This window comes from Agrococcus sp. AC640b, from assembly GCF_979255995.1.
Genome location: NZ_CEEDMM010000005.1, coordinates 1 through 102,276 on the forward strand (window position 1 = coordinate 1; position 102,276 = coordinate 102,276).

At 72.9% G+C, this 102,276-nt stretch carries 104 protein-coding genes, 2 tRNA genes, 2 pseudogenes and 1 riboswitch; of the genes and pseudogenes, 70 read left to right on the forward strand and 38 right to left on the reverse strand.

The genetic code is table 11. The annotated features are described in order from the left end of the window. Positions 1 to 32: 32 nt before the first annotated feature. Positions 33 to 1,499, reverse strand: a complete 1,467-nt coding sequence (locus tag ACZ6H8_RS02985) for an MFS transporter (RefSeq protein WP_464144291.1) — start codon at positions 1,497 to 1,499, stop codon at positions 33 to 35. A 66-nt stretch (positions 1,500 to 1,565) separates the two neighbouring features. Here ACZ6H8_RS02985 and ACZ6H8_RS02990 point away from each other — a divergent pair, with 66 nt between their 5' ends. Genes ACZ6H8_RS02990 through mutM form a run of 4 tightly spaced genes read left to right on the forward strand, consistent with a single transcriptional unit; the run spans position 1,566 to position 3,916 of the window. Beyond that, complete coding sequence (locus tag ACZ6H8_RS02990; RefSeq protein ID WP_464144292.1) at positions 1,566 to 2,117, forward strand: YceD family protein; 552 nt, start codon at positions 1,566 to 1,568, stop codon at positions 2,115 to 2,117. 2 nt (positions 2,118 to 2,119) lie between these two features. Next, the gene (rpmF, locus tag ACZ6H8_RS02995; RefSeq protein ID WP_464144293.1) at positions 2,120 to 2,323 is read left to right on the forward strand and encodes a 50S ribosomal protein L32; all 204 of its coding nucleotides are present in this window, start codon (positions 2,120 to 2,122) and stop codon (positions 2,321 to 2,323) included. Further along, on the forward strand, positions 2,323 to 3,027 hold the full coding sequence (gene rnc / locus ACZ6H8_RS03000; protein WP_464144295.1) for a ribonuclease III: 705 nt from the start codon (positions 2,323 to 2,325) through the stop codon (positions 3,025 to 3,027). The genes rpmF and rnc overlap by 1 nt, the downstream gene beginning before the upstream one ends. A 13-nt stretch (positions 3,028 to 3,040) precedes the next feature. Further along, complete coding sequence (gene mutM, locus ACZ6H8_RS03005; RefSeq protein ID WP_464144296.1) at positions 3,041 to 3,916, forward strand: bifunctional DNA-formamidopyrimidine glycosylase/DNA-(apurinic or apyrimidinic site) lyase; 876 nt, start codon at positions 3,041 to 3,043, stop codon at positions 3,914 to 3,916. Positions 3,917 to 3,924: 8 nt separating this feature from the next. On the opposite strand, the gene ACZ6H8_RS03010 is transcribed toward mutM, so the two are convergent. From ACZ6H8_RS03010 to ACZ6H8_RS03020, 3 genes are read right to left on the reverse strand one after another with little or no spacing between them, the layout of a single operon-like run. Further along, positions 3,925 to 5,322 (reverse strand): aldehyde dehydrogenase family protein, encoded by a 1,398-nt coding sequence (locus tag ACZ6H8_RS03010; RefSeq protein ID WP_464144299.1) that lies wholly within the window; start codon positions 5,320 to 5,322, stop codon positions 3,925 to 3,927. A 10-nt stretch (positions 5,323 to 5,332) separates the two neighbouring features. Further along, on the reverse strand, positions 5,333 to 6,415 hold the full coding sequence (locus ACZ6H8_RS03015; RefSeq protein ID WP_464144301.1) for a GNAT family N-acetyltransferase: 1,083 nt from the start codon (positions 6,413 to 6,415) through the stop codon (positions 5,333 to 5,335). Next, positions 6,412 to 7,506, reverse strand: coding sequence for a GNAT family N-acetyltransferase (locus ACZ6H8_RS03020; protein ID WP_464144303.1), 1,095 nt, complete (start codon positions 7,504 to 7,506; stop codon positions 6,412 to 6,414). Before ACZ6H8_RS03020 ends, ACZ6H8_RS03015 begins: the two co-directional genes overlap by 4 nt. A gap of 122 nt (positions 7,507 to 7,628) precedes the next feature. On the opposite strand from ACZ6H8_RS03020, the gene smc reads away from it, so the two are divergent. Next, positions 7,629 to 11,117, forward strand: a complete 3,489-nt coding sequence (gene smc / locus ACZ6H8_RS03025) for a chromosome segregation protein SMC (protein ID WP_464144307.1) — start codon at positions 7,629 to 7,631, stop codon at positions 11,115 to 11,117. 65 nt (positions 11,118 to 11,182) lie between these two features. Then, complete coding sequence (locus ACZ6H8_RS03030) at positions 11,183 to 11,449, forward strand: DUF3072 domain-containing protein (protein ID WP_464144309.1); 267 nt, start codon at positions 11,183 to 11,185, stop codon at positions 11,447 to 11,449. A gap of 25 nt (positions 11,450 to 11,474) precedes the next feature. On the opposite strand, the gene ACZ6H8_RS03035 is transcribed toward ACZ6H8_RS03030, so the two are convergent. After that, positions 11,475 to 12,137, reverse strand: coding sequence for a hypothetical protein (locus ACZ6H8_RS03035; protein WP_464144313.1), 663 nt, complete (start codon positions 12,135 to 12,137; stop codon positions 11,475 to 11,477). A gap of 95 nt (positions 12,138 to 12,232) precedes the next feature. Continuing rightward, complete coding sequence (locus ACZ6H8_RS03040) at positions 12,233 to 13,561, reverse strand: FAD-binding oxidoreductase (RefSeq protein WP_464144314.1); 1,329 nt, start codon at positions 13,559 to 13,561, stop codon at positions 12,233 to 12,235. A gap of 43 nt (positions 13,562 to 13,604) precedes the next feature. On the opposite strand from ACZ6H8_RS03040, the gene ACZ6H8_RS03045 reads away from it, so the two are divergent. Beyond that, on the forward strand, positions 13,605 to 14,708 hold the full coding sequence (locus ACZ6H8_RS03045) for a class I SAM-dependent methyltransferase (RefSeq protein WP_464144316.1): 1,104 nt from the start codon (positions 13,605 to 13,607) through the stop codon (positions 14,706 to 14,708). Continuing rightward, positions 14,701 to 15,615, forward strand: coding sequence for a DUF817 domain-containing protein (locus ACZ6H8_RS03050; protein WP_464144319.1), 915 nt, complete (start codon positions 14,701 to 14,703; stop codon positions 15,613 to 15,615). The genes ACZ6H8_RS03045 and ACZ6H8_RS03050 overlap by 8 nt, the downstream gene beginning before the upstream one ends. 30 nt (positions 15,616 to 15,645) lie before the next feature. Here ACZ6H8_RS03050 and ACZ6H8_RS03055 read toward each other — a convergent pair whose 3' ends face one another. From ACZ6H8_RS03055 to ACZ6H8_RS03065, 3 genes and pseudogenes are all read right to left on the reverse strand, one after another. Next, positions 15,646 to 16,473: an SDR family NAD(P)-dependent oxidoreductase gene (locus tag ACZ6H8_RS03055; RefSeq protein WP_464144321.1), complete on the reverse strand. Its 828-nt coding sequence runs from the start codon at positions 16,471 to 16,473 to the stop codon at positions 15,646 to 15,648. 31 nt (positions 16,474 to 16,504) lie between these two features. Next, positions 16,505 to 17,326: a DNA-3-methyladenine glycosylase 2 gene (locus ACZ6H8_RS03060; RefSeq protein WP_464144323.1), complete on the reverse strand. Its 822-nt coding sequence runs from the start codon at positions 17,324 to 17,326 to the stop codon at positions 16,505 to 16,507. Positions 17,327 to 17,687: 361 nt separating this feature from the next. Next, positions 17,688 to 18,650: pseudogene (locus tag ACZ6H8_RS03065) on the reverse strand (TerC/Alx family metal homeostasis membrane protein); the annotation flags it as partial. Between the two features lie 209 nt (positions 18,651 to 18,859). On the opposite strand from ACZ6H8_RS03065, the gene ftsY reads away from it, so the two are divergent. Next, positions 18,860 to 19,729 carry a signal recognition particle-docking protein FtsY gene (ftsY, locus tag ACZ6H8_RS03070; RefSeq protein WP_464144326.1) on the forward strand — a complete coding sequence of 290 codons (870 nt, stop codon included), beginning with the start codon at positions 18,860 to 18,862 and terminating at the stop codon, positions 19,727 to 19,729. Positions 19,730 to 19,906: 177 nt separating this feature from the next. Continuing rightward, positions 19,907 to 21,046 carry an MFS transporter gene (locus tag ACZ6H8_RS03075; protein ID WP_464144329.1) on the forward strand — a complete coding sequence of 380 codons (1,140 nt, stop codon included), beginning with the start codon at positions 19,907 to 19,909 and terminating at the stop codon, positions 21,044 to 21,046. On the opposite strand, the gene ACZ6H8_RS03080 is transcribed toward ACZ6H8_RS03075, so the two are convergent. Genes ACZ6H8_RS03080 through ACZ6H8_RS03090 form a run of 3 tightly spaced genes read right to left on the reverse strand, consistent with a single transcriptional unit; the run spans position 21,043 to position 23,039 of the window. After that, positions 21,043 to 21,396 carry an ASCH domain-containing protein gene (locus tag ACZ6H8_RS03080; RefSeq protein ID WP_464144330.1) on the reverse strand — a complete coding sequence of 118 codons (354 nt, stop codon included), beginning with the start codon at positions 21,394 to 21,396 and terminating at the stop codon, positions 21,043 to 21,045. The genes ACZ6H8_RS03075 and ACZ6H8_RS03080 overlap by 4 nt on opposite strands. A 10-nt stretch (positions 21,397 to 21,406) precedes the next feature. Continuing rightward, positions 21,407 to 21,871, reverse strand: a complete 465-nt coding sequence (locus tag ACZ6H8_RS03085) for an NUDIX hydrolase (RefSeq protein ID WP_464144332.1) — start codon at positions 21,869 to 21,871, stop codon at positions 21,407 to 21,409. A 1-nt stretch (position 21,872) separates the two neighbouring features. Further along, the gene (locus tag ACZ6H8_RS03090) at positions 21,873 to 23,039 is read right to left on the reverse strand and encodes a class I adenylate-forming enzyme family protein (protein WP_464144334.1); all 1,167 of its coding nucleotides are present in this window, start codon (positions 23,037 to 23,039) and stop codon (positions 21,873 to 21,875) included. 52 nt (positions 23,040 to 23,091) lie between these two features. On the opposite strand from ACZ6H8_RS03090, the gene ffh reads away from it, so the two are divergent. From ffh to ACZ6H8_RS03105, 3 genes are all read left to right on the forward strand, one after another. After that, complete coding sequence (ffh, locus tag ACZ6H8_RS03095; RefSeq protein WP_464144336.1) at positions 23,092 to 24,642, forward strand: signal recognition particle protein; 1,551 nt, start codon at positions 23,092 to 23,094, stop codon at positions 24,640 to 24,642. A gap of 40 nt (positions 24,643 to 24,682) precedes the next feature. Next, positions 24,683 to 25,498 carry an LLM class F420-dependent oxidoreductase gene (locus tag ACZ6H8_RS03100; protein ID WP_464144338.1) on the forward strand — a complete coding sequence of 272 codons (816 nt, stop codon included), beginning with the start codon at positions 24,683 to 24,685 and terminating at the stop codon, positions 25,496 to 25,498. 109 nt (positions 25,499 to 25,607) lie between these two features. Further along, positions 25,608 to 26,042, forward strand: a complete 435-nt coding sequence (locus tag ACZ6H8_RS03105) for a VOC family protein (RefSeq protein ID WP_464144526.1) — start codon at positions 25,608 to 25,610, stop codon at positions 26,040 to 26,042. A gap of 37 nt (positions 26,043 to 26,079) precedes the next feature. On the opposite strand, the gene ACZ6H8_RS03110 is transcribed toward ACZ6H8_RS03105, so the two are convergent. Beyond that, a complete protein-coding gene (locus ACZ6H8_RS03110) occupies positions 26,080 to 27,177 on the reverse strand; it encodes a carboxylate-amine ligase (protein WP_464144340.1) in 1,098 nt (365 codons plus the stop codon). A gap of 187 nt (positions 27,178 to 27,364) precedes the next feature. On the opposite strand from ACZ6H8_RS03110, the gene rpsP reads away from it, so the two are divergent. The 12 genes from rpsP to ACZ6H8_RS03170 all read left to right on the forward strand — a co-directional run bounded on the left by rpsP (position 27,365) and on the right by ACZ6H8_RS03170 (position 35,675). Further along, a complete protein-coding gene (gene rpsP, locus ACZ6H8_RS03115; RefSeq protein ID WP_464144341.1) occupies positions 27,365 to 27,811 on the forward strand; it encodes a 30S ribosomal protein S16 in 447 nt (148 codons plus the stop codon). Between the two features lie 2 nt (positions 27,812 to 27,813). Further along, the gene (locus ACZ6H8_RS03120) at positions 27,814 to 28,050 is read left to right on the forward strand and encodes an RNA-binding protein (protein WP_464144342.1); all 237 of its coding nucleotides are present in this window, start codon (positions 27,814 to 27,816) and stop codon (positions 28,048 to 28,050) included. Continuing rightward, entirely contained in the window at positions 27,995 to 28,711 is a 717-nt protein-coding gene (gene rimM / locus ACZ6H8_RS03125) for a ribosome maturation factor RimM (protein ID WP_464144344.1), read from the forward strand. Before ACZ6H8_RS03120 ends, rimM begins: the two co-directional genes overlap by 56 nt. Before the next feature lies 1 nt (position 28,712). Then, on the forward strand, positions 28,713 to 29,420 hold the full coding sequence (trmD, locus tag ACZ6H8_RS03130) for a tRNA (guanosine(37)-N1)-methyltransferase TrmD (protein ID WP_464144346.1): 708 nt from the start codon (positions 28,713 to 28,715) through the stop codon (positions 29,418 to 29,420). Between the two features lie 83 nt (positions 29,421 to 29,503). Further along, the gene (locus ACZ6H8_RS03135) at positions 29,504 to 30,067 is read left to right on the forward strand and encodes a hypothetical protein (protein WP_464144348.1); all 564 of its coding nucleotides are present in this window, start codon (positions 29,504 to 29,506) and stop codon (positions 30,065 to 30,067) included. A 154-nt stretch (positions 30,068 to 30,221) separates the two neighbouring features. Then, the gene (gene rplS, locus ACZ6H8_RS03140) at positions 30,222 to 30,569 is read left to right on the forward strand and encodes a 50S ribosomal protein L19 (RefSeq protein ID WP_464144349.1); all 348 of its coding nucleotides are present in this window, start codon (positions 30,222 to 30,224) and stop codon (positions 30,567 to 30,569) included. Positions 30,570 to 30,766: 197 nt separating this feature from the next. Next, on the forward strand, positions 30,767 to 31,483 hold the full coding sequence (gene lepB / locus ACZ6H8_RS03145; RefSeq protein WP_464144351.1) for a signal peptidase I: 717 nt from the start codon (positions 30,767 to 30,769) through the stop codon (positions 31,481 to 31,483). Beyond that, entirely contained in the window at positions 31,480 to 32,133 is a 654-nt protein-coding gene (locus ACZ6H8_RS03150; protein ID WP_464144353.1) for a ribonuclease HII, read from the forward strand. The genes lepB and ACZ6H8_RS03150 overlap by 4 nt, the downstream gene beginning before the upstream one ends. A gap of 9 nt (positions 32,134 to 32,142) precedes the next feature. After that, positions 32,143 to 32,466 carry a DUF2469 domain-containing protein gene (locus ACZ6H8_RS03155; protein WP_464144355.1) on the forward strand — a complete coding sequence of 108 codons (324 nt, stop codon included), beginning with the start codon at positions 32,143 to 32,145 and terminating at the stop codon, positions 32,464 to 32,466. A gap of 112 nt (positions 32,467 to 32,578) precedes the next feature. Further along, positions 32,579 to 32,932 (forward strand): YraN family protein, encoded by a 354-nt coding sequence (locus tag ACZ6H8_RS03160; RefSeq protein ID WP_464144358.1) that lies wholly within the window; start codon positions 32,579 to 32,581, stop codon positions 32,930 to 32,932. Beyond that, positions 32,929 to 34,458, forward strand: a complete 1,530-nt coding sequence (locus ACZ6H8_RS03165; RefSeq protein WP_464144361.1) for a YifB family Mg chelatase-like AAA ATPase — start codon at positions 32,929 to 32,931, stop codon at positions 34,456 to 34,458. The genes ACZ6H8_RS03160 and ACZ6H8_RS03165 overlap by 4 nt, the downstream gene beginning before the upstream one ends. Continuing rightward, complete coding sequence (locus ACZ6H8_RS03170) at positions 34,455 to 35,675, forward strand: DNA-processing protein DprA (RefSeq protein ID WP_464144363.1); 1,221 nt, start codon at positions 34,455 to 34,457, stop codon at positions 35,673 to 35,675. The genes ACZ6H8_RS03165 and ACZ6H8_RS03170 overlap by 4 nt, the downstream gene beginning before the upstream one ends. Positions 35,676 to 35,684: 9 nt before the next feature. On the opposite strand, the gene ACZ6H8_RS03175 is transcribed toward ACZ6H8_RS03170, so the two are convergent. Continuing rightward, a complete protein-coding gene (locus tag ACZ6H8_RS03175) occupies positions 35,685 to 36,566 on the reverse strand; it encodes a bile acid:sodium symporter family protein (protein ID WP_464144365.1) in 882 nt (293 codons plus the stop codon). 109 nt (positions 36,567 to 36,675) lie between these two features. On the opposite strand from ACZ6H8_RS03175, the gene ACZ6H8_RS03180 reads away from it, so the two are divergent. Both ACZ6H8_RS03180 and ACZ6H8_RS03185 read left to right on the forward strand, forming a co-directional pair. Next, the gene (locus ACZ6H8_RS03180; RefSeq protein WP_464144367.1) at positions 36,676 to 37,569 is read left to right on the forward strand and encodes a metallophosphoesterase; all 894 of its coding nucleotides are present in this window, start codon (positions 36,676 to 36,678) and stop codon (positions 37,567 to 37,569) included. A 4-nt stretch (positions 37,570 to 37,573) separates the two neighbouring features. Continuing rightward, positions 37,574 to 38,473 (forward strand): tyrosine recombinase XerC, encoded by a 900-nt coding sequence (locus ACZ6H8_RS03185; RefSeq protein WP_464144370.1) that lies wholly within the window; start codon positions 37,574 to 37,576, stop codon positions 38,471 to 38,473. A 102-nt stretch (positions 38,474 to 38,575) separates the two neighbouring features. Here ACZ6H8_RS03185 and ACZ6H8_RS03190 read toward each other — a convergent pair. Next, positions 38,576 to 39,148 (reverse strand): annotated as a pseudogene (locus tag ACZ6H8_RS03190) (peptidoglycan DD-metalloendopeptidase family protein); the annotation flags it as partial. 140 nt (positions 39,149 to 39,288) lie between these two features. Between ACZ6H8_RS03190 and rpsB the strand changes: the two are divergent. The 9 genes from rpsB (at position 39,289) to ACZ6H8_RS03235 (ending at position 46,300) form a co-directional block, all read left to right on the forward strand. Further along, positions 39,289 to 40,341 (forward strand): 30S ribosomal protein S2, encoded by a 1,053-nt coding sequence (rpsB, locus tag ACZ6H8_RS03195; RefSeq protein ID WP_464144372.1) that lies wholly within the window; start codon positions 39,289 to 39,291, stop codon positions 40,339 to 40,341. 14 nt (positions 40,342 to 40,355) lie between these two features. Next, complete coding sequence (tsf, locus tag ACZ6H8_RS03200) at positions 40,356 to 41,180, forward strand: translation elongation factor Ts (protein ID WP_464144375.1); 825 nt, start codon at positions 40,356 to 40,358, stop codon at positions 41,178 to 41,180. A gap of 106 nt (positions 41,181 to 41,286) precedes the next feature. Beyond that, positions 41,287 to 42,366: a hypothetical protein gene (locus ACZ6H8_RS03205; RefSeq protein ID WP_464144377.1), complete on the forward strand. Its 1,080-nt coding sequence runs from the start codon at positions 41,287 to 41,289 to the stop codon at positions 42,364 to 42,366. A gap of 72 nt (positions 42,367 to 42,438) precedes the next feature. After that, positions 42,439 to 43,158 carry a UMP kinase gene (gene pyrH / locus ACZ6H8_RS03210; protein WP_464144381.1) on the forward strand — a complete coding sequence of 240 codons (720 nt, stop codon included), beginning with the start codon at positions 42,439 to 42,441 and terminating at the stop codon, positions 43,156 to 43,158. Between the two features lie 38 nt (positions 43,159 to 43,196). Further along, complete coding sequence (gene frr, locus ACZ6H8_RS03215; RefSeq protein ID WP_464144383.1) at positions 43,197 to 43,751, forward strand: ribosome recycling factor; 555 nt, start codon at positions 43,197 to 43,199, stop codon at positions 43,749 to 43,751. 24 nt (positions 43,752 to 43,775) lie between these two features. Further along, positions 43,776 to 44,711 (forward strand): phosphatidate cytidylyltransferase, encoded by a 936-nt coding sequence (locus ACZ6H8_RS03220; protein WP_464144386.1) that lies wholly within the window; start codon positions 43,776 to 43,778, stop codon positions 44,709 to 44,711. Between the two features lie 49 nt (positions 44,712 to 44,760). Further along, positions 44,761 to 45,306, forward strand: a complete 546-nt coding sequence (locus ACZ6H8_RS03225; RefSeq protein ID WP_464144389.1) for a DivIVA domain-containing protein — start codon at positions 44,761 to 44,763, stop codon at positions 45,304 to 45,306. A 63-nt stretch (positions 45,307 to 45,369) separates the two neighbouring features. Continuing rightward, on the forward strand, positions 45,370 to 46,011 hold the full coding sequence (locus ACZ6H8_RS03230; protein WP_464144392.1) for an aggregation-promoting factor C-terminal-like domain-containing protein: 642 nt from the start codon (positions 45,370 to 45,372) through the stop codon (positions 46,009 to 46,011). Positions 46,012 to 46,015: 4 nt separating this feature from the next. After that, on the forward strand, positions 46,016 to 46,300 hold the full coding sequence (locus tag ACZ6H8_RS03235; RefSeq protein ID WP_464144395.1) for a hypothetical protein: 285 nt from the start codon (positions 46,016 to 46,018) through the stop codon (positions 46,298 to 46,300). 43 nt (positions 46,301 to 46,343) lie between these two features. Here ACZ6H8_RS03235 and ACZ6H8_RS03240 read toward each other — a convergent pair whose 3' ends face one another. After that, positions 46,344 to 47,411, reverse strand: coding sequence for an AI-2E family transporter (locus ACZ6H8_RS03240; RefSeq protein WP_464144397.1), 1,068 nt, complete (start codon positions 47,409 to 47,411; stop codon positions 46,344 to 46,346). Positions 47,412 to 47,541: 130 nt separating this feature from the next. Here ACZ6H8_RS03240 and ACZ6H8_RS03245 point away from each other — a divergent pair, with 130 nt between their 5' ends. Continuing rightward, a complete protein-coding gene (locus tag ACZ6H8_RS03245) occupies positions 47,542 to 49,479 on the forward strand; it encodes a DUF8094 domain-containing protein (protein WP_464144399.1) in 1,938 nt (645 codons plus the stop codon). Then, complete coding sequence (locus tag ACZ6H8_RS03250) at positions 49,476 to 50,426, forward strand: tetratricopeptide repeat protein (RefSeq protein ID WP_464144402.1); 951 nt, start codon at positions 49,476 to 49,478, stop codon at positions 50,424 to 50,426. The genes ACZ6H8_RS03245 and ACZ6H8_RS03250 overlap by 4 nt, the downstream gene beginning before the upstream one ends. A 63-nt stretch (positions 50,427 to 50,489) precedes the next feature. Here ACZ6H8_RS03250 and glgB read toward each other — a convergent pair whose 3' ends face one another. Next, positions 50,490 to 52,640, reverse strand: a complete 2,151-nt coding sequence (gene glgB / locus ACZ6H8_RS03255) for a 1,4-alpha-glucan branching protein GlgB (RefSeq protein ID WP_464144404.1) — start codon at positions 52,638 to 52,640, stop codon at positions 50,490 to 50,492. Further along, positions 52,637 to 54,937, reverse strand: a complete 2,301-nt coding sequence (locus ACZ6H8_RS03260) for an alpha-1,4-glucan--maltose-1-phosphate maltosyltransferase (protein ID WP_464144405.1) — start codon at positions 54,935 to 54,937, stop codon at positions 52,637 to 52,639. The genes glgB and ACZ6H8_RS03260 overlap by 4 nt, the downstream gene beginning before the upstream one ends. Before the next feature lie 129 nt (positions 54,938 to 55,066). On the opposite strand from ACZ6H8_RS03260, the gene glgP reads away from it, so the two are divergent. Next, a complete protein-coding gene (glgP, locus tag ACZ6H8_RS03265) occupies positions 55,067 to 57,604 on the forward strand; it encodes an alpha-glucan family phosphorylase (protein WP_464144407.1) in 2,538 nt (845 codons plus the stop codon). A gap of 25 nt (positions 57,605 to 57,629) precedes the next feature. Here glgP and glgX read toward each other — a convergent pair whose 3' ends face one another. Beyond that, positions 57,630 to 59,759 carry a glycogen debranching protein GlgX gene (glgX, locus tag ACZ6H8_RS03270; RefSeq protein ID WP_464144409.1) on the reverse strand — a complete coding sequence of 710 codons (2,130 nt, stop codon included), beginning with the start codon at positions 59,757 to 59,759 and terminating at the stop codon, positions 57,630 to 57,632. A 15-nt stretch (positions 59,760 to 59,774) separates the two neighbouring features. Between glgX and ACZ6H8_RS03275 the strand changes: the two genes are divergently transcribed. The 7 genes from ACZ6H8_RS03275 (at position 59,775) to ACZ6H8_RS03305 (ending at position 68,479) form a co-directional block, all read left to right on the forward strand. Beyond that, positions 59,775 to 60,902: a cysteine desulfurase family protein gene (locus ACZ6H8_RS03275; protein WP_464144411.1), complete on the forward strand. Its 1,128-nt coding sequence runs from the start codon at positions 59,775 to 59,777 to the stop codon at positions 60,900 to 60,902. Positions 60,903 to 61,024: 122 nt separating this feature from the next. Continuing rightward, a complete protein-coding gene (mnmA, locus tag ACZ6H8_RS03280) occupies positions 61,025 to 62,128 on the forward strand; it encodes a tRNA 2-thiouridine(34) synthase MnmA (RefSeq protein WP_464144413.1) in 1,104 nt (367 codons plus the stop codon). A 64-nt stretch (positions 62,129 to 62,192) separates the two neighbouring features. After that, a complete protein-coding gene (gene ligA, locus ACZ6H8_RS03285) occupies positions 62,193 to 64,601 on the forward strand; it encodes an NAD-dependent DNA ligase LigA (protein ID WP_464144415.1) in 2,409 nt (802 codons plus the stop codon). Continuing rightward, positions 64,601 to 65,107: a mycothiol transferase gene (locus ACZ6H8_RS03290; protein ID WP_464144416.1), complete on the forward strand. Its 507-nt coding sequence runs from the start codon at positions 64,601 to 64,603 to the stop codon at positions 65,105 to 65,107. The genes ligA and ACZ6H8_RS03290 overlap by 1 nt, the downstream gene beginning before the upstream one ends. Next, entirely contained in the window at positions 65,104 to 66,243 is a 1,140-nt protein-coding gene (locus ACZ6H8_RS03295; RefSeq protein WP_464144418.1) for an AAA family ATPase, read from the forward strand. The genes ACZ6H8_RS03290 and ACZ6H8_RS03295 overlap by 4 nt, the downstream gene beginning before the upstream one ends. 43 nt (positions 66,244 to 66,286) lie before the next feature. After that, positions 66,287 to 67,237, forward strand: coding sequence for a phosphotransferase enzyme family protein (locus ACZ6H8_RS03300; protein WP_464144420.1), 951 nt, complete (start codon positions 66,287 to 66,289; stop codon positions 67,235 to 67,237). A 54-nt stretch (positions 67,238 to 67,291) separates the two neighbouring features. Then, positions 67,292 to 68,479, forward strand: a complete 1,188-nt coding sequence (locus tag ACZ6H8_RS03305) for an NAD(P)/FAD-dependent oxidoreductase (RefSeq protein ID WP_464144423.1) — start codon at positions 67,292 to 67,294, stop codon at positions 68,477 to 68,479. Here ACZ6H8_RS03305 and ACZ6H8_RS03310 read toward each other — a convergent pair. Beyond that, positions 68,476 to 69,876: an MFS transporter gene (locus ACZ6H8_RS03310; RefSeq protein WP_464144425.1), complete on the reverse strand. Its 1,401-nt coding sequence runs from the start codon at positions 69,874 to 69,876 to the stop codon at positions 68,476 to 68,478. The two genes, ACZ6H8_RS03305 and ACZ6H8_RS03310, sit on opposite strands and share 4 nt — an antisense overlap. 85 nt (positions 69,877 to 69,961) lie before the next feature. Here ACZ6H8_RS03310 and ACZ6H8_RS03315 point away from each other — a divergent pair, with 85 nt between their 5' ends. Further along, a complete protein-coding gene (locus tag ACZ6H8_RS03315; RefSeq protein ID WP_464144428.1) occupies positions 69,962 to 70,345 on the forward strand; it encodes a winged helix-turn-helix transcriptional regulator in 384 nt (127 codons plus the stop codon). A 15-nt stretch (positions 70,346 to 70,360) separates the two neighbouring features. Here ACZ6H8_RS03315 and ACZ6H8_RS03320 read toward each other — a convergent pair whose 3' ends face one another. Then, positions 70,361 to 71,017: an FMN-dependent NADH-azoreductase gene (locus ACZ6H8_RS03320; protein WP_464144431.1), complete on the reverse strand. Its 657-nt coding sequence runs from the start codon at positions 71,015 to 71,017 to the stop codon at positions 70,361 to 70,363. Positions 71,018 to 71,113: 96 nt separating this feature from the next. Here ACZ6H8_RS03320 and ACZ6H8_RS03325 point away from each other — a divergent pair, with 96 nt between their 5' ends. Both ACZ6H8_RS03325 and ACZ6H8_RS03330 read left to right on the forward strand, forming a co-directional pair. Then, on the forward strand, positions 71,114 to 71,464 hold the full coding sequence (locus ACZ6H8_RS03325; protein WP_464144433.1) for a winged helix-turn-helix transcriptional regulator: 351 nt from the start codon (positions 71,114 to 71,116) through the stop codon (positions 71,462 to 71,464). Between the two features lie 68 nt (positions 71,465 to 71,532). Then, on the forward strand, positions 71,533 to 71,982 hold the full coding sequence (locus ACZ6H8_RS03330; protein WP_464144435.1) for a GyrI-like domain-containing protein: 450 nt from the start codon (positions 71,533 to 71,535) through the stop codon (positions 71,980 to 71,982). 23 nt (positions 71,983 to 72,005) lie between these two features. Here ACZ6H8_RS03330 and ACZ6H8_RS03335 read toward each other — a convergent pair whose 3' ends face one another. Further along, positions 72,006 to 73,070 carry an Rv2578c family radical SAM protein gene (locus tag ACZ6H8_RS03335; RefSeq protein ID WP_464144437.1) on the reverse strand — a complete coding sequence of 355 codons (1,065 nt, stop codon included), beginning with the start codon at positions 73,068 to 73,070 and terminating at the stop codon, positions 72,006 to 72,008. 147 nt (positions 73,071 to 73,217) lie between these two features. On the opposite strand from ACZ6H8_RS03335, the gene ACZ6H8_RS03340 reads away from it, so the two are divergent. The 8 genes from ACZ6H8_RS03340 (at position 73,218) to ACZ6H8_RS03375 (ending at position 81,826) form a co-directional block, all read left to right on the forward strand. Further along, positions 73,218 to 74,684, forward strand: a complete 1,467-nt coding sequence (locus ACZ6H8_RS03340) for an SLC13 family permease (RefSeq protein ID WP_464144440.1) — start codon at positions 73,218 to 73,220, stop codon at positions 74,682 to 74,684. Positions 74,685 to 74,695: 11 nt separating this feature from the next. Continuing rightward, positions 74,696 to 75,919, forward strand: a complete 1,224-nt coding sequence (locus ACZ6H8_RS03345; RefSeq protein ID WP_464144442.1) for a glycerate kinase family protein — start codon at positions 74,696 to 74,698, stop codon at positions 75,917 to 75,919. 9 nt (positions 75,920 to 75,928) lie between these two features. Further along, positions 75,929 to 76,861, forward strand: coding sequence for a YdcF family protein (locus ACZ6H8_RS03350; protein ID WP_464144445.1), 933 nt, complete (start codon positions 75,929 to 75,931; stop codon positions 76,859 to 76,861). 49 nt (positions 76,862 to 76,910) lie between these two features. Continuing rightward, positions 76,911 to 77,954, forward strand: a complete 1,044-nt coding sequence (locus ACZ6H8_RS03355) for a YdcF family protein (RefSeq protein WP_464144447.1) — start codon at positions 76,911 to 76,913, stop codon at positions 77,952 to 77,954. An 85-nt stretch (positions 77,955 to 78,039) separates the two neighbouring features. Continuing rightward, a complete protein-coding gene (gene gatC / locus ACZ6H8_RS03360) occupies positions 78,040 to 78,339 on the forward strand; it encodes an Asp-tRNA(Asn)/Glu-tRNA(Gln) amidotransferase subunit GatC (RefSeq protein ID WP_464144448.1) in 300 nt (99 codons plus the stop codon). Next, on the forward strand, positions 78,336 to 79,847 hold the full coding sequence (gene gatA / locus ACZ6H8_RS03365; RefSeq protein WP_464144450.1) for an Asp-tRNA(Asn)/Glu-tRNA(Gln) amidotransferase subunit GatA: 1,512 nt from the start codon (positions 78,336 to 78,338) through the stop codon (positions 79,845 to 79,847). Before gatC ends, gatA begins: the two co-directional genes overlap by 4 nt. Beyond that, positions 79,844 to 81,355, forward strand: coding sequence for an Asp-tRNA(Asn)/Glu-tRNA(Gln) amidotransferase subunit GatB (gene gatB / locus ACZ6H8_RS03370; protein ID WP_464144452.1), 1,512 nt, complete (start codon positions 79,844 to 79,846; stop codon positions 81,353 to 81,355). Before gatA ends, gatB begins: the two co-directional genes overlap by 4 nt. A gap of 195 nt (positions 81,356 to 81,550) precedes the next feature. Continuing rightward, on the forward strand, positions 81,551 to 81,826 hold the full coding sequence (locus ACZ6H8_RS03375; RefSeq protein ID WP_144718482.1) for a GlsB/YeaQ/YmgE family stress response membrane protein: 276 nt from the start codon (positions 81,551 to 81,553) through the stop codon (positions 81,824 to 81,826). A gap of 60 nt (positions 81,827 to 81,886) precedes the next feature. Here the strand turns inward: ACZ6H8_RS03375 and ACZ6H8_RS03380 are convergent, their stop codons facing one another. Continuing rightward, positions 81,887 to 82,792, reverse strand: coding sequence for an LLM class F420-dependent oxidoreductase (locus ACZ6H8_RS03380; protein ID WP_464144453.1), 906 nt, complete (start codon positions 82,790 to 82,792; stop codon positions 81,887 to 81,889). Positions 82,793 to 82,850: 58 nt separating this feature from the next. On the opposite strand from ACZ6H8_RS03380, the gene ACZ6H8_RS03385 reads away from it, so the two are divergent. Continuing rightward, positions 82,851 to 83,882 (forward strand): LLM class F420-dependent oxidoreductase, encoded by a 1,032-nt coding sequence (locus tag ACZ6H8_RS03385; protein ID WP_464144456.1) that lies wholly within the window; start codon positions 82,851 to 82,853, stop codon positions 83,880 to 83,882. A gap of 9 nt (positions 83,883 to 83,891) precedes the next feature. Here the strand turns inward: ACZ6H8_RS03385 and ACZ6H8_RS03390 are convergent, their stop codons facing one another. Further along, the gene (locus tag ACZ6H8_RS03390) at positions 83,892 to 84,269 is read right to left on the reverse strand and encodes a hypothetical protein (RefSeq protein WP_464144457.1); all 378 of its coding nucleotides are present in this window, start codon (positions 84,267 to 84,269) and stop codon (positions 83,892 to 83,894) included. Between the two features lie 107 nt (positions 84,270 to 84,376). Between ACZ6H8_RS03390 and ACZ6H8_RS03395 the strand changes: the two genes are divergently transcribed. Then, positions 84,377 to 85,213, forward strand: a complete 837-nt coding sequence (locus ACZ6H8_RS03395) for a DUF3097 family protein (protein ID WP_464144527.1) — start codon at positions 84,377 to 84,379, stop codon at positions 85,211 to 85,213. A 34-nt stretch (positions 85,214 to 85,247) separates the two neighbouring features. Then, the gene (locus ACZ6H8_RS03400) at positions 85,248 to 86,507 is read left to right on the forward strand and encodes an MFS transporter (RefSeq protein WP_464144461.1); all 1,260 of its coding nucleotides are present in this window, start codon (positions 85,248 to 85,250) and stop codon (positions 86,505 to 86,507) included. 8 nt (positions 86,508 to 86,515) lie between these two features. Here the strand turns inward: ACZ6H8_RS03400 and ACZ6H8_RS03405 are convergent, their stop codons facing one another. Both ACZ6H8_RS03405 and ACZ6H8_RS03410 read right to left on the reverse strand, forming a co-directional pair. Then, the gene (locus tag ACZ6H8_RS03405) at positions 86,516 to 87,427 is read right to left on the reverse strand and encodes a cation diffusion facilitator family transporter (protein ID WP_464144464.1); all 912 of its coding nucleotides are present in this window, start codon (positions 87,425 to 87,427) and stop codon (positions 86,516 to 86,518) included. After that, positions 87,427 to 87,744, reverse strand: coding sequence for an ArsR/SmtB family transcription factor (locus tag ACZ6H8_RS03410; protein WP_464144467.1), 318 nt, complete (start codon positions 87,742 to 87,744; stop codon positions 87,427 to 87,429). The genes ACZ6H8_RS03405 and ACZ6H8_RS03410 overlap by 1 nt, the downstream gene beginning before the upstream one ends. A gap of 125 nt (positions 87,745 to 87,869) precedes the next feature. Between ACZ6H8_RS03410 and ACZ6H8_RS03415 the strand changes: the two genes are divergently transcribed. Together ACZ6H8_RS03415 and ACZ6H8_RS03420 are read left to right on the forward strand one after the other, a co-directional pair. Beyond that, positions 87,870 to 88,352, forward strand: a complete 483-nt coding sequence (locus ACZ6H8_RS03415; protein ID WP_464144468.1) for a hypothetical protein — start codon at positions 87,870 to 87,872, stop codon at positions 88,350 to 88,352. A gap of 4 nt (positions 88,353 to 88,356) precedes the next feature. Continuing rightward, the gene (locus tag ACZ6H8_RS03420) at positions 88,357 to 88,560 is read left to right on the forward strand and encodes a helix-turn-helix transcriptional regulator (protein ID WP_464144471.1); all 204 of its coding nucleotides are present in this window, start codon (positions 88,357 to 88,359) and stop codon (positions 88,558 to 88,560) included. Between the two features lie 34 nt (positions 88,561 to 88,594). Here ACZ6H8_RS03420 and ACZ6H8_RS03425 read toward each other — a convergent pair whose 3' ends face one another. Beyond that, positions 88,595 to 89,353, reverse strand: coding sequence for an SGNH/GDSL hydrolase family protein (locus ACZ6H8_RS03425; protein WP_464144473.1), 759 nt, complete (start codon positions 89,351 to 89,353; stop codon positions 88,595 to 88,597). 28 nt (positions 89,354 to 89,381) lie between these two features. Next, positions 89,382 to 89,490, forward strand: a riboswitch (TPP riboswitch). A 20-nt stretch (positions 89,491 to 89,510) separates the two neighbouring features. On the opposite strand from ACZ6H8_RS03425, the gene ACZ6H8_RS03430 reads away from it, so the two are divergent. From ACZ6H8_RS03430 to ACZ6H8_RS03450, 5 genes are read left to right on the forward strand one after another with little or no spacing between them, the layout of a single operon-like run. Next, on the forward strand, positions 89,511 to 90,149 hold the full coding sequence (locus ACZ6H8_RS03430) for an ECF transporter S component (RefSeq protein ID WP_464144475.1): 639 nt from the start codon (positions 89,511 to 89,513) through the stop codon (positions 90,147 to 90,149). Then, on the forward strand, positions 90,146 to 91,579 hold the full coding sequence (locus ACZ6H8_RS03435; RefSeq protein WP_464144477.1) for an ABC transporter ATP-binding protein: 1,434 nt from the start codon (positions 90,146 to 90,148) through the stop codon (positions 91,577 to 91,579). Before ACZ6H8_RS03430 ends, ACZ6H8_RS03435 begins: the two co-directional genes overlap by 4 nt. Positions 91,580 to 91,584: 5 nt before the next feature. Next, the gene (locus ACZ6H8_RS03440) at positions 91,585 to 92,373 is read left to right on the forward strand and encodes an energy-coupling factor transporter transmembrane component T family protein (protein WP_464144480.1); all 789 of its coding nucleotides are present in this window, start codon (positions 91,585 to 91,587) and stop codon (positions 92,371 to 92,373) included. Continuing rightward, positions 92,370 to 92,846 (forward strand): AAA family ATPase, encoded by a 477-nt coding sequence (locus ACZ6H8_RS03445; protein ID WP_464144483.1) that lies wholly within the window; start codon positions 92,370 to 92,372, stop codon positions 92,844 to 92,846. Before ACZ6H8_RS03440 ends, ACZ6H8_RS03445 begins: the two co-directional genes overlap by 4 nt. Positions 92,847 to 92,872: 26 nt before the next feature. Then, entirely contained in the window at positions 92,873 to 93,898 is a 1,026-nt protein-coding gene (locus tag ACZ6H8_RS03450; RefSeq protein WP_464144484.1) for a Gfo/Idh/MocA family protein, read from the forward strand. Between the two features lie 12 nt (positions 93,899 to 93,910). Here ACZ6H8_RS03450 and ACZ6H8_RS03455 read toward each other — a convergent pair whose 3' ends face one another. The 10 genes from ACZ6H8_RS03455 to ACZ6H8_RS03500 all read right to left on the reverse strand — a co-directional run bounded on the left by ACZ6H8_RS03455 (position 93,911) and on the right by ACZ6H8_RS03500 (position 100,014). Continuing rightward, positions 93,911 to 94,258, reverse strand: a complete 348-nt coding sequence (locus tag ACZ6H8_RS03455; RefSeq protein WP_464144528.1) for a metallopeptidase family protein — start codon at positions 94,256 to 94,258, stop codon at positions 93,911 to 93,913. Between the two features lie 23 nt (positions 94,259 to 94,281). Continuing rightward, positions 94,282 to 95,376 carry a fatty acid desaturase family protein gene (locus ACZ6H8_RS03460; RefSeq protein WP_464144486.1) on the reverse strand — a complete coding sequence of 365 codons (1,095 nt, stop codon included), beginning with the start codon at positions 95,374 to 95,376 and terminating at the stop codon, positions 94,282 to 94,284. A 149-nt stretch (positions 95,377 to 95,525) separates the two neighbouring features. Then, the gene (locus ACZ6H8_RS03465; protein ID WP_464144488.1) at positions 95,526 to 95,879 is read right to left on the reverse strand and encodes a hypothetical protein; all 354 of its coding nucleotides are present in this window, start codon (positions 95,877 to 95,879) and stop codon (positions 95,526 to 95,528) included. Beyond that, on the reverse strand, positions 95,876 to 96,607 hold the full coding sequence (locus ACZ6H8_RS03470; protein WP_464144490.1) for a hypothetical protein: 732 nt from the start codon (positions 96,605 to 96,607) through the stop codon (positions 95,876 to 95,878). Before ACZ6H8_RS03470 ends, ACZ6H8_RS03465 begins: the two co-directional genes overlap by 4 nt. A 188-nt stretch (positions 96,608 to 96,795) precedes the next feature. After that, on the reverse strand, positions 96,796 to 97,863 hold the full coding sequence (locus tag ACZ6H8_RS03475) for a cell wall-binding repeat-containing protein (protein WP_464144492.1): 1,068 nt from the start codon (positions 97,861 to 97,863) through the stop codon (positions 96,796 to 96,798). 85 nt (positions 97,864 to 97,948) lie between these two features. Beyond that, positions 97,949 to 98,024: transfer RNA gene (locus ACZ6H8_RS03480), tRNA-His, on the reverse strand. 46 nt (positions 98,025 to 98,070) lie between these two features. Further along, positions 98,071 to 98,709 carry an oligoribonuclease gene (orn, locus tag ACZ6H8_RS03485; protein WP_464144494.1) on the reverse strand — a complete coding sequence of 213 codons (639 nt, stop codon included), beginning with the start codon at positions 98,707 to 98,709 and terminating at the stop codon, positions 98,071 to 98,073. A 35-nt stretch (positions 98,710 to 98,744) separates the two neighbouring features. Further along, a complete protein-coding gene (locus ACZ6H8_RS03490) occupies positions 98,745 to 99,257 on the reverse strand; it encodes a pyridoxamine 5'-phosphate oxidase family protein (RefSeq protein ID WP_464144497.1) in 513 nt (170 codons plus the stop codon). Between the two features lie 32 nt (positions 99,258 to 99,289). Beyond that, on the reverse strand, positions 99,290 to 99,940 hold the full coding sequence (locus ACZ6H8_RS03495; RefSeq protein ID WP_464144499.1) for an HAD family hydrolase: 651 nt from the start codon (positions 99,938 to 99,940) through the stop codon (positions 99,290 to 99,292). A gap of 1 nt (position 99,941) precedes the next feature. Next, positions 99,942 to 100,014: transfer RNA gene (locus ACZ6H8_RS03500), tRNA-Arg, on the reverse strand. Between the two features lie 148 nt (positions 100,015 to 100,162). On the opposite strand from ACZ6H8_RS03500, the gene ACZ6H8_RS03505 reads away from it, so the two are divergent. After that, positions 100,163 to 100,720 (forward strand): YceI family protein, encoded by a 558-nt coding sequence (locus ACZ6H8_RS03505; RefSeq protein WP_464144501.1) that lies wholly within the window; start codon positions 100,163 to 100,165, stop codon positions 100,718 to 100,720. Between the two features lie 19 nt (positions 100,721 to 100,739). Here the strand turns inward: ACZ6H8_RS03505 and ACZ6H8_RS03510 are convergent, their stop codons facing one another. Continuing rightward, positions 100,740 to 100,976: a hypothetical protein gene (locus tag ACZ6H8_RS03510; RefSeq protein ID WP_464144502.1), complete on the reverse strand. Its 237-nt coding sequence runs from the start codon at positions 100,974 to 100,976 to the stop codon at positions 100,740 to 100,742. Between the two features lie 87 nt (positions 100,977 to 101,063). Between ACZ6H8_RS03510 and msrA the strand changes: the two genes are divergently transcribed. Both msrA and ACZ6H8_RS03520 read left to right on the forward strand, forming a co-directional pair. Then, positions 101,064 to 101,588: a peptide-methionine (S)-S-oxide reductase MsrA gene (gene msrA, locus ACZ6H8_RS03515; protein WP_464144503.1), complete on the forward strand. Its 525-nt coding sequence runs from the start codon at positions 101,064 to 101,066 to the stop codon at positions 101,586 to 101,588. 116 nt (positions 101,589 to 101,704) lie between these two features. Next, positions 101,705 to 102,253, forward strand: coding sequence for a single-stranded DNA-binding protein (locus ACZ6H8_RS03520; RefSeq protein ID WP_464144504.1), 549 nt, complete (start codon positions 101,705 to 101,707; stop codon positions 102,251 to 102,253). Positions 102,254 to 102,276: the final 23 nt, after the last annotated feature.

Here is a 102,276-nt window from a genome sequence, read left to right on the forward strand (position 1 = left end):
GGTCGGCGGGCAGGGCGGGGCCGCGACCCCGGTCAGCGGGCTGGGCTCGCCGCCGGCGGCTCCTGCGCGGCGTCGGCGACCGGCTCCGGGTCGGCGAACGCGAGCCTCGGCACGGCCACGAGCGCGGCGGCGGCGACGAGGGCCGTCACGCCGCACACGACCCAGACGGTGACGTAGCCGCCGATGCTCGCCGCCGTGCCGACGGCGCCCGCGGCGAGCACGATCGCGAAGATCGACGACGCGAACGATCCGCCGATCGTCTTCGTCGTGTTCGTGAGCGCCGTCGCGACCCCCGTCTGCCCGCGCGGCGCGGCAGCCGCTGCCGCTGCGGGCATCGCGCCGACGAGGGCACCGCATCCGACTCCTGCGACCACGAGGCACGCGAGCACCTCGAGCAGGGTGTCGTGGAAGACGACGAGCGCGAGGTAGCCGACGCCCACGAGCAGCGCCGCCGCGATGAGCAGCAGCCGCGGACGAATGCGACGCGACAGCGCCGCGAGCAGCACGGCACCGACGATGAGGGCGAGCAGGTACACGCCGATGACGATCGAGCGTCCGCTCGCGTCGAGGCCGAGGCCGTAGCCGACCGCGTCCGGATCGGTGCCCGCGTAGGTCGCGAGCGGCGTCTGCGCGCCCAGCAGGCTCACGCCCACGAGCCCCGCGGTGAGCTGCACGGGCCACATCTCCGGTCGACGCAGCACACGGAGGTCGATCGCGGGATCCGGCCGCCGCAGCACCCAGCGGCCGAAGGGCAGCACGAGCAGGATGCCGCCGGCGACCAGCAGCCACGGCAGCAGGTTGCCGGGCTCGGCGAGGCGCAGGAACGTGAGCCCGGAGGTGACGGTGAGCAGCGCGAGCGCCAGCAGCGAGAACCCGACGGCATCGAGCGATCTGCCCGGCAACGGCTCGGACTCGGGCACGCCGAACCAGATGGCAGGCAGCAGCAGCGTCACGAACACGGCGGGCACGAGCAGCGTCGGCACCATCGCCTCGCCGAACGCCGCATGCGCGCGAGCCGCGCCGAGCGCGCCGAGGATCGCACCCGTCTCGAGCCCCACGACCAGCAGGCCCGCCGCGCGTCGCGTCTCGGACGCGGCGCGGCCGGTGCGGCGGCCGCGGTCGAAGATGAGCGCGATCTCGAGCGGCAGCCACACCGCGTAGACGCCCTGCAGCGAGAACGCGATGAGGTAGCTCCAGAAGTCGCCAGCGAACGCCATCCACCAGCTGGCGCCAGCGACGACGATCGTCGAGCCCAGCAGCACCTTCCGATGCCCGTGCATGTCGCCGAGCTTCGCGAGCACCGGCACGGCGAGCGCCGACAGCAGCAGCTGGCCCGCCTCGAACCAGTTCAGGTCGGCGTCGACGATGTCGAGATGCCTGGCGATCTCGGTGGAGATCGTCACGTAGTAGCCCTGCAGCATGCCGCTGACGAGCTCGACGCACACGAGCCATCCGACGAGCGCGACCGGCACGGCGGCGCGCAGGCTCGACGCTCTCATGCGCGCATCCTCGCATGCCGCGTGGCGTGATTCGGGTGAGAGCGCACGAGTTCGTACACTGGAGGGGTGTCTGGACATGCAACGCCCTTCCAGGTCGGCATCCGGGATCTCAGGGGCAAGCCGGGGCAGATGCGCGAGCACGAGCTCGAGATGGTCTTCGGCGACCGCGTCGGGGAAGGACTCGTCGTCATCGGCCCGTCCGAGCCCGTCGAGGTCGACGTGCGTCTCGAGAGCGTGCACGAGGGCATCCTCGCCACCGGCTCCGCGACCCTCACGGCCGACGCCGAGTGCTCGCGATGCCTCCGCAGCTTCCGACTGCCTGTCGAAGTCGACTTCGTCGAGCTGTTCGCGTATGATCGCTCGGAGGATTCCGAGTTCCAGGTGGTCGATGACGCCATCGACCTGGAGCCGGTCGTCCGGGATGCGGTGGTGCTGGCACTGCCGTTCAATCCCGTCGACCAGCCAGACTGCGCAGGTCTCGACCCCACCACGGGGGAGCGACGTGCGCCTGGGACGGAATGGAGTCCGCCCGAGCAGCTCGACCCGAGATGGGCTGCCTTGGCCGGACTCCTCGATGACGACGAGGCCGCGCAGACGCGCGCGCCTGAGAAGGAGTAGCCATGGCAGTTCCCAAGCGGAAGAAGTCGCGTTCGAGGACGCACTCGCGCCGTTCGCAGTGGAAGGCCCAGGTCCCCACGCTGGTCAAGACGGTCGAGAACGGCCGCACGGTCTACAGCCTCCCGCACCGCGCACGCGTGGTCGAGGACTCGGCAGGCACGGCGCTCTTCATGGAGTACAAGGGCCGCAAGGTCGCCGACGTCTGATGACGCATGATCGCGTGGTCGCCCACGCCGATCTGCACGCCCAGCTCGGGGTCGACATCGACCCCGAGCTGTTGGCGTTGGCCCTGACGCATCGGTCGTACGCGTTCGAGCACGGCGGTCTGCCGACGAACGAGCGACTCGAGTTCCTCGGCGACACGATCCTCGGTCAGGCGATCACGATCGAGCTCTTCACCCGTCACCCCGACGAGTCGGAGGGTGAGCTCGCGAAGCGTCGCGCAGGCGTCGTCTCCACCGTTGCGCTCGCCGACGTCGCCCGCCGGATCGGGCTCGGCCAGCATCTGCTGCTCGGTCGCGGCGAGGAGACCACGGGCGGTCGCGACAAGTCGTCGATCCTCGCCGACGCGCTCGAGGCGATCTTCGGTGCCGCGTTCCTCGCGCTCGGCCATGAGGCGTCCGCGGCGCTCGTGCTGCGCCTCGTCGGACCGCTGCTCGACGACCCCGAGCGCTCCGGCGCGGCGCTCGACCCGAAGACGCATCTGCAGGAGCTCGCCGCACGGCTCGAGCGCGGCAGCCCGGAGTACACCGTCGACGCCGCCGGCCCCGACCACGCACGCATCTTCACCGCGACCGTGCACATGGATGGCGAGCCGATCGCGACGGGCGAGGGCACGAGCAAGAAGGTCGCCGAGATGGCGGCCGCGTTGACGGCGTGGACGCAGCTGCACGCCGTCGAGCAGCGCTGACGGGACGCCGAGCGTGCCCGAGCTGCCTGAGGTCGAGGTCGTGCGCCTCGGGCTCGCGCCCGCCGTCGACGGTGCCGTCGTCGCAGGCGTCGAGGTGCTCGACGTGCGCTCGGTCGCCCGCCACGACGCGGGCCCGCGCGACTTCGAGGCGACGCTGCTCGGCCGCACAATGCGGGTGCCGCAGCGGCGGGGCAAGTTCCTCTGGGTGCCGCTCGACGACGATCGCGCCCTGTCGATCCACCTGGGCATGTCCGGCCAGGTGCTGCTGCGCGAGCCCGGCAGCCCCCTCGAGCGCCACACGCGCGTGCGGCTGCTGCTCGAGCATCCGCTGCACGGGACGCTCGCGGTGCACTTCGCCGACCAGCGCATCTTCGGCTCCATGTCGGTGCGGCCGCTCGTCGACGGCGTGCCCGACCACGCCGCGCACATCGCGCTCGATCCGCTGCATCCCGACTTCGACGTCGATGCGGTCGTCGCGAGGCTCCGTCGGCGCCGCCAGGGCGTGAAGGCGGCGCTGCTCGACCAGACGCTCGTGTCCGGCATCGGCAACATCTACGCCGACGAGGCGCTGTGGCGGGCGAGGCTGCACTTCCTCACGCCCGCCGAGCGGCTCACGCGTGCTCGCGCCCGCGAGCTGCTCGCCGAGGTGCAGGGCGTGCTGTTGCGTGCCCTCACCGAGGGCGGCACGTCGTTCGACGCGCAGTACGTCAACGTCAACGGCGAGTCGGGCTACTTCTCGCGCAGCCTGCAGGCGTACGGGCAGGCCGGCAGGCCGTGCGCGCGCTGCGGCACCCTCATCGTGCGCGAGTCGTGGGCGAACCGCTCGTCGTACCGGTGCCCGCGCTGCCAGCGCCGGCCGCGCGGCCTCGCGGAGGCCGCGTCGGCGTAGCGGCCGGCTCAGCGCAGCAGCAGACGGCGGATGATCTCCCGCTTGCCCTCGGTGATCGGCGGGAAGACGAGCGAGAGCGTCTCGGGCCTCGTCGGCTTCGACAGCACGGCCTTCTCGTGGCTGAACAGGTCGAACGTGCGCCGCCCGTGATACGCACCGTGGCCGCTCGCGCCCACGCCGCCGAACGGCAGCCCGCGCACCATGACGTGCGCGACGGCGACGTTGCGGCCGAACGCGCCCGACGTCGTCTCGCGCTCCAGCCGGTCGAGCACGCGACGGTCGCCTGCGAACGCGTACAGCGCGAGCGGCTTCGGCCGTTCCCGCTGCAGCGCGACGAACGCGCCGACGCCCTCGAGCGGCACGATGGGCAGGATGGGCCCGAACGTCTCCTCGGTGACGGCGGCGGCGTCGGGTGCGACGTCGGCGAGCAGCGTCGGCGCCATGTATCGCGCGTCGCGGTCGACGTCGCCGCCGACGATCGCCGTGCCGTCGCCGAGACGCTCGGCGACGCGATCGAGGTGCGCCGTCGACACCATGCGTCCGTAGTCGGGCGAGGTGCGCGGGTCCGGGTGCTGCTCGGCGAGCGCCGCGCGCAGCTCGACGACGAGGGCGTCGCGCACCGAGGCGTCGACGAACACATGGTTGGGTGCGATGCACGTCTGGCCGGCGTTCAGCAGCTTCGCCCACACGATGCGCCGCGCCGCGACGGCGAGGTCGGCGGTGCGGTCGACCCACACCGGGCATGCCCCACCGAGCTCGAGCACCGTCGGCGTCAGGTGCCTCGCGGCCGCCTCCGCGACGATGCGCGCCACGCGCTCGCCTCCCGTGTAGAAGATGTGGTCCCATCGCTGATCGAGCAGCGCGGATGCGACGTCGGCGCCGCCCGTGACGACGCGGACGGCGCGGTCGTCGAGGTAGGCGGGCGCGAGGTCGGCCAGCAGCGCCGCCGTGGCGGGCGCGAGCTCGCTCGGCTTCATGACGACGGCGTCGCCGGCGGCGAGCGCGCCGACGACGGGCGCGAGCTGCAGCTGCAGCGGATAGTTCCACGGCGCGATGACGAGCGCGACGCCCAGCGGCTCCGCACGCGCGTGTGCGAGCGCGGGCTGCAGCGCGAGCGGCGCGAGCACGTGCCGCCTGCGCATCCACTTGCCGACGTTCGCACGTGCATGCCGCGCCTCGTCGAGCACGAGCGCCACCTCGCTCACATGCGTCTCGTCGGCGCTCTTGCCCAGGTCGGCGGCGAGCGCGCGCTCCCACAGCGTGAGGTTCTGCGTCAGCATGCGCACGACGCCGTCGAGCTGCGCACGACGCCACGCGACCGATCGGGTGCGGCCGCTCGTCACCGCCTCGCGCAGGTCGGCCGCGATGGTCGGCGAGACGGGCGGGGCGTGCTCGGTCGAGGTCATGGCCTCGACGCTATCCCTCGCGCACGAGCTGCCACGCGCCCTCGTAGGCGATCGCCGTGAAGCCGAGCGCCTCGTTCACGCCGAGCATCGGCCGATTCTCCTCGGCGTTCCACGTCAGCACGCGTGCCCCGCGCGGGATGCGGTCCGCGAGCGCGAGCAGGTTCGCGACCTTCACGAGCATGCCGAGGCGGTGGCCGCGATGGTCGGCGTGCACGAGCGTGTCGTGCTGGTAGACGGGCCGATCGCCGCTGGCGACCACGAGGGTCGTGAACGCCACGAGCTCGCCGGTCGCCTCGTGGATCGCGACGGCGCGCAGCATGTCGCGGCCGCGACGCTCCTCGACGTCCTCGACCCGCTCGACGCGTCCCGCATCCCAGTCCTCCTCCTCGTGGTCGAGGCCGGCAGCGGGCGCATCGGTCGACATGCGCTGATGCAGCACCGCGAGCTGCGCGAGCAGCTCGGGCGGCGTCCGACCCGTCCACGTGCGGATCGCGTAGTCGCGAGCGTGGGGGAGCGCGGCATCGCGCAGGCGCTCGAGCTCGCCGATCGCGTCGTCGAGCCGCAGCTCGCTCATGCGCTCGACCTGCTCGAGCACGAAGCCGTGCCGAAGGAGGAAGGCCACCTCCGGCGAGTCGGCGGGCACGCTGCCGAAGCCCGTGGGGGCCGAGATCGTGGGGCCGTCGCCGGATCGGTGGTCGACCCACGCCTGCACGGTCGTCCGGCCGTCGCCCTCGAGGATCCGCTCGATCTCGCGCCACACGGCCGTGCCGACGCCCAGGCGCCGCGCCTCGGGCAGCACGAGCACGTCGACGTCGGCGATGTGCAGCGCCTCGCGCCGCGACAGCTGCACGTAGCCGCGTGCGACGAGGCGCCCGTCGAGCCATCCGCCGAGGTAGACGAGCCGCTCGTCCTCCTGGCTCGACGCCGTGCCGAACGCCTCCTGCGTCGTGATCCCATGCGTCGTGTCGCCATCCCACGCATGCGCGATGACGGCGTTGCGCACCGCGACCATCTCGGCGAACGTCGCCCACGCGTCCGTGCCGTCGTCGTGCGCCGCGGGCACGGCGATCTCGCGGACCTCGATCGTCGTCATCGGGCGTCCTCCCGCGTGGCCTGCTGCTGCGGGGCGCGCTGCCAGACCGCCTCGTAGGCGATCGGTGCGAAGCCCACGGCCTCGTTCGTGGCGAGCATGGGCCGGTTCTCCTCGGCGTTCCAGGTGCTGACGCGGCGATGCTGCCGATGGTGCCGGTCGAGCTCGACGAGGTTCGCGAGCTTCAGCAGCATGCCGAGGCCGTGGCCGCGGTGCTCGCGCAGCACGAGCGTGTCGTGCTGGCGTGCGACGTCGCCCGTGCCTGCGAACAGCGTCGAGAAGCCCACGAGCGTGCCCTCGCCGTCGCGTGCGGCGACGGTGCGGATCGTCCTGCCCGCTGCGGCCTTCTGCTGCTCGAACTGCGCGAGGCGCTCGTCGCTCCAGGTCTCGGGCTCGAGCGCGAGGCCTCCCACGGGAGCGTCGGTCGACATGCGCTCGTGCAGGCGCCGCATCGCCTCGCGGTGCGCGGCGGGCGTCTCGCCCTCCCACGCGATGACGTCGTAGCCGGCCGAGCGTCGGCGCGCCGCATCCAGGCGGGCGTGGAGGTCGTCGACCGCGTCGAGGTCGAGCACGCTGACGCGGTAGACCTGCTCCAAGGCGAAGCCCGCCGCGATGAGCGGTGCCGCCTCCGGGTCGTTCGGATCGGCGGCGCCGAAGCCGGTCGTCGCGACGCGCTCGCCCGTCGCCGAGCCAGGGGAGCCGCCCATGATCGTGCGACGCCCCTCGGCTGCAGCCACCGCGAGCACGCGCTCCACGAGCGCGGCGTGCACGGCACGTGCCGTGGCCTCGTCGAGCGATGGCTCCGCAGCGGTGCCGAAGTCGAGCACGTCGGTCGACTCCGACATGGGGAGCCAGAGGTTCGACGCGCCAACGAGTCGCCCGTCGATGCTCGCGGCGAGACGGACGTGCCGTTCGGTCGGCGACGACGCCCATCCGGCCAGCAGCTCGTCGGGCGAGGGGTCGAAGAAGCCTGGCGCGTAGCGATGCGCCGAGACTCGCTCGGCGAAGGCGTGGTGGAGGCGGAAGGTGTCGCCACGCTCGCCGGGCTCCGCGGCGGTCGCGGGCAGCGCGAGCTCGCCGATCTCGATGTGCATGGGTGGGATGTCCTCTCGCCACCTGTCGCAGGGCAGCCTTGCAGCGTAGCCGCGGCCCGCCTCCGCGGCAACACGCCCGAGTGTCGCTACCGTGGGATCCGATCCAGCCGACCGGGAGCCGCGTGTACCTCAAGAGCCTCGACGTCAAGGGCTTCAAGTCCTTCGCGCGCGCGACGACGTTCCGGTTCGAGCCCGGCGTCACCGCCGTCGTCGGCCCCAACGGCTCCGGCAAGTCGAACGTCGTCGACGCGCTCGCGTGGGTCATGGGCGAGCAGGGGGCGAAGACGCTGCGCGGCGGGAAGATGGAGGACGTCATCTTCGCGGGCACCGCGACGACGGGCCCGCTGTCGCGCGCGCACGTCGAGCTGACGATCGACAACGCCGACGGCGCCCTGCCCATCGAGTACGCCGAGGTGCAGATCTCGCGCACGCTGTTCCGCAACGGCGGCAGCGAGTACGCCATCAACGGCGAGTCGTGCCGCCTGCTCGACGTGCAGGAGCTGCTGTCGGACTCCGGCCTCGGTCGCGAGATGCACGTCATCGTCGGGCAGGGCCAGCTCGACGCGCTGCTCGCGTCGAGCCCCACCGACCGACGCGGCTACCTCGAGGAGGCGGCCGGCATCCTCAAGCATCGCCGGCGCAAGGAGAAGACCCTCCGCAAGCTCGACGCGATGCAGCAGAACCTCACGCGCCTGTCGGATCTCGCAGGCGAGCTGCGCAGGCAGCTGAGGCCGCTGGGGCAGCAGGCGGAGATCGCCAAGGAGGCGCAGGCGATCCAGGCCGCCGTGCGCGAGGCGAAGGCACGCCTCATCGCCGACGAGGTCGTGCGGCTGCGTGCTGCGCTCTCGGACGCGGCGCGCAGCGAGTCGGAGCGCAAGAGCGAGCGGATCGTGCTGCAGGAGCAGCTCGACCAGGCACGCATGCGGGCGGCGCGCATCGAGGAGACGATGGTCGGCGACGACGTCGACCGCGCGCGGCAGACGGTGCACGGCATCGAGCGCGAGCGCGCGCGGCTCCAGTCGCTGTCGACGCTCGCGAACCAGCGGCTCGCCCTGCTGGGCGAGCCCGTGGAGCAGGCGGACGCGTCGCGGCTCGTGACGGCCGACCAGGTCGCGGCGGTGCGTGCGGAGGCGGAGGCGCTCGTCGAGCGCGTCGCCGACGGCGAGCGCGGCCTCGGCAGCCAGGCGGCGAAGGTCGCCCTCGCTCGCGCGTCGCTCGACGCGCTCGACGAGGAGATCGCGCGGCAGTCGGCACTCGTGTCGAAGCACGACCTCGAGCTCGCCGCGCACCGCTCGCGCGTCGAGGTCGCCGCCTCGACGCGCGCGGCGCGCAGCGCCGACGTCGAGCGACGCGGCGAGGCGCTCGCGAACGCGCAGGCGCGGCTGACCCAGGCGCAGCATGCCGTCGACGCGCTGCGGCCCGACGAGGTCGAGGCGGGCGACGCCGAGACGCTCAGCACCGCCTGGCGCGCCGCCGACGAGGCCGTCTCGGGCCTGCAGGCGGCGCTCGAGGGTGCGCGCGAGGCGCTGCACGCGCGCGAGCGCGAGCGCGAGTCGCTCGCCGCGAGGTCGACCGCGCTGTCGCTCGCGCTCGACGCGCAGAGCGCATCCGCGGCCCTCTCGCGAGCGGGGCTCGACGGCATCGACGGCCTCGCCGCCGAGCACGTGCGGGTGCGCGCAGGGTTCGAGGCGGCGATCGCAGCAGCGCTGGGCACCCTGGGGGAGGCGCTGCTCGCGTCGACGCGAGACGCCGCCATCGCAGCCGTGGAGCATGCGCGCGACGGCGGCCACGGTCGCGTCGACGTCATCGTCGCCCACGCCAGGCCCATGCGACCCGACGTGCAGGACATCGAGGGCGTGACGCACGCACCCGCCGTCGTCGACGCTCCCGGAGGCGTGCTGGGCATCCTGGCCTTCACGTTCATCGTCGACGACCTCGCCGCGGCGACCGCGGCGGGACCACGGATCGCAGACCTCGAGCTTGGCGCGCCCATCACCCTCGTCACGCGCGACGGCGACGTCATGACCGAGCACCTCGTGCAGGGCGGCTCGAAGGACGCCGCGTCGCGGCTCGAGCTCATCGCAGAGCGCGACGGTGCGCTCGAGCGGCTCGAGGCGCTCAGCGCGGAGATGGAGCGCGAGGCCGGCGTCGTCGACGACCGGCGCCATGCGCTGCAGGTCGGCAGACGCGAGGCGCAGGAGGCGCTCGAGGCACTGCGCGCGCACGACGCGGAGTCGGCTGCACGCGGCGAGGAGCGCTCGCGCGTGCGGGCGAGGCTCGAGGCGGCCGGTGCCGAGCACGAGCGAGCGCAGGCTGCGGTGGCGGAGGCGCAGGTCGGTCTCGCGGAGGCAGGTGCCGCGCTCGACGCGGCCGAGCGACGCCTGTCGGACTTCCAGCAGACGCCGCGCCCCATCCTCGACGCCTCGGCGCGCGATGGGCTCGTCGAGGAGCTCGAGGCCGAGCGCGGCATGGAGACCGAGCTGCGCATCGAGCTCGAGACCGCGAGGGAGCGCGTGCGCGTCGAGCGCGACCGCGCCGCGAGCCTCGAACGCGAGATGGTGGCGCAGCGTCAGGCAGCCGAGGAGGCTGCCAGGCGCGCGGTCGTCCGCGAGCGGCAACGCGCTGCGGCCCAGCGCGTCTCGGCGGCGCTGCCGCCCGTGCTCGAGGCCGTCGATCGGTCGCTGTCGGAGGCGAGGCTGCGGCTCGCGGAGCGCGAGAGCGCCCGTCGCGAGAACTCCGAGGCCCTCGGAGGGCTGCGCAGGCAGGAGACCGAGCTGCGCGACCGCCTCCACGCCCTCACCGAGCGCGTGCACGGCCTCGAGATGGAGACGTACGAGCAGCGCCTCCACCTGTCGACCCTCATCGAGCGCGCCGCGGCCGAGCTCGGCGTCGACGAGGAGGTGCTCGTCGCCGAGCACGGACCGGGCGACGACTTCGACCGGCCGACGTGGCAGCGCGCGCTCGCCGACGCGGAGCGCAAGCTCGCCCGTCTCGGACGCGTCAACCCGCTCGCGCTCGAGGAGTACGCGGCGCTCGAGCAGCGGCACGGGTTCCTCACCGAGCAGCTCGCCGACCTCGCGACCACCCGCAAGGATCTCGAGCAGATCATCGCCGACCTCGACGAGCGCATGGAGGGCATCTTCTCGAGCGCCTTCGAGGACACGAAGGCGGCCTTCGCCGAGATCTTCCCCGTGCTGTTCCCCGGCGGCTCCGGCAGCCTCGCCCTCACCGACCCCGACGACATGCTCGAGACGGGCATCGAGGTGACGGTGCGGCCGGCAGGCAAGAAGATCGACCGGCTGTCGCTGCTGTCCGGCGGCGAGCGCTCGCTCGCTGCCGTCGCGCTCATGGTCGCGATCTTCAAGGCGAGGCCGAGCCCGTTCTACATCATGGACGAGGTGGAGGCGGCCCTCGACGACGCGAACCTCGGCAGGCTGCTGCAGATCTTCGAGCAGCTGCGTCAGACGAGCCAGCTCATCGTCATCACGCACCAGAAGCGCACGATGGAGATCGCCGATGCGCTCTACGGCGTCTCGATGCGGCAGGACGGCGTCTCGGCCGTCGTCGGCCAGCGCACGCGGCGCGAGGCCGACGACGAGCAGGCGTCGTAGCGAACGGCGCGAGCGCGCAGCGCAAGGGCGCGCGCGACGTCGGTGGTGCGTCGTAGCGTCGTCGCATGACCGATCAGCAGATGCCCGCATCGAACGAGCAGCCCGAGCAGCCCACCGAGATGCTCGGGGCCACCGACCCGCAGGACTCCGCGGTCAAGGACCCGAGCGACTGGGCCACCGGCGAGGAGCCCATGACCGCTCCGCAGCGCAGCTACCTCGACACGCTCGCGCGCGAGGCGGGCGAGCAGATCCCCGCCGACCTCACGAAGGCCGAGGCGTCGGAGCACATCGACCGCCTGCAGGACGAGACGGGCCGCGGCGAGGGCAGCTGACGCCCTTCGTCGCGAGTCGGCGTCGTCACGGCGCGACGTCGCGGAGGGCGCTCACGACGTGCACGTCGGCATCGCCGTACGCGTCGTCGAGGTGCTCCTGCAGCGTGCCGTCGTCGTAGACGACCGTCACGTCGAGCCTGCCCTCCTCGGCTCGGCTCGTGAGCATCGCATCGCCGAGCGCCTGGGCGAGCTCGTCGTGGATGCGCTCCAGGTCGGCCTGCGAGGTCGTGCCCGGCGCGCGCGGCTCCTCGTCGATGGGCATCGGGTCGTACAGCGCGAGCAGCACAGGCTCGCCGACGATCGCGAAGCGCTCGCCGTCGAACGTTCCCTGCACGGCGTACGAGCCCCAGCGCACGCCCGAGGCCTCCTCCCAGCCGTCGACGACACCCCAGTCCCAGCCGTCCAGCGGCAGGCCGGAGCATTGCGGCGGGTACGACTCGGCGATCGCGCCGAGGCACAGCGCCGGTCCGCCGCCGTCGTCCAGCACCGTGCCCTGACCGAGCACCTCGCCGATCGGGATGGGCGTCGGCAGGGTGCCGAGGTCGTCGGTGGGCGCTGGTGATCCTGCGCCGGGCTGGGTCGAGTCCGGGCTCGTCCCTGGGACGCCGTCGACGTCGGCCTGCGCGCAGCCGACGAGGACGAGCGTCGCGGCGATGGCGACGACGATGCTGGTGGACGGCTTCGACATTGGTGACCTCCTGCCGCCATCGTCGTCGCCAGAGCCCGACCGCACCACACAACCGTCGTCGCGACTCGTTCGTCGGCGCTGCTCGCGATCGCTCGTCAGGAAGGCAGGCGACTGGGGTGCAGCACGTCGGCGCCGTGCTCGCTGCGCCACGCACGCACCGCGGCGACCGCGTCGGGCTGCAGTGCTCGCGCGAGGTCGCCGCCACCGAGGAAGGTCGGCAGCGTGCGGTCGTTCGTGACCGAGGCGAGACGGTCCGCCAGGCTCGCGACGGCCGCGCGCTGCGCCTCGCCATCGCCGCCTGGCGGGAAGGGGGCCACGGCGTACAGCAGCCACGGCTCGTCGGGCGTCGGCACGATCGTGGGTCGCGTGGCCTGCGCGCCGCCGAGCAGCCGCACCTCGATCGCTACGACCGGCGCGAGCGCGGGATCCGCGCGCGCGGCGACGAGCGCGTCGATCGCCGCATCGTCGAGACGAGGCACGAACGCCGACCAGCCCGCGGCCGCCCCGGGGGCCTCCGGATCGTTCGCGATCGTGTGCAGCGCGCCGGGCTCGATGGGGGCGACGTCGTCGCGCAGCGGCTCGGCCACGGCGCGCAGGGGTGCGAGCACGGCCGCGTCGACGTCGGCGAGCACCACGTGCGCGCTGCACCAGCTGCGACCGCGGATCGCCTCGGGCAGCGCGGGGGAGTCGGGCATCGCGAGCAGCGCGATCGACAGGGCGACGCCCGCGTCCGCGTCGACGAGGTCGCCAGCGGCGCGCAGCACCGCTGCCGACGCCTCGATGGGCACGTCGATGGAGCCGCCGCGCAGGTCGGCGACGGGCACCAGCTCGAGCTCGAGCCCGGTGACGATCGCCACGAGGCCGCCCGCGCCGCGCAGCAGGCGCAGCGCCTCGTGCGCGTCGTCGATCCAGGTCGCCGTGCCGTCGGGCAGCACGACGTGCGCGCGACGCAGCCACTGATCGCCGAGCCCGCCGAGGCGCGCGAACCATCCGTGCCCGCCGCCGAGCACGAGCCCAGCGACCGACACGATGCGGCTCGAGCCCGACGGGCCGACGAGCCCCGTGCCGTCGAGCGCTGCGAGGAAGTCGCCGACGAGCACCCCGGCTCCGACACGGGCGACACGGCGCTGGACGTCGACGTCGACGTCGACGAACGCACCCATGCGCAGCACGATCGCACCCTCGAGCGCGTCGACCGCGCCGTGGCCCGTCGGCTGCACCGCGACCGTCGTCCCCGTCGCGCGCGCGACGGCGAGCACGGCCACGACGTCGTCGACATCGACGGGCTCGACGACCGCGACGGGCCGCTGCTCGACCGCGAGCGCCCACGCGCGATGCGCGAGCCCCCACGCGGCATCGTCTGCCGTCGTGACCGTGCCGCGCACCCGCTCGCGCAGCACGCGAGCCACCTCGATCTCATCCATGCGCACGACGCTACGCGCAGCGTCCGACGCCTACGCTGGAGGGATGCTCGACCTCGACGCCCTGCGCCGCTGGCCCGACGTCGAGTCGCCCGACCTCGTGGCGCACGACAGCGCCGACGCGCTCGTGCTCGCCGAGGCCGGCGACCGGATCGCGGGCCGCGACGTCGTCGTGATCGGCGACCGCCACGGTGCGCTGACGCTGAGCGCGCTCGACGCAGGTGCCGCGCACGTGCGCGTGCATCAGGATGCGATCACCGGCGAGCGCGCGCTCGACGCGAACGCCGAGCGCCTCGGCATCGCGGGCTTCGCGCACCATGCCCTGGGCGCATCCCTCGTCGAGGGCGCGACGCTCGTGCTGCTGCAGCTGCCGAGGTCGCTCGACGCCCTCGACGAGATCGCGGGCCTCGTCGCCGCGCACGCCGCGGCCGACGTGCACGTCGTCGCAGGCGGCCGCGTCAAGCACATGACGCGCACGCAGAACGCCGTGCTCGAACGCCACCTCGCCGACGTGACCGCGACGCTCGCCAGCCGCAAGGCGCGCGTGCTCCACGCGACCGGTCGCCGCGTCGCAGGCCTCGGCGAGGCTCCCGGCTGGCCACGCACCGCACGGCACGACGACGTCGGGCTCACGGTCGTCGCGCACGGCGGCGTCTTCGCGGGTGCGACCGTCGACCGCGGCACGCGTCTGCTGCTCGAGCGCATCGACGTCATGCCCGTGGCGGATGCCGTGCTCGACCTCGGCTGCGGCTCCGGCATGCTCGCGACGGCGATCGCGCTCGCGCAGCCGGACGCGCGCGTGCTCGCGACCGATCGCTCCGCAGCGGCGGTGCGATCCACGGCGCTCACCGCCGCGGCGAACGGGGCGACCGTGACGACGCTGCGCGACGACGCGGCGGCCTCGGTGCCCGATGCATCCATCGACCTCGTGCTGCTGAACCCGCCGTTCCACGCCGACGCCGCCGTGCACACGGGACTCGCGCATCGCATGTTCGACGCTGCTGCACGCGTGCTGCGGCCCGGCGGCGAGCTGTGGTGCGTGTGGAACGGTCACCTGCGCTACCGGCAGGCGCTCGAGCGCGCCGTCGGTGCGACGAGGCAGGTGCACCGTGACGCCACCTTCACGGTCACGGCCTCGACGCGTGGCTGACGACACCGGCGTCGTCGCCGCCGCCGGGCGGCGCGAGTTCACGGCCGTCGAGCGATGGATCGACGACCGTGCCAACGCCGTGCTCTCGCGAGGCTCGGGGCGGTGGCGCCCGTGGGCGGTCGACGCGGTCGTCTTCGTGCTCAAGCAGGCCTGGGCGTGCGTGTTCGGCTTCCTCATCCTCGTCGCGATCGTCGCCGTGCGCCTGTGGTGGCCAGCCGACGCGGCCGTCGCGCCGAACGACGCGCTCGTGCTCATCGCCGTCGGCATCCAGGTCGCGATGCTCGTCGCGCGGCTCGAGACGGTGCGCGAGCTGTGGGTCGTCGTGCTGTTCCATGTCGTCGGCACGATCATGGAGCTGTTCAAGACCGACGTGGGGTCGTGGACGTATGCGGAGGACGGCGTGCTGCGGATCGCCGCCGTGCCGCTGTTCTCGGGCTTCATGTACGCGGCCGTCGGCTCGTACATGGTGCGCTCGATGCGCATGTTCGACCTGCGCTTCACGCGGTACCCGCCGCTGTGGGCGACGGTCGTGGTCGCAGCGGCGATCTACGCGAACTTCTACACGCACCACTTCGTGTGGGATGCGCGCTGGGTGCTGCTCGCCGCGGTCGTGCTGCTGTGGGCACGCACCGTCATGCACTTCCGCGTGCACGTGCGCGTGTGGCGGTGGCCGCTGCTCGTGCCCTTCCTCGGCGTCGCCGCGTGCATCTGGATCGCCGAGAACGTCGGCACCGCCGTCGGCGCATGGACGTACCCGAACCAGGTCGACGGGTGGGAGCCGGTGTCGCCGCAGAAGGTCGTGTCGTGGTTCCTGCTCATGATCATCTCGGTCGTGCTCGTGACGCTCGTGCACCGGCCGCGGACGCCCGATGCGATCGAGACGAACGGCGCGGCGCGCAGCGTCTGACGCTCGTGCATCGGGGCCCCGGTGCGCCGGCTACCGCGTGCCGAGCCGCTCCGCGACGCGCTCCGCCGCGACGGGCGCGAGCCCGACGGCGGTGCCCGCGACGCGCGACCACCACGGTGCGACGAGCCGTGGACGCTCGACGACCGCGCACAGCACGCGACTCGCCGCCTCCTGCGCGCTCATGCTCGGTGCTGGAGACCCTGCGATCGTCGGCGCGCTCATCGCGGTGCGCACGAGCGGCAGCCGGACGCTCGTCACCGCGACGCCCGCCCTGCGCAGCTCGGGCGCGGCCGACGCGAGCCACGCCTCCATGCCCGCCTTCGACGCCGTGTACGCCGCCCAGCCCGGCGTGGGCAGCACGCTCGACGCCGACCCGACGTGCACGAGATGCCCGTCGCGCTCGCATGCCATCGCGTCGACGATCGGCAGCGCGAGCGCGACGGGTCCCAGCAGGTTGACGCCTGCGAGCCTGCGCATGTCGTGCGCGCGATCGCGCGAGTCGGCGATGCTGCGGCGGATGCTGTGGCCCGCGTTCGACACGAGCAGCGCGGGGGAGCGCGCGGCGAGCGCACGTGCTGCAGCGTCGGTCGCGTCGGGGTCGCGCAGGTCGAGCGACAGGGTCTCGGCGGTGCCGCCCGCCGCGCGCACGGCCGATGCCGAGCGCTCGAGCGCCGCCGCATCGCGAGCGACGAGCACGACGTGGGCACCCGCTGCGCCGAGCACGCACGCGACGGCCGCGCCGACGCCGCGCGAGGCACCCGTGACGATCACGAGGCGACCGCCGACGCGGGCACGCAAGCGCGGCATCGGCACGGCGCGGCCGGTCGTGCCTGCCAGCCTCGCCGCGATCGTCGTCACGCGCCCACCCTAGGCGTCGCGCGCTCGATGCTCAGGCTGCCCGCCAGCAGTGCAGCATGAGGTGCGTGCGCCACGGCGCGGCGTCGGCGGCGACGGCTGGCAGGTCGGCGATGCCGAGGCGGCGAGCGCCTGCGCGCACCGCGGAGTCGCCCAGCAGCAGCACGTCGGGATCGCCGAGCCGCAGCGAGACGTAGCCGGCCGTCCACGGCCCGATGCCCGTGTGCGCGAGGAGCTGCGCGCGCATCCGCTCCAGGTCGACGTCGCGTGCGACCTCGAGCGCGTCGTCGTCGAACGCGCGCGCGACGCGCTCGACGGTGTCGGACTTCGCGCGCGGTCCGCGCAGCACGTCGACCGCGCCCGCGGCCACCTGCGCGTCGGTGGGGAAGACGCGCGTCAGCCCCTTGGCAGGCTCGAGCAGCGCATCGCCGAGCGTCGCGAGCAGCCGCAGCTGGCCCGTCGCGGCCGCGACGGAGATCTGCTGCCCGACGATGGCGCGGTAGACCATCTCGTGCGCGTCCGTGCAGCCTGGCGCCCGCAGCAGGGGCGCGTCGGCGATCGATGCGGCGAGCGCGGGCAGCGCGTGCCTGGCAGCGACCCACGCGAGCCGCGCATCCGCCTCGGCCGCATCGACGTCGACGGCGAACGCGGCCGCCATCGCCGCCTCCGCGACTGGGCCGCCTGCTGCACGCACGCCAGACGCCGAGCGGGCGTCGACCGTGGCGGAGGCCACGACGACGCCGCTCGGCGTCCTGAGGGTGCGTCGGTAGCCCGATGCGCTCACGAGCTCGATCCCGTCGATCGCACGCGGCGCGAGCCACGCGAGGATCGGCGCGGGATCGAGCCCGTGCGTCATCGGACGATCGGCGTCATCGGCGGGCGTCGGGCCCGTCGTCGACCGCCGCGTCGGCGGCGTCGCCCGCCTGCGCGCGCTCGTGCGCCTCGAACTCGGCCCGTGCGTCGTCGCGGATCGCATCGCGGGCGGGCTCGGGCATGTCCTCCACCGCCGCCTCCCGCAGCACCTCGCGGTCGAAGTCGGTGATGGGAGCCTGCTTGCCCTCCGCATCCACGACCATGAGGCCCTGCGTGCGCGGCTCGATCGTGAGCGGACGCGCGAACGACGAGCCCTGCGCGTCGACGATGTGGAAGTGGCCATCGGTGCCGAGCTCGGCCTCCGACGGGCCGAGGTGCAGGCTCCTGTCGCCCGTCTTGCGAGCGTCGATGCGCAGCTTGATGAGCGACGCGACGACCGAGACGACCATCGACACGAGGATGACGAGCAGCGAGTGCCACGTCTCGATGTGGGGCACCCATTCGATCGGCTGGCCGCCGTTGATGAACGGCAGCTCGTTCGCCTCCATGGCGTGGAAGACGAGCTTCACGCCGATGAAGCCGAGGATCGCCGCGATGCCGTAGTGCAGGTACACGAGGCGGTCGAGCAGGCCGCCGAGCAGGAAGTACAGCTGGCGCAGACCCATGAGGGCGAAGATGTTGCACGCGAAGACGAGGAACGGGTCGGTCGTCACCGAGAAGATCGCGGGGATCGAGTCGATCGCGAACAGCAGGTCGGTCGTGCCGAGCGCGACGATCACGAGCAGGAACGGCGTCACGTACTTCACGCCGTCCTGCGTGATCGTGGCCTTGCCGCCGTTCCACGTGTCGGTGACGTTGACGCGCTTCTTGAGCAGACGCGTGACGAGGTTGTCCTTCTCGCCGGCGTCGTCCTCGCCGCCGAAGGCCTGCTTCCACGCGACGTACACGAGGTAGGCGCCGAAGATGTAGAAGACCCACGACAGCTGCTCGACGAGCTGCACGCCGACGAGGATGAAGATGCCTCGCAGCACGATGGCGATGAGGATGCCGATCATGAGCACCCGCTGCTGCATCTCCCTCGGCACCGAGAAGCGGCTGAGGATGATGATGAAGACGAACAGGTTGTCGATCGACAGCGAGTACTCGAGCAGCCAGCCCGTGACGAACTCGCCTGCGTGCTGCGCGTCGCCCATGAGGAGGAGCACGCCTGCGAAGACGAGCGCGAGCGACACGTACAGGACGACCCAGGCGGTCGCCTCCTTCATGGAGGGCACGTGGGGTCGCTTGACGACGATCAGCAGATCGGCGATGAGGATGACGACGAGGAGCGTCAGCGAGACGATCTCGAAGATCTGATACGGGGTCACTTCCGAGCCTTTCGAGAGGCGAGAGGGTGCAGCAGAGCCACGAACGTCTCTCCCACGTGCTGATGCACGCCGCCGCGACCGGAGCCCCAGGGCCCGTACTGACGAATCGCGGCGATGACGGGATACTCCCCTTCGCGTCGTTCATCGTAGCGCCTCGCGCGCGCCCCCGGCGCGCGTCGTCCCCAGCGCCGACGACCTAGCATGGAGGCATGGCGCAGCGGTGGTCGATCTCGAATGCACTCCGAGGGATGTTCCAGCGCGAGACCATCACCGACGAGACATGGGATGACCTCGAGACGGCGCTCATCACCGCCGACTTCGGCCCCGACATCGCCGAGCAGGTCGTCGAGGCGTTGCGCGCCGACGTCGAGCGGCTGCTCGTCGACGACCCTCGTGAGCTCAAGCGCATGCTGCGCGAGCGGCTCGAGGAGCGCTTCGCCGCCTACGACCCCACGCTGGCGCTGCAGGAGCGACCCGCCGTCATCCTCGTCGTCGGCGTGAACGGCGTCGGCAAGACGACGACGATCGGCAAGCTCGCCAGGCTGCTCGCGAGCCACGGCCAGTCGGTCGTCGTCGGCGCGGCCGACACGTTCCGCGCCGCCGCGGTCGAGCAGCTCGCGACGTGGGCGCAGCGCGCCGGCGTCGAGGTCGTGCGGCCCGAGCGCGAGGGGCAGGATCCCGCGTCGGTCGCGTTCCAGACCGTCGAGCGGGCGAAGACCGGCGGCATCGCGATGTGCATCGTCGACACCGCGGGCAGGCTGCAGACGAAGGGCGGGCTCATGGACGAGCTCGGCAAGATCCGCCGCGTCGTCGAGAAGCAGGCGCCCATCTCGGAGGTGCTGCTCGTGCTCGACGCGACGACGGGGCAGAACGGCGTCGTGCAGGCGCAGGCGTTCATCGAGCACGCAGGCGTCACGGGCCTCGTGATCACGAAGCTCGATGGCAGCGCGAAGGGCGGGTTCGTGCTCGCGGTGCAGGAGCGCACCGGCATCCCCATCAAGCTCATCGGGCAGGGCGAGGGCATCGACGACCTCACGGGCTTCACGCCCCACGTCTTCGTCGAGCAGCTCGTCGGCTGAGCCGAGCCCCGGCCCGGTGGGGACGGGCGCGGGTAGGGTCGTCGACGTGAGTCCAGAGGCATCCAGACGCTGACGCTCCCGGTGGCCGTGCGCCGCCGGTCCTCAGCGACCCTCCTCACCTCCGTCGCCCGTGGGCCGATCGCGGCTCTCGGCGGCCCTGCACGTCTGGATGCACCCATGCCCGTCCTCATCCCCGTCCTCGCCGTCGCCGCGTTCGCGCAGGGCACGAGCGAGTTCATGCTCGCCGGCCTGCTCGCGCCGATCGCCGCCGACCTCCACGTCACCGCTGCCGCCGCGGGCACCCTGACCTCCGCGTTCGCGGCCGGCATGGTGGTGGGCGCGCCGCTCGCCGCGGTGCTCGGCGCGCGAGTGCCGGCTCGTCGAGCGCTCGTGCTGCTGCTGCTCGCGTTCGTCGCCGTGCACGTGGTCGGCGCGCTCGCCGACTCGTTCGCCCTCCTGGTGGGCACCCGCGTCGTCGCGGCGCTCGCGAACGCGGGGTTCCTCGCGATCGCGCTCTCGACCGTCCGTCGCATCGTGCCTGCAGCGGTCGTCACCCGCGCCGTCTCGATCCTGCTCGGCGGCATCACGCTCGCGACGATCGTCGGCGTGCCGATGGGCGCCGCGCTCGCGCAGCTCCTCGGCTGGCGCGCGACGTTCTGGGCGGTGGCGGCGCTGTGCGTGCCCGCCCTCGTCGGGCTGCTGCTCGACCGGTCCCTGCGTGCGGGCGGCGCGCCAGCGGCGCTCGCCCTGGGGGCCGAGATCGCCGACCTCGCACGTCGGCCCGTGCTCGGCGCGATCGTGCTCGCGGTGCTCGTGAACGCGGGCACGTTCGGCGCGTTCACCTACCTCGGCATCGTCGGCGAGGGCAGCGGGCTCGACGGCGCGACGATCCCGCTGCTGCTCGCGGCGTTCGGGGCCGGATCGTTCCTCGGCGTCGCCGCGGCGGGACGCTGGGCCGCTGCCAGGGAGCGCGCGTGGATCCGCGCAGGCACGTGCGCGACCGCCATCGTGTGGGCGACGTTCGCCGCGTCCGTCGACATCCCATGGGCGGTCGTCGTGCTCGCGGTGCTCGGCGGCCTGACGTCGTTCGCCGTCGGATCCGCGCTCATCGCCCGCATCGTGCGGGAGGCGACGGGCGCGCCCGTGCTGGGCGGCGCATCCGCGACCGTCGCGCTCAACGGCGGAGCGCTCGTCGGCCCCGTCGTGGCGGGTGCGGCGCTGTCGAGCGTCGGACCGGCAGGCGTGCTCATGGTCGCCTCGGCGCTCGCGGCGGCCGCCGCGGTCGTCGCGGTGCCTGCGCTGCGCGCCGCTCGCTAGACGGGGCGCGATCCTGCGCCGTCGCGCCGATCGAGCGTGAGCCGGACGACGTCGAGCACGGCGTCGTCCGGCATGGGCGGGTAGTAGCGGGTGCGCAGCAGCCGCACGTACTCGACCATGTCGGTGCCGTCCGTCTCGTGCACGGCGGCCGGGGTGAGGTCGGCGATCGCCACGCGCTCGACGTCGTGCACGTGCGCCTCGACGATCTCGCTCCCCGCGTCGTCGAACGTCACGAGCGCTGGCCCCGGCACGATCGTCTCGCCCCACCGCACCGTGACGGTCTTCGTGCCTGCGAGCACCGCATCCCGGTGCCGCGGGTGGAAGACGATGCTCTGCTGCTCGGCCGGCATCCGGCGCCGCCTACGCCAGCCGCACGGTGCCGTCGGCCGACACCGCGGCGTCGATGCGCGCGAGCATGTCGTCGTCCATGGCCGGGAGCGCGTCGAGCGCGAACCAGCCGACGTCGGTCGACTCGTCGTCGGCGACATGCGCCTCGCCAGAGACGTGCCGGCAGCGGAACACGTGGTCGAGGTACTGCGTGCGATCGCCGTTGCCGTACGTCGTGGGCGGCAGCACGTGCACCCGCACGAGCGCCTCGACCTCGCAGACGACGCCCGCCTCCTCTGCCGCCTCCCGCACGGCGGTCGTCGCAGGATGCTCGCCGGGATCGACGATGCCCGTCACCGGCGTCCAGGCGCCCGTGTCGGCTCGGCGCACGAGCAGCACGCGCTCGCCGTCGAGGATGACGGCAGTCGTGCCCGTGAGCCACAGCATCTCGTGGCCCACGTGCTCACGCAGTCGCAGGATGAAGTCGGGCGTCGCCATCTCAGCATCCGTCCGGGGCATCGGGGCCGTCGGGCATGCGTCCGAGCACCGTGAGCCTGCCGCCCACGATGCGACCGCGATCGTCGGTGATGATCGTGCGGCCCGCGCCACGCACCCAGATGCGGCCCTCCGCGTCCCGGCCCACGCGGTGCCCGACGATGCCGACCTCCGTGCCAGGCAGCGGGCGCCCCACCGAGCCCGGATGCGCGACGACGTCGGTCGGGGAGGCGACGGTGACGGTGCCCGACTCCGTCATGCCGTACGCGTTCATCACGATCGGACCCCACGCGCCGTGCAGGCGCTCGACGAGGTCGATCGGCAGCGGCTCCGAGCCCGACACGATGCGTCGCAGCGACGGCGCCGACTCGCCGGACTCCTCCAGGTGCGTCACGAGCCGCTCCAGCTGGGTCGGGACGCCGCTCAGCATCGTCGCGCCCCGCTCGCGCATGAGTCGCAGCCGTGTCGCAGGACGCGTGTACGGCGACGAGACGAGCGTCGCACCCGTGAGGAGCGTCGCGGCCAGCAGCTGCAGGCCGTGCCCGTGATGCATGGGGGAGCAGCCGAGGACGGTGTCGCTGCTCGCGATCCCGACCCGCGAGTGCAGGCCCTCGAGCTGCTGCAGCCCACGGACGCCGAACGGCCGCGAGACGTGAGGAGAGGGCGGGCCCGTCGTGCCCGTCGTCATCAGCACGAGCCTGCCCACGCGGCGCGTGCCCGCGATGGGCGCCGCAGGCTCCGCGGCACGCTCGACGACGTCCCTCGCCAGCATGGAGGGCCCCTCGTGCCACTCGAGCGGGTCGCCCTGGTGCACGACCAGCGCATCCGCAGGGATCACGCGCTCCAGGTGCGCGTCGCGCCGCGGGTTCGCGAGCCACACGTCGACGCCGAGCCGGCCGGCGGCGAGCACCGAGAGCACGAGCGCAGGCCCCTCGCACGCGGCGACGATCGGACGTCGACGCTCGAGCACATCCCGGTACCAGTGCGCCGCGAGCGACTCCGACTGCGCCCACAGGTCGGCGAACGACCACGATGCGTCGCCGGCGACGAATGCCGTGCGGCTGCGGAACCGTGCGGCCGCGGCCTCCGCGAGCGCCGCGAGCGTCGGACCCCTGCGATGCAGCGATCCGGCGAGGCTCCTGGCCTCGCGCGGCGACAGTCTCAGGCGCATGCGGCCAGCGTAACGATCGCACCTGTGCCGCGCCGGTACCATCGGAGGCACCATGGCAGCGTTCGGCTCTCTCTCCACCAGGCTCACCGACTCCCTCGCGAAGCTGCGCACGAAGGGTCGGCTGACGCCGTCGGACATCGACGGCACCGTCCGCGAGATCCGTCGCGCGCTGCTCGACGCCGACGTCGCGCTCGAGGTCGTCAAGGACTTCTGCGGCCGCATCCGCGAGCGCGCGCTCGGCGCGGAGGTGTCGAGCTCGCTCAACCCCGCGCAGCAGGTCGTGCAGATCGTCAACGAGGAGCTCGTCGCCATCCTCGGCGGCGAGCAGCGACGCCTCGAGCTCGCGAAGACCCCGCCGACGATCATCATGCTCGCTGGCCTGCAGGGTGCGGGCAAGACCACGCTCGCAGGCAAGCTCGCGAAGCACCTCGCAGGCGAGGGGCACACGCCGATCCTCGTCGCCGCCGACCTGCAGCGCCCGAACGCCGTGACGCAGCTCGAGGTCGTCGCCGGCCAGGCGGGCGTCGCCGTGTACGCGCCCGAGCCTGGCAACGGCGTCGGCGACCCCGTGAAGGTGGCCCGCGACGGCGTGGCGCTCGCGAGGAGCCGCCAGCACGACATCGTCATCGTCGACACCGCCGGCCGACTCGGGATCGACGCAGACCTCATGCAGCAGGCGGCGAAGATCCGGAAGGCCATCCAGCCCGACGAGGTGCTGTTCGTCGTCGACTCGCTCACCGGTCAGGATGCGGCGACGACGGCGAAGGCGTTCCAGGAGGGCGTCGACTTCACAGGCGTCGTGCTCACGAAGCTCGACGGCGACTCGCGCGGTGGCGCGGCGCTGTCGATCCGTGGCATCACGGGCCGGCCCATCATGTTCGCCTCGACCGGCGAGCGCCTCGAGGACTTCGAGCCCTTCCACCCCGACCGCATGGCGAGCCGCATCCTCGACCTCGGCGACATCCTCACCCTCATCGAGCAGGCGCAGAAGTCGTTCGACGAGGAGGAGGCGCGTCGCGTCGCCGAGGCGATGCTCACCGACACCTTCACGCTCGAGGACTTCCTGAAGCAGCTGCAGCAGGTGCGCAAGGCGGGCAACTTCAAGCAGATGCTCGGCATGCTGCCGGGTGCGAAGGGGCTGCGCGAGGCGATCGACGGATTCGACGAGCAGGAGTTCGCCCGCACGGAGGGCATCATCCTGTCGATGACGCCGCGGGAGCGGAAGCAGTCGAAGATCCTCAACGGCTCGCGCCGCCTGCGCATCGCGCGCGGCGCAGGCGTCACCGTCACCGAGGTGAACCAGCTCATGCAGCGCTTCGAGCAGGCGGCGAAGATGATGAAGACCGTCGCGAAGGGCGGCATGCCCAACATCCCAGGCATGGGCCCCATGCCCGGCTCGCACGGCGTCGGCAAGCGGCAGCCGCAGCAGAAGGTCTCGAAGGGCAAGCGCTCCGGCAACCCGGCGAAGCGTGCGCAGACGCCCGTCGAGGCGCCCGCGCAGGCCGGCAGCGTCTTCGGCGGCGGCCAGGCGAGCCCGAACGTCGCAGACATGAGCCCGGAGGACCAGGCAGCGCTGCAGCGCATGCTCGGCGGCGGGCGCTAGCCCCCTGCCGGATCGGGCACGCGCGCCTAGGCTGGATGGCATGGTCGCCACCGACATCCCCACCCGCATCGGCGTGCAGGTCTCGCCGCAGCACGCCACGTTCCAGCAGTCGCTCGACGCCGTGCGGCGCCTCGAGGACATGGGCGTCGACATGGTCTTCAACTGGGACCACTTCTTCCCGCTGTCTGGCGAGCCCGACGGCGCGCACTTCGAGTGCACGACGCAGCTCGCGGCGTGGGCGCAGGCGACGGAGCGCGTCGAGCTCGGCCCGCTCGTGTTCTGCAACTCGTACCGCAACCCCGACCTGCTGGCCGACGTGTCGCGCACGCTCGACCACATCTCGAACGGCCGCTTCGTGCTCGGCATCGGCGCCGGCTGGTTCGAGCGCGACTACGACGAGTACGGCTACGAGTTCGGCACGCCCGGCTCGCGCATCGGCGCCCTCGCCGAGGCGATGCCGCGCATCGAGCAGCGTCTCGGCCAGCTGAACCCCGCGCCCGTGCGCGACATCCCCGTGCTCATCGGCGGCGGCGGCGAGCGCAAGACGCTGCGCATCGTGGCGCAGCACGCCGACATCTGGCACTCGTTCGCGAGCCCGGACGAGCTGCAGCACAAGCTCGACGTGCTCGCGCAGCACGGGGAGGACGTGGGTCGCGACATCTCGGGCATGGTCGTGTCGAACGGCGCGAGCGTGCGGCAGGGGATCGGCGGGCTCGGCACCGAGCGCCTCGACGCGTTGCACGACCTCGGCACGAGGCTCATCACCGTGTCGATCTCGGGTGACGACGGCCCCGACGGCTACGACACGGCGCAGGTGCAGCAGTTCCTCGACTGGCGCGACGCGAAGAACGCCTGACGCGCAGAACGCCTGACGCGGCGTGACATGTGCGCCTGCTTCTTGCGAGCATGGGAGCATCCGGTTCGACGACGAGCCGGCAGACACCATGGGAGCCGCCGTGTCCACGATGATCTTCGTCAACCTGCCCGTCACCGACCTCGATCGCGCGAAGGCGTTCTACGAGGCCCTCGGCTGGAGCATCAACCCGCTGTTCACCGACGAGAACGCCGCCTGCGTCGTGGTCTCCGACGAGATCATGCTCATGATCCTGCGTCGCGAGTACTTCCAGACGTTCACGACCAAGCAGGTCGCAGACCCGACGACCACGGCGCAGACGCTCATCGCCATCAGCCGCGACTCGCGTGAGGCCGTCGCCGAGATCGCGGCCAAGGCGCTGGCGTCCGGCGGCTCCGAGGCTCGCGAGGCGCAGGACTACGGGTTCATGGTGCAGCACGCCGTCGAGGACCCCGACGGCAACGTGCTCGAGTTCATGTGGATGGACCCGAAGGCCGCCGAGCAGGGGCCGGAGGCGTTCCTGGCGGGCGGCGGCGACGAGGGCTGATGGTCGCCCGGTCCTGCGAGCCCCACGCCCGAGCGGCCTAAGAGCGCATGGCGGCGACGAGGTGCTCGAGCACCGCATCCATGCCGCCCGCGATCATCGCCTCGCGCTGCTGCGTCGCCGAGCCTCCGTCTGCGAGCACCTGCACCGCCGCCTCGATGCCGGCCGTGGCGCCGAGGTCCTCGGCGACGGGCGCGAGGCGCTCGAGCGTCGAGTGCAGCACCTCGGCGACGCGCATCGTCGCGCCATCCGCGTTCGTGATCATCACGGCATCGAGGCCGAAGCGTGCCGTGCGCCACCGGTTCTCGCGCACGAGCCACTCCGGGATGCGCTCGGGCGCGGAGCCGTCGTCGAGCGCGCGCATGCGCTCCTCGACCAGGCAGTGCGTCAGCGCCGTGATCGCGTGCACGTGCCGCAGCGACGGCGCGCCGTCGGCGATGCGCGACTCGACGGTGCCGAGCCTCGGCGACGGCCGCACGTCCCACCGCAGCTCCGTGAGCCCATCCGCGGCGCCGACGTGCACGAGGTCGTGCGCGACGCGCTCCCACGTCGCCCAGTCGGGCATCTCCGGCGGCAGCCCGGCGTTCGGGATCTGCTGGAACAGCATCGCGCGCTGCGACGCGTAGCCGGAGTCGTGCCCTGCCCAGAACGGGCTCGACGCCGACAGCGCCAGGATGAGCGGCAGGTGGTCGAGGAGCGCGTGCAGCACGGGGATCGCCTGGCGCTCCGGCCGGTCGAGTCCTACGTGCGTGTGCACGCCGAAGATCAGCAGCCGCTCCGCCCACGAGCCGCCATGCTCGATGAGCCTGCGGTACCTGGGGGAGTCGGACACGGGCTGCCCTCGCCACTGCGCCGTGGGGTGCGTGCCGGAGCCGATGACGTCGGCGCCCTCCGCGTCCGCAGCCTCGAGCACGAGGTCGAGCAGCTCGCGCACCTCGGCCAGGGCGGCGTCGGTCGTGCGGTGCACGCCCGTGACGAGCTCGACGGTGTTCTGCAGGAACTCGCCCTTCACGCGCTCGTCGCCGATGCGCTCGAGCACGGCGGGAGCGACGGGGGCGAGGTCGCGACCCGAGCGGTCGACGAGCTGCAGCTCCCATTCGACGCCGAGGGTGCCGCGCTCGGAGAGGGCGAAGTCCATGGCGCCAGCGTAGGGCGCGCGGGCCCGCGCGGTCGTGCGCACGCGCACGCGGCGTCATGTGCCAGAATGGTGGGTCGAGTGCGTACATCCACCCTCTATCGGATGTGCGAGCTCCCACCGCCTTCCCTCACCGCGTCCCCGCCGCGGGCCGAGGGGTGCACCACGCATAGGAACCACCAGGAGAACTGTGGCTGTCAAGATCCGACTCAAGCGCTTCGGCAAGATGCGCGCGCCGTACTACCGCATCGTCGTCGCCGACTCGCGCACCAAGCGCGACGGCCGCGTCATCGAGGAGATCGGCCTGTACCACCCGACCGAGAACCCCTCGCGCATCGAGGTCGACGGCGAGCGCGCGCAGTACTGGCTCGGCGTCGGCGCGCAGCCGACCGAGCAGGTCGCCGCGATCCTCAAGCTGACCGGCGACTGGGGCAAGTTCCAGGGCGACGAGAACGCGGTCTCGACCGTGCAGCAGCCTGAGGAGAAGGTGAAGTTCGTCGTCGACGAGAAGAAGGCGGCCGTGCTGAAGCCCAAGGCCGAGAAGAAGGCAGAGGAGCCCGCAGCGGCTCCCGCCGAGGCCGAGGCCCCCGCGGACGAGACGCCGGCAGAGGCCGACGCCGAGACCAAGGGCGCGTAGTCATGCTCGCCGCGGCACTGCTGCACCTCGTCAAGGGCATCGTCGATCGCCCCGACGAGGTCGCTGTCGCGGCGCGCGAGACCCCGCGCGGCGAGGTCCTCGAGGTGCGCGTGCACCCCGAGGACCTCGGCCGCGTCATCGGCCGTGGAGGCCGAACCGCGACCGCGCTGCGCACCGTCGTGGGTGCGCTGGCGCAGGGGCGCCGCGTCCGCGTCGACGTGGTGGACACCGATTCCTGAGCACGGGCGCACCCAGCTGCGGGTCGGACGCCTCGTCAAGGCGCACGGCCTCAAGGGCGCGCTGAAGATCGAGCTCTACACCGACGAGCCCGCCCGCCGCTTCGTGCCGGGCGCCGAGTTCTCGCTGCAGGTGCCCACGTCGTCGAAGTGGCATCGCAAGACCCTGCGGCTCAACGACTTCAAGGTCTTCAACGGCAACCCCGTCGGCTTCTTCGACGGCATCGACGACCGCGAAGAGGCAGAGACGCTCGTGAAGGCGGTGCTCTGGGTCGAGCAGGACGCCACCGAGCTGCCGGCCGAGCCCGACGCGTGGTACCAGCACCAGCTGGCGAACCTCGAGGTGTGGCGCGACGGCGTCATGGTCGGCCGCATCGCCCGCATCGACCCGATGCCGGCGCAGGATCTCCTCGTGATCGCCAACGGCGACGCCGAGGTGCTGCTGCCGTTCATCCGCGCCTTCGTGCCGACGGTCGACCTGCAGCGCGGGCGCGTCGAGATCACGCCGCCGCACGGACTCTTCGAGGACCCGGACCCCGCCGACGCGGAGCCCGAGCCGAAGGGGGCCGCACGTCGCGCCGATGCGGCCGAGGCCGAGGCCGACGCAGGCACGCAGGCACCCGCGGAGGGCGCCGCCGCGCCCACCGCGTCCGACGAGGACTGACGTGCGCATCGACGTCGTCACGATCTTCCCCGACTTCTTCTCGGTGCTCGACGTGTCGCTGCTGGGGCGTGCACGCCAGAACGGCATCGTCGACGCGCGCGTGCACGACCTGCGCGACTTCACCCACGATCGGCACCGCACCGTCGACGACACCCCGTACGGCGGTGGCGCGGGCATGGTCATGAAGCCCGAGCCGTGGGGAGAGGCGTTCGATGCCGTGCTCGGCGCGCCATCGGACGACGCGGCCGCGCCGTCGGATGCGATCGTCGTGTTCCCGTCGCCCGCCGGCGAGCGCTTCACGCAGGCCGTCGCCCACGAGCTCGCCGAGGCGCCGCACCTCGTGTTCGCGTGCGGACGCTACGAGGGCATCGACTCCCGCGTCGCGCAGCATGTCGCATCGCGCGCGACGGTGCGCGAGCTGAGCCTCGGCGACTACGTGCTCAACGGCGGCGAGGTCGCGGTCGTCGCGATGCTCGAGGCCATCACGCGCCTCGTGCCCGGCATGGTCGGCAACCCCGCCTCGATCGTCGAGGAGAGCCACGCCGACGGCCTCCTCGAGTACCCGATCTACACGAAGCCCGCGTCATGGCGAGGCCTCGACGTGCCGGACGTGCTGCGCTCCGGCGACCACGGCCGCGTCGCCGCATGGCGGCGCGAGCAGGCGATCGAGCGCACGCGTCGCGTCCGACCCGACCTGCTGCCCGACTGAGCGCCGCGCCGTCGCGCCGGCTCATCGCCCGCTCTCGGCGAACGCATGGGCGAGCCCCACGGTGCGCTCGGTACGCTCGCTGCATGCGTCGCGCGTTCCTCGGCATCATGGTCGCCTCGATCGTCGTGCTGCCCGTCTGGGTGCTGGTGGGCCGTGCGCTCTTCGGTGCGCCGCTCGCGCAGGCGCTGCTGCCGCTCGCGCTGCTCGCACCGTTCCTCGCCCTGCAGATCGGCGTCGTGACGGGCCTCACGCTCGCGCGCAAGGAGGTGCACGGGCCGAGGGCCGTCGCGTGGCACGACGTGCGCGTCGTCGGACCGTGGCTGCTGGCGATCCTCGTGCTCGGCATGCTCGTCGTCGACGGCTCCGGCGCGGCGGCGGCGAGCGGCCTCACGGCGCTCGTCGGCGACGGTGCCCTCACGGCGTCGAACGCGATCGCCGCGGTGCTCGGCCTGCTCATCGTGCTCGCGGGCTTCGCGATCGCCTACGTGCAGCTGCGGCTGCTGCTGCTCGAGACCAGGGCACGCCTCGACGCGTACGTCGGCGAGGCCACGCACCGCCCGATCGTCGCGCAGGACGCGGTGTTCGAGCGGGCCGACGCGCCCCAGGCGGGGACGACGATCCGCATCGAGCGCGCCAGCACCGACTGACCAGCCGTCCTGCGGTCGCGGCGCCCGTGCCGCGTGTGGCAAGATGGCTTCTTGTGCCACGCCCACCTCTGCCACAGGGGAGCATGCAGGCACTACCGAGCATCCACTCCCTGAAGAAGCGGTCGACCTGTGGCGGCCGCGGATTGCGAACGTCATGAACATCCTCGACCACGTCGACGCCGCCTCGCTGCGCTCCGACGTCCCCGACTTCCGCCCCGGCGACAACGTCAAGGTGCACGTCAACATCATCGAGGGCTCGCGCTCGCGCGTCCAGGTGTTCCAGGGCCACGTCATCGGCCGCCAGGGCCGCGGCATCGGCGAGACCTTCACGGTCCGCAAGGTGTCGTTCCAGGTCGGCGTCGAGCGCACGTTCCCCGTGCACTCGCCGGTCATCGACAAGATCGAGGTCGTCACGAAGGGCGACGTGCGCCGCGCGAAGCTGTACTACCTCCGCAACCTCCGCGGCAAGGCTGCGAAGATCAAGGAGAAGCGCGACCGCTGAGCGGACGCGCGATGCGAAGGGGGCCCGGCGACGGGCCCCCTTCGTCGTCTCCCGGCGCGCCGCGACGGCCACGACGAACGTGAGCGATGCTCGAAGGGCACGGTTCGGCAACGAAGTCGCCCGACGCCCGGTCGCATCGTGGGCTCGGCATGGGTTGCGGCCCTAGGCTTGGACGCTGGCGAAGGGCAGGACGGGACATGGCGACGAAGGCCGATGGGCGCGGTTCCAGGACGTTCCTGCTGTTCCTGCGAGACCTCGCGGTCATCTTCCTCGCAGCGCTCGTCATCTCGTTCCTCGTGAAGACGTTCCTCGTGCGGCCGTTCTACATCCCGTCGCCGTCGATGTCCGACACGCTCGAGGTCGACGACCGCGTCATCGTGAGCCTGCTGACGCCGCAGCTCGTGCAGCTCGAGCGCGGCGACGTCGTGGTCTTCGAGGATCCGGACGCCTGGCTGCCCGACCCCGAGGTCGACCAGCCGGAGGGCGTCGCGGGCGCCGTCGACTGGTTCCTCACGTTCGTCGGGCTCGCACCCGACGACAGCCACGGCTACCTGATCAAGCGGGTCATCGGCCTGCCGGGCGATCACGTCGTCTGCTGCAACGACTTCGGCCAGATCACGATCAACGGCGTGCCGATCGACGAGACCGACTACGTCACGCTCGACCAGGAGGGGCTGCCGGCATCCGGCACCGACTTCGACGTGACCGTGCCGGAGGGGCACCTGTGGGTGCTGGGCGACAACCGCTACCACTCGGCCGACTCCCGCGCGCACATGGGGCAGCCCTCCGGCGGCTTCGTGCCGGTGTCGGACGTCGTGGGCCGCGCGATCGTCGTGTCGTGGCCCGTCGCCAGGTGGCAGTGGATCGACGACCACGACGACGTCTTCACGGGCGTCGGGTCGGGCGGCGAGTGATCGAGCCGACCCTCGAGATCGAGACGCGGCTGTGGGATGCGCATCCCACGGTCATCGGCATGGACGAGGTCGGCCGAGGCGCGCTCGCCGGCCCCGTGTCGGTCGGGGCGTTCGCGCTCGCTCGCTGCGACGAGGTGCCCGCGGGGCTGCGCGACTCGAAGGCCATGACGATCAAGGCCCGTGAGCGCACGGTGCCGCTCGTGCGCGAGTGGGGCGTCGTCGCCGTCGGCCACGCGAGCGCCGCCGAGATCGATGCCGTCGGCATCATGGCCTCGCTCGCGCTCGCAGGTCGGCGGGCGCTCGAGGGCCTCCACGCCGCAGGCGTCGACGTCGTCGCGAGCGCGGTGCTGCTCGACGGCTCGCACGACTGGCTCAGCTCGCGGCTGCGGCGTCCGCTCGCGATCACCATGCGGCCGAAGGCCGACCGCGACTGCGGCTCCGTGGCAGGCGCCGCATGCGTGGCGAAGGTCGAGCGCGACGCGCTCATGGTCGCGCACGACGCCGAGCATCCCGGCTACGGCTGGGCGTCGAACAAGGGCTACGCGGCTGCCGTGCACATGGAGGGCATCCGCACGCTCGGGCCCACGCGCCTGCACCGCCGCACGTGGCTGAAGTCCGATGGTGCCGTGCGCACCTCCGCTGCCGCGTAGGATCGTCCTGTGGAGCCCGAGGACATCGACGACTACGACCGCGAGGTCGAGCTGCAGCTCTTCCGCGAGTACCGCGACGTGGTGGGCACGTTCAAGTTCGTCGTCGAGACGGAGCGGCGCTTCTACCTCGCGAACGAGGTGCGCCTCACGCGGCAGGACGCCGGCAACGACTTCTACTTCGAGCTCGAGCTCACCGACGTGTGGGTGTGGGACATCTACCGCGCCGACCGCTTCGTGAAGAACGTGCGCGTGCTGACGTTCAAGGACGTCAACGTCGAGGAGCTCTCCGACCGCGACCTCGAGCTGCCGAAGGATCTCGCGATCGAGGGCTGACGCCCTGACCACCTGGCGCTGAGGTCCTCCACAGGCGCCGCGCACGGGAGTTGCTCGTCCATCGGGGCTGCCCGTCGCCCCCGCGTCGGCGCGACGCGATGGGATGCTCCCCATGCATCCCAAGGACTCCCTCGGCCGCGACGGCGAATGCGCCGCCGCCGACCTGCTCGCGACGGCCGGCCTGCGCGTCGTCGACCGCAACTGGCGCTGCAGGCACGGCGAGCTCGACCTCGTCGCGCGCGACGGTGCCACGTGGGTCTTCGTCGAGGTGAAGACGCGGCGCGGCCGCAGGTTCGGGCATCCGCTCGAGGCCATCACGCGCGCGAAGGTGCGCAGGCTGCGCACGCTCGCGACGCTGTGGATGCAGGAGCACGACGTACGCGGGCCCATGCGGCTCGACGCCGTCGCGGTCGACGCGCCGCGCGACGCACCCATGCGGCTCGAGCACGTGCGGGGCATCCGATGACCACGGCCGTGCGCGTCGTCGGCGTCGCCCGCACCATCGCGCTGCAGGGGCTCGCGGGTCGCCGCGTCGACGTGGAGGTCGACGTCGCGAACGGGCTGCCGCACGTGCGGGTCGTCGGCATGCCAGACGCCGCGATCCGCGAGGCGCAGCATCGCACGCAGTCGGCGATCGAGACGTCGGGGTTCGAGTTCCCCGCGACGCGCGTGCTCATCAACCTCACGCCCGCCTCCTTGCCGAAGGCGGGCACGCACCTCGACCTGCCCATGGCGATCGCCGTGCTGCGCGCGACGGGCCTCGTGCCGGCCGAGCGCGACGCGGCGCTGTTCGGCGAGCTGGGCCTCGACGGCCGGCTGCAGCCGCTGCGCGGGGTGCTGCCGCTCGTGCGTGCCGCGGCGCTCGACGGTGCCGAGGAGGTGCTCGTGCCGCACGCGAACGCCGACGAGGCCTCGCTCGTCGAGGGCGTGCGCGTGCGGGCCGTCGCGAGCCTGCGCGAGGCGGCGATCGTGCTGGGCGCCGACGTGGAGCCGGTGCCCGTCGAGCCCGCGACGCTGCGCGTGCCGCCGGAGGCGCCGAGGTCGGTGCCCGACCTCGGCGACGTCATCGGCAACGCGCACGCCGTCGACGCGCTGCAGGTCGCCGCCGCAGGCGCACACCACATGCTCATGCTCGGTCCGCCTGGCGCAGGCAAGACGATGCTCGCCTCGAGGCTGCCGGGGCTGCTGCCGCAGCTCGACGTCGGCCAGGCGCTCGACGTGGCCTCCATGCGCTCCCTCTCGGGCATCGCGTTCGTCGAGCTCGACCGCACGGCGCCGTTCGAGGCGCCGCACCACTCGGCCACGGCCGGTGCGCTCGTCGGCGGCGGTGGCGCGCTCATCCGCCCGGGAGCCGTGTCGCGGGCGTCGCACGGCGTGCTGTTCCTCGACGAGAGCCCCGAGTTCTCGCGCGTCGTGCTCGACGGGCTGCGCGAGCCGCTCGAGTCGGGCGTCATCGAGATCCATCGCTCGGCGGCGACCGCCGTCTTCCCCGCGGCGTTCCAGCTCGTGCTCGCCGCCAACCCGTGCCCGTGCGGTCAGCACGGCACCGGGCGGTGCCGCTGCGCACCGACCCAGCGGCGCCGGTACCTGGGCAGGCTCTCGGGTCCGCTGCTGGATCGCGTCGACCTGCAGGTCACCGTCGATCGCGTGCGACCGGTCGAGGCTGTGCTGCGTGCCGACGAGCCGCGCACCTCGACGGCCGTCGCACGCGAGCGCGTGCTCGCAGCGCGCGAGCGCGCGGCGCACCGGCTGCGCGGCACGCCGTGGCGCGCGATGGGGCAGGTCGACGGCCCGTGGCTGCGCCGCGTGCATCCGCTCGACCCCGAGGTCGCCGCCCCCATCGACGAGGCGCTCGCTCGTGGCGCGATCTCGATGCGCGGCTACGACCGCACCCTGCGCGTCGCGCACACCATCGCCGACCTCGACGATGCGCCCGTGGGCCGCGAGCACGTGGGGCGTGCGCTGTTCTACCGCCAGGGGGTGCCGTCGTGACGCGGTTCCGCCTGCCGCTGCCCACGATCCGCGAGCTGGCGGCCGGCGTCGCCCCGCCGAGCCTCGCCGACCTCGACGACGATGCCGCCGTGCGGCTCTTCGCCGCCGCGGCGTGGTCGTGCATCCCCGAGCCCGGCGATGCCGTCGCCGGCACGACGCGCGCGGCGCTCGGCGACGTGCGGGCGCTCGAGCTGCTCGTCGACGGCGCAGCGCCCGCCAGGTGGCTCGCCGAGGCTGGAGAGGCCGCCGCCGATCTCGTGCAGCACGTCGACGCCGCCGTGTCGAGGTGGCGGCCGCGGCTCGACGACGCCCGCGTGCGCCGCGCGCTCGAGCAGGGCGCGGCATGGGGCCACACGATGCTGACGCCGCTGACGCAGGAATGGCCGGGCGGGCTCGACGACCTCGGCCCCCATGCGCCGGCCGCGCTGTGGGTGCGGGGAACGCTCGACGCGCTCGCGGGCGTGCGGCGATCGCTCGCGCTCGTCGGGTCGCGGGCGGCGAGCGGCTACGGCGAGCACGTGGCGATGGAGGCCGTCGAGGGGCTCGTGCGGCACGGCTTCGCGACGGTCTCGGGCGCCGCCTACGGCATCGACGCGTGCGTGCACCGCGCGACGATGGCCGTCGGCGGCACGACGATCGCCGTCATGGCAGGCGGTCTCGACCGTCTCTATCCGTCTGGCAACGACGAGCTGCTGCGGCGCGTGGAGCGGGCGGGCGTGCTCGTGGCGGAGGTGCCGTGCGGCTCGACGCCCTCGCGGTGGCGATTCCTGGCGCGCAACAGGCTCATCGCGGCGCTCGGGCAGGCGACGGTGGTGATCGAGGCGAGCGTGCGGTCGGGCTCGATCAACACCGCAGGCCACGCTGCCACGCTCGGGAGGCCGCTGGGTGCGGTGCCCGGGCCCGTGACGAGCGGTGCGAGCGCGGGCTGCCACCGGCTCATCCGCGACTACGGCGCGCAGCTCGTGCAGGGTGCCGACGAGATGCGCGCGCTCGTCGACGGCGACGAGCCGACGGCGACGCTCGACATCCGCACCGGGCCCGAGGAGACGCGCCTGCTCGATGCCTTGAGCGTGCGGCAGCCGCGCGACGCCGACGACCTCGCCGCTCGTGCGGGCATGTCGCTCGCCGAGGTGCGCGCGACGATCGGGCTGCTCGACCTGTCGGGCGTCGTCGAGCAGCGGGGGAGCGGCTGGGTGCGGCGTGCGACGCCGGCGTGAGCCGAGCGGCTAGCCGACCGCGGCTGCGTCGTCGCGCGCAGGCCCGCGGTCGCGGATGAGCATGCCGAACCCGGCCGCGACGAAGAGCATGAGCACGCCGTAGACGCCGGCTGGCAGGCTCAGCTCGACCGAGCCGAGCACCGTCTGCGCGATGACGATCGCGAGCACGGCGTTGTGGATGCCGATCTCGAACGACGAGGCGACCGCCTGCCGCCTGCCGACGCGCAGCAGGCGCGGCACCCAGAAGCCGATCGCAAGGCTCGCGATGCAGAACACCGCGGTGATGAGCGCGAGGCTGGCGACGTTCTCGACGAGGATCGCCCAGTTCGACGCCACGGCGCCGACGATGACGACGACGAGCACGACGGCGGATCCGATGCGCACGGGCACGTCCATGCGGTCGGCGAACGACGGGCGGATGCGACGCACGACCATGCCGGCGACGACGGGCAGCAGCACGACGGCGAACACCTCGAGCACCTTCGAGAACTGCAGGCCCAGCTGGTCGTCGAACGGGTCGAAGATCGCGATGGCGAGGTTCGTGATGAGCGGCAGCGTCACGACGGCGATGACGGAGTTGATGGCCGTGAGCGACACGTTGAGCGCGACGTCGCCGCGGAACAGGTGGCTGTAGAGGTTCGCGACGGTGCCGCCGGGCGACGCGGCCAGCATCATCATGCCGACGGCGAGCACGGGCGGCAGCTGGAACAGCAGCACGAGGCCGAGGCAGATCGCAGGCAGCAGCACGAGCTGGCAGGCGAGCGCGACGAGCACGGCACGGGGCTGCCTGGTGATGCGGGCGAAGTCGGCGACCGTGAGGCTGAGGCCGAGGCCGAGCATCACGATGCCGAGCGCCACGGGCAGCCCCACCGTGGTCATCGCCGATCCCATGACCACAGTGTGCGGCACGACGTGAGGGATGCTCGGCGTCGACACGAAGCGGGCTCGCGTCGTGGCGAGGCGCCCGATCGTGTCGCAGGGTGCGGCCTACCCTGGGGGCATGCACGACGGACTGGGCCAGCACCCCGCGCCGACCCACGTCGTCGCCCATCTGAGCGACACGCATCTGCTCGCAGGTGGCGTGCTGCTGGGTGGCGCGATCGACACCGCAGCGCACCTGCGCGACGCCCTCGCAAGGCTCGAGCTCGCGGCGCCCACGGCCGATGCGCTCGTCGTCTCCGGCGACTGCACCGACCTCGGCGAGGAGGCCGCGTACGCACTGCTGCGCGAGATCGTCGAGCCCGTCGCCGATCGCATGGGCGCGGAGGTCGTGTACGCCGCCGGCAACCACGACGAGCGCGAGCCCATGTGGCGAGCGCTGCACGGCGACACGTCCACGGCGCCGTACGACCACGTGCACGAGGTCGCAGGGCTGCGCATCGTGTCGCTCGACACGAGCCTTCCCGGCTTCCATCACGGCGGCTTCGACGACGGGCAGGCGCAGTGGCTCGCCGACGCGCTCGCGACGCCGGCCGAGCACGGCACGCTGCTCGTCATGCATCACCCGCCGCTGCCGTACCGCGCCAGGATCATGCAGGTGCTCGAGTTCCACGACGAGCCGCGTCTTGCCGAGGTGCTCGCAGGCTCCGACGTGCGCGCGATCCTCTCCGGCCACCTCCACGTCAACGGCTCGGGGACGTTCGCGGGCATCCCCGTCGTGCTCGCGAACGCCACGTCGTACGCCGACGACCTCGCCGCCGGCCCCACGGGCTTCGCAGGCGTCGACGGGGCGCAGTCGGCCAACGTGCTCGAGGTCTACCCCACGACGATCGCCCACTCGGTCGTGCCTGCGTTCGCGCTGCCGTCGCTGTCGCCGCTGCCGTCTGGGCTGCACGGCGAGCTCGCGGCCATGGACGCCGCTGCGCGCGTCGAGCGGTTCAGCAGGAAGCGCTGAGGCCGTGCGCGTCGACGAGGCCATCGACGGCTACCTGACGCATCTCGAGCGCGAGCGCGCCGCGAGCCCGCGGACCGTGCGGTCGTACGGCTCCGACCTGCGCAGCCTCGCCGCGCATTGCCAGGAGCGCGGCGTGGTCGACGTGCACGCCCTCGACGTCGAGGTGCTCCGCGACTGGCTCTTCGCAGCGAGCGAGCGCGGCCTCGCACGGGCGACGCTCGCCAGGCGCAGCGCCTCAGCCAGAGGTCTCGGCGCATGGCTCGAGCGCGAAGGCATCGCGATCGGGGCGTCGCGGCTGCGCACGCCGAGGCGGGAGGCGCACCTGCCGCGCGTGCTGTCGCGCGGGGCGATCGACGGCATCGTCGCCAGGCTCGAGGACGGCGCCGCGACGGGCGACCCCGTCGCCAGACGCGACCTCGCGATCGTCGAGCTGCTGTACGCGAGCGCGCTGCGCGTGTCGGAGCTCGTGGGGCTCGACGTCGACGACGTCGACCTCGAACGGCTCACGGTGCGCGTGCTCGGCAAGGGGGCGAAGGAGCGCGTCGTGCCGTTCGGCGTGCCGGCGCTCGACGCCGTGCACGACTGGATCCGTCTCGGCAGGCCGGCGCTCGCGACCGGCGCGGAGTCGCGGGCGCTGCTGCTGGGCGTGCGCGGCGGGCGCATGGGCCAGCGCGCCGTGCACGCCGTCGTCGCGAGGCTGCTCGAGGACGTGCCCGGCTCCGGCCCCGCAGGCCCGCATGCGCTGCGCCACACCGCGGCGACGCACCTGCTCGACGGCGGCGCCGACCTGCGTGCCGTGCAGGAGCTGCTGGGCCACGCGAGCCTCGGCACGACGCAGATCTACACGCATGTCTCGCTCGAGCGCCTCACGGCGTCGTACCGCACCGCGCATCCGCGGGCATAGCCGCCGATCGCGGCGCTCGGAGGCGGCCAGCGCGGTCGAGGGGGCGCCGAGCGGCAGCAGCACGGCGCGCTCGGCGCCCAGCAGCGCCATCGGGTTGACGTACGCGTCGTCGATGCGGACGCCGAGGTGGATGCACGCGCCGCACGGGCGGTGCCCGCCGAGGAGCACCCCGATGGGCTGCCCGCGCTCCACGACGTCGCCGGCGACGACGGCAGGATCGACCGGCTCGACCGTCGCGAGCACCTCCCACGCGACGCCGTCCATGCGGATCGTCACGACGGGTCGGTCGACGACGACGCCTGCGAACGTCACGGTGCCAGCGGCCGGCGCGGTCACGACCGTGCCGGGCACCGCGGCGACGTCGATGCCGCGGTGCCCGGCGCCCCAGGCCGACGCCGGTGCGGCGAACGCTCGCAGCACCTCCGACTGCGGCACGGGCCACGCGAACGACCGCTCGAGCGCGCGGGGCACGACGGCGGCCGGCGCGGGGGCCGAGGAGATCGCGAGCACGGACGCGATGACGACGGCGAGGCGGCTGCGGAGCATGCGAGCACCCTGCTGCATCGGCCTCCGGCACGCGCACGGCGCCGGGCGGCCTGGGGAGGCGCGCACGGTGTGGGGGAGCGGCGAACCGCGTCGCGGCGAGGCCGGCACCGTGTAGCATTGCCGGAGCATCCCCGTGTCGGGGGTGACTTCGCGCGTCCGCGAACGCGACAGCCCCCACGGTCCGGCTCTGCCGGCGGGTGCTGCGCGGGACGCCAGGGGAGCGGTCGCCGACCGCTCCGACGAACCGCAACAGAACCAGGAGATGGCTCATGGCCGTCGTCACCACTCGCCAGCTGCTCGACAGCGGCGTCCACTTCGGGCACCAGACCCGTCGCTGGAACCCCAAGATGAAGCGCTTCATCTTCACGGAGCGCTCCGGCATCTACATCATCGACCTCCAGCAGTCGCTCGCCTACATCGACAAGGCGTACGACTTCGTCAAGGAGACCGTGTCGCGCGGCGGCTCGATCCTCTTCGTCGGCACGAAGAAGCAGGCGCAGGAGCAGATCGCCGAGCAGGCGACCCGCGTCAACCAGCCCTACGTGAACCAGCGGTGGCTCGGTGGCCTCCTCACGAACTTCCAGACGGTCTCCAAGCGCCTCACGCGCATGAAGGAGCTCGAGGAGATCGACTACGAGAACGTCGCCGGCTCGGGCTTCACGAAGAAGGAGCTCCTCCTCAAGCAGCGCGAGCTCACGAAGCTGCAGAAGTCGCTCGGCGGCATCCGCAACCTCCAGCGCACGCCGTCGGCGATCTGGATCGTCGACACCAACAAGGAGCACCTCGCGGTCGACGAGGCGAAGAAGCTGGGCATCCCGGTCATCGCCATCCTCGACACGAACTGCGACCCCGACGATGTGCAGTTCCCGATCCCCGGCAACGACGACGCGATCCGCTCCGTCGGCCTGCTGACGAAGATCATCGCCGACGCCGCAGCCGAGGGCCTCATGGAGCGCCACCAGGGCTCGTCCGACGAGGCCGCAGAGCCGATGGCCGAGTGGGAGCGCGAGCTGCTCGTGACCGAGGGCGCCGCGGCACCCGAGGCCACGGACGTCGTCGCCGAGCAGGCCGAGGCCGCAGCGACCGAGCCGGCAGCCGAGGAGGCGTCGACGGAGGCCGAGGCCGCCGCCGAGACCACCGAGGCAGCAGCCGAGACGACCGAGGCAGCAGAGCCCGAGGCCGCAGCAGCGACCGAGGAGCCCGCCGCCGAGGAGGCAGCAGCCGAGGAGCCCGCAGCCGAGGAGGCAGCCGTCGAGGCGACGCCCGCCGACGCCGCAGCCGCCACCGAGACCGAGGACGCCACCGCGTCCGCCAAGCAGTAAGGACGAGTCACCACATGGCAGTCAACATCGCTGACCTCAAGGCGCTGCGCGAGCAGCTGGGCACCGGCATGTCCGACACCAAGGCCGCCCTCGAGGAGGCCGGTGGCGACGTCGAGAAGGCGACCGAGATCCTGCGCCTCAAGGGTGCGAAGGGCAACGCGAAGCGTGCCGACCGCACCACGAGCGAGGGCCTCGTGGCCGTCTCGGAGGGCGAGGGCTCGATCACGCTCATCCAGCTCGGCTGCGAGACGGACTTCGTCGCGAAGAACGACAAGTTCATCGCGCTCGCCGACAAGGTCGTGGCGGCGGTCGCCGCCGCTGGCGCCTCGTCGGTGGAGGAGGGGCTCGCCGCTCCCGCGGACGGCCTCACGGTGCGCGAGCTCATCGAGCAGCAGGCAGCGACGATCGGCGAGAAGATCGAGCTGCTGAAGGTCACGACCCTCACGGGCGACGCCTTCGCGACGTACCTGCACCGCACGAGCAAGGACCTGCCCCCGCAGGTCGGCGTCGTCGTCGCCTTCACGGGTGACGACGCCGACACCGCTCGCGCAGTCGCGCAGCACATCGCCATGTTCGACCCGACCGTCGTCACCCGCGACGACGTGCCGGCCGAGCAGGTCGAGAAGGAGCGCGCCCTCGTCACCGAGATCGCGCTCGGCGAGGGCAAGCCCGAGGCTGCCCTGCCGAAGATCATCGAGGGACGCCTCACGGGCTTCTTCAAGCAGATCGTCCTCGTCGACCAGGACTACGCACGCGACAACAAGCAGACCGTCGGCAAGGTCCTCGCGGCCGCCGGCGTCGACGTGCAGTCGTTCGCACGCTTCAAGGTCGGCGCGTAGCCAGCCAGCGGAGCATGCTCGCGAAGGGGGTCGGACATCGTCCGGCCCCCTTCCTCGTGTCACCGCGAGGTGCGTGCCGGACATGACGGGACGACCAGGAGGCCCCGTGTTCCCATCTCGACCCCGAAGCGCCGTCGCAGCGCTCTGCGCGCTCCTGGCGTGCACGCTCGTCGCCTGCACGGCTGCCACGCAGGAGCCGACCCCGTCGCCGCCGCCATCGGCGTCGCCGTCCGCGTCGCAGACGCCGAGCCCGACGCCAGCGCCGCTCAGCAGGTTCGACGTCGCCGTCGACTGCCTGTCGGTGCTGGCCCCCGAGATCCGCGACCGGATGGCGGCGTCGGCGCCGTACGAGGTCGCCGCCTTCAGCCCGCGCGTCGGCGACTGGCCGAGCGAGGCATCCCTGGATGCGGAGCTCGCGCCCGTCGACCCCATCCGGTCGGTCTCCTGCGTGCTCGAGGCGGCCGATGGCACGCGGTTCGAGATCGGCTACCTCGAGTTCGACCCGGCCGGCACCCAGGCGCGGCTCGCGTCGCTCGCAGCGTTCGGCGACCGCGGGGAGGCCTCCCAGCCGCCGGGGACCGACCTCGCGCTCACGTCCGTGCCCGGCATCCCGGAGGCGCAGCAGCTGCAGATCCCGTTCGAGGCCCCGGGCGGCATCCACGCGAAGACCTGGGTCGTGGGGCCCGGCTGGGAGCTGTACGTCGACGCTCCCTGGATCCCCACGGACGTCGCCGCGCCCGTGCCGGCTGCGATCGGAGCCGGACTCGCGGCGGTGGCGCCGGTCGATCAGCGCTGCGAGTCGATGCTGCCCGTGCCCGCGGAGGGTCTCGACCTCGCGTCCCGGCACGACCTCGCGTCGTCGGAGACCGTCGCCTCCGGCGGCGCGGTCGTGTGCCACGCGAACGAGGCCAGCGGCTACGAGCGCGCCCTGTGGTGGGAGGAGGTCGCGCCCGACGCTCGTGAGCAGCTGCTCGCCGACGCAGCCGCCGGGGTCGACGGCACGCGCCTGCAGGGATCGACGAACGACGGCGCCGGCGGCATCGTCGCGCTCGCCGACGACACGCGCATCGTCGTGTTCGACGACCACCTCGTGCACGTCGACGTCCCCATCGACGGCGAGCTCGCGCTGCAGCTCGCACGTCACGTGCATCCACCCGCGTGGCTCGCCGTGCCACCGGTCGCGTGAGGCGGGCCTCGCCCATGCGAGGACGGTAGGGTCGAAGGCGGCCTGGACGACGCACGACACGACGGAGCACGCATGACCGACGCCGCACCCACCCGCCGCAGGCGAGTCCTCCTCAAGCTCTCGGGAGAGGCGTTCGGCGGCGGCTCGCTCGGCGTCAACCCCGACGTCGTGCAGGAGGTGGCCGCGCAGATCGCGGATGCCGCGCAGGACGTCGAGGTCGCGATCGTCGTCGGCGGTGGCAACTTCTTCCGCGGCGCGGAGCTGTCGCAGCGCGGCATGGACCGTGGACGCGCCGACTACATGGGCATGCTCGGCACCGTGATGAACGCGCTCGCGCTGCAGGACTTCCTCGAGCAGGCCGGCACGTCGACGCGCGTGCAGTCGGCGATCCAGATGACGCAGGTCGCCGAGCCCTACATCCCGCTGCGCGCCGAGCGCCACATGGAGAAGGGCCGGGTCGTGATCTTCGGCGCAGGCGCCGGCCTGCCGTACTTCTCGACCGACACCGTCGCGGCGCAGCGAGCGCTCGAGATCGGCGCCGACGAGGTGCTCGTGGCGAAGAACGGCGTCGACGGCGTGTACACCGCGGATCCGAAGAAGGATCCGACGGCGACCCGCATCGACGACATCACCTACCAGGAGGCCCTCGTGCGCGGCCTCAAGATCGTCGATGCGACGGCGTTCAGCCTCTGCATGGACAACGCGATGCCGATGCTCGTGTTCGGCATGGAGGGCGACGCCATCGCGCGCGCCATCCGCGGCGAGCGCCTCGGCACCGTCGTCCACGGCTGACCCACGCACCTAGACTGAAGCGAATGGATGGAGGCGCCATGATCAGCGACGTGCTGGCAGAGGCCAAGGACAAGATGACCCAGTCGATCGAGGTCGCGAAGGACGACTTCGCGACGGTCTCGGCGGGGCGTGCGAACCCCTCGCTGTTCCAGAAGCTGCTCGTGGAGTACTACGGCACCCCGACGCCGCTCGTGCAGCTCGCGGGGTTCCAGCAGCCCGAGGCGCGCGTGCTCGTCATCACGCCGTTCGACAAGTCGGCGCTCAAGGACATCGAGAAGGCCATCGTCGCCGCGCCGCACCTGGGCGCGTCGCCGAACAACGACGGCCAGATCATCCGCATCACGATGCCGGAGCTCACGGCCGACCGCCGCAAGGACTACGTGAAGATCGTGCGCGACAAGGCCGAGACCGCCCGCGTGGCGATCCGCAACGTGCGTCGCTCGGCGAAGAGCGACCTCGACGCCCTCACGGGCGAGGTGGGCGACGACGAGATCGCCCGCGCCGAGAAGGAGCTCGAGACCGCCACGAAGGGCGCCGTCGACCAGATCGACGAGGCCCTCAAGAAGAAGGAAGCCGAGCTGCTCGAGGTCTGAGCGACCAGGCAGACGGAGGCACGCGTGGCTGAGCGCGACGCGCATCGGATCGAGGCGCAGATCCAGGCACAGATCCTCGCGGCTCGCGAGCAGATCGAGGCGGCGAACGAGCGCGCCAACGCGCGCGCCGGTCGCAACCTGCCCGTCGCCATCGGGCTGGGCGTCGTGCTCGGCGTGCTGCTGCTGGCGAGCCTGCTGCTGCTCAAGGGGCTCTTCGTCGTCTTCGCGAGCGTCCTCGTGGCGTTCACGCTGTACGAGCTCGCGAGCGCGCTGCGCTTCGCGGGCCGTGACGTGCCGCGCATCCCGCTCGTCCTGCTCGGCATCGGCCTGCTCGTCGTCACCTGGTTCTTCGGCGGCACGGGGCTCTGGTACGGCACGCTCGCCGCGATGGCGATCATCGCCCTGTACCGGCTCGCGGAGGCGGCGATCATGCCGTCGACGCGCACGGGAGCCCGCGCCGTCGCGACCGACATCGCAGCCAGCGCCTTCTGCATCGCCTACTGCGGCCTGCTCGGCGCGTTCGCCGTGCTGCTCACGTCGCAGCCTGGCGGAGAGTGGTGGACGCTCGGATTCCTCGCCCTCGCGATCGTGAACGACACGGGGGCGCTCGCATCCGGCGTGCTCTTCGGTCGCACGAAGCTCGCGCCGCGCATCAGCCCCGGCAAGACATGGGAGGGGTTCGCGGGCGCAGGCGTGCTCGTGATCGGCGTCGGCATCGGCTACGGGATCCTCGCCCTCGACGTGCCCTGGTGGTACGGCGCGATCATCGGCGTCGCGATCCTCGCGACCTCGACGGTCGGCGACCTCGCGGAGTCGCTCATCAAGCGCGACCTCGGCATCAAGGACATCGGCACGTTCCTGCCCGGCCACGGCGGCTTCCTCGACCGCCTCGACTCGAGCCTGCCGAGCGCGGTCGTGATGTACGCGCTGTACGAGATCGCGAGGCTCGCGTCGCTGTGACGTTCGTCGACGCCTGGCGAGGCACGTGCATCGTGAGAGGATGCGAGGCATGAGCGCCACCTTCCCCAAGGTCCGCCGTGGGCAGCTCGGCTACGACATCGAGCAGGTCGAGGACTTCCTCGAGGATGCACGCCGCGCCTACGCGAGCGACTCGCCGACCGCGCTCGACTCCTCGCAGATCCGGCAGGCGTCGTTCGCGCTGGCGAAGTCGGGCTACTCGCCTGCGCACGTCGACGCGGCCCTCGAGCGGCTCGAGGAGGCGTTCGCGAACCGCGAGCGCGATCGCGGCATCGCCTCCAACGGCGAGGCGGCCTTCTTCGAGGGCATCCGCGCGCAGGCCGAGGAGACGCTCGCGCGGCTCAAGCGCGCCGACGGGGAGCGGTTCCGACGCGTCGGAGCGCTCGCGAAGGGCTACCGGGTCGCCGAGGTCGACGCCTTCGCCGCGCGTCTGGCCGACTATCTCGAGGACGGCCCCGAGATCACCCCTCGCGAGGTGCGCACGGTGCAGTTCGCCGCGCAGCGCGGCGGCTACGACGAGGACCAGGTCGATCTCGTCCTCGACTCGGTCGTCTCGCTCATGCTCGCCGTGCGCTGACCGCGCGCAGCCGCTCACCCGCGCCCGCTGGGCCGTTACCGTTCCGTGATAGGCTCGTTCCCCATGTTCTCTCGTACCGACGCCCCCGCGCGACGCACCCGCACACGCGGCATCGTGTCGATCGCAGCGCTCGTCGTCGCCAGCGCCTTCGTGGCCGTCTCGCTCGTCGATCCGAGCGTCGCGACGTACGCGGAGGACGGCGGGCTCGCGAGCGAGCGCCGCCTCGACCAGGGCATCGACGAGGTGACCGGCGCGGGCGAGTCCGTCACGCGCGACGACCTCGTCGTCGAGAGCCCGACTCCGACGCCCACGCCGACTCCGACGCCCACCGCGACGCAGGCGGCGGCTGGGTCGTCGCAGGCGGCGCCGTCGATCGCGCTGCCAGCGGCTGCGGCGCCCAACCCGGGCTCCGCCCAGGCGATCGCCCGCGACATGGTGCTCGCGCGGGGCTGGGGCGACGACCAGTACCAGTGCCTGTACAACCTGTGGCAGCGCGAGTCCAACTGGAACGTGTACGCCCACAACGTCTCGAGCGGCGCCTACGGCATCCCGCAGTCGCTGCCCGGCTCGAAGATGGCCACGGCGGGCGCCGACTGGCAGACGAACCCTGCCACCCAGATCACCTGGGGCCTCGGCTACATCTCCGGGCGCTACGGCACGCCGTGCGGCGCCTGGGCGCACTCCCAGTCCGTCGGCTGGTACTGAGGTCGTGGCCGGGCGCAGGCAGCGGCGGCGACCGGTCGAGCACGTGCCGCTCGACGTCGACCGCATCATGCTGGGCGCCCTGCGCACGGAGACGCGCATGGGGTTCGCGTGGAACGTGCAGCCCATGAGCGCGACGCACGCGCAGAAGCCCTACCGCTGCCCGGGCTGCGAGCTGCTCGTCGAGCCCGGAACGGCGCACGTGGTCGTGTGGCGTGCCGACAGCCTCTTCGGCGACCGCGCCGTCGAGGATCGCAGGCACTGGCACGGTGCGTGCTGGAGGGTCGCCTGAGCCGGTTCGCCGTCTCGACCGGGCAGCAGAGCCCTAGGCGACGCTAGAGCGCATCCTGCCTGGGGATGACGACCTCCTTGAGGATGAGCTGGATCGCTGCCGCGACCGGGATGGCGACGAGCGCGCCGAGGATGCCGAGGAGCGTGCCACCGGTGAGCGCGGCGAGCACGACGACGACGCCCGGCACCTTCACGGCGCGGTTCATGATCTGCGGGCTCAGCACGTACGCCTCGAACTGCATGTAGCAGGCGTAGTAGATCGCGACGGGCAGCGCCGTCTGCGGGCCGTCGAGCAGCAGCACCAGCAGCGAGATCGTCACGGATGCCGTGATGGTGCCCACGAGCGGGATCGTCGACGCGAGGAACGCGAGGAAGGCGTAGACGACCGCGAGCTCCGACCCGACGATCGACAGCATGATGAACGACAGGATGCCGTTCGTGAGGCCCAGCAGGAACTGCCCGGTGACGAACTTGCCGATCGCCGACATGATCTCCTCCGCGATGCGGATGAAGGTCGGGCGCTGCGAGGCGGGCACGAGCCGGTACATCGCGGACTTCAGCGATGGCAGCGAGCCCATGAAGTAGAGCATGAGCACGAAGATGATGAAGCCGCCGAAGAGCGCGGCGGCGGTCGCGCCGACGGCGCCGATCACGCTCGTCACGATGCCGCCGAGCTGCGGGGGCAGCGACGCGTACGTGTCGGGGTCCTGCAGCGCACGCAGGGTGTCGTCGATCATGCCCTGCCAGTCGATGCCGGGGAAGGTCGTCTGCGCCCACTCGAGCACGTCCTCGAGCAGGCCCGCCTGGAAGGCGGCGACGAGACCGGTGATGAGGGCCGAGAACTGGTCGACGATCGCCGGCACGACGATGAGGACGATGCCGGCGAACGCGCCGAGGATCACGACGATGACCGTGAGGACGGCGAGCCACCTGGGAAAGCGTCGCCGTACCAGGAACTGCACGATCGGATCGATGCCGAGCGCGAGGAAGATGGCTGCGAACGCGTAGACGAGCACCGACGAGATCTGGCCGACCGCGCCGGCGATGGCGATGGCCAGCAGCACGCCGAGCCCGCCGAGCAGACCGATCTGGAACGCACCCTTGACCCTCATCCGGCCAGCATAGGGCGCACATGCTGCACTGCTGCGCAGCGCTGGGTGGCCAGGCCGGTGGCGGCTCGGGTACCCTGGATGGTCGGACGCCGCGGCTCGACGGACTCGTCGCCGCGCGGAGGGAACCTGCATGCGATACCTGCTCTCGGGCGTGAGCCTCGTGCTCGCCCTGGCCTGCTTCGCGCTCGCCATCGGCCAGCGCACGATCTGGGCACCGCCCGAGACGATCGCCTGGCAGCTCCAGGAGCCCGTCGAGACGCCCGTGGTCGTGCTCGGCGGCGACGTGCTCGCCACGAACGACGGCAGGCAGACCATCACGGTCGCAGGCGACGGACCGATCACGGCCGTCGTGGGGCGTACGAGCGACGTGCTCGGATGGGTCGGCAACGGCGACCACTCCATCGTCGTCGTGGAGGACGAGGAGCTCGCGCTCGACGTCGTGACCGGCGGCGAGGCCACCGTGCCGGCGATCGCAGGCAGCGATCTGTGGGTGCAGGAGGTGACGGGCGAGGGCGAGATCTCGCTCGAGCTCGCCGCGCCGCTGGACTACTCCGTCGCCATCGTCTCCGACGGCACGGCCGCCGCTCCGAGCGACGTGCGCGTCGACTGGCCGAACGAGCGCTCGATGCCGCTGTTCGGCCCGCTCATGACCGCAGGCTTCGTGCTCGCGGCGCTCGCGCTCGTGCTGCTGCTGCTCGCGGTGCGCAGGCACCGCAGGCATCGAGGGCCGCAGCGACGCCTGTCGCCTGCGCCGTCGCGACGCGAGCAGCGCGAGATCCAGCGCGGCGCGAGACGTGGCCTGCCGGTCGCGCAGCCGCAGGAGGCGATCGAGGCACGCACGCCGGAGCCTGGCGACGCCGACGGCCCCGCACCCGATCGCCCGGCAGCGGACGCCGCGCCGGCCGACGGCGAGACGGCCACGGACGACGCGCCGGCAGGCGACGCCGCAGACCGCGATGCACGACGCACCGAGCACCGTGCCGCACCGCAGCGACGGGCGGTGCTGCGTCGCATGCGACTCGTCGTGCCCATCGCCATGGGCGCCGCGCTGCTCACCGGCTGCGGCCCGCAGTACTGGCCCGACGTCGCGCAGCCCTCGGCGAGCCCGTCCGGCACGCCGGAGCCCACGAGCCTCGAGGACACGCTGCCGCCCGCGGCCGTCACCGTGCGCCAGTTCGACCGCATCCTCGCCGACACGCGCGAGGTCGTCGCCGAGGCCGACGCCGCACTCGACGCGACGATCGCCGCGGAGCGTCTCGGCGGCCCGCAGCTCGAGGCGCGCACCATCAACTACGAGGTGCGTGCGCAGGACGCCACCGTCGCCGCCGCCACCGGCATCCCGGACGGCGACATCCAGCTGCTGCTGCCGCAGCAGAGCGAGACGTGGCCGCGCTCCGTGCTCGCGGTCGTCGCCTGGCAGGACACGACCCAGGCGCAGTCGGCGCTCGTGTTCGTGCAGGAGAGCCCACGCGACGACTACCGCCTCGTCTACCAGTACCGGCTGCAGTCGGGCACGCAGCTCACGGGTGCGTCGGCCGACGTCGGCGCGCCGGGGCTGCCGGCGAACACGCCGCTGCTGGAGGTCGCCCCCGACTCGATCGCCGCCGCCTACGGCGACGTGCTCGTCAACGGCCCGAGCTCGTCGAGCGCCGCGACGTTCCCCGCCGACAACGACGACCTGCAGTCGTCGATCGGCTACGAGTACAAGCAGGGCCTCATCACGGCCGACACCGGCGCGAACGCGAACATCACGTTCGCGACCGCCGAGGACGACCAGGCGCCCGTGACGCTCGTCGCCGATGCCGATGGCGGCGCGTACGTCGCGACGTCGTTCACCGAGACGACCACGTACACGCCGAAGGAGGAGGGCGTCACGGTGAGCCCGCCGGGCGGCGCCGTGTCGGTGCTCTCGCCCGTCGACCAGTCCGAGACCGGCCTGTCGGTGACGTACCAGATCCAGGCGCTCTTCTACGTGCCGCCGGCCAGCAGGGAGGGTGAGGAGCAGCAGCCCCTCATGCTCGTCGGCTTCGCCCAGTCGCTGCTCGACGTCCAGGAGGTCCAGGGATGACCGATCGTCTGCCCCCGTCGATGGCCGGAGCCGTCGACCTGTCCGGGCTCGCGGCGCGCCACGCGCGCCCCGCCGCGCCGCAGCAGCAGGCGCAGGCAGGTGGCGATGCAGCGCCGCAGGGCGGCGTCGGCGTGATCGTCGACGTCAGCGACGCCGACTTCCCGCAGATCCTCGAGCTGTCGAAGACGGTCCCGGTCGTCATCGACATCTGGGCCGAGTGGTGCGGGCCGTGCAAGCAGCTCACCCCCATCCTCGAGCGCCTCGTCACGGCCTACGCGGGCCGCATCGTGCTCGCGAAGGTCGACGCCGACCAGAACCCGCAGCTCGTGCAGGCGTTCCAGGCGCAGTCGATCCCGACGGTCGCCGCCGTCATCGGCGGGCGCCCGGCCGCGCTGTTCACGGGTGCGATCCCCGAGGCGCAGGTGCAGGACGTGCTCGAGCAGGTGCTCGCCTTCGCCGCGCAGGAGGGCATCACGGGACGCATGCCGGTCGGCGACGCCGGCGATGCGCCTGGGGAGCCCGAGGAGGCGCCGCTGCCGCCGCTGCATCAGGAGGCGCATGACGCCCTCGACCGCGGCGACCTCGCAGCGGCCATCGACGCCTACGAGCGCGCCATCGTCGCGAACCCGCGCGACGGCGACGCCGTCGCGGGCCTCGCCAACGTGCGACTGCTCGAGCGCCTGCAGGGCACGACCGCCGACGGCATCCGTCAGGCCGCGGCCGATGCGCCGGACGACGTCGCTGCGCAGATGCTCGTCGCCGACCTCGACGTCTCCGGCGGCCACGTCGACGACGCGTTCGCGCGCCTGCTCGACCTCGTCGCGGCGACGACGGGCGCCGAGCGCACCGACGTGCGTCTGCGCCTGGTCGACCTCTTCGAGATCGTCGGCGCCGACGACCCGCGCGTCGCGCAGGCGCGTCGCAGGCTCACGACGCTGCTCTACTAGCCGCAGCGCGAACGAAGGCCCCCGACCGCGACGCGGTCGGGGGCCTTGGCCTTCGCACGTCGCTCAGCGCTGCGGCGTGAGCAGCAGCCCTGCCAGCGGCGGGATCGTGAGCGTCGCCGACGCGGGTCGCCCGCCGAACGCCTCGTCGGAGGCGTGCACCGTGCCGAGGTTGCCGACGCCCGAGCCGCCGTACTCCGACGCATCCGAGTTCACGAGCTCCGTCCACGGACCCGACTCGGGCAGGCCGATGCGGTAGTCGTGCACCGGGCGGCCCGAGAAGTTGTGGATCGCCGCGACCGGCCTGCCGTCGTGCCCCCAGCGCAGGAACGCGACCACGTTGTCCGACGAGTTGCCGCCGTCGATCCACTCGAAGCCCGCAGGCTCGGAGTCGCGACCCCACAGCGCCTCCTGCTCGCGGTACACGCGGTTGAGGCGACCGACGAGACGCAGCAGACCCTGGTGGGCAGGCTGGTCGAGGATCCACCAGTCGAGGCCCCGAGCCTCGCTCCACTCGCTGGGCTGGCCGAACTCCTGCCCCATGAAGAGCAGCTGCTTGCCCGGATGCGCCCACATGAACGTGAGGTACGCGCGCACCGACGCGAGCTGCTGCCAGTGGTCGCCTGGCATCTTGCCAAGCAGCGAGCCCTTGCCGTGCACGACCTCGTCGTGGCTGATGGGCAGCGTGAACGCCTCCGAGAACGCGTAGAGGAACGCGAACGTGATGTCGTGGTGGTGGTGCGACCGGTGCATCGGATCGACCTGCATGTACCGGAGCGTGTCGTGCATCCAGCCCATGTTCCACTTCATGCCGAAGCCGAGCCCGCCCTGGTCCGTCGGTCGCGTGACGCCGGGCCACGACGTGGACTCCTCGGCGATCATGACGATGCCGGGGCAGCGGCGATACGCGGTCGCGTTGACCTCCTGCAGCAGCGAGATCGCCTCGAGGTTCTCGCGTCCGCCGTGCACGTTCGGGAGCCACTGCCCGTCGGCGCGCGAGTAGTCGAGGTACAGCATCGATGCGACGGCGTCGACGCGCAGCCCGTCGATGTGGAACTGCTCGAGCCAGTACACGGCATTCGCGACGAGGAAGCCCCGCACCTCGCTGCGACCGAAGTCGAACACGTTCGTGCCCCAGTCGAGCTGCTCGCCGCGGCGGGGGTCGCCGTGCTCGAACAGCGGCGTGCCGTCGAAGCGCGCGAGCGCCCACTCGTCCTTCGGGAAGTGGGCGGGCACCCAGTCCATGATGACGCCGTAGCCGGCGCCGTGGAGGCGGTCGATGAGGTAGCGCAGGTCGTCGGGATGCCCGAACCTGCTCGTCGCCGCGTAGTAGCCGGTGACCTGGTAGCCCCACGAGCCGCCGAAGGGGTGCTCGGCGAGCGGCATGAACTCGACGTGCGTGAAGCCCGTCTCGTCGAGGTAGGCGATGAGCGGATCGGCCATCTCACGGTACGAGAGCCCGGGCCGCCACGAGCCGAAGTGCATCTCGTACACCGACATGGGTCCCTGGTGCGGGTCGGACTGCGCGCGGGCGCGCATCCACTCGTCGTCGCTCCACTCGAACTGCGACACGCCCGTCTTCGACGCCGTCGCAGGCGGCACCTCGGTGAACTGCGCGAACGGGTCGGCGCGACGCACCCAGCCGTCGGCCGTCAGCAGCTCGTACTTGTACGCGTCGCCTGCGCCGACGCCGGGCACGAAGAGCTCCCAGATGCCGCTGACGCCCATCGAGCGCATCGCGTGATCGGTGCCGTCCCAGCCGTTCCAGTCGCCGAGCACGCGCGCGGCACGCGCGTTCGGCGCCCACACGGCGAACGAGGTGCCCTCGACGCCCTGATGCTCGCGGACATGGCTGCCCAGCACCTCCCAGGCCTGCTCGTGCCTGCCCTCGTGCCAGAGGTGCGCGTCGAGCTCGCCGACCGTCGGCCAGAACCGGTACGGGTCCTCGGCCTCGTGCGGCACGCCGTCGTCGTACGTCGCCCGCACCCGGTAGGGGGCGACGGGTCCTGGCACGCTGCCCTCCCACACGCCGTGGCCGACATGGGCGAGCGCGGTGGGCTCGCCAGCATCGTGCAGGGCCTCGACGCTGCGTGCGAGCCTGCGCACGACGCGGACGACGTGGTCGTCGCCGTCGGGATGCGCGCCCAGCAGATCGTGGGGGGTCGGGTGCGTGCCGGTCGCGAGCCGCTCGAGCGTCGCGTCGTCGATCGTCGTCATGGGTGCCTCACGTGCAGGATGTGGACGGGCTCGACGAAGGCGTCGAGGCGCACGAACGCGTCGTCGCCCCACTGCCAGACCTGGTCGGTCACGAGGTCGTGGACCTCGATCGTCGAGCCGGGCTCGAGGCCCAGGGCGGCGAGGTCGAGGTGCACCATCGTCTGCCGCACCGAATGCGGGTCGACGTTGGCGACCACGAGGATCGTGTCGGGGCGACCGGAGGGGGTGAAGCGGCCGTCGAGGTGCTTCGAGTAGACGAGCATGGCGTCGTCGTCGCTCCAGTGCACCGTGAGGTTGCGCAGCTGCTGCAGCGCAGGGTGCTCGCGGCGGATGCGGTTGAGCCGCGTGAGGTACGGCGCGATCGACGCGCCCATGCGCTCGGCGCGGGCCCAGTCGCGGTCCTTGTACTCGTACTTCTCGTTGTCGACGTTCTCCTCGGAGCCCGGCCTCGCGACGTCCTCGATGAGCTCGTAGCCCGCGTACACCGCCCACGACGGCACGGCCGTCGCAGCGATGGCGGCGCGGATCTTGTACGCAGGCACCCCGCCGAACTGCAGGAACTCGGTCAGGATGTCGGGCGTGTTCGTCCAGAAGTTCGGTCGGAACCACGCCGCCTGCTCGCCGGAGACCTCCGCGAGGTACTCGCTGAGCTCCTCCTTCGAGTTGCGCCACGCGTAGTACGTCACCGACTGCTGGAAGCCGACCTGCGCGAGCGTCTGCATCATCGCGGGTCGCGTGAACGCCTCTGCGTGGAACATGACGTCGGGATGCCGGTCGGTCACCGTGGCGATGACCCACTCCCAGAACCACACGGGCTTCGTGTGCGGGTTGTCGACGCGGAAGATCTGCACGCCGCAGTCGATCCACTGCTCGAGCAGCCGCACCGTCTCGGCGCAGATGCCGGCGGGATCGTTGTCGAAGTTGACCGGGTAGATGTCCTGGTACTTCTTCGGCGGATTCTCGGCGAACGCGATCGTGCCGTCCGGCAGGTGCGTGAACCACTCGGGGTGCTCGGTGACCCACGGGTGGTCGGGGGCGCACTGCAACGCGAAGTCGAGCGCGACCTCGAGACCGTGACGGCCCGCCTCCGCGACGAACTCGCGAAGGTCGTCGATCGTGCCGAGGTCGGGGTGGACGGCGTCGTGGCCGCCGTGGCGCGAGCCGATCGCCCAGGGGCTGCCGGGATCGCCGGGGCCGGGCGTGAGCGTGTTGTTCGGGCCCTTCCTGTTCACCTCGCCGATGGGGTGGATCGGCGGCAGGTAGAGCACGTCGAAGCCCATGGCGGCGACGCCGGGCAGACGCTCCTGCGCGGTGCGGAACGTGCCCGAGATCCAACCGTCCTCGGTGCGCACCGCACCCTCGGAGCGGGGGAAGAACTCGTACCACGAGCCCACGAGCGCGCGCGTGCGCTCGACCTTGAGCGGCACGTCGTCGGAGGTGGACACGAGCGCGCGCGGCGGGTGCGCCTCGAGGAGGTCGCGCACCTCCTGCGTCGTCGCGGCGCGCCAGCGCTCGTCGGCGGGGAGCTCGCTCTGCCGCAGCACGGCCGCGATCGCGGCGAGGCTCGACGGCGCCGACGCGTCGGCGATCGCGCGCTCGAGCAGGCGTGCGCCGATCTCGAGCATGAGCTCGACGTCGATGCCCGCGCCGATCTTGATCTCGGCGTCGTGCAGCCACGTGCCCCAGTCGTCGCTCCAGCCTTCGACGTGCCACGACCACGCGCCCTGCTCGTCGATCGCGGCGAGCGCGGAGTAGCGGTCGGTGCCGGGCGCGACGAGCCGCATGCGCTCGCGGTGCACGGCGCCGGAGGGGGCCGTGAGCACGAGGGTCGCGCCGACCTGGTCGTGGCCCTCTCGGAACACCGTCGCCGAGAACGGCACGACCTCGCCCACGACGGCCTTCGCAGGATGCGGGGAGCCGGGGATGACGGGGAACAGGTCGCGCACGGGGATGCGGCCGGTCGTGGTCTGCGCGCGCGGATCCGCGGGCGCAGCCGGGGCCGCCGTCGTCGCGGACGCCGCAGGGCGAGGGGCAGCGGGGGCGGAGGGCGGCGCGTCGCTCGTGGCACCCGCTGCGGGGCGCGGCGACGGACGGCGCAGGCCCAGCGTCGGAGCCGTCGGCGGCTCGACGAGCGCGGGCGGCTCGTGCGAGCCCGCCACCTCGCCCTCGGCCGACGGCGCGCTCGGAGGAGCGGCAGGCTCCTGCGGCTCCGCCGCAGGCGTCACCGCCTCCGACGGCGCGGCCGTCTGCTCCTGCTGCTTCCTGGTGAACGCGCCTCGGCGCTTCTCCTTCGCCACGGGCCCCACGCTACCGAAGGGACGGGCGCGCGCCGACGGCGGACAGGGGGATTGCGGGTACGGCGGCTCCCTGTGCTATCCGCGACGTCGAGGGCTGCCTGCGCGCGTCGTGCTCGCTACGCTGCCCTCGTGAAGGCCATCCGCACGTTCACCGTCCGATCGTCGCTGCCGGAGTCGCTGCGCCCCCTCGAGGCGCTCGCGACGAACCTGCGATGGTCGTGGCACGAGCCCACCCGCGAGCTGTTCCGCGAGGTCTCGCTCGACGCGTGGCGGGGCGCCGGCCACGATCCGATCCAGCTGCTCGGCCGCATCGGGCAGGATCGCATCGCCGAGCTCGCGGCAGACGAGGGCTTCGTCGCCCGCGTCCACGCGCTCGCGGAGGATCTCGACGACTACCTCGCGCAGGCGCGCTGGTACCAGTCGCTCGAGGGTGCGCCGCGCTCCATCGGGTACTTCTCGCCCGAGTTCGGCATCACGAGCGCCCTGCCGCAGTACTCGGGAGGGCTCGGCATCCTCGCAGGCGACCACCTCAAGGCCGCGAGCGACCTCGGCATCCCCATCGTCGGCGTGGGCCTGTTCTACCAGGCGGGCTACTTCCGGCAGGCGATCTCCAGCGAGGGCTGGCAGCAGGAGTCGTATCCCGTGCTCGACCCCGACGGCCTGCCGCTCACGGTGCTGCGCGACGACGACGGCGCCCCCGTGCTCGTGACCCTCGCGCTGCCAGGCGGACGCACGCTGCACGCCCGCATCTGGGAGGCGCGCGTCGGCCGCGTGCCGCTGCTGCTGCTCGACACGAACGTGCGCGAGAACGGCGAGGAGCTGCGCGGCGTCGCAGACCGGCTCTACGGCGGCGGCGGCGAGCACCGGCTCGTGCAGGAGCTGCTGCTGGGCATCGGCGGCGTGCGCGCGCTCGCCGCGTACGCGCAGCGCACCGGCGGTGCGATGCCGGAGGTGTACCACTCGAACGAGGGGCACGCGGGATTCCTCGGGCTCGAGCGCATCGGCACGCTCGTCGCCGAGGGGCTCTCGTTCGACGAGGCGCTGCGCGTCGTGCGCGCAGGCACCGTGTTCACGACCCACACGCCCGTGCCGGCCGGCATCGACCGCTTCGACGCCTCGCTCGTGCGCGACCACTTCGCAGCCGGCGACCTCGTGCCGGGCATCGATGCCGACGACGTGCTGCGTCTGGGAGCCGAGGACGACGCGAGCGTGTTCAACATGGCGAGGCTCGGCTTCGCCCTCGCGCAGCGCGCGAACGGCGTCTCGCGTCTCCACGGCAGCGTGTCGAGGCAGATGTTCGGCGCGCTGTGGCCGGGATTCGACGCCGACGACGTGCCCATCGGATCCGTCACGAACGGCGTGCACGCCGCGACGTGGACCTCGCCGCACCTCAAGCGCCTCGCGTCGGAGGTGCTCGGCGCCGCCGACACCACCAGGGCCGACTGGGGCTCGGAGGTGCTCGGCGACGACATGCTCTGGGCCGCGCGCCGCGACATGCGCGCGCACCTCGTCGACGAGGCGCGCAGGCGCACGCGCGCGCAGCACGAGCGCAACCAGGGTGCTGCGCCGGCATGGATCGACCGGCTCCTCGACCCCGACGTGCTGACGATCGGCTTCGCGCGCCGCGTGCCCACGTACAAGCGGCTCACCCTCATGCTGCACGACCGCGAGCGGCTGCGCGCGCTGCTGACGCATCCCGAGCGGCCGGTGCAGCTCGTCATCGCAGGCAAGTCGCACCCGGCGGACGAGCAGGGCAAGCAGCTCATCCAGGAGCTCGTGCGGTTCGCGCAGGACCCCGCGGTGCGCGAGCGCATCGTGTTCCTCGAGGACTACGACATCTCGATGGCGAAGTCCCTCTACCCCGGCTGCGACGTGTGGCTCAACAACCCCCTGCGGCCGCTCGAGGCGTGCGGCACGAGCGGCATGAAGGCCGCGCTCAACGGATCCCTCAACCTGTCGATCCTCGACGGCTGGTGGGAGGAGCACCACGACGAGCAGAACGGCTGGGCGATCCCGTCCGCCAACGAGCACGTCGACGCTGCCACGCGCGACGCGCTCGAGGCGACCGCGCTCTACGACCTCGTCGAGCATCAGGTGGCGCCGCGCTTCTACGACCGCGACGAAAGCGGCCTGCCGCACGCGTGGATCGCCTCCATCCGGCACACGCTCGAGACCCTCAGCCCCGCGCTGAGCGCCGAGCGCATGCTGCAGCAGTACGTGCGCGACCTCTACGCGCCCGCGGCGGTCGCCGAGCGCGCCATCGTCGCAGACGGCCACGCGCCTGCGAAGGAGCTCGCCGCGTGGGTGACGCGCGTGCGCGCCGGCTTCGACGCCGTGCGCGTGCTGCACGTCGAGATCGACGGCGTCGACCGCACGCCCGTCGTGGGCGACGCGATCGACGTGCGCGTCTTCGTCGAGCTCGGGTCCCTCTCGCCAGAGGATGTGTGCGTCGAGGTCGTGGCCGGGCGGATGAGCGAGGCGGGCGATCTGCACGACACGCACGTCTCCGCGCTCGAGCACGAGGGTGCGTCGGCGTCCGCGCATCGGTTCGCGGCGACGCTGCCTGCCACGCGCGCCGGCACGTTCGGGTACGGCGTGCGCGTCGTGCCGACGCATCCGCACCTCGCGTCGGCGGCGGAGCTCGGGCTCGTGGCCGTCGCCGGCTGAGGCGCACCGAGCGCGACGGCCCGCGTCAGCCCACGGTCGGCGGCGGGGGAGGAGGCGGCGTCGAGCGCGAGCGCATCACGACGATCTCAGCCTCCGGCACCCCCGCCTCCGGCACGCCGTCGACGCGGTACACGCGCAGGCTCATCGGCTGCACCGTCACGGTGTCGCCAGGCAGGCGCACCTCGCCGTCGTGCCGGTCGTCCGCGCTCGACCACAGCAGCGCGAAGCCCTCGACGCCGTCGGCGTTCGGCAGCGTGACGTCGGCGTCGCGCGGCGAGCCGTGCAGCACGACGAGCACGCGAGAGTACGGCTCGTCGATCGGCGTCGACTCGCACATGTACTGCAGCGTGCGGTCGTGCGCGTGCTCCCAGTCCTCGATCGTCATGGGTGCGCCGAACGCGTTGAACCACTCCATGCGGCTCGAGCCGGCGACCCGCAGGTCGTCGCGGCCGAACTCGAGGGGGCGCAGCGCAGGATGCTCGCGGCGGAGGCGGATGAGCCTGCGCGTCTGCTCGAGGAACTCGTCCTGCCACGGCTTGCGCACCCACGGCATCCACGTGAGCGCCGAGTCGATGCAGTAGGCGTTGTTGTTGCCGCGCTGCGTGCGCCCGAACTCGTCGCCGGCGGTGAGCATGGGGATGCCGGCCGACGTCAGCAGGGTGCCGAGCACGTTGCGCATCGACCGCCTGCGGTCGAGCTGCACGGCGAGCTCCTCCGTCCTGCCCTCGACGCCGTGGTTGTACGAGCGGTTGTCGCTCGTGCCGTCGCGGTTGTCCTCGCCGTTGGCGAGGTTGTGCTTCTCGTCGTAGCGGACGAGGTCGGTGAGGGTGAAGCCGTCGTGCGCCGTCACGAGGTTGACGCTCGCGAGCGGGCCGCGGCGGCCGGTGAACGAGCCCTGGCTGCCGGACATGGCGTGCGCGATCGGGCCGACCGACGTCGTCGCCGGCTCGCCGTGCCGCAGCCTGCGGTAGTCGCCGAGCCAGAACTGTCGGACGCGATCGCGGTAGCCGTCGTTCCACTCGCTCCAGCCGTCGCCGAACTGCCCGACCTGCCAGCCGCCCATCCCCACGTCCCACGGCTCCGCGATCATCTTCACGCCACGCAGCTCGGGGTCCGTCGCGATCGCCCGCAGCAGCGGATGGTCGGGGGAGAACGACGCGTCGTCGCCACGGCCGAGCGTCACGGCGAGGTCGAAGCGGAAGCCGTCGATCTGCACGTCGTGCGCCCAGTAGCGCAGGCTGTCCATGACGAGCGCCTGCGCGGCCGGCAGCGAGAAGTCGACCGTGTTGCCGCATCCGGTGACGTCGACGTAGTCGCCGTGCTCGGTCTGGCGGTAGTACGACGCGTCGTCGATGAGGCGCAGGCTCGCAGGCGGGCCGCCCGGGCCCTCCTCCGCCGAGTGGTTGTACACGACGTCGAGGTACACCTCGAGGCCCGCCTCGTGCAGCAGCCGCACCATGCCCTTCACCTCGCGCAGCACGCCGCCCGTGCCGTCGAGGCGGTTGGCTCGCGAGGCGTAGTCGCCATGCGGCGTGAGCCACGAGAGCGTGTTGTAGCCCCAGTAGTTCACGCGCCCCTGCTCGAGCAGCCGCTGCTCGGAGAGGAAGTAGTGGATGGGCAGCAGCTGCACCGCCGTGACCCCGAGGTCCTTGAGGTACGCGATGGTGCTCGGATGCGCCAGGCCCGCGTACGTGCCGCGCAGCTCCGGCGGCATGTGCGGCGACAGGCTCGTGAGGCCCTTGACGTGGGCCTCGTAGATGACCGTCTCGTCGAGCGGCGTCATGGGCCGTGTCGAGTCGCCCCAGTCGAACGTCGAGTCGATGACCGTCGCACGGTGCTCGCCGGTGCGCGTGCGCTGGATGCCCTTCGCGTGCGGCGGCAGCGCGTGCCTGCTCGCGTCGAAGCGATGCGTGGGGCCCGTGGGGCCGTCGACGCCCACCGCGTACGCCGTGCCCGGCTGCAGCAGATCGCTCTCGACGCTCCACACGTCGTCGTCGCCGCGCCGCATCGGGACGCGGTGGGCGACGAGATCGAGGTCGTCCGCGTCGAACACGCGCAGCTCCATGGCACTCGCGCTGCGCGACCACACGCGCAGGCTGTGCCCGGACCCGGTCGCTCGGAGACCGAGGTCGCCGACGAACCCATCCACATCCATAGGCTAGGCGACGCCATGCGGTACCTCGACCACGCTGCCACGACGCCGTTGCGCGACAGCGTGCGCGCGGCGCTCGCCGACGCGCCGGTGCTCGCCAACCCCGCCTCGACGCACCGTGCTGGCCAGCGCGCCGCCGCACTGCTCGAGGAGGCGCGTGAGCGCATCGCAGCCGCCCTCGACGCGCATCCGACCGAGGTCGTGCTCACCTCGGGCGGCACGGAGTCGACGAACCTCGCGCTGCAGGGCATCGCGCGCACGCGGCCGGGCGCGATCGTCGTGCCGGACGGCGAGCACCACGCGACCCTCGACACGGCCGAGGCGCTCGCGGCGGCGGGCCGCGAGGTGCGGTGGGTGCCGATCTCGTCGACCGCAGTCGTGGATGCCGCGGCCTTCGCCGAGGCGCTGCACGGGGCGGCGCTCGCGACGGCGCTGTGGGTGTCGAACGAGATCGGCACGGTGCAGGACGTCGCGGTGCTCGCGGCCCTCGCAGGCTCGGCGGGCGTGCCGCTGCACGTCGATGCCGTGCAGGCGCTCGGGCACGTGCGGGTGTCGGCGGCGGCGCTCGGGCTCGGCGCGGGCGGTGCGACGACGATCGGGCTCTCGGCGCACAAGGTCGGCGGCCCCGTGGGGGTCGGCGTGCTGCTCGTCGCCCGCGACGCGCCGATCGCGCCGATCGCGCACGGTGGCGGCCAGCAGCGCGGGCTGCGCCCGGGCACGCAGGACGTGCTCGGCGCGCACCTCGCCTCGATCGCGATCGCGGAGGCCGTCGACGAGCTGCCCGCGGAGGCGTCGCGCCTCGCTGCCCTGCGCGACCGCGTGCTCGCCGCTGGCGTCGCGGTGCCTGGCGTCCTGGCGACGGCGCCCGCGGATGCGCGCGCACCGCACATCGCGCACCTCGCGATCGCCGATGCGGAGGCCGAGACGATCGTCTTCGCGCTCGACCGCCTCGGCTTCGCCGTCTCGAACGGCTCGGCGTGCACGGCGGGCGTGCAGGAGCCGTCGCACGTGCTGCGTGCGATGGGGCTCGGCCGCCTCGCACCCCTGCGCATCTCGCTCGGCCGCACGACGACGTCCGACGACGTCGATGCCCTCTGCGCAGCCCTGCCCGGTGCGATCGCGACCGCGCGGGCTGCGTCGGCGTAGCCCGCCGGTCACTCGTCGCCGCTGACTGGTCACGGGTGGTCGCGACGAGCGACCACTCCCGACCACGAGCGACCACGGTCGCCTGGCGAAGGCTGGGCGCATCGCTCGGTACCGTGGAGCCCATGCAGGTGCTCGCAGCGATGTCGGGAGGCGTCGACTCCGCCGTCGCGGCTGCGCGCGCCGTCGAGGCCGGCCACGACGTCGTCGGCGTGCACCTCGCCCTCAACCGCAACGCGGGCACGCTGCGCACGGGGTCGCGCGGCTGCTGCACCGTCGAGGACGCGATGGATGCGCGCCGCGTCGCCGACCGACTCGGCATCCCCTTCTACGTGTGGGACTTCTCGGAGCGGTTCCAGGAGGAGGTCGTCGACGACTTCCTCGGCGAGTACGCCGCCGGCCGAACCCCGAACCCGTGCCTGCGCTGCAACGAGCGCATCAAGTTCGCCGCGCTGCTCGACCGCGCGATCGGCCTCGGCTTCGACCGCGTCGCCACCGGCCACTACGCGCGCGTCGAGACGAGCGGCTCGGGGCCCGAGCTGCACCGCGCCGCCGACTGGGCGAAGGACCAGTCGTACGTGCTCGGCGTGCTCACGACCGAGCAGCTCGCGCACTGCATGTTCCCGCTCGCAGACACCCCCTCGAAGGCCGAGGTGCGCGCCGAGGCCGAGCGTCGCGGATTCACGGTCGCGAGCAAGCCCGACAGCCACGACATCTGCTTCATCCCCGACGGCGACACGCGCGGCTTCCTCTCCGAGCGGCTCGGGGATGCGCCGGGCTCGATCGTCGAGCGCGACGGCACGGTCGTGGGCGGCCACGCCGGTGCGCACGGCTACACGGTCGGTCAGCGTCGCGGGCTCGGCATCGGGGTGCCGAGCCCGGACGGGCGTCCGCGGTTCGTGCTCGAGGTGCGGCCGTCGACGCGCGAGGTCGTCGTGGGGCCGAGGGAGGCGCTCGCGGTCGTCGAGCTCGCAGGATCGCGCATCTCGTGGGCGGGGGAGCGGCACGCGGGGCTCGCGAGCGGCCTCGCCGTCGAGGTGCAGATCCGTGCGCACGCCGATCCCGTGCCCGCCGTGGCGACGCTCGTCGGCGAGGAGCTCGTCGTGCGCGTCGAGCAGCCGCTGATGGGCGTCGCGACGGGCCAGTCGGCCGTGCTGTACCTCGGCACGCGCGTGCTGGGACAGTGCACGATCGACCGCACGGTCGCCGCGACGCACGCCGGCGTCTGACGGGGCCTGGTCGGCCTGCCGGACGAGTCGGGGCCGTGTGGGCGGTTCGGGAGAGGATGGGTGCATGACGACGACGCTCGACGCGGCGAACGACCGCGCACGGCAGCTTCGCGAGCAGATCGAGCAGGCGCGCGAGGCCTACTACCAGCGAGACGCGCAGGTGCTCGCCGACGCCGAGTACGACGCGCTCGTGCACGAGCTCGAGGTGCTCGAGGGCGAGCATCCCGAGCTGCGGTCGCAGGACTCGCCGACGCAGACGGTCGGCGGCGCCGTCTCGGCGCTGTTCGACCCGGTCGAGCACGCCGAGCGCATGCTGAGCCTCGACAACGTCTTCTCCGTCGAGGAGCTGCGCGAGTGGGCGGCCAAGACCGTCGCCTCCGCAGGTCGCGAGGGCGCATGGCTGTGCGAGCTGAAGATCGACGGCCTCGCGATCGCGCTGCGCTACGAGCACGGCAGGCTCGTCACCGCTGCGACGCGCGGCGACGGCCGCGTCGGCGAGGACGTGACCGAGAACGCGCTGCGCGTCGCGGGCATCCCGCGCGAGCTCTCGGGCACCGGGCATCCGCCCATCGTCGAGGTGCGTGGCGAGGTCTTCATCCCCTCGGCCGAGTTCGAGCGGCTCAACGCCTTGCAGGAGCGGCTGCGTGCACGCCAGCTCGCGATCACGCGCGAGCGGTGGGAGGCGCGCCCTGCGGCGAGCCGCGGCGAGTTCGACGAGCAGAAGGCGATCGACTCCGCGCTGCGCCGCTTCCCGGCGTTCGCGAACCCGCGCAACGCCGCGAGCGGAGGCCTGCGCCAGCAGCTCGACAAGAAGGACGGGCTCGAGCGCGAGGCTGGCGACGCGCGCGTGCAGGCGCTGCGGCTGTACGTGCACGGCATCGGCGCGTGGGAGCAGCCGCCCGTCGCATCCCAGTCCGAGGTCTACGGCCTGCTCGCCGAGTGGGGTCTGCCGACGAGCCCGTACCTACGCGTCGTCGACGACGTCGACGGCGTCGTCGCCTTCGTCGAGCAGCACGGCCGCGACCGCCACGCGGTGGAGCACGAGATCGACGGCGTCGTCGTGAAGGTCGACGAGCTCGCGCTGCACGACGAGCTCGGCGCCACGAGCCGCGCTCCGCGGTGGGCCATCGCGTACAAGTATCCGCCCGAGGAGGTGCACACGCGCCTGATCGACATCGTCGTGAGCGTGGGCCGCACCGGGCGGGCGACGCCGTTCGCCGTCATGGAGCCCGTCGCGGTCTCGGGCTCCGTCGTGCGCCAGGCGACCCTGCACAACCAGGACGTCGTGGTCGCGAAGGGCGTCCTCATCGGCGACACCGTCGTGCTGCGCAAGGCCGGCGACGTCATCCCCGAGGTGCTCGGCCCCGTCGCAGAGCTGCGCGACGGCACCGAGCGGGCGTTCGTCATGCCGAGCCACTGCCCCGACTGCGGCACCGAGCTGCGACCCATGAAGGAGGGCGACGTCGACCTGCGTTGCCCCAACGCGCGCTCGTGCCCCGCCCAGGTGCGCGGCCGCGTCGAGCACGTCGGCAGCAGGGGAGCCCTCGACGTCGAGGCGCTCGGCGAGGTCACCGCCGCGGCGCTCACGCAGCCCGAGGTGCCCGCGACGCCGCCGCTCGAGACGGAGGCGGGGCTCTTCGAGCTCACGATCGACGACCTTCTCGGCATCGAGGTCGTCGTGCGCGACGGCGAGACGGGCGAGCCCAAGCGCGACGCGAAGACCGACGAGATCAGCCGGCGCACGCCGTTCCAGCGCAATCCCACGGCGGCCGAGCGCAAGCAGGGCCTCGAGGGCCCGCAGCCGTCGAAGCAGGCGCTCACGCTGCTCGCCGAGCTCGAGCGCGCCAAGACCACCGACCTGTGGCGTCAGCTCGTGAGCCTCAGCATCCGCCACGTCGGCCCCGTCGCCGCACGCGCCCTCGCTGGCTGGTTCGGATCGCTCGAGGCCATCGAGCGCGCGACGCGCGACGAGCTCGCAGAGGTCGAGGGCGTCGGACCGATCATCGCCGATGCGCTCATCGACTGGCTCGCCGTCGACTGGCATCAGGAGATCCTGCAGCGCTGGCGTGCCGCGGGCGTGCGCTTCGCGACGCCGGGCCACCCCGGTCCCGGCGCCGCAGCGGCTGCGGGCGGCGTGCTCGCGGGCCTCACGGTCGTCGCGACGGGCTCGCTCGAGGGCTACACCCGCGAGGGGGCGCTGGAGGCCATCATGGCCGCAGGCGGCAAGGCCGCCTCGAGCGTGTCGAAGAAGACCCACTTCGTCGCTGCAGGACCGGGTGCAGGCTCGAAGCTCACCAAGGCCGAGGCGCTCGGGCTGCGCATCCTCGACGCCGCGCAGTTCCACCTGCTCGTCACCGAGGGGCCGGGAGCGCTCGCCGACGAGGCACCCAGCGCCGACGAGAGCAGCGCCGACGAGACCAGCGTCGACGAGACCAGCGCCGACGAGAGCACCACCGACGACAAGGAGGCGTGATGGACGCCATCGCACTGCTGCACGAGCTCTACGGACGCATCCCCGGCGAGGTGCGCCGGGCCGTCGACGGCCTCGAGCCCGAGCACCTCACGGCCGTGCCGGTCGAGGGAGCGAACACCATCGGCTGGCTCGTGTGGCATCTCGCCCGCGTGCAGGACCATCACGTCTCCGAGCTCACGGGCGACGACCAGCACTGGGCGACGGGGGTGTGGGCTGCGACCTTCGGGCTCGAGCCCGACGCGGACGACACCGGCTACGGCCACGACGCCGACGCCGTCGCCCGCGTGCGACCCGAGTCCGCGCAGGCGCTGCTTGCCTACTTCGACGCCGTGCACGCGCGCACGACGGCCTACCTCGACACCCTCGTCGAGGCCGACCTCGACCGCGTCGTCGACGACGCGTGGGATCCGCCGGTCACGCTCGGCGTGCGGCTCGTGAGCGTCGCCGACGACGACATCCAGCACGCAGGGCAGGCGGCGTACGTGCGGGGGCTGCTGGGCGCATGATCTCGAGGCTCGCGATCGAGGGGTACCGGTCGATCCGCACGCTCGTCGTCGACCTCGAGCCGCTCACGGTCGTGACGGGTGCCAACGGCAGCGGCAAGTCGAACCTGTATCGGTCGCTGCGTCTGCTGGCCGACTGCGGCGAGGGGCGCGTGATCGGCTCGCTCGCGTCGGTCGGTGGCCTCGACGCCGTGCGCTGGGCCGGCCCCGAGCAGGGCTCCGGTCGTGGGCGAGCGGTGCAGGGCACCGTTCGCTCGGGCCCCGTCGCGCTGCGGCTCGGCGTCGCGACCGACGAGCTGGGCTACGCGATCGACCTCGGCATCCCGGTCGCGCAGCGAAGCGCCTTCGACCTCGACCCCGAGATCAAGCAGGAGCACGTGTTCGCGGGTGCCGATCCCAGACCCGCGAGCGTGCTCGTCGAGCGCACGCGCGGCCTCGCCCGGATGCGCGGCGACGGCGGCTGGCAGCACCTCGCCACGAACATGCATCCGTGGGCCTCGGTGCTCGACGAGCTCGCGGGCCACCAGGAGGCGGCGGAGCTCGCGGGTGCTCGCCGCATGCTGCGCGGCTGGCGGTTCCACGATGCGCTTCGCACCGACCGGTCGGCCCCTGCCAGGCAGCCGCAGGTCGCGACGCGCGCCGTGCGCCTCGACGACGACGGCGCGAACCTCGCGGCGGTGCTGCAGACGGCGATCGAGGCGGGGTGGAGGCGAGAGGTCGACGACGCGATCGACCGCGCGTTCCCGGGGTCGCGACTGCTGCTGCCGATGGCAGAGGGGCGCATGACCGTCGCGCTCGAGCAGCCCGGCATGCTGCGGCCGCTCGCCGCGACCGAGCTCTCGGACGGCACCCTGCAGTACCTGCTGCTGGTCGCCGCGCTGCTCTCGGCCGAGAAGCCGAGCCTCGTGGTGCTGAACGAGCCGGAGCGCAGCCTCCACGTCGACCTGATCGAGCCGCTCGTCGCGCTCGTGCAGCAGGCCGCCGCGGCGACGCAGATCGTGGTCGTCACGCACCAGCAGCGGCTCGCCGATGCGCTCGGCGGGGCGCGCGTCGAGCTCGAGAAGCACGACGGCGAGACGCTCGTCGCCGGCCGCGAGGGGCTGCTCGACGCGCCCGGATGGCACTGGCCGACGCGCTGACCGACCTCGACGGACTGCCGCCGCCGCTCGTACGGTGGAGACCATGAGCGTGCACGCGATGGTCCAGCATGCGTTCGGCGAGCAGCTGACGCTCGACGACGCCGACTCCCTCCACCCCTTCTCGCTCGTGTGGCGAGCCCGCGTGCATGCAGACGGCGGCGACGTGCCCGCCGTCGTGAAGCGCACCTGGGGCTCGGGCCAGCACGCGCTCGAGGCATGGCAGCGTGCGCTCGTCGCCCACGGCATCCGCACGGTCGCGCCGCTGCTGCCTGCCGTCGCGGTCGACGTGGAGGTCGACGGCGAACGCGGGACGCAGCGCTGGGTCGCGTATCCGCGGCTGCACGGCCGCGGCTGGGAAGGCTCCATCGACGACCTCCGCGCCGCGGCCAGGCTCCTCGGCGAGCTGCATGCCGCATCCGCCGCACTCGCCATCGACGGGTTCCCCGCGTTCGAGTGGGGCACCGCCGCCGCTGACTCGATCGCCGAGGACGTCGACGCGGTGCGTGCATCGGCAGCCGAGCACTGGCCGACCGCCGACGTCGCGCCGTGGGTCGCCGAGCTGCGCGACTTCGGCGCGACCCTCGACGCCGTTCGGGGCGCACGGCTGCCGCTGCTGCCCGTCTCCCTCGACCATCGGGCCGCGAACCTCCTGTTCGACGACGAGGGTGCGCTCGCCTTCGACCTCGAGAACGCCGCGCTCGCCCCCCGCCTCCTCGACCTCGCCCTCGCCGTGCTGCTCTTCCCGCTCGAGGACGCAGGATGCGCAGGCCGAGCCCTGTCGAGCGAGGAGTGGCGCGCGTTCCTCGCCGCCTACCTGGAGCGCGCGCCGCGGCTGACGGACGTCGAGAGGGCGCTGTGGCCGACCGCTCTGACCTACATGCGGCTCGAGTGGGGCACGTGGCATCTCACGGAGGGCGTCGAGACGGAGCGCGCGAACCTCCGGTACCTCGAGGACCTCCTCACGCTCGACGTCGACCGGTACGCGCTGCCGTGAGGGGCCGCGTCAAGGGCCCGCGCGCGCCTGCATCACCGCCGTAGCGTGGCTGCAATGACCACGCATCGGCACGACGTCCTGGTGATCGGTGCCGGCAACGGCGGGCTCGCGACCGCGGCGAGGCTGCGGCGGCGGGGCTGTCGCGACGTCGGGGTGATCGAGCCGTCGGAGCGGCACGTGTACAAGCCGCTGCAGAACTACGTCGGCCTCGGCCTCGCCGACGCGTCCGAGCTCACGCGCCCCCAGGCGGGCCTCATCCCCGACGGCGTCACGTGGCACCGCACGTCGGCGGTGGCGATCGACCCCGTCACGCGCGTCGTGACGTGCGCCGACGGCACCGAGGTCGCAGGCGGCGACGTGGTGCTCGCACCCGGTGCTGCGCTCGACTGGGATGCCATCCCCGGCGCTGCCGCGGCGCTGCAGCAGGGCACGGCGATCTCGACGTTCGACGAGACGCTGCTCGCTCGCGCATGGGAGCGCATCCGCACGCTCGAGCGGGGCACTGCGGTGTTCACGCTGCACGGCCAGCCCGCCTCCGGCCGCGAGACGGCGCTCAAGCCGCTGCTGCTCGCCTGCGACCTGTGGCGCAGGACGGGCGTGCTCGACGCGATCGACGTCGTGCTCGTGCACGACGAGGATCGGCTGCACCCGGTGTCGGCGATCGAGGCGGAATGGCGCAGGCACCTGGACGCGTACGGCATCGACGTGCGCACGGGCGTGCGGGTCGCCGCGATCGACGACGGCGAGGTCGTGCTGGCCGCCGCCGGCGGCGAGCGCAGGCTGCACGTCGACCTGCTGCATCTGCTGCCGCCGTACGTCGCGGCGCCGCTCGTCGCCGCCTCGGGGCTGGACGGCGCGGGCTCCGGCGGCTTCGTCGACGTCGACGCCGAGACGCTGCGCCACCGCACGCATCCGCGCATCTGGGGGATCGGCGACGGGGCGGCGCTCGGCGACGGGCGCACCGGTGGCGCGTTGCGCACGCAGACGCGCGTCGTCGTGGAGAACATCCGCCACGCACGCGCCGGCGAGCCGCTCGAGCGCTACGACGGCTCCACGGTCGCGCCGGTGGCGACGGGTCGCGGGCGGCTGTCGTTCGCGGAGTACGACCGCAGCGGCGTGCTGCGCCGGTCGCTGCCGGTGCGTGCCCTCGACCAGCTGCGCGCGCACCGCGCGTGGTACCTGCTCGATCGCCACGTGCTGCCGCAGGTGTACTGGCACGGCATCCTCACGGGTCGCGTCTAGCCGCCGTCGACGCTCGTCGTCGCGCGCCTCGCCGAGCGGTCGCCGCGCGGGCCGGTGCCCCGCCGCCGGCTGCCGAGCGCGGGGAGCACGGCCGCCGCCGCGGCGGCGACCGCCGCCGTGAGGAACGCCACGAGCGATCCCTGGGCCGCGAGGGCTCCCGCGACTGCGCCGAGGACGGCGATGCCGAGCCCGGCTCCCAGCGCGAACCCGACCTCCTGGATCGCACCCACCTGCCCGGCCTGCTCGGCCGTGGTCACGTCGAAGAGCGCGGTCGCCGCCAGCGTGCCCACGACGCCCATCCCGAGCCCGACGAGCAGCAGCGGTGCGACGAGGCTCTCGGGCTGCTGGCTCGTCCACGCGAGGCCGCCCGCTTGCGCCAGCAGCGCGAGCGCCGTCGCGGTGCTGCTGGAGAGCACGCGCAGCGTCCACGGCGCGAGGACGCCGCCGACGACGATCATCACGGCGTGGGGCAGCAGCGTGAGTCCCGCCTCGACGGCCGTCAGCCCACGGTCCTGCTGCAGGTGGAGGCTCGCGAGGTAGACGGTCGCCGAGCTCGTGCCCGTCGCGACCAGGATGCGCACGTACGCGACGGAGAACCGTGCGTTGGCGAACAGGGACACGTCGATGAGCGGATCGCGCAGGCGGCGCTGTCGCCGGACGAACAGCAGCAGCGACGCGACGCCGAGCCCGCCGATCGCTGCGGATGCGATGGGCTCGAGCACCGCGTGCTGGAGCCCGAAGACGATGCCGGCGACCGCGGCGACCGAGAGCGCGATGCTCCGGGCGTCCCAGGCCGGCGCGGCGGTCGTGCGCGACTCCGGGACGAGCCACGCCGAGAGCGCCAGGGCGACCACCGCGACAGGGATGACGCCGAGCATGATCCAGCGCCAGCCCGGGCCGTCGGAGAGCAGGCCGCCCACGAGGGGGCCGAACGCGCTGCCGGCGCCGAACGTGGCCGTCCAGAGACCGTAGGCGAGCACCCGCTCCGTCGCGCGGAACTGCACGCCGATCGTGGCGACGACGGAGGCGATCACGAGCGCCTCGGCGACGCCGAGCAGCCCGCGCGCGGCGATGAGCACGCCTCCGCCGGGTGCGAGGCCGCCGAGCAGGCTGCACGCGGCGAAGCCGAGCAAGCCCAGCAGCATGACGCGGCGCCGTCCGAAGCGGTCGCCGGCGCGCGCGGCGACGACGAGCGACACGGCGAGCGCCAGCGGGTACGCGTCGATGATCCAGGTCGCGACGACGGGGGTCAGCCGCAGCTCGACGATCATCGACGGCAGCGCGGTCGTGGCGCTGCTGATCGTGACGGCGCCGATGAGGATGCCCAGCAGCATCGGGATCATCGCGAGCCAGCGGCGTCGATCGCCGCCGGCCCGGATGGTGGTCGCCTCGTGCATGCCCTCAGCCTCCGGGATAGCCTCGATCACGACAAGTACGCACCTCTTCGGTACGTAGTGACCGATCTGATACCTAGGAGTCGCGATGCGCGCGAGGACGGAGCAGGTCGCAGCCGGGTGGACGACGGTGTGCGCGGCGGAGATCGCGGTCGTCGTGCTCGGAGGCGCGTGGAAGCCGAGCATCCTGACGCTGCTCCACGATCACGGCGTGCTCCGCTTCGGTGAGCTCGGACGATTGCTGGGGCGGCCGACCGCGCGCGTCCTCACGCGGCAGCTGCGGGAGCTCGAGGAGGACGGGCTCGTGCTGCGCACCGTCTACGCCGAGGTGCCCCCGAAGGTCGAGTACTCGCTGACGGCACTGGGCTCGGGCGTGCATCCGCTCATCGATGCGATGGCGCGGTGGGGCGCTGCCTACGCGGAGTCCGCGAGTGGGCGGGCGGCCGATGATGGACCGCCCGCCTCCCCGTGACGGACGTGCGCGGCGTCAGGCGCGCGTCGACGCGAGGGCGTCGGCCAGCCGCGCTCCTGCGGCGGCGGCGTGCTGCTCGGCGGCGACGCGACGCTCGTCGGCGAGCGGCACGAGCTCGTCCATCGCCGGGTTGACGCCCGCGAGCGTCAGGTCGCGGCGCACGACCTCGAGGTCGAGACCCCACACGTCGCGCAGCGCGCGCTCGAGCCAGCCGGTGGAGTGGTCCCAGCCCTCCTTGGGCGTGCCCGGTGCGTACGAGCCGCCGAGCACGGTGACGAGCACGGCGGGCTTCCCCGCGAGGCCCGTCGCGCCCGGGCCGATGCGCGGGTCGGCGTAGGCGAGGTCGAACCACGTCTTCGCGTGCTGCGAGACGCCGTAGTTGTAGAGCGGCACCGTGAGCAGGATGGCGTCGGCGCCGAGCAGCTCGTCGGCGAGGGTCGTCGAGAGCCGACGGGCCGTGCGCTGCAGGTCGGTGCGCTCGGGCTCGGGGGTGAAGCCCTCGGTGACGGCCGCGGCCCACAGGTCGGCGGCGATCGGCGCGGTGCCGACGTCGCGGCGCTGCACCTCGGTGCCGGGTCGCGCGGTCGTCCATGTGGACTCGACGATGTCGCCGAGCGCGCGGCTCGCGGAGGTCGCGGGCATGATGCTCGCGTCGAGGCGGAAGAGGGTCATGCTGCTCCTTGACGATGCGTGCACTCGCTGGTGCATCCTGAGTCGCTCAGAAAAACGAAGCGACTCTCGTGAGCGTAGCAGACGTACGATGGGGGCATGACGCAGCCCACCGACGACCCGCACGTGTGCGATGTGGCGATCACGCGCGCGTTCTCGGTGCTCGGCAAGCGGTGGAACGGCATGCTGCTGCGCGTGCTCGGCTTCGGCGCAGGATCGTTCGCCGAGCTGCGACGCGCCGTGCCCGGCATCAGCGACACGATGCTCGCCGACCGGCTCGCCGAGCTGACGGGCGCAGGGCTCGTCGACCGGGTCGTGGAGCCCGGCCCGCCCGTCGCGGTGCGCTACGCGCTCACCGACGCAGGGCAGCGGCTCATGCCCGTGCTCGACGACCTCGGTCGCTGGGCTCGCGAGAGCCTCGCTGCGCCGGAGGGCGCCCGCGCCGGCTAGGAGCCGGGGGCATCCGTAGGCTGGAGGCACCCGGGCGCACGCCCGCCCACGCCGACGCGAGGACGACCATGACGGACATCGAGATCCGCCCCCTGCCCGCACTGCTGCTCGCAGCCGCGTCCGACGTCGTGCCCGCCGATGCGGTGGCCGCCACGGTCGAGGCGCTGTTCCAGGAGGTGCAGGCCATCTTCGGCCATGCGCCCGGCGCGCAGGACGTGCCCGTGGCGACCTACGAGGCCGACGGTGACCGCATGCGGGTCGTCGCAGGCTACGTCGTGGGGATGCTCGTGCCCGAGGGGGCCGAGTCGGTCGACCTCGATGCGCACGAGCAGGCGGCGATCCTCGAGCACCACGGCCCCATGTCGGGCGTGCGGGCGACGTGGGCGGCGCTGCACGCGGCGATCGCCGAGCGCGGGCTCGTGCCCGTCGGCGCGTCGCGCGAGCGATACGTGCGCGCCGTCTCCGCCGACCAGGCCGACTGGATCGTCGAGCTGCAGCAGCCCGTGCGACCCGCCTGACGTGCGACCGGCCTGAACCGCGGTCAGAACAGGGGAGCGGGCGCGTCGGCTGGCTCCACGGGGCGTGACGGCAGCTGCTGCGCGCCGCGCCGGGCCGCGCCGCGCACGACGTTCGTGCCCGTGCCATCCGCCTGCCGTGCGCGCAGCAGCCCGTGCCGCCGCAGCAGCGGCGTCGTGCGCGCCCGCAGCCAGTCGCGGTACTCGCGGCACGCGTACGCGCCACCGCCGTAGATGCGCCGGTACTGCTCCTGCAGGTGCGGATGCTCGGCCGCGAGCCACTGCAGGTACCACTCGCGTGCCCCCGGTCGCAGGTGGAGCGCCGACGTCGCGACGCCCGTCGCGCCAGCCTGGGCGATCCGCGCGTAGGCCTCGTCGAGGTGCGCGCGGGTGTCGGTGAGGCCCGGCAGGACCGGCATCATGAACACCTCGCAGTCGAGGCCCGCGTCGCGTACGACGCGCACGGTGTCGAGTCGAGCCTGCGTCGAGGGCGTGCCGGGCTCGACGGACTGCTGCAGCGCGTCGTCGAACACCGCGATCGACATCGCGATCGACACCGGCACGTCCTTCGCGAGCTCGGCGAGCAACGGCACGTCGCGCCGCAGCAGCGTGCCCTTCGTGAGGATCGCGATGGATGCGCCGTGCCCCGCGAGGGCGCGCAGGATGCCGGGCATGAGCCGGTAGCGCCCCTCCGCGCGCTGGTACGGGTCGGTGTTCGTGCCCAGGTGCACGCGGTCGACGTCGCGCCTGGAGGTGCGCAGCTCGCGCCCCAGCACCTCGACGACGTTCGCCTTCACGACGATGCGGCTGTCGAAGTCGGCGCCGGCGTCGAGCTCGAGGTAGCGGTGGGTGTCGCGAGCGAAGCAGTACACGCAGGCGTGCTGGCAGCCGCGGTAGGGGTTGATCGTCCACGAGCCGCCCATCGGGCCGCCGCCTGCCACGTGGTTGAGGGCGCTGCGCGCCGTGACCTCGAGGAACGACATGCCGTCGAATCCGGGCGTCGGCCACCGCTCGAGCGTCGCCGCGCGCTGCTCGAGCCCTGGCAGGGCGTCGTCGTCGACGTGCGTCGCCTGCTGAGCCTCCCACCGCATGTCGACGATTCGAACACACGTTCGAATGCGGCGCAAGTCGCCACGCCGATCGCTCGCGAGCCCACCCGGGGGCTGTCGACGCCGAGATGAGACATCCCTCATGTGCTGCTCACGGGCGTCTCGCCGGCGACGACGACGGTGGAGCGCATGACCTCGATCGCCATCGGACCCGTCGCACCACGCACGATGGTGACGCGCGCCGTGCGCGCCGTCGCCGTCGCGGCAGCCGGCCTGGCCGCATGGCTCGCGACGGCAGGGTGGGCGGGCGACCAGCGGCTCGTGCTCGCAGGCCTCGCGGCAGCGACCCTCGCATGGGTCGTCACGCGCGTCGACGACGCCGTGGTCGCGCTCGCAGCCCTCGTCGCGCTCGCCATCGCCGGTGCCGTGCCCGTCGACGTCGCGTTCGGAGCGCTCGGCGACCCCACGATCTGGCTGCTCGTCGGCTCCTGCATGCTCGCAGCCGGCCTCACGGCATCGGGCATCGCCGAGCGGGCCGCGATCGCGCTCGTCGGCCGCGCGCGCACCGTGCGGGGACTGTGGCATCGCACGACGCTCGCCCTCATCCTCACGACCTTCGCCGTACCAGCCACGAGCGGTCGTGCCGCGCTCGCGATGCCCGTGTTCCGCAGCATCGCCCTCGCCCTGCCGCCCCAGCATCAGCGGGCGCTGTCGCTGCTGTTCCCCGCCGTCATCCTGCTGTCGGCGTTCGCGTCGATCCTCGGCGCCGGCGCGCACCTCGTCGCCGCGAGCCTCGTCGAGGCGGCGACGGGCACCCGCATCTCGTTCGCGTGGTGGCTGCTGCTGGGCGCACCCGTCGCCGTGCTCACGTGCGTCGTCGTCACGGAGCTCGTGCTCGTCGGCTGGCTGTCGCGCGCCGACCGCCGCCTCCCGGTCGCCCACGTCGCCGATCGGGTGCGCGCCGCGAGCCAGTCGCGTCGCGGCGGGCTCTCGTCGGCGGAGGCGCGCTCGCTCGCCCTGCTCGCGCTCGTCGTCGCGCTCTGGCTCACGGAGCCGCTCCACGGCATCCACCCCGCGCTCGTCGCGATGGCGGCCGGCGTCGCGACCGTGCTGCCGCTCGTGGGCTCGACGACGCCGAAGGATGCGTTCGCGGCGGTGCCGTGGAGCCTGCTCGTGTTCCTCGCCGCCACGCTCGCGCTCGGCACGGCGCTCGTGACCTCCGGTGCAGCCGACCGCGTCGCCCACGCGTCGCTCGGCGTGCTCGGCGGAGCGGATCCCGCAGGCGTGCTCGTGGCGATCGTCGCGGCGTCGGCCGCCGCCCACCTCGTCGTGCAGTCGCGCACGGCGCGCGCGACGGTGCTGCTGCCCATCGTGCTCGTCGTCGCGGTCGGCGCAGGCATCAACCCCGTCTCGGCGGCGCTCGCCTCGACGGCGGCAGCGGGCTTCTGCCTCACGCTCACGTCGTCGGCGAAGCCCGTGGCGATGTTCGCAGACGTGCCGGGGGTCGCCACGTTCGACCGCGCCTCCTTGCTCGCGCTCGCCGCCATGACGGCACCGCTCGTCGTCGGCGTCACCCTGCTCGCCGCCGTTGGCCTGTGGCCAGCGCTCGGCGTGCCCCTCGAGACCCCAGCCCCGCCGCTGCGCGGCACCCGATGAAGGAGCCCACCATGCCCGCAACCCCCACCGTGCTCGTCGCACCCAGCGGCTTCAAGGAGTCGCTCGATGCCGCCGTCGTCGCCGACGCGATCGCAGCGGGCGTGCGCCGCGTGCTGCCTGACGCGCGCGTGCGCTGCATGCCGCTCGTCGACGGCGGCGAGGGCACCGCGGCGGCGCTCGTCGCCGCGACGGGCGGCCGCATCGTCCGCCGCACGGTCGTCGGACCCGTCGGCGAGCCCGTCGAGAGCCACCTCGGCATGCTGGGCGACGGCACGACGGCAGTCGTCGAGATGGCTGCTGCGGCTGGCCTGCGACTCGTGCCGCGCGATCGGCGCAACCCGATGCGCACGACGACGTTCGGCGTCGGCGAGCTCATCCTCGCGGCGCTCGACGAGGGGGCGACGCGCATCCTCGTCGGCTGCGGCGACTCGGGCACCTCCGACGGCGGAGCCGGCGCGCTGCAGGCGCTCGGGGCGCGGCTGCTCGACGAGGACGGTCGTGAGCTCGGGCTCGGCGCTCGGGCGCTGCGCGACCTCGCGTCCATCGACCTCGCCGGGCTCGATGCGCGGCTCGCCGAGACCACGATGACGGTCGCGTGCAACCCCACGAACGTCCTCACCGGTCCACGCGGCGTGGCACGCGTCTTCGGCCCGCAGAAGGGCGCGAGCCCCAAGCAGGTCGACCGGCTCGCGAAGACCCTCAAGCACTGGGCGCGCACCCTCGAGCACGACGTGCCGGCCGCCGCCGACCTCGACCTGCGGCACGGCCTGGGCACGGGAGCGTCCGGGGGCCTCGGCGCAGGCCTCGCCGCGATCGGCGCCGCGCTGCGCCCACGCTTCGAGGTGCTGCTCGACCAGGTCGACCTCGACGGCGCCGTCGCGGCCGCCGACCTCGTCATCACGGCAGAGGGGTCCATCGATGCGCAGACGCCACGCGGCAAGGTGCCGGCCGAGGTCGCCAGGCGCGCCAAGGCGGCGGGGGTGCCCGTGCTGGCGCTCGCAGGCACGATCGGCGCCGACGCCGACTGCGTGCACGCGATCGGCATCGACGCCGTGCAGGGCATCCTGCCCTCGCCCATGGCGCTCGACGAGGCATGCGAGCGCGGCGCCGAGCTCGTGGCCGACGGTGCCGAGCGCGCGGTGCGCACGATGCTGCTGGGCGCGAGCATCGCTTGCGTGCTCGCCGACCCCGCGCACGCGCAGGAGTCCGCGAGGGAGCACGCCGTCGCCGCGTAGGCTGCCAGCGTGCTGGGGCGACGCTTCGAGATCGCGGGCGTCGCGGTCGTCGTCGCCGTGCTCGCCGTCGCCATCCCCGTCGGCGTGCACGGCGGATGGGCGGGCGTCGCCGACGCAGCCGTCTGGATCGCCGCCGTCGCGACCGTGCCGACGCTCGGGCTCGCAGGAGCCGCCCACCTCGTCGCGATGCGCCGCATGCAGCGGGTGAAGACGCACGACCTGCTCATCGCGGCCACCGGGCTGCTGGCGACGGCGGTCGTCCTCGTCGCCGCCGCGCTCGCAGCGCAGCAGCCGATGCTCGCGACGGCGCTGCTGCACTGCTGCTGGCCGGCGTGGGTGCTCGGTCTCGCGTTCGCCGCCTACCTGCTGCACGCCGCCGCCTCCCGGCCCCTCGAGCCCGGCATGGTGCCCCGCACGATCGTCGTGCTCGGCGGCGCGCTCCAGGGCAGGCTCGTCGGACCGCTGCTGCGTCGCCGCGTCGAGCGCGCCGCGACGCGGTGGCACGAGCTCGGCGACCGGACCGTGCGCATCGTCGTCTCCGGCGGTCAGGGCGCCGACGAGCCGCGCAGCGAGGCGGAGGCGATGGCCGAGCACCTCGTGGAGGCGTGCGGCGTGCCCGCATCCGCCATCGACCTGGAGGACCGCTCCACGTCGACGGAGGAGAACCTCGCACTCACCCGCGCGACGCTCGCCTCGACCGAGCCGTGGCTCGTCGTCACGAGCGAGTACCACGTGCCGCGCACGCGCGTGCTGCTGCGCAGGCTCGGCATCCGCGGCGACGCGACGGACTCCTGGTCGAGCCCCGTGTACCGTCCAGGCGCGCTCGTGCGCGAGCTCGCCGCGACCGTCCGCCCCGCGCGCGGCACGATGCTGGCGCTCGGGGCGCTCGCGGTCGGCATGACGATCGTCGGCGTCGCCCGCACAGCCTCCCTCGTCGCCTGAGCCGCCTCGTCGCCTGAGCCGCCTCGCCGCCTGCACGTAGGATCGGAGGATGCCCGGGCCCTTGACGCTCGCGTTCGCGATCATCGGCATCGTGCTCGCAGCACGCGACCCACGGCGCCTCCTGCCTGGCGTGCTGCTGACGCTCGCGATCACCTCGCTCGCGACGACGCTCGCGTCGTCGCTCGTGACGACGCTCGTCGGCGTCGGAGGGCTCCTCGGCCTCGACGAGCAGACCACGCTCCTCGGGCAGGCGCTGCTGCTCATCGGCGTCCCGGCGCTGGCGGGCCTCGCGCTCGGCGTCGCGCTCGTCGTCAACGGCGTGCTCATGCTGCTGCGCGAGCGCCGCTCGCCCGCGCATCTGCTGTCGCTCGTCGCAGGCGTCGCGATCGTCGCGCTCTACGCGCTCGGATTCGTGACGATCACGGGCGAGCTCGCAGGCATCGCCGTCGTCGCCCTGCTGCTCGCGGCCCCCATCGGCTATCTCGGCATCGTGCTCGTCGCGTACCTCGCGTGGTCGTTCGTCTACGCGCGGCTCGCGCGCCGCGCCCCCGTCGCGGCAGCCGTCGTCGTGCTGGGCGCCGGCCTCGTGCGCGGCGAGGTGTCGCCGTTGCTCGCCGCTCGCGTCGCCCGCGGCGTCGACCTCGCGCGGGTCGACGAGCGCACGCTCCTCGTGCTCTCGGGAGGGCAGGGGGCCGATGAGCCGCGCAGCGAGGCAGCCGCGATGGCAGACCATGCCGAGTCGCTCGGCGTCTCGCGCGAGCGACTCGTGCTCGAGGAGTCGTCGACGACGACCGAGGAGAACCTGCGCCTCACCAGGTCGCTGCTCGACGACCGTGGGCTCCAGGGCCCCGTCACGGTCGTCACGAGCGACTACCACGCGTTCCGTGCTGCGACGCTGCTGCGCGCGCTCGGCATGCGCGGTCATGCGCGCGGCGCGCGCACGGCCCGCTACTACCTGCCGAGCGCCCTGCTGCGCGAGTACGTCGCGCTGCTGCGCGACCACGCCCGCGTGCACGCCGCGTTCCTCGCCATCGCGCTGCTGCCGTTCCTGGCGTTCCTGGCGTTCACGCTCGTGCGCACCGTCGGCGGCTGACGCCGCCGACCGCCGGCGCAGCGCGGCCGACTGCCTCCCGGCGTCCGTAGGATGGACGCATCCGTCGACACCGCATGGGAGCCGCATGTCCGACATCACCCGCGAGCAGGTCGAGCACCTCGCCGGCCTCGCGCGCATCGCCCTCACCGACGAGGAGGTCGAGAGCCTGACGACCGAGCTCTCGGCCATCGTCGACGCCATCGCGAAGGTCTCCGAGGCCGTCGGTCCCGACGTGCCCGCGACGAGCCACCCCGTGCCGCTCGCGAACGTGTCGCGCGCCGACGTGGAGGGCGAGACGCTCACGCTCGAGGAGGTCTTCGCAGGCGCGCCCGGCCACGACGGCGAGCGCTTCCGCGTCTCGGCGATCCTGGGGGAGGAGCAGTGACCGACCTCACGCGCATCACGGGCGCCGAGCTCGCAGGCCTCCTCGCATCGGGCGAGGTGTCGAGCGTCGAGGCGACGCAGGCCCACCTCGACCGCATCGCCGAGGTCGACGGCGACGTGCATGCCTTCCTGCACGTCAACGCCGGCGCGCTCGGCGACGCCCGCCGCATCGACGAGCGCCGCGCAGCGGGCGAGACGCTGCACGAGCTGGCGGGCGCGCCCGTCGCGATCAAGGACGTGCTGTGCACGATCGGCATGCCGTCGACGTCGGGATCGCGCATCCTCGAGGGCTGGGTGCCGCCCTACGACGCGACGCCCGTGCAGCGGCTCAAGGCAGCAGGCCTCGTCGCGCTCGGCAAGACGAACATGGACGAGTTCGCGATGGGCTCGTCGACCGAGCACTCCGCGTACGGTCCCACGCGCAACCCCTGGGACCTCGAGCGCATCCCCGGCGGCTCCGGCGGCGGGTCCGCGGCTGCGGTCGCCGCGTTCGAGGCGCCCTTCGCGCTCGGCAGCGACACCGGCGGGTCGATCCGACAGCCCGCAGCCGTCACCGGCTCCGTCGGCGTGAAGCCCACCTACGGCGGCGTGAGCCGCTACGGCGCCATCGCGCTCGCGTCGAGCCTCGACCAGGTCGGCCCCGTGTCGCGCACCGTGCTCGACTCGGCGCTCGTGCACGACGTCATCGGCGGCCACGACCCGCACGACTCGACGTCGCTCGAGCGCGAGTGGCCGTCGTTCGCCGCTGCGGCGCGCGAGGGTGCGGCTGCAGGCTCGCTCGCAGGCCTGCGGGTCGGCGTCATCCGAGAGCTCGACGCCGAGGGCATCGCGCCCGACGTGGCAGCGCGCTTCCACGAGACCGTCCGCCTCATCGAGTCCGCAGGCGGCGAGGTCGTCGAGGTGTCGATGCCGAGCGTCGAGTACGCCGTCGCCGCCTACTACCTCATCCTGCCCGCCGAGGCGTCGTCGAACCTCGCACGCTTCGACTCGGTGCGCTTCGGCCTGCGCGTCGAGCAGCCGGGGCAGACGGTCGAGCACGTCATGGCCGCATCGCGCGAGGCCGGATTCGGCCCCGAGGTCAAGCGCCGCATCATCCTCGGCACCTACGCGCTGTCGGCCGGCTACTACGACGCCTACTACGGCTCGGCGCAGCAGGTGCGCACCCTCATCCAGCGCGACTTCGACGCCGCGTTCGCGCAGGCGGACGTGCTCGTGAGCCCTGCGGCGCCGACGACGGCGTTCCGGTTCGGCGAGAAGATCGACGACCCGCTGGCGATGTACGCCAACGACATCACGACGATCCCCGCGAACCTCGCAGGCATCCCCGGCATGTCGATCCCCATGGGCCTCGGCGACGACGGCCTGCCCGTCGGCCTGCAGCTGCTCGCGCCGCTGTTCGAGGACGTGCGGCTCTACCGTGCCGGCGCGACGATCGAGGCGCTGCTCGCCCAGCAGTGGGGTGGCATCCTCGCCCACCAGGCACCGGCACTCACGCAAGGAGCACGATGAAGGACCGCCTCATGGACTTCGACGAGGCCCTCGAGCGGTACGAGCCCGTGCTCGGCTTCGAGGTGCACGTCGAGCTCGGCACGCGCACGAAGATGTTCTCCGCAGCGCCGAACCCCGCGCACCCCGATCACCACGACGCCCCGCCGAACACGCTCGTCGACCCGCTGAGCCTCGGCCTGCCCGGCAGCCTGCCCGTCGTCAACGCGCAGGCCGTCCGGTACTCGATCTCGCTCGGCCTCGCGCTCGGCTGCGAGATCGCCGAGTCGAGCCGCTTCGCGCGCAAGAACTACTACTACCCGGACACCCCGAAGAACTACCAGATCTCGCAGTACGACGAGCCGATCGCCTTCGAGGGCTCCGTCGAGATCCAGCTCGCCGACGGTCGCCTGCTCGACATCCCCATCGAGCGCGCGCACATGGAGGAGGACGCGGGCAAGCTCACGCACGTCGGCGGCTCCACCGGCCGCATCCAGGGGGCGTCGTCGTCGCTCGTCGACTACAACCGTGCGGGCGTGCCGCTCGTCGAGATCGTGACGAAGCCCATCGTGGGCGCCGAGCACGCCGCGCCGGAGATCGCGAAGGCGTACGTCGCCACCATCCGCGACATCGTGCTGTCGCTCGGCATCTCCGAGGCGCGCATGGAGCGCGGCAACCTGCGCTGCGACGCGAACGTCTCGCTGCGCCCGCGCGGCCAGGAGCGCTTCGGCACCCGCACCGAGACGAAGAACGTCAACTCGCTGCGCTCCGTGGAGCGTGCCGTGCGCTACGAGATCCAGCGCCAGGCTGCGATCCTCGCCGCAGGCGGCACCATCCGCCAGGAGACGCGCCACTGGCATGAGGACACGGGCACGACGAGCCCTGGGCGGCCGAAGTCCGACGCCGACGACTACCGCTACTTCCCCGAGCCCGACCTGCTGCCGGTGCAGCCGACGCGCGAGCTCGTCGAGGAGCTGCGCGCCGAGCTGCCAGAGCAGCCGGCCGTGCGCAGGCGCCGCCTGCAGTCCGACTGGGGCTTCACCGACCTCGAGCTGCAGGACGTCGTGAACGCCGGGCTGCTCGCCACCATCGAGGCGACGGTCGCGGCGGGCGCGACGCCCGCGGCCGCCCGCAAGTGGTGGACGGGCGAGCTCGCCCGCGTCGCCAACGAGCGCGGCGCCGAGGCCTCGAGCCTCGTCTCGCCGGCGCACGTCGCCGAGCTGCAGCGGCTCGTCGACGACGGCGTGCTCACCGACCGCCTCGCACGGCAGGCGCTCGAGGGCGTCGTCGCGGGGGAGGGCAGCCCGTCGGAGGTCGCCGCGGCGCGGGGGCTGCAGGTCGTCACCGACGAGTCGGCGCTCGTCGCTGCGGTCGACGAGGCGCTCGCGGCGCAGCCGGACGTGCTCGCGAAGATCCGCGACGGCAAGGTGCAGGCCGCAGGCGCCGTCATCGGCGCCGTCATGAAGGCGATGCGCGGACAGGCCGATGCTGCACGCGTGCGCGAGATCGTGCTGGAGCGCGCCGGGCAGTAGCAGCGTCGGATGGGATCGGCGACACGCCGTCGATCCCATCCGACTCGCGCCCCCGTCGCGAACCACTCTTTCTGCCGTTCGTCAAGGCCCAATCCTCAGATCGTCATAGGTTCTGCCAAGGTGCGAGGCTGTGAGGCAAGGGGCAACCCCAGCGCGGCCCACGAGGCCGCGCCATGAAACGGAAGGAACGCACCTATGGGCATCATCGGTTGGATCGTCCTCGGCCTCGTGGCCGGAGCCATCGCCAAGCTGATCCTCCCCGGCAAGCAGGGTGGCGGCTGGATCATCACCCTCGTGCTCGGCGTGGTCGGAGCGCTCCTCGGAGGCTTCATCGGCTCGGCCGTGTTCGGCGTGGGCCTCGAGGGCTTCTTCGACATCACCACGTGGCTGCTGGCCATCGGTGGCGCGATCATCGTGCTGCTGATCTACGGCCTCATCACGCGAGGCAGCCGCGGTAAGACGCGCGCCTGATCGAACGTACCGAAGGGGGTCGACCGTCACGGTCGGCCCCCTTCGTCGTGCGTCAGGTGCTCAGGCGAGCGCAGCCAGCTCGTCGACGTGGTCGAGGTCCGTGATGTCGAGGCACTGCAGGTAGACCCGCTCGGCACCCATCGCGCGGACCTGCGCGAGACGGTCGGCAGCCTCGGCCGGCGTGCCGGCGATGCCGTGCTCGCGCAGCTCGGCGGGCTCGCGTCCGATGGCCGCCGCTCGACGCACGAAGGCCTCCTCGGTCGAGCCGACGCATGCCACGAGCGCGACCGAGTACGTCATGGGCGCGGTGCGACCGCACTCCTCGACGGCGTCGCGCACGCGAGAGAACGTCGCCTCGATGGTGTCGAGCTCTGGGAACGGGATGTTGAACTCCGTGGCGTGGCGCGCGGCGATCGCGGGCGTGCGCCGCGGGCCCTGGCCGCCGACGATCACCGGCACCTGCTGCTGCACCGGCTTGGGCAGCGCGGGGGAGTCGCGCAGCCGGTAGTGGTCGCCCTCGTACGAGAAGGTCTCGCCTGGCGGCGTCTGCCACAGGCCCGTCACGACCGCGAGCTGCTCCTCGAGCAGGTCGAAGCGTCGTGCGGGGAACGGGATGCCGTAGGCCTCGTGCTCCTGCTCGAACCATCCCGTGCCGAGGCCGAGCTCGACGCGGCCGGCTGACATCGCGTCGACGTTCGCGACCTGGATCGCGAGGATGCCCGGTGGGCGGTACGTGACCGACGAGACGAGCGTGCCGAGCCGGATGGTCGAGGTGTCGCGAGCGAGCCCTGCGAGCGACGTCCACGCGTCCGTCGGGCCGTATCCGGGGTCGCCGTCGCCCATCCGCATGTAGTGGTCGGAGCGGAAGAAGGCGTCGAAGCCCGCGGACTCGGCGCGCAGCGCGATGGCGAGCAGGTCGTCGTACGAGGCGCCCTGCTGGGGCTCGGTGAAGATGCGGAGCGTCATGCCGTCGAGCCTAGGCGTGCCCCGCGCCGCCGCCGTGTCGCGGCCGTACGCTGGTGCGATGGAGTTCGGCTACTCGCTCGGCTACTGGCGCCAGGGTCCGCCGCCGCACGCGCTCGAGACGATCCAGGCCGCTGAGCGGCTCGGATTCGACTCGGTGTGGACGGCGGAGGCGTACGGCTCGGATGCGTTCACGCCCCTGGCGTGGTGGGGGGCGGGGACCTCGACCATCCAGCTGGCGACGGGCATCGCGCAGCTCTCGGCACGCACGCCCGCCGCGACGGCGATGCAGGCGATGACGCTCGACCACCTCTCGGGGGGTCGCGTCATCCTCGGCATCGGCGCCTCCGGGCCGCAGGTCGTCGAGGGCTGGTACGGCCAGCCCTATCCGCGGCCGCTCGCTCGCACGCGCGAGTACGTCGCGATCCTGCGCAGCATCATGGCGAGGCAGGGCGCCGTGTCGGCGCCCGGTCCGCAGCTGCCGCTGCCGCTGACCGGGGAGGGCACGACGGGGCTCGGCAAGCCGCTGCAGTCGACCCTGCATCCCGCCAGGCCCCACCTGCCCATCCACCTGGCCGCCGAGGGCCCCAAGAACACGGCGCTCGCGGCCGAGATCGCCGACGGCTGGCTGCCGTTCCTGCTCTCGCCCGCGCTCGACGCCGAGGCGCGCAGCAACCTCGAGGAGGGCTTCGCGAAGCGCGACGCGTCGCTGCCGCCCGCATCGGACTTCGAGGTGTCGCTGCCCGTGCCCGTCGTCGTCGACGACGACGTCGAGGCCGCCGCCGATCGGGTGCGCCCCATGATCGCGCTGTACGTGGGCGGCATGGGCGCCAAGGGGCAGAACTTCCACCTCGACGCCGTCGCAAGGCTCGGCTACGAGGCCGAGTGCGACGTCATCCAGGAGCGCTACCTCGCAGGCGACAAGGCGGGCGCGATCGCCGCCGTGCCCACGCGCCTCGTCGAGGAGATCGGGCTCGTCGGTCCGCTGCCGAAGCTGCGCGACGACCTGCAGCGGTGGGAGTCGACGGTCGTCACCCGCATGCTCGTGCAGGGCGACGTCGCGGCGCTCGAGGCCGTCGCCGCGCTGCGCTGAGCCCGAAGGTCAGGAGCGGCTGCTCGGCACGGCCTGCACCTCGCCGAGGTCATGCCGGACCGCGACGAGCATGTGCGTCCCCCGGGCGAACCTCGGCGCCTCGAGCAGCGTCGTCATCATGCGGCGCTCGGTGGCGACGAACGGCGCGGCTCCTGCTGGCTCGACGCGGTAGGAGACGTCGTACGCCCAGCGGCCGCCGTGACCCCAGCCGAGATGCGTGCGCTCGACGACGGTCGCGGGCATGGTCGGTGCGCCGCGGAAGCGCTCCTCGACCATCGTGCGCCTGCGATGCCCGCGCCGCAGGAGCAGGACGAGCACGGTCGCGACCGCGCCGAGCAGCACGACGTTCGCGACGACGATGCCCACGATGACGACGGGTTCCGACATCGCAGCAGGCTAGTGCTCGCAGCCGTGCACCACCTGGAGCGGACGAGGCCCCTGCGGTGTTGCGCCGCCGGCTCGCTGCGTCGTCCGCGTAGCATCGTCCGGTGCAGATGGATTGGGACGCCTGGGGCGGCGACGTGCTCTCGCCCGAGTCGAAGGCGGCGCGCGCGCCGAAGGCGCCCGCGAAGGTCGGCGCGAGCCGCGACCTCGTCGTGGAGACCCACGAGGGATTCGTCGGGGCCGTCGTCGGCATCGAGGCCGGCCACGTGCGGCTCGAGGATCGACGGGGCAAGGTGCGGCTGTTCCCGCTCGGGCACGGCTTCCTCGTCGACGGCGAGCCGGTGGAGCTCACGAAGCCGCTCGCCGCGGCGACGCAGGCGCCGACCCGCACGGCATCCGGCTCCCGCGCGGTCGTCGACCACCGTGCGCGCGTCGCGCTGCCGAGCCGCATCCTCGTCGAGGGCACCCACGATGCCGAGCTCGTCGAGAAGGTGTGGGGGCACGATCTGCGCGTCGAGGGCGTCGCCGTCGAGCCGCTCGGCGGCATCGACGACCTCGCGGGCCTCGTCGCCGAGCATCGGCCGAGCGCCGAGCGACGCCTCGGCATCCTCGTCGACCACCTCGTGCCTGGCTCGAAGGAGTCCCGCATCGCCGCCGAGGTCGCGCGCGGCCCGCACGCGAGGTTCGTGCGCATCGTCGGCCACCCGTACATCGACGTGTGGCAGGCCGTGAAGCCCGCGCGCGTCGGTCTCGAGCGGTGGCCGGACGTGCCGCGCAGCGAGGACTGGAAGCGCGGCACCCTCGAGCGCCTCGGCCTGCCCCACGAGGATCAGGCGGACGTCGCCCGCGGCTGGCAGCGCATCCTGAGCCGCGTGCGCGACTGGAACGATCTCGAGCCCGCGCTGCTCGGCCGCGTCGAGGAGCTCATCGACTTCGTCACCGCCTGACGCGCGCGAGCGGCGATGGGTGCATGCTGAGCACGTGCATCCCGAGCGTGCGCCCGCGGTCGCCGCGACGACCCCGCGCTCCATCCAGGCGACCTACCTCGCGCTGACGGCCTCGACGACGCTCGCGACGAGCATGATCTGGGGGATCAACACGATCTTCCTGCTCGACGCGGGGCTGTCGAACCTCGAGGCGTTCGCCGCGAACGCCTGCTACACCGTCGGGCTCCTGCTGTTCGAGATCCCCACGGGCGTCGTCGCCGACCTGCGCGGTCGTCGGCTGTCGTTCCTGCTGGGCTCGGCGGTGCTCGCAGCCTCGACCGCACTGTACGTGCTGCTGTGGGTGTGGCAGTCGCCCTTCTGGGCGTGGGCGGCGGCGTCGGTGCTGCTGGGCTTCGGCTACACGTTCTTCTCGGGCGCGATGGAGGCGTGGGTCGTCGACGCGCTGCGGTCGGCTGGCTACGAGGGCGAGCTCGACGGCGTGTTCGGCCGCGCGCAGGCGGCGACGGGCGTCGCGATGCTCGTCGGCAGCGTGCTCGGAGGCGTGCTCGCGCAGCTCGTGGGGCTGTGGCTGCCGTTCGCGCTGCGGTCGGCGCTGCTCGTGGCGAGCCTCGTCGCCGCGGCGATCTGGATGCACGACCTGGGATTCTCGCCCGTGCGAGCCCGCGCGGGTGCGGCGATGCGCGACCTGCTGCGCGTCTCGGTCGACGTGGGTCTGCGCGATGGCAGGCTGCGGTGGCTCATGCTCGCGGGGCCGTTCGTCGGCGGCTCGATGGGGTACGTGTTCTACGCGGCGCAGCCGTACCTGCTCGAGCTCTACGGCGACCCGCGGGCGTACGCGCTCGCCGGCATCGTCGCGGCGCTCGTCGCGGGCGCGCAGATCGTCGGCGGGCTGCTCGCCGCGCCGTTGCGACGCGTCGTGCGCCTGCGCACGTCGGTCATGCTCGTCGCGCTCGCCGTGTCGAGCGTGGCGCTCGTCGTCGCGGGGCTCGTCGCGTCGTTCTGGGTCGCGGTGGCGATGCTCGCGGTGTGGGGCCTCGCGCTGTCGGCGCTCATGCCGGTGCGCCGCGCGTACCTCAACGCGTGCATCCCGTCGCAGCAGCGGGCGACGGTGCTGTCGTTCGACTCGCTGCTGGGCAGCGTCGGCGGGTTCGTGCAGCCGGCGTTCGGGCGCGCGGCCGACATTCAGGGCTACGGCGTCACGATCGTGGCCTCTGCCGTGCTGCAGACGCTCGCCATCCCGTTCGTCGTCGCGACGCGGCTGCGGCGCGACCCGATCGACGCGGGGGAGGCGTAACCCGCCGGCTACGCGTGCGCCTGACGGTCGCTGTGGCTCACGGGCTCGACCTGGATCGTCGAGTGCTCGACGTCGAAGTGCTCGGCGATGCACGTCTGCACGTCGGCGAGGATCGCGGCGCCGTGGCCGTCGCGGAAGCAGCCGTCGGCGACGACGACGTGCGCGGTGAGCACGGGCAGCCCCGTCGCGATCTGCGACGCGTGCAGGTCGTGCACCGCCGTGACGTGCTCGAGCTCGAGGATGTGGCTGCGCACGGCGTCGAGGTCGACGGCCTCAGGCGTCTCCTCCAGCAGGATGCGGCTCGAGGCGCGCAGCAGCACGAACGCGCGGGGGATGATGAGGCACGCGACGACCATCGCCGCGATGGCGTCGGCCTGCAGGAAGCCCGTGAGGGCGATGACGATCGCCGAGACGATGACGGCGACGGAGCCGAGCGCGTCGTTGACGACCTCGAGGAACGCGGCGCGCAGGTTGAGGTTCGCATCGCGCGACGACACGAGCACGAGGATCGCGATGACGTTCGCGACGAGGCCGAGGATGCCGAACAGCAGCAGCGGGCCGCCCTCGACCTCGGGCGGGTCGAGCACGCGGCGCACGCCCTCGATGAGCGCGAAGACGCCGATCGCGAGCAGGATGCCCGCCTGCGCCGCAGCGCTCAGCACCTCCGCGCGGGCGAAGCCCCACGTGCGACGCGACGTCGGCGGTCGCAGGGCGAGCGTCGCAGCGACGAGCGACAGCGCGAGGCCGCCGGCGTCGGTGAGCATGTGCCCGGTGTCGACGAGCAGCGACAGCGATCCCGTGACGACGGCGCCGACGGCCTGGATGACGAGCACGCTCGCCGTGATGCCGAAGGCGATCGCGAGGCGACGGCGGTTCGCGATCGCGCCGTGCGCGTGGCCGTGCTCGTGTCCGGCGCCCATCAGGCTGCTCCGTGACGGTGGTCGGCGTCGCCGTCGACGCGGGCGGCGAGCGCCGCGGCGGCGTCGAGCAGCACGGTGACCTCGTCGGCGGCGACGATCGAGTACCAGGATGCTCGGCCCTCGGGCCTCGAGGTCACGAGCCCGCAGTCGCGCAGGCACGCGAGGTGGGCGCTCACCGTCGACTGCGCGAGGTGCAGGTGGTCGGTGAGGTCGCGCACGCGGTGCTCGCCCTCCATGAGGTGGGTGAGCAGTCGGATGCGCCCCGGGTCCGAGAGCGCGTGCAGCACGGTCGCGACCCGCGTCCGATCCATCGTCATGCGACGATGATAGCGCCTGTCGACGATTCTCGGGCATCGCCCCCTGGTCGTCGGCGCCTTGCGTGAAGCACGCTTGACATGTCATGCTCGCTTGACGTCAAGCACACTAGACATTGGAGGCGACGATGGAACTGCGCGATCACTCGGCCGACGAGCACGCGAGCGACCCCCGCAGCCGCTGGGGCACGCTGCGGGGCAGCGGCGCATCGACCCTCTGGGTCGCGATCCCCGTCGCGATCGTCCTGGCTGCCGGCATCGGCGTGCTCGTGACGCTCACGGGCGTCGCCGGTCCGCGTCCCGTCATCGGCGGGATCGCCTTCGCGTTCGTCACCGTCTGGCCCTGCTTCGGCCTCGCATGGGCGCTCGTCGTCGATCGCGAGACGCTGCACGGTGCCGTCGACCGCCCCGAGGAGTCGGTCGAGTCGCAGTGGTACGACGCCGCTGCCAGCAAGGCGTTCACAGACGTGCTGCTCGTCGTCGGCCTGGGCACCACCGTCGTCGCGTTCGGCGGCCTCGAGCCGCCAGCGGTCGTCGTGCTGCCTGCGGTCATCGTGGTCGCCATGGTCGCCTTCGGCGTGCGCTACCTGCTCGTCAGGACGAGGGGCTGACGGCGTGCGCAACGAGCTGCCGGCGCTGCGACGCGAGCGCGGCTGGTCGCAGCAGCGGCTCGCCGACGAGCTCGGGGTCTCGCGGCAGACGATCATCTCCATCGAACGCGGCCGCTTCGACCCGTCGCTGCCGCTCGCGTTCCGCCTCGCCCGCACGTTCGACCGTGCGATCGAGGACATCTTCGACGACGCGAGCGGGGTGGGCTGAGCGGCTCCTGCCGAGCAGACGCTGCCGTCGCTCGTCAGGCGAGCGGCTCCACCACGACGGGGAACGCGATCTTCGCCGTGCGGCCGTCGCCGGACGACCTGCCCGTCAGGCGGCGCCCGATCCAGGGCATCACATGCGTGCGGTAGTAGGCGGCGTCGCGGCGACCCTCCGCCGTCGTCGCCGGCACGAGGTCGCGCCACGCCGCGGGCGCCTCGTGATCGAGTGCGCGCAGGAACGTCGTCGCGGCCCGCGCGTGGCCTGCGGCGTTGAGGTGCAGGCGGTCGTCGGTCCAGAATCGTCCGTGCCGCAGCTCGACGTCGGTCCAGTTGTCGACGAACGGCACGTCGAGATCGACCGACCATGCGCGCACCGCGTCGCGCAGCGCGTCGCCGCGACGGCCCATGAGCCCGCCGCCCGCCATGACGCCGGAGGGGTTCGCCCCCGAGACCATCACGGGCGTGATGCCCGCGTCGAGGATGCGGTGCACGGCCTGCTCGAGTCGCCCGCTGACCCAGTCGATCGTGACGCGCGGGCGCAGGATGTCGTTGCCGCCGCCGTTGATGGACACGTGCGAGGGCCGCAGCGCGATCGCGGCGTCGAGCTGCTCGTCGAGGATCCTGCCGAGCTTGCGGCCGCGCACGGCGAGGTTCGCGTACTCGATGGGCGCTCCCTGCGCCGTCGCGAGGCCGACGGCGGCCAGGTCGCCCCAGCCGCGCACGGTGCCGTCCGGCTGGTCGTCGCCGTAGCCCTCCGTGAACGAGTCGCCGATCGTCACGAGCCGAGAGACATGCACGTCACCAGGCTACGTCGCGACTACGATGATCGGATACCACGGGAGTCCGGTGCGCCGGGCTGAGAGGGAGGCCGAAGCCTCCGACCGTCGAACCTGATCCGGGTCATGCCGGCGCAGGGAGCGATCTCACCCGTGCCGTTCATCCGAAAGGCACTCCATGTCCCACCCCACCTCCACGCCCGCAGCCTCGACCGCCCCCGCGGCGCGGCGTCCGCGCCTGCGCTGGCGCGTCGTCGACATCGTCACCGCCGCCGTGCTCGGCGTCGCCTGCGGCCTGCTGTTCGTGCTCTGGAACGCCGTCGGCGGCGCCTGGTTCGGCGTCATGGACGCGCTGACGCCCGGCTTCGGCGGCATCGCCGTGGGCATCTGGCTCATCGGCGGCGTCATCGGCGGCCTCGTCATCCGCAAGCCGGGCGCCGCGCTGTTCGTCGAGCTGCTCGCAGCGCTCGTGTCGACGCTGCTGGGCAGCCAGTGGTCGATCGAGACGCTCTACTCGGGGCTCGCGCAGGGCATCGGCGCAGAGCTGATCTTCGCGCTCTTCCTCTACCGCCGCTTCGGCATCCCCGTCGCGATGCTCGCGGGCGTCGGCGCGGCGGTCGCGGCGTGGACGCTCGAGCTGTTCCTCTCCGGCAACCTCGCGCTCAGCGCCGAGTTCCTCGCCATCTACCTGGCGTCCCTCGTCGTCTCCGGTGCGCTGCTGGCGGGCCTCGTCGGCTGGCTGCTCGTTCGCGCGCTCGCCGCGACCGGCGCCCTGCAGCGATTCGCCGCGGGACGCGAGGCGAGTCGAACCGCGTGACGGGCGCCGCGATCCGCGCGGCCGGCTGGGGCTGGCGTCATGCGGCGCGCACGGCCCCTGCCGTCTCCGGGCTCGACCTCGCGATCGCCGCGGGGGAGCGCGTGCTGCTGCTGGGCCCCTCCGGCGCGGGCAAGTCGACCCTGCTGGCGGGACTCGCGGGCGTGCTCGGCGACGCGGAGGATGGCGAGGAGACCGGCTCGCTCGCCGTCGACGGCGTGCACCCGGCCGGGCTGCGAGGCACGGCAGGGCTCGTGCTGCAGGATCCGCAGTCGAACACGATCCTGTCGAGGGTCGGCGACGACGTCGCCTTCGGGTGCGAGAACCTGCGCGTGCCGCCCGACGAGATCTGGAGCCGCGTGCACGCGGCGCTCGAGGCCGTCGGCCTCGACGTCGCGCTCGACCGGTCGACGGCGGCGCTCTCGGGCGGGCAGCGTCAGCGCCTGGCGCTCGCTGGCGTGCTCGCGATGCGGCCGGGACTCCTGCTGCTCGACGAGCCGACGGCGAACCTCGACCCCGAGGGGGCCTTGGAGGTGCGCGATGCCGTCGCGCGCGCCGTGGCCGAGACGGGCGCGACGCTCGTCGTCGTGGAGCATCGCGTGAGCACGTGGCTGCCGGTCGTCGACCGCGTCGTCGTGCTCGACCCCGGTGGTGGCGTGCTCGCAGACGGTCCCGCCGACCGCGTGCTCGCCGAGCACGGCGACGCGCTCGCCGAGCGCGGCGTGTGGGTGCCTGGGCACCCGGTCGAGGTCGACAGGGCCGTCGTGCCAGGGCAGGAGCTCCTGGCTGCCGAGGCGCTCGTCGTCGGTCGGGGAACCCCCGTGCAGCCCCCGATCGACCTCGCGCTCGAGGCAGGGACGTCGACGGTCGTCGTCGGACCCAACGGCGCTGGCAAGTCGACGCTCGCCCTCACGATGGCCACGCTGCTGCGGCCGCTCGGCGGGGCGCTCGTCGCCCGCGAGGCGCTGGCGGGCGGCCTCGGCGACGATCCGACGCGATGGCGCTCGAGCGTCCTCGCGACCCGCATGGGCATGGTGTTCCAGGAGCCGGAGCATCAGCTGCTCGGTCGCAGCGTGCGCGACGAGCTCGCGCTGGGGCTGCGCGCCGTCGGCGTGCCCGACGCCGAGCACGCCGCGCGCATCGACGCGCTGCTGGAGCGCCTGCGGCTGCGGCACGTCGCCGACGCGCATCCGTTCACGCTCTCCGGCGGCGAGCAGCGCAGGCTCTCGGTCGCGACGGTGCTCGCCACCGGGCCGAGGGTCATCGTGCTCGACGAGCCCACGTTCGGCCAGGATCGTCGCACGTGGCGCGAGCTCGTGACCCTCATGGCCGAGCTCGTCGCGGGCGGTGCCGCGCTGCTGTCGGTGTCGCACGACGCCGACGTCGTGCGCGTGCTCGGCGACCGCGTCGTGCGGCTCGAGGTCGCCGCGTGACGGCGGTGCCCGAGCCCCGTGTCGCGACGCCTGCGACGCGCGTGCGCCTCGTCGACCGCGTGAATCCCGTGACGCCGTTCCTCGCGGCGATCGCCTTCTCCCTCCCGCTGCTCGTGACGATCGACGTCGTGAGCGCCGCCGTCGCGCTCGCGGGAGGCCTCGCGGGCGTGCTCGCCGCGGGGGTCGGCCCGCGCACGATCCTGCGGCGCGCGTGGCCGATGCTGATCGCCGCGCCGCTGTCGGGCGCGAGCATGCTGCTGTACGCCGAGCCTGGCGGCCGCATCCACTGGCAGCTGTGGCTCGCGATCGTGAGCGACGACTCCATCGCCCTCGCCACCGCGATCGCGCTGCGCGTGCTCGCCATCGGCGTGCCGACGCTCGCGCTGCTGGGCGGCATCGACGCGACGCGGCTCGGCGACGGGCTCGCGCAGGTGCTGCGGCTGCCAGCCCGCTTCGTGCTCGCAGCGCTCGCGGGCATCCGGCTCTTCGCGGTGCTGCGCGACGACTGGGATGCGCTCGCCGCCGCCAGGCGAGCGCGCGGGCTCGGCGACGGCGGGCGCGTGCGCCGCGCGTTCGGCATGGCCTTCACGCTGCTCGTCATCGCGGTGCGCCGCGGCGGCCGCCTCGCGACGGCCATGGAGGCTCGCGGCTTCGGGCACGGCGCGCGCACGTGGGCGCGACCGTCGCGGCTCGGGGTCGCCGACACGGTGCTGCTCGTCGCCGTCGTCGTGGTCGTCGGCGCGGCGCTCGGCGCGTCGATCGCGACCGGATCGTTCCGGCTGGTGGGCACGTGAGCCGCGTCTGGCTGCTCGACGGCCGCTCGGGATCCGGCAAGACCGTGCTCGCCGATGCGCTCGCCGCCGAGCTCGGTGGCACCGTCGTGCACATGGACGACCTGTATCCAGGCTGGGGCGGGCTCGAGGAGGGCGCTGCGTACGCGCTCGAGCGCATCCTGCAGCCGCTCGCCCGAGGCGACGATGCCGTGTGGCGACGGTGGGACTGGGCCGCGGACGCACGCGCTGAGGAGCATCGGCTCGCCGCGGGAGCGCACCTCGTGCTCGAGGGGTGCGGGGCGCTGTCCCGCGCCGCGGCAGCGCTCGCCGAGCGTGCCGTGTGGCTCGACTGCGACGAGGCCACGCGCCGGGCGAGGGCCCTCGCGCGCGACGGCGTCGACGACTGGTGGGAGGGGTGGCGGGCGCAGGAGGACGCGTTCTACGCCCGCGAGGGCTCTCGGACGCTCGCGACCGAGGTGCGCGACTGCCGCTGACGCTGCACGCATGCCACGATGGCGGCATGGCTCAGCGACGACTGCCGGCACCGACCACCCTCGACCCGCGCGATGCGCCGAGCCTGCGATGGGGCATCCTCGGACCAGGCGGCATCGCCTCGGCCATGGTGGAGGCGCTGCAGCAGGGCACCGGGCAGCAGGTGGTCGCCGTCGGCTCGCGCTCGGCGGACCGCGCGGCGGCGTTCGCACAGCGCCACGGCATCGCAGGCTCCGGCGACCACGACTGGCTGCTCGCGCAGGACCTCGACGCCATCTACGTCGCATCGCCGCACTCGGCGCACCGCGAGCATGCGCTCGCCGTGATCGACGCGGGCAGGCACGTGCTCGTCGAGAAGGCGTTCACGCGCAACGCCGGCGAGGCGGTCGAGGTGCTCGACGCCGCGCGGCATGCGGGCGTGGCGGTCGCCGAGGCCATGTGGTCGCGGTACCTGCCCGGCTACGACGTCGTGCGGCAGGCCGTCGCGCAGGGCGTCCTCGGCGAGCTGCGCTCCGTGACCGCCGACCACGGGCAGCTGCTGTGGCCCGACGGCCCCGCGCGTCTCGCCGAGCCGTCGCTCGCCGGCGGCGCCCTGCTCGACCTCGGCGTCTACCCCATCCACCTCGCGGCGATGCTGCTGCCGACGGTGGATGCCATCCACGTCGTGGGCTCGCGGACGCCGCAGGGCGTCGACGAGCAGGAGGTCGTGACCCTCTCGGGCCAGGGTGGCGTCGTGGCGACGTGCCAGTCGGGCATGTCGGCGAAGACGCCGACGACGGCGGTCGTGGCAGGCACCGAGGCGCGGCTCGAGCTCGACGGCGACTTCTACCGCCCCACGACGATCCGGCTCGTCGCACCGGGCGGCGAGGTGCTCGACGTCTTCGAGCCCGACGAGCGCGAGCACGGCCTGCGCTACGAGGCCGTCGCCCTCGCGCGCGCCGCGGCGGCAGGCGAGCGCGAGACGCCGGAGATGCCGTGGAGCGAGACGCTGCGCGTCATGCGCATCATGGACGACGTGCGCGCGCAGCTGGGCGTCGTGCTGCCGGGGGAGTGAGCCCCCGCGACGTCACGCCCAGCCGAGCCGATGCAGCTCGGCGTCGTCGATGCCGTAGAAGTGCGCGATCTCGTGCACGAGCGTCGTGTGCACCTCGTCGTGCAGCTCGTCCATCGTCGAGCACCGCTCGAGGTGCGCCTCGCGGAACACGACGATGCGATCGGGCAGCTCGCCGAAGCCGTAGTGGCCGCGATCGGTGATCGCGACCCCCTCGTAGATGCCGAGCAGATCCTCGGTCTCGTGGCGGTCCTCGACGAGGAACACCACGTTGTCGAGGCCGTCGACCATCTCGTCTGGCAGCGCGTCGAGCTCGTCGGTGACGACGCCCTCGAACTCCTCGGGGCTGATCGCGAACGGCATGGGCATCGCGCCCACGCTACCGGTCAGCGACGACGGAAGCGCTGCACGAGGGGGCAGTCGAACGGGTCGCGCGCCTGCAGGCCCACCTCGTTGAGGTACCGGATGACGGTGCCGTACGACTCGAGCAGGCTCGCCTCGGTGTAGGGGATGTCGTGCGTCTTGCAGTGCTCGCGCACGAGGTTGCGCGCCTTCGACAGGTGCGGCCTCGCCATGCTCGGGAACAGGTGGTGCACGACCTGGTGGTTGAGACCGCCGAAGAGCGTCGTCGCCCACCAGCCGCCGGTGATGTCGCGCGAGGTGCGCACCTGCTTCGTGAGGAAGTCGAGACGCTCGGCGGCGCCCACGAGCGGCATGCCCTTGTGGTTCGGGGCGAACGAGGCGCCCATGTACACGCCGAAGACCGCGAGCTGCACGCCGAGGAACGCGAACGCCATGCCCAGCGGCAGGAACGCGAACAGCACCGTGAGGTAGATCGCGAAGCGCGCGGCGATCATGCCGAGCTCGATCCAACGACCGGGCACGGGCTCCTTCGACACCAGCAGGCTCAGGCCGCGGTAGTGGAGGTTGATGCCCTCGAGGGTCAGCAGGGGGAAGAAGAGGTAGCCCTGCCTGCGCGTGATCGCGGCGAGCAGGCCGGTCTGGCGGGCTGCGTCCTCCGGCAGGAACGAGACCGTGTCCCACGCGACGTCGGGGTCGTGCTCGCGACGGTTGGGGTTCGCGTGGTGGCGCGTGTGCTTCGTCATCCACCAGGCGTACGAGATGCCGACGACGCCGGCGGCGAGGAATCGACCGAGACGGTCGTTCGCGGGGCCCGACTGGAAGATCTGGCGGTGCGAGGCCTCGTGGGCGAGGAAGGCGAACTGCGTGAGCAGCAGGCCGAGCGCGCCGGCGACGATGAGCTGGAGCCACGAGTCGCCCAGCAGCACGAACGCGGTGCCGAGCCCAGCGAGGGCGAGGACGAGGGCGATGCCGACGACCAGGTAGAAGCCGCGGGCCCGTTCGAGGAGTCCCGCATCCTTCACGGCCCTCGAGAGGGAAGAGAACGTGCTGGGGCCGCGGGCTGCGCCGCTGGCCTTCGTCGTGCGGACGGGACCGAGCCCATCGAGTGCGATCGTCATGCAGACCTCCTGCCGTCGAGACACCGATCCGATTCGTATCGAGTCGATGTCCTCACGCTATCGGACTGCGTATGCCATACGCAGATGTATGCGCGCATCCGCATGCGCACCCGCTCGGCGCAGGGGTGCGACGCCGAGCGGAGGCGTGCTCAGCGCCGACGGCGCGTGAGCAGCAGCGCGATCCCTGCCGCCGATGCCACGACGATCGACGCGACCCCGATCGCGAACGTCGTCGGTGCCCCTCCCAGCGGCGTCGCGGCCTCGACGACGGGCGGCTGCGCGTGCGCGGCGTCGTACGCGTCGAGCTCCGGCTCGGGCCGCAGGCCGGGCTCGCGCTCGGGCCCCGGTCCCGGCTCATCGGCGGCGTCCGCGTGCGCCTCGACGGGCTCGGGCCGCAGATCGTCGGCGCCGATCTCGGGAGCGACGACCTCGACGTCGAGGCCGTCGTGCGGCCACTGGGTGTGCTCGTCGACGGGGGCGTCGGGGGTGGGTCGGTCGGTCATCGCAGGCGCTCCCTGTCGAGGTGATGGGTCTGGTCCGGTCGCACGAGATGCTGCAGCACGCGGCGCCACGAGTCGACGAGCACACGCGCCGGGGTCGCAGGGTCCATCCCGTCGGCAGCGTCGGGCGCGTCGATCGACAGCACCTCGACACCGTCGCGGTGCAGGTCGCGCCACCGGTCGCGCAGGTCGTCGCCGCCGACGAGGTCGACGCGTGCACCGCGCCGACGCTCGCGCTCGAGCAGCGATCGGTGCAGGCGGCGTTCGAAGCCCGTCGGGTCGTCCTGCGCCGCAGCCGGCGCGACGTCGGAGTCGAGCTCGCCACCTTCCGCACCGTAGGTGGGTGCGACGAGGGCGATGCGGTCGACGAGCTCCGGATGCGCGAGCGCGAGGGCCGTCGCCACGAGTGCGCCATCGCCCCAGCCGAGCAGGCCGACACGGCCGGTCGTGCCGCCGCCGTCGCCCGTGGTCGAGCGCGCCTCGGCGAGATAGGCGGCGATGACGTCGGCGTGCGAGGCGGGCGTCACGTTCGCGGACTGCGCGCCGGTGATCACGGGGTCCAGCGACGCGATCCGCACCGTGAAGTCCGCCGTCACGCTCGGATCGGGATCGACGAAGCCCGAGTACCCGGGTGGGTTGCACATCACGATCGTCTCGACGGCGTGCGCGCTGGCGCCGAACGCGAGCGCGACGATCGCGCCCGTGGGAAGCGTGACGAGCCGTCGGCTCACGGGGTGGGTGCGATGGTGTCGCGGTGGGGGCGAGCCTGCATGGTCGCTGCCTCTCTCGCCGGCACGCATATGGAGCGTCCGGCAGGGCCCCCAGCATCCTCCCTCGCTGCGGATCGCGCCAGCGGGTGACCGCCAGGCGCCTCGGGCCTATGCTCCCGAGCGCGCGCGCCTCGGCCGTGCAGGCCGGGTCAGGGGCGCGGGGGTCGCGTGGGGATGATCGGGCAGTCCCAGAGGGCGGCCGCGGTGCTGCTGAGCGCCGACTCGTCGCCGAGCGCGTGCACGGTGTCGATGCCGCGTTCGTCGCGCTCGGCACGCAGCATCGTCGCCACCTCGGTGTTGCACGCGCGCGGCGCGAGGTACAGCGGCGTGTGGTCGTAGGCGGCGAGCACCGAGGCTGCCATGGCATCGGGGAAGGACTCGCCCGTCGCGAGCAGCATCGTGCGGTTCCAGTCGCGAGGGGGCGAGAACCGGTCGTGGATGGCACTCGCCGTGGCGTACCGGTCGGCCCCCTCGTAGCGCCACACGCCCGCGGCGCCCGTGGCACCGATCCAGTCCTCCGCCGCTCGAGACACCGACGGCCAGCCGCCCGCGACGTTCACGCCGAGCCCCTGGTAGGCCGGCCGGACGCGGTCGATCCACGCGAGCAGGTCGGTCTGCGACGACCCGTGATACGCGAGGACGACGGCGGCGCGGTTCCTGCCGGCGATCGAGCCTGCGACGAGCGCGTCGGCGAACGACCAGCCCGACACGACCCAGATCTCGCTCACCGGGCCGCTGCGGCGGAGCCGCTCCAGCAGTCGCATCGACGTCTCGACCCGGTCGGCGCCCGCGATGCGCTCGACCGGGTGGCCGGCGGCGACGAGCTGCTGTCGCACGGCATCCGACACCGACGCCTCGCCGCCGACGATCACCACGGCGACGGGGCTCACGGGGGAGAGGCGAGCGAGCTCGTCGAGCACGACCTGCGGCACGTGGCCGCGCGCGGTGAGGAGCAGCCGTGCCTGCTCCGCCGCTGCGACGGGCGCTGCGGCGAGGGCGTCGGCGAATCCCTCGCCCGAAGCGAGGAAGACGGTGCGCGAGTCGTACGGGGTGCGCTGCGAGACCTGGACGGCCGTCGCGTAGCGATCGGAGCCTGCGATGCGATGCGTCGTGTGCGCCTCGGCGGTCGATGCAGGTGCGAGCGGGGCGAGCACGCTCACGCCAACGGCGACGATCGTCGCCACGACGAGGGTGCGGAGGATGCGGCGCGACGCCATGGACGGGTCCGTCTCGATCGAACGACGCCCGCAGCCGGATGGCTGCGGGCGGGGTGTCGACGACCTGTCCGACGAGGACGTGCATTGGGGTGAGTAACGGGGCTTGAACCCGCGACCTCCTAGATCACAACCAGGCGCTCTACCAGCTGAGCTATACCCACCACGCGCTGCATCCGACGGGCGAGCCGACGGAGCAACCAGGACAGTCTACGACAGATCCGAGCCGTTCGGCGACAGCGCGTCGGCGAACGAGGCGACGACCTCGCCGGAGGCCTTCCGCGCGGCCTCGCTCGTGACGTCGTCGCTCGTGAAGACGGCCTTGCGGTAGTACTGCAGCTCGCGCACGGACTCGAGGATGTCGGCGAGCGCCCGGTGTCCGCCCGCCTTCTCCGGCGCCTGGAAGTAGGCGCGCGGGTACCAGCGTCGCGACAGCTCCTTGATGCTCGAGACGTCGATCGAGCGGTAGTGCAGATGCTGGTCGACGGCGGGCATGTAGCGGGCGAGGAACATGCGGTCGGTGCCGATGGTGTTGCCGCCCAGCGGTGCCGAGCGCTCGAGCGGCACGAAGCGGCGGATGTACGCCAGCACCTGCTCCTCGGCGTCGGCGAGCGGGATGCCGTCCGGGATGAGCCGGTCGAGTCCGCTCTTCTCGTGCATCGCGCGCACGAAGTCGCCCATCTGCGCCAGCGAGGCATCCGAGGGCTTGATGACGAGCTCGATGCCGGGGTCGATCACCCGCAGCTCGAAGTCGGTGACGAGGACGGCGACCTCGACGAGCTCGTCGATCGACGGGTCGAGGCCCGTCATCTCGCAGTCGATCCAGACGATGCGGTCAGCGGCAGGCACGGCGTCGAGCCTAGTCGTCGTGCAGGCTGCCGGCGTCAGAGCCGGAACCGAGTGCAGTCGTTCGGGAAGTCGAACCACGCGAGCGCGCGGTGCGGCGTCACGACGCGCAGACCGCCGCCGTCGTCGCCCTCCCAGGCGTCGGCTGCCGGCGCGTAGCCGTCGTCGTGGTACTTCGCGAACGCGGCGGCGAGCCTCGCCCCGAGGCCCTCGGCGTCGGCACGCGTCGCGGTCGACGCGCCCTCGACGATGACGACCTCGACGCCGGACTCGAGGGTGAGGGTGACGGCGGGGTTCCCCTCGGCGTTGCGTGCGTGGCGCGTCGAGGGTGCGCCGTCGTACCAGAACGCACCGTCGAGCCAGACGCCCCACCGCGGCACGACGTGGGGGGTGCCGTTCGGCCGCACCGTGGCGAGCCAGTAGTGCCGCGCCGCGACGAGGCGCTGCTCGACGGCCGACCAGGGCAGCACGCCCTCGCTCGACGCTGGCAGTCCGTAGCCCTCGGGCATCGTCGGACGCTCTGCGGTGGGGCCGTCGGCTGCGCGGTGCATGCGATCAGGGTCGCAGCGACCACCGACATGGCTCAGGCGCGGCGTGCGAGCGCTGCGAGCACCTCGTCGGCGGTGACCTCTGCGAGCGATGCGACCGAGCGCGCCGGGCCGAATCCCGGATCGGCCGAGTGGCTGCGCACGAACCACAGCTCCATGCCCGCCGCGACGACGGCCTGCGAGCCCGGACCCGAGTCCTCGACGCCGATCGACCGCTCCGGGTCGATGCCGAGCAGCGCCGCCGCCGTGAGGTAGGCCTCCGGGTGCGGCTTCGCGTCCGTCACGTCGTCGCTCGTCACGACGACCTCGAGCGAGCCTGCGGGTGCCGCACGCACGAGCGCGTCGACGTTCGCGCGACCCGCGTTCGTCACGAGCGCCGTCGGCACGCCGGCGTCCGCGAGCGCCACGAGCAGCTCGTGGGCGCCCGGCAGCCACGGCACGTCGTCGCCGACCGCCTCCGCGACCATGCCGACGGCTCGGGCGCGCAGCGCGTCGTCGGAGCCGGGCATCCCCCGCGCCCGCATGTCGGCGATCCACAGCTCCATGGGCTTGCCGACGTAGCGGTCGCAGTCCTCCTGCGTCCACGGCACGCCCTCCGCGGCGCACATCGCCATGAGCGAGCGGTGCCAGACCGGCTCGGTGTCGACGAGCGTGCCATCCATGTCGAAGCAGATCCCAGAGCGCATGCGCCCCCGGCGCGACTCGAACGCGCAACCGTCGGATTAGAAGGCCGATGCTCTATCCATTGAGCTACGGGGGCAATGCCTCGATCCTACGAGTCGCCGATGCGTGCCGAGGCGCGCGGGTGCGAGCGCGCCGGGAATGGATCGAGAGGTGGCAGGGTTGTTCGAAATCGAAGCACTCGCCGCGGCGGCTGCTCGACCCCGAACCCGTCTCAAGGAGCAACCATGACCGACACGATCACCGCCTCGCAGATCCCCGGCTACGCCGCGGGCACCTACGTCATCGACGCGAGCCACTCGACCGTCAGCTTCTCGGTGCGCCACGTGGTCGCCAAGGTGCGCGGCAACATCGAGCACATCGAGGGCACCATCGTGCTCGCCGACGACCCGCACGCCTCGACCGTCGAGGCGACCGTCGACCCGACCACGATCAACACGCGCAACGCCGACCGCGACGCGCACCTGCGCTCCGGCGACTTCTTCGCCACCGACGAGCACCCGACCTGGAGCTTCCGCTCGACCGGCGCGCGCGTCGAGGACGGCGAGTACCTCGTCGACGGCATCCTCCAGCTGCGTGGCGTCGAGCGCCCCATCACGCTCGAGCTCGAGGTCGGCGGCTTCGGCGGCGACCCGTTCGGCAACACGCGCGTCGGCGCGACCGCCACGTTCACGATCAGCCGCGACGAGTTCGGCATCTCGTTCAACGCCGCGCTCGAGACCGGTGGCTTCATGCTCGGCGACGACGTCAAGGTCGAGATCGAGATCTCCGCGATCAAGCAGTAGCCCTCGCGGGCGCTGCGCCTCAGCCCTGGCGGAAGCAGTCGATCGCGTCGTCGATCGACCAGAACTCGCCCAGGGAGAGGTAGCGGTGGCTCCTCGGCAGCAGACGGCGAGCGCGGAAGCGATCGCCGTCGCCGCCGGGGAGCCGCTCGATGTGGCCGATGACGTCGCCGCTTGGACGCGAGACGCGCCACATCGATGCGTTGACCTGCGCCATGGCGAGGCCGAAGCGTGCGGGCAGATACGCGGTGGTGGTCATGTCGTGCTCCTCTCGATGCCGGCCGGCCCCGGTGCATCTGCGACGCTACGTGCGGCCACCGACACGCCGCGCGGCTAGGCTCGGCGCATGGCCGAGATCGTCGTCGCGGGGGGCTGCTTCTGGTGCCTCGACGCCGCGTATCGCATCGTCGAGGGCGTCGACGACGTCATCTCGGGATACACGGGCGGCAGGCTGCCAGGACCCAGCTACGACCAGGTCTGCACGGGCCTCACGGGGCACGCCGAGGCCGTGCGCGTCGTCTTCGACGAGCGGATCGTGCCCGAGGACGTGCTGATCGACATGTTCTTCACGATGCACGACCCGACGCAGCTCGACAGGCAGGGCGCTGACGTCGGCACCCAGTACCGCTCGGCGATGTTCCCGATCGACGACGCGCAGCGCGCTCGCTTCGAGTCGGCGCGCGACCGTGCGAGCGCATGGTGGCCAGGCACGATCGTCACGACGATCGAGCCGCTCGGCCACTGGTGGGAGGCCGAGGAGCACCACCAGGACTTCTTCGCGAAGAACCCGACGCAGGGCTACTGCACGGCGGTGGCCGCACCGAAGGTGCAGAGGATCCGGGCGGGCTTCTCCGACTTCATCAGGCGCTGAACGCCGCGCTGCCGCGACCGCCGTCGCGCGCACCCCGCGTCCCGCACAGGCTGCCCGCATCCACACGCAGAGCGTCTGGCGTCCGCGCCGACGCCGGTGCCGTGCACGCTGACGCCATGACCGATCGCATCATCATCGAGGGCACGGCGGGCACGACCCCGCAGCTGCGCACCATCCCGTCGGGCCGCCAGGTCGCGAACCTGCGCGTCGCATCCACCCTGCGCAGGCAGGATCCGTCGACGGGACAGTGGTCCGACGTCGGCACGAACTGGTACTCCGTCGCGGTCTGGGGCGACCTCGCGACCCACGTCGTCGCGTCGATCCGCCAGGGCGACCCCGTGCTGCTGGCAGGCAGGCTCCGCATCGCCACGTGGGGAGAGGGGGAGCGGCAGGGCACGGCGGTCGAGGTCGACGCCGACGTCATCGGGCACTCGCTGCGCTTCGGCACCGCCACGTTCCAGCGCCGTGCACGCGCCGCGGCCGAGTCGGCGAGGGCGACGCCGTCCGTGCAGGCGGCACGGCCGCCGGCGCCCGTCGCAGTCGCGTCGGGAGGCATCGACGACGGTGGATGGGCGGCGCCGGGCACGGCGGGCGCGGCGACGGCGGGGCTCGAGCAGGCGCGCGAGCCCGCGCTCGCGGCCTCCGAGGCCGAGGTTCCCTTCTGAGGCTCCGTGGGGGGGGGGGGGAG

Excerpts from the sequence above, each read along its gene's own strand:
- ACZ6H8_RS02985 (WP_464144291.1), bottom strand. The coding sequence starts at position 1,499 with ATGAGAGCGTCGAGCCTGCGCGCCGCCGTGCCGGTCGCGCTCGTCGGA.
- rpmF (WP_464144293.1), top strand. The coding sequence starts at position 2,120 with ATGGCAGTTCCCAAGCGGAAGAAGTCGCGTTCGAGGACGCACTCGCGC.
- rnc (WP_464144295.1), top strand. The coding sequence starts at position 2,323 with ATGACGCATGATCGCGTGGTCGCCCACGCCGATCTGCACGCCCAGCTC.
- ACZ6H8_RS03010 (WP_464144299.1), bottom strand. The coding sequence starts at position 5,322 with ATGACCTCGACCGAGCACGCCCCGCCCGTCTCGCCGACCATCGCGGCC.
- ACZ6H8_RS03015 (WP_464144301.1), bottom strand. The coding sequence starts at position 6,415 with ATGACGACGATCGAGGTCCGCGAGATCGCCGTGCCCGCGGCGCACGAC.
- ACZ6H8_RS03020 (WP_464144303.1), bottom strand. The coding sequence starts at position 7,506 with ATGCACATCGAGATCGGCGAGCTCGCGCTGCCCGCGACCGCCGCGGAG.
- ACZ6H8_RS03030 (WP_464144309.1), top strand. The coding sequence starts at position 11,183 with ATGACCGATCAGCAGATGCCCGCATCGAACGAGCAGCCCGAGCAGCCC.
- ACZ6H8_RS03035 (WP_464144313.1), bottom strand. The coding sequence starts at position 12,137 with ATGTCGAAGCCGTCCACCAGCATCGTCGTCGCCATCGCCGCGACGCTC.
- ACZ6H8_RS03040 (WP_464144314.1), bottom strand. The coding sequence starts at position 13,561 with ATGGATGAGATCGAGGTGGCTCGCGTGCTGCGCGAGCGGGTGCGCGGC.
- ACZ6H8_RS03045 (WP_464144316.1), top strand. The coding sequence starts at position 13,605 with ATGCTCGACCTCGACGCCCTGCGCCGCTGGCCCGACGTCGAGTCGCCC.
- ACZ6H8_RS03060 (WP_464144323.1), bottom strand. The coding sequence starts at position 17,326 with ATGACGCACGGGCTCGATCCCGCGCCGATCCTCGCGTGGCTCGCGCCG.
- ftsY (WP_464144326.1), top strand. The coding sequence starts at position 18,860 with ATGGCGCAGCGGTGGTCGATCTCGAATGCACTCCGAGGGATGTTCCAG.
- ACZ6H8_RS03075 (WP_464144329.1), top strand. The coding sequence starts at position 19,907 with ATGCCCGTCCTCATCCCCGTCCTCGCCGTCGCCGCGTTCGCGCAGGGC.
- ACZ6H8_RS03080 (WP_464144330.1), bottom strand. The coding sequence starts at position 21,396 with ATGCCGGCCGAGCAGCAGAGCATCGTCTTCCACCCGCGGCACCGGGAT.
- ACZ6H8_RS03085 (WP_464144332.1), bottom strand. The coding sequence starts at position 21,871 with ATGGCGACGCCCGACTTCATCCTGCGACTGCGTGAGCACGTGGGCCAC.
- ACZ6H8_RS03090 (WP_464144334.1), bottom strand. The coding sequence starts at position 23,039 with ATGCGCCTGAGACTGTCGCCGCGCGAGGCCAGGAGCCTCGCCGGATCG.
- ffh (WP_464144336.1), top strand. The coding sequence starts at position 23,092 with ATGGCAGCGTTCGGCTCTCTCTCCACCAGGCTCACCGACTCCCTCGCG.
- ACZ6H8_RS03100 (WP_464144338.1), top strand. The coding sequence starts at position 24,683 with ATGGTCGCCACCGACATCCCCACCCGCATCGGCGTGCAGGTCTCGCCG.
- ACZ6H8_RS03105 (WP_464144526.1), top strand. The coding sequence starts at position 25,608 with ATGATCTTCGTCAACCTGCCCGTCACCGACCTCGATCGCGCGAAGGCG.
- ACZ6H8_RS03110 (WP_464144340.1), bottom strand. The coding sequence starts at position 27,177 with ATGGACTTCGCCCTCTCCGAGCGCGGCACCCTCGGCGTCGAATGGGAG.
- ACZ6H8_RS03120 (WP_464144342.1), top strand. The coding sequence starts at position 27,814 with ATGCTCGCCGCGGCACTGCTGCACCTCGTCAAGGGCATCGTCGATCGC.
- ACZ6H8_RS03135 (WP_464144348.1), top strand. The coding sequence starts at position 29,504 with ATGCGTCGCGCGTTCCTCGGCATCATGGTCGCCTCGATCGTCGTGCTG.
- rplS (WP_464144349.1), top strand. The coding sequence starts at position 30,222 with ATGAACATCCTCGACCACGTCGACGCCGCCTCGCTGCGCTCCGACGTC.
- lepB (WP_464144351.1), top strand. The coding sequence starts at position 30,767 with ATGGCGACGAAGGCCGATGGGCGCGGTTCCAGGACGTTCCTGCTGTTC.
- ACZ6H8_RS03160 (WP_464144358.1), top strand. The coding sequence starts at position 32,579 with ATGCATCCCAAGGACTCCCTCGGCCGCGACGGCGAATGCGCCGCCGCC.
- ACZ6H8_RS03165 (WP_464144361.1), top strand. The coding sequence starts at position 32,929 with ATGACCACGGCCGTGCGCGTCGTCGGCGTCGCCCGCACCATCGCGCTG.
- ACZ6H8_RS03175 (WP_464144365.1), bottom strand. The coding sequence starts at position 36,566 with ATGGGATCGGCGATGACCACGGTGGGGCTGCCCGTGGCGCTCGGCATC.
- ACZ6H8_RS03180 (WP_464144367.1), top strand. The coding sequence starts at position 36,676 with ATGCACGACGGACTGGGCCAGCACCCCGCGCCGACCCACGTCGTCGCC.
- rpsB (WP_464144372.1), top strand. The coding sequence starts at position 39,289 with ATGGCCGTCGTCACCACTCGCCAGCTGCTCGACAGCGGCGTCCACTTC.
- tsf (WP_464144375.1), top strand. The coding sequence starts at position 40,356 with ATGGCAGTCAACATCGCTGACCTCAAGGCGCTGCGCGAGCAGCTGGGC.
- pyrH (WP_464144381.1), top strand. The coding sequence starts at position 42,439 with ATGACCGACGCCGCACCCACCCGCCGCAGGCGAGTCCTCCTCAAGCTC.
- frr (WP_464144383.1), top strand. The coding sequence starts at position 43,197 with ATGATCAGCGACGTGCTGGCAGAGGCCAAGGACAAGATGACCCAGTCG.
- ACZ6H8_RS03225 (WP_464144389.1), top strand. The coding sequence starts at position 44,761 with ATGAGCGCCACCTTCCCCAAGGTCCGCCGTGGGCAGCTCGGCTACGAC.
- ACZ6H8_RS03230 (WP_464144392.1), top strand. The coding sequence starts at position 45,370 with ATGTTCTCTCGTACCGACGCCCCCGCGCGACGCACCCGCACACGCGGC.
- ACZ6H8_RS03240 (WP_464144397.1), bottom strand. The coding sequence starts at position 47,411 with ATGAGGGTCAAGGGTGCGTTCCAGATCGGTCTGCTCGGCGGGCTCGGC.
- ACZ6H8_RS03245 (WP_464144399.1), top strand. The coding sequence starts at position 47,542 with ATGCGATACCTGCTCTCGGGCGTGAGCCTCGTGCTCGCCCTGGCCTGC.
- ACZ6H8_RS03250 (WP_464144402.1), top strand. The coding sequence starts at position 49,476 with ATGACCGATCGTCTGCCCCCGTCGATGGCCGGAGCCGTCGACCTGTCC.
- glgB (WP_464144404.1), bottom strand. The coding sequence starts at position 52,640 with ATGACGACGATCGACGACGCGACGCTCGAGCGGCTCGCGACCGGCACG.
- glgX (WP_464144409.1), bottom strand. The coding sequence starts at position 59,759 with ATGGATGTGGATGGGTTCGTCGGCGACCTCGGTCTCCGAGCGACCGGG.
- ACZ6H8_RS03275 (WP_464144411.1), top strand. The coding sequence starts at position 59,775 with ATGCGGTACCTCGACCACGCTGCCACGACGCCGTTGCGCGACAGCGTG.
- mnmA (WP_464144413.1), top strand. The coding sequence starts at position 61,025 with ATGCAGGTGCTCGCAGCGATGTCGGGAGGCGTCGACTCCGCCGTCGCG.
- ligA (WP_464144415.1), top strand. The coding sequence starts at position 62,193 with ATGACGACGACGCTCGACGCGGCGAACGACCGCGCACGGCAGCTTCGC.
- ACZ6H8_RS03290 (WP_464144416.1), top strand. The coding sequence starts at position 64,601 with ATGGACGCCATCGCACTGCTGCACGAGCTCTACGGACGCATCCCCGGC.
- ACZ6H8_RS03295 (WP_464144418.1), top strand. The coding sequence starts at position 65,104 with ATGATCTCGAGGCTCGCGATCGAGGGGTACCGGTCGATCCGCACGCTC.
- ACZ6H8_RS03300 (WP_464144420.1), top strand. The coding sequence starts at position 66,287 with ATGAGCGTGCACGCGATGGTCCAGCATGCGTTCGGCGAGCAGCTGACG.
- ACZ6H8_RS03305 (WP_464144423.1), top strand. The coding sequence starts at position 67,292 with ATGACCACGCATCGGCACGACGTCCTGGTGATCGGTGCCGGCAACGGC.
- ACZ6H8_RS03310 (WP_464144425.1), bottom strand. The coding sequence starts at position 69,876 with ATGCACGAGGCGACCACCATCCGGGCCGGCGGCGATCGACGCCGCTGG.
- ACZ6H8_RS03315 (WP_464144428.1), top strand. The coding sequence starts at position 69,962 with ATGCGCGCGAGGACGGAGCAGGTCGCAGCCGGGTGGACGACGGTGTGC.
- ACZ6H8_RS03320 (WP_464144431.1), bottom strand. The coding sequence starts at position 71,017 with ATGACCCTCTTCCGCCTCGACGCGAGCATCATGCCCGCGACCTCCGCG.
- ACZ6H8_RS03325 (WP_464144433.1), top strand. The coding sequence starts at position 71,114 with ATGACGCAGCCCACCGACGACCCGCACGTGTGCGATGTGGCGATCACG.
- ACZ6H8_RS03330 (WP_464144435.1), top strand. The coding sequence starts at position 71,533 with ATGACGGACATCGAGATCCGCCCCCTGCCCGCACTGCTGCTCGCAGCC.
- ACZ6H8_RS03335 (WP_464144437.1), bottom strand. The coding sequence starts at position 73,070 with ATGCGGTGGGAGGCTCAGCAGGCGACGCACGTCGACGACGACGCCCTG.
- ACZ6H8_RS03340 (WP_464144440.1), top strand. The coding sequence starts at position 73,218 with ATGACCTCGATCGCCATCGGACCCGTCGCACCACGCACGATGGTGACG.
- ACZ6H8_RS03345 (WP_464144442.1), top strand. The coding sequence starts at position 74,696 with ATGCCCGCAACCCCCACCGTGCTCGTCGCACCCAGCGGCTTCAAGGAG.
- ACZ6H8_RS03355 (WP_464144447.1), top strand. The coding sequence starts at position 76,911 with ATGCCCGGGCCCTTGACGCTCGCGTTCGCGATCATCGGCATCGTGCTC.
- gatC (WP_464144448.1), top strand. The coding sequence starts at position 78,040 with ATGTCCGACATCACCCGCGAGCAGGTCGAGCACCTCGCCGGCCTCGCG.
- gatB (WP_464144452.1), top strand. The coding sequence starts at position 79,844 with ATGAAGGACCGCCTCATGGACTTCGACGAGGCCCTCGAGCGGTACGAG.
- ACZ6H8_RS03375 (WP_144718482.1), top strand. The coding sequence starts at position 81,551 with ATGGGCATCATCGGTTGGATCGTCCTCGGCCTCGTGGCCGGAGCCATC.
- ACZ6H8_RS03380 (WP_464144453.1), bottom strand. The coding sequence starts at position 82,792 with ATGACGCTCCGCATCTTCACCGAGCCCCAGCAGGGCGCCTCGTACGAC.
- ACZ6H8_RS03385 (WP_464144456.1), top strand. The coding sequence starts at position 82,851 with ATGGAGTTCGGCTACTCGCTCGGCTACTGGCGCCAGGGTCCGCCGCCG.
- ACZ6H8_RS03390 (WP_464144457.1), bottom strand. The coding sequence starts at position 84,269 with ATGTCGGAACCCGTCGTCATCGTGGGCATCGTCGTCGCGAACGTCGTG.
- ACZ6H8_RS03395 (WP_464144527.1), top strand. The coding sequence starts at position 84,377 with ATGGATTGGGACGCCTGGGGCGGCGACGTGCTCTCGCCCGAGTCGAAG.
- ACZ6H8_RS03405 (WP_464144464.1), bottom strand. The coding sequence starts at position 87,427 with ATGGGCGCCGGACACGAGCACGGCCACGCGCACGGCGCGATCGCGAAC.
- ACZ6H8_RS03410 (WP_464144467.1), bottom strand. The coding sequence starts at position 87,744 with ATGACGATGGATCGGACGCGGGTCGCGACCGTGCTGCACGCGCTCTCG.
- ACZ6H8_RS03415 (WP_464144468.1), top strand. The coding sequence starts at position 87,870 with ATGGAACTGCGCGATCACTCGGCCGACGAGCACGCGAGCGACCCCCGC.
- ACZ6H8_RS03430 (WP_464144475.1), top strand. The coding sequence starts at position 89,511 with ATGTCCCACCCCACCTCCACGCCCGCAGCCTCGACCGCCCCCGCGGCG.
- ACZ6H8_RS03450 (WP_464144484.1), top strand. The coding sequence starts at position 92,873 with ATGGCTCAGCGACGACTGCCGGCACCGACCACCCTCGACCCGCGCGAT.
- ACZ6H8_RS03455 (WP_464144528.1), bottom strand. The coding sequence starts at position 94,258 with ATGCCGTTCGCGATCAGCCCCGAGGAGTTCGAGGGCGTCGTCACCGAC.
- ACZ6H8_RS03460 (WP_464144486.1), bottom strand. The coding sequence starts at position 95,376 with ATGACGATCGCACTCGATGGGCTCGGTCCCGTCCGCACGACGAAGGCC.
- ACZ6H8_RS03465 (WP_464144488.1), bottom strand. The coding sequence starts at position 95,879 with ATGACCGACCGACCCACCCCCGACGCCCCCGTCGACGAGCACACCCAG.
- ACZ6H8_RS03475 (WP_464144492.1), bottom strand. The coding sequence starts at position 97,863 with ATGGCGTCGCGCCGCATCCTCCGCACCCTCGTCGTGGCGACGATCGTC.
- ACZ6H8_RS03490 (WP_464144497.1), bottom strand. The coding sequence starts at position 99,257 with ATGCACCGCGCAGCCGACGGCCCCACCGCAGAGCGTCCGACGATGCCC.
- ACZ6H8_RS03495 (WP_464144499.1), bottom strand. The coding sequence starts at position 99,940 with ATGCGCTCTGGGATCTGCTTCGACATGGATGGCACGCTCGTCGACACC.
- ACZ6H8_RS03505 (WP_464144501.1), top strand. The coding sequence starts at position 100,163 with ATGACCGACACGATCACCGCCTCGCAGATCCCCGGCTACGCCGCGGGC.
- ACZ6H8_RS03510 (WP_464144502.1), bottom strand. The coding sequence starts at position 100,976 with ATGACCACCACCGCGTATCTGCCCGCACGCTTCGGCCTCGCCATGGCG.
- msrA (WP_464144503.1), top strand. The coding sequence starts at position 101,064 with ATGGCCGAGATCGTCGTCGCGGGGGGCTGCTTCTGGTGCCTCGACGCC.
- ACZ6H8_RS03520 (WP_464144504.1), top strand. The coding sequence starts at position 101,705 with ATGACCGATCGCATCATCATCGAGGGCACGGCGGGCACGACCCCGCAG.